Raw genomic sequence first — 102,324 nt, 5'->3', positions numbered from 1 at the left:
CCTACATCGACAAACCACCCGCACCCGTCACCTTCACCATCGACGAACCGGATCCGAATCCCGATCCGCCACCCGATGAAGCCGCACCGTTCTGAGCCACCGCAGCAAGGGCGAAGGTCAGGATCCGAGCCTCTCCCGTCCCCGCAGCGACGCCCCGTGCGGTGACGCCCCTCAAGTAAGAATGCTCAGAGGGGAGACTGGCCCCATGCCCGACAGGCCTGAGATCGTCTGCATCTGCGGTTCCCTCCGATTCGCCGAGGAGATGCGTGCGGCGTACCGCGAGCTGACGTTCGCGGGCGCCATCGTCCTCGCACCGGGAGAGGCAGGCGAGGTGATCACGATCGAGCAGAAAGCGCTGCTGGATGCGCTGCATCTACGGAAGATCGATCTGGCCGATCGCGTTCTCGTCGTCAACCCCGGCGGGTACATCGGCGAGTCCACTCGCAGAGAGATCGACTACGCACGCACCGCCGGTAAGTCGGTCTCGTTCACGGAAGCCGCCGACTGACCGCGGTCGAGTCCGCACGGAACGTCGGGCGCACAACCGGAACGATTCGGCCCCTCTCGTAGCGACCTGACCTGGGGCAATGCCCGAGGTCAGCGCTCGGTGAGCGCGGGCACGACCGGACGGTGCTCATAGAACGTCTGCAGTACGACGGTCGTCCTCGTGCTGACGTTCGCGGCGAGGCGGATGTCACGCACCAGCTGCTCGAGGTGCCTCGGCGAAGCGACCCGCGCGAACAGCATGTAGCTCGCGTCGCCCGCGATCGAGTGGCACGCCTCGATCGCGTCGAGGTGCTCGAGCAGCTCCGGCGCATTGTCGGGCTGGGCCGGGTCGAGCGGGGTGATCTCGATGAACGCCGCCAGCGGCTTTCCCACCGCCTCTGCGTCGATGACGGGGCGGTAACCCGAGATGACGCCGCGCGACTCGAGCCGGCGCAGCCGCGCCTGCACAGCCGAGACCGACAGCCCCACGGTCTCCGAGAGCTGCGCCAGCGTGGCGCGCCCGTCCTGAGAGATGGCGGCCAGGATAGCGAGGTCGACAGGATCGTCCATGCATGGAATAATATCGGAGTCAGAGAAGTTCCGCAGGAATATTTCCTGCACTATCCCCGATCGGAGGTCCCGATGTCCCTCATTTCCACCCATAGCAACGCTCTCATCGGCGAACCCGAGGTCGTCGAGGACGCGTCCACCGCTGAGCAGTCCGCCGCGTGGAAGCTCCTCAAGGACGCGGCCATTGCGATCCGCCCTCTGCAGATCAAGGACGGCTCCGTCCCGAACGCCGAGGACCACGACGCCGCGCGCGCACACGTCGCCGCGATCGTCGCCGCGATCCGCGCGCTCGCCCCCGCCTTCCCGCACGACGCCGAGTACCTCGAGGCCTCGGTGAAGGACTTCGAGCGCTGGGTCGATGAGGGCTTCGGCGTGCCGGACTTCCTCGACTCGCTCATGGCGTTCCAGCCGCAGCAGCACCGCGTCGACGGCATCCGTCACCTCGTCGTGTTCCCGATGTACACCCAGAACGGCTCGAGCGACCGCCTCGTCGAGGCGCTCATCGTCGAGACCATCTGGCCCGAGTTCATCGCCGACCTCGAGGCCGGCGACTACGGCAACAAGCTGTTCGTCTCGCTGCGCCTGGTCGACTTCACCCCCGGCTACGACACGAACTCCGCGGTGCTCTTCCCGGAGACCGTCGCGATGCGCGAGATCCCGTCGTTCACCTGGGGCGCGATCTTCCAGGACCGCGAGGCCGCCCGTTACCGCCGGGTCGTCCGCGCGGCGAGCGAGATCACCAACCTGGAGCTGCCCGAGCGCGCCGCCGCCATGCTCGACGACCAGGAACTCGCCGAGAAGACGTTCGTGATGTGGGACATCATCCACGACCGCACGCACATGCGCGGCGACCTGCCGTTCGACCCGTTCATGATCAAGCAGCGCATGCCGTTCTTCCTCTACTCGCTCGAGGAGATGCGCTGCGACATGACGGCGTTCCGCGAGTCGGTCAAGATCGAGCGGGCGTTCGACGCGCGCGTCGCGGCGGGCGAGCAGCTCACCGACAGCGAGCAGGAGATGCACGACTACGCGCACCTCGTGCAGTACGCGGTGATCTTCGACCGCATCTTCCGCTTCGCGATCACCGGCACCCGCACGCGCAACTACGACGCCGTCGGCGGACAGCTGCTGTTCGCCTGGCTGCACCAGCGCGGCGTGCTGCACTGGACCGACACCGCGCTCGCCTTCGACTGGGAGAACGTGCCGGACGCCGTGGTCGCGCTCGGCGACGCGATCGACGACCTGTACTGGCACTCGATCGACCGCCCGAAGACCGCCCACTGGCTCGCCGCCTACGAGCTGGTCCGCGGCACCCTGACGCCGCACCCCGCCTCGCAGTGGGCCCGCGGTCTCTCCGACGAGATCCTCGCCGGCGCGCCCAAGGGCTACACCGACGCGGTGCTGGACGACGAGTTCCCGCTGTCGATGTTCTTCGAGACGCTCGACAAGAAGATGAAGCCGGTCATCGAGTCGACCGTGGGCATCCGCGGCACCGATCAGTAACCGGCACCGATCAGTAACCGGCACCGATCAGTAACAGCATCGACGTCTGACCGTCATTCGGGGCGCGTCTCACCGCAGAACTGTGGCGAGATGCGCCCCGATTCGTCGGGAGGCACCCCGAGACGGGGCACGCACTGCAACAATGGCGCGCGGATCCGCAGAGATTCCGGATCCGCTTCGCCTTCGACTTCTTATCCACTTCGTCTTCGACTTCTCAGAGGAGCAACGACATGACCGTCACGGGACGCACCGTTCTTCTTGCCGGGGCCACCAGCCCCTCGGGCCTGGCCATCGCCCGAGCCCTGTTGGCTGCCGGGGCGCGCGTGATCGCCGTGGGACGCGACCAGGGCAAGCTCGACGCACTCGCGGCGGCTGCGCATCCGAACGCGGCGACCGGTGCGGGGTCGATCCGTACCGAGCGGTGCTCGCTCACGAACGAGGCCGAGGTGGCCATGCTCGCCACCCGGCTCGCGGATGGCGGGGAACACGTCGACGGGCTGGTGCCGCTGGTCGGGGGCTGGCGCGGCGGCGGCGGCCTCGCCGGGCAGACCGAGGAGGACTACCGCTTCCTCGAACAGGCCTTCACCGCGGTGCGCGTGACGAGCCGCGCGTTCGACGCCGACCTGCGCGCCTCCGAGGCGGGCCGGTTCGCAATCGTCTCCTCCACTGCTGTCGGCCGGCCGCTCGCCGGCGGCGCGAATTACGCCGCGGTGAAGGCAGCGAGCGAGGCCTGGACCCGCGCCGTCGCGCAGGGCTTCGCCAAGTCCGCCCGAGACGCGGAGCAGCCGCTGCGCGCCGCCGCCGTGGTGCTGCGCGTGCGCGGCCTCGACGACGTCATCGATGCGGTCGCCGCGCGGATCGTCGCGCTGTGGGCCGAGGATGCGGCGGAGCTGAACGACCGCGTCATCGACGTGGCCTGACCGGATCCGTCACCGGATCCGGCCGCCAGATCCAGACCGCCAGGATCCAGACCCCGGATCCCGCTAGTCGCGTGCGGCTCTTTCCTTCGCGATGGGGTCCTTCCGAGCGCTGCTCCTCCGCGCGCCGCCCCGGCGGGCGAAGAGCGCCTGAACGGGCCCCGAGAGCATCAGCAGGAACATCGCCCCATAGCCGATCGCGGGGACCAGCACTGCGATGAGCAGAGCGATCGCGAACATCGCGCTCGTCACGATCTCGGCGATGATGCCGCGACGCAGCGACTCCGGGTCGATCCGATGGAGCTCCGGATGGTTGCGCAGATACAGCCGGGTCGCCAGCATGAGCAGCGATGACGCCAGGAGCGCCCCGATGTAGAGCAGCTTCTGCGTCGTGTCGGGATCCATCGCTCCGAGCAGCGCCGTCGATACCGGCAACCAGACGATCGTGAGCATCCACCCGACCTGAAGCCAGACGAGCGGAGAGGTGACCCTCTCGACACGGTCGAAAACACGATGATGGGTCATCCAGAAGACGGCGATGATGAGGAAGCTCAGACCGAAGCTGAAAAGCTGGCTGTTCTCCTCCTGCACGAACTCGAGCGAGCTCTTGCCTTCGCGCGCGAGCTCGGAAACGCTCTCCAGCAGCGGCAGGATCAACAGCGTCATCGCGATCGCCACCACGGCATCGATGAAGGCCTTGAGTCGCTCCGCGGACAGGATCGGCCTGATCTCATCCTCTGGCGTCGGCGTCTCGGCATCCACGGCAGGCTGGCTCACTCCCGCATGCTCCCGTACTCGCCGGATCCGGTCAAGGCGCCGCGCCCGCCCGCCATGTCGTCACCCTCGCTCATCGGCGTCCTCGGTCACGGGTGTTCCGGTCCCGGCTCCGTCATCGCGTGCAACCGCAGGACCGCTATCGGTCGCGGGGCCGTCCAGAGGACGCTCCGTGGAAGGCGCCTGCTCAGGAGCCTGTGCGTACAGCTCGGTGAGCCTGCGGTACGAGCGCGTGAAGAAGGCGAGCCCGCCGACCAGCACCATGATGAGTCCCGCCCACAGGCAGATCAGGGCGATGCCGCGAGCCTCGCCCTCTCCGAGCAGCCATCCCCACTGCCGCTGCCCGGCGTCGCCCTTCATATAGGGGATGATCACGAACTCCGCCAGTGGGGCGATCAGGAACGCCGTGATGGGAGCGGCCGCCGCCTCCATCGCGGCCGCGACCCCGAACACGCGCCCCTGGCGCGCGAACGGCACCACCTTCTGGATCACGGTCTGCTCGGCGGCCTCGACCGGCGGCACCAGGGCCATGTAGATCCACATGCCGACGACGTACAGCGGCCACCACTCCCGCAGCATGAAGATCGCTCCGAGCAGCCCCATCGCCATCACGACCAGCAGCATGGTGCGCATCGGTTTCGTGCCGAGCCCGTACTTCGCCACGACGGCACCGCCGATCAGGAAGCCCGTCGACGAGAACGCGAGCGCGAAGCCCCACGTCTGCGCATCGAACAGGGTCAGACCGTAGGGATCCATGAGCGCCATATAGACGCCCCCGATGAGGTTGTTGAACGTGGAGAACACGATCAGCGCGAACAGTCCAGGAGCCTGACGGATCGCCTTCGCGCTGCCGCGGAAGTCGAGCGCGCCGGATGCGTCAGGATCCTGCTGCGGCCGATCCTCGGGGATCCGGACGAACAGCAGGTGGAGCAGGGTGAGCACCATCGCGGCGATCGCGATCGCGAGGGTCCATCCCATGCCGAGGAAGCCGATCGACAGGCCCGAGAACACACTCGTGACGAGGAAGGCGATGCCCTGCACGGTGCCGACCAGCCCGTTCGCGTTGGCGTGCTTCTCCGTCGGCACGAGCAGCGTGACCGTGGTGGAGAGGGCGATGTTGCGCAGCTGCTCGATCACTCCGCCGAACAGGATCACCGCGGAGAACAGCCAGAACCAGGGTCCGCCGAGGTCCAGCAGCGAGGCCTCGGGGCGCGCCAAGTAGATGGCTCCCGCGACGAGGAAGGCCGCAGCGGAGACCACACTCGACAGCACCATCACCGTGTGCTTGCGGTGCCGGTCGACGATCGTGCCGAACACCATGGCGAAGAACGCGATGAAGAGCATGTACGCGCCGCCGATGACGCCCGTGGCGAGCACCGAGCGCGTCTCGATGTAGACCCAGAACGTGAGGGCGAACCAGAGGAAGCTCGTCGTCACGTTGGCGATCAGCGTGTTGACGAGCACGCTGACGAATGCCCGTGAGGCGACGGTGCCCTTCATGTGCTCGAGCGTAGGGCGGGGTGGGGACATCCGGAACCCAGGCAGCGCTTCGGTGGCAGCGCCCCGCGGCCTCTTGAGCGGACTGCCGCAGAATAGACTGGGGCGGTGACCGTTCTGCACGATACAGCCCTGCGCGGCTTCGCGTCCGACAACTATTCCGGCATCCACCCCGAGGTGCTCGCGGCGATCGTGGAGGCCAACGACGGCCACCAGATCGCCTACGGCGAGGATCAGTACACCGAGCGGCTGCAGGAGGTCTTCCGGCAGCACTTCGGCGAGGGCGTGGAGGCCTTCCCCGTCTTCAACGGCACGGGCGCCAACGTGACCGGCCTGCAGGCGATGCTGCCCCGCTGGGGCGCCGTGATCTCGGCGTCGACCGCGCACATCAACGTCGACGAGGGCGGGGCGCCGGAGCGCATCGGCGGCTTCAAGATCCTCTCCGTGCCCACCGAGGACGGCAAGCTCACGCCCGAGCTCGTCGACCGGGAGGCCTGGGGCTGGGGCGATGAGCACCGCGCCCAGCCGCTGGTCGTCTCGATCACGCAGTCCACCGAGGTCGGCACGCTCTACACCGCGGACGAGATCCGGGCGCTCGCCGACCATGCCCACGAGCGCGGCATGAAGCTGCACCTCGACGGCGCCCGCCTCTCGAACGCCGCCGCCGCCCTCGACCTGCCGCTGCGCGCCTTCACGCGCGACGCCGGCGTCGACGTGCTGAGCTTCGGCGGCACCAAGAACGGCGCGATGCTCGGCGAGGCGATCGTCGTCCTCACCCCAGGGGCCGCCGACGGCCTGGTCTACTCGCGCAAGTTCAACATGCAGCTGGCCTCGAAGATGCGCTTCGTGTCGGCGCAGCTCATCGCGCTCCTCGAAGGCGACCTGTGGCTGCGCAACGCCCGCCGCTCCAACGCGATGGCCCAGCGGCTGCGCTCCTCGCTCGAAGCGGGCATCGCCGACGGATCCATCCAGGGCGTGGGCTTCACGCAGCAGACGCAGTCGAACGGCGTCTTCGCGACGCTGCCCGACGGCGTCGCCGACCGCCTGCGCGACACGTTCCGGTTCTACGACTGGGATGCCGCTCGCAACGAGGTGCGCTGGATGTGCGGCTTCGACACCGCCGAGTCCGACATCGACGCGCTCGTCGCGCTCGTCGCGCAGGAGACAAGCCGGTAGGGATCCGGATCCGCGCGCCTCGGTCGGCTCAGCGCGGCACGCTCAGCGCAGCAGGCCGAGGTGCGCGAGCGCCTGACGGATGAGCGTGCCGCGGCCGCCCTCCATCTCGGCGGCGAGCGCATCGCTGGCCGCCTCCTCGGGGCTGAACCAGGTCACCTCGAGCGCGTCCTGACGCGGCTCGCAGGTGCCGGTCACGGGTACCACGAACGCGAGCGACACCGCATGCTGGCGGTCGTCGTGATACGCGCTCACACCGGGGAGCGGGAAGTACTCGGCGACGGTGAACGGGGCGGGCGACGGCGGCAGCATCGGGAACGCCATCGGACCGAGATCGTTCTCCAGGTGCCGGAACAGCGCATCGCGCACGGTCTCGCCGTAGCGCACACGACCGGACACGATCGTGCGGGTCATCTCGCCGAGCGGTGTCGCGCGCAGCAGGATCCCGATGTCGGTGACCACGCCTGCTCCGTCGGTGCGCACCGGCACCGCCTCGACGTAGAGCATCGGCAGGCGGCGACGCGCCTGGGCGAGTTCGAAGTCGGTCAGCCAGCCGGGATTCGCCCCGCCCGACGCTCCGAGGCCGTCGAGCCCGCCGGACAGCCCGGACAGCGCGTCGGGGAGACCGTCGTCGTCGGCCGGATCGGGATCGGGTGTGCGTACCGCCATGGTCTCTTTCTACCAGCGTCTCCCCGTGAGTGTCGGACTGCCGCGGTTTCTCGTCCGAGGCGGGTGCCGCATCCGCCCTGTCGCTGCCTGCGGCAGGATGGAACCATGGCCGAATCCGTGGAGATCGATCGCAGCGCCGTGCACTGGGCGCGACAGGGCGAGGAGCTGCCACTGCTCCTGCTGCTGCACGGGTACGGATCCGATGAGCGCGACCTGTTCTCGCTCGTGCCGTTCCTGCCCGAGGGTGCGACCGTGGCGTCGCTGCCCGCACCGCTGCCCGCACCGTGGCCGATGTCCGGACGGTCCTGGTACTCGATCGACGAACTGGAGCGACGCGACCCGGCCTCCGTGACCGCCGCTGCGGATGCCGTGCTGCGCTGGATCGACGCCGAGGCCGCCGATGCGTCGTCGATCGCGCTGCTCGGGTTCTCGCAGGGCGCATCGGTGGCGCTGCAGGCGGCCCGCCAGGATCCGGAGCGGATCGCCGCGGTGGTGAACCTCAGCGGCTACGCGGCCCCCGGGGATCTGCCGGGCGACGCCGAGCTGCGCGAGCGGCGCACCCCGATGTTCTGGGGGCGCGGCTCGCGGGATGACGTCATCCCGCCCGCCCTCATCATGCACACCGCGCAGTGGCTGCCGGATCATGCGGAGCTGACCGGGCGCGTGTATCCGGGTCTCACGCACAGCGTGTCCGAGGAGGAGCTGGCCGACGTGCGCCGGTTCCTCGACGGCCGGCTGGAGAGCCTTCAGACTCCGGAGGCGCCGGAATCGCCGGAGTCGCCGGAGGGCTGATCCGGCTGCTCACCGGCTCGACGCCGCTGCTCCTCGCGCTGCATGCGCATGCCCGCCCAGGTGAACAGCACCATGACGGCGGCGCCGATCACGAGTCCGAGTGCGATCCCGGTGCCCATGTTGTGCAGCGCGACGCCGAGGGCCACCCCGACGCCCATGCCGATCGCGAGCCCGGCACCGAGCCCCACACGGCGGAGCGTCTCACCGGACGCCGGACGCTGTTCTTCCATGCCTCCAGGCTAGATCTCCTGCGGCGGGCCGGCATCCGCCGTAGGACGGATCCTGATCCGGATCCGCCACTGTCGGGGCTCGATCGACGCGGTTAGATGCTCGCGACACGCCCGGGTTGCACGAATCCCGGGGGCCCGGTATCGTCGTCCGGGTCCTGTCCGCCGTGTAAGGAAGTCCCTTGATCTGAGTCGTCGCCTCCGCGTTCCATCCACGCGCTGATCCGACACTCCTTCCTGCCCTCGCACTTCTCGGCACAGGCATCTCCGGTCCTCCGGATCCGTCCTTCTGCGACGGTCCCGCCCCTCGACGGGCTCACGAACCGGTCCGGCATCAGCGCACCCGAACATCTTCAGGGAGCCGCCCATGTCATTGCTCACCACCTCCTCCGCGGTCGTGCTCGACCGCGTCACCTTCACCTGGCCCGACGGATCCACGGCGCTCGACGCCGTCTCCGGCGCCTTCGGTGCGGGCCGCACCGGACTCGTCGGACGCAACGGATCAGGAAAGTCGACGCTGCTCCGCCTCATCGCGGGAGAGCTCACGCCGACGTCCGGCCACATCAGCGCGAACGGCGACGTGGCGTACCTGCCGCAGCGCCTTACGCTCGACACGCACGCACGCGTCGCCGAGCTGCTGGGCGTGGCCCGAGCGCTCGACGCAGTCCGGGCCATCGCCGCCGGCGACGTCGATCCCGCGCGGTTCGACGAGGTCGGCGACGATTGGGACGTCGAGGCCCGTGCCGAGGCGGCCCTGGCCGAAGCGGGCCTGGATCCGTCCTTCCTCGACCGCACCGTCGGCGAGCTCTCCGGCGGCGAGGCGGTGCTCGTCGCGATCGCCGGGATCCGCGCACGGCGAGCCCCGATCACCCTGCTCGACGAGCCGACCAACAACCTCGATCGCGACGCGCGGGCGCGGCTCGGCGAGATGGTGCGCTCCTGGCGCGGCACGCTCATCGTGGTCAGCCACGATGTCGGGCTGCTCGAGTTCATGGACGACACCGCGGAGCTGTACGGCCGCGAACTCAGCGTGTTCGGCGGTCCGTACTCGCAGTGGCGAGCCTGGCTGGACGCCGAGCAGGACTCCGCCCGGCAGGCCGAGAGGGACGCCAAGCAGGCCTTCAAGAAGGAGAAGCGGCAGCGCGTCGAGGCCGAGCTGAAGCTCGCGACCCGATCCCAGATGGCGAAGAAGGCCTTCGAGGAGAAGCGCGAACCAAAGATCGTCATGAACGGCCGGAAGATGGCGGCACAGGTCTCGGCCGGCAAGCTCCGCACCGAGGTCGCCGAGAAGGAGGGCTCGGCCCGCGCCGCGCTCGACGAGGCCGGACGGCGGATCCGCGACGATGCCACGATGAAGATCGAGCTGCCGGATCCGGGCGTCTCCCGGAGCCGCCGCATCGCGAGGATCGGCGACGCCGAGCGGTCCTGGACGATCCAGGGCCCGGAGCGGGTGGCGCTGATCGGACGAAACGGGGTCGGCAAGACCACGCTGCTGCGGCGGCTCGTCGACGGCGCCCGCAAGGCTCCGGACGACGGCGCGCCGAGCTCAGGCTGGACCACCGTCCCAGTCGCGGATCCGGTGCCCGTTCCGAATTCAGGTTCGATTGCCGATTTAGCGGATGAAACCGCGGATTTCCGCGGATCCACGGAATCCAGCCTCAATTGCGTCGCGCACACGGACCGCATCGGATACCTGCCGCAGCGGATGGACGGGCTCGACGAGACCGCGACCGTCGTGGAGAACGTCGCCGAGCGCGCCCCGGAGATCCCCGAGAAGGAGCTGCGCAACCGGCTGGCCCGGTTCCTGATCCGTGGCGCGGCCATGGACCGTCAGGTCGGCGCACTGTCCGGCGGGGAGCGCTTCCGAGTCGCCCTGGCGACGCTGCTGCTGGCCGACCCCGCACCGCACCTCGTGGTGCTGGACGAGCCGACGAACAACCTGGACCTCGACACCGTCGACCAGGTCGTGCAGGCGCTGCGCGCGTACCGTGGGGCGGTGCTGATCGTGAGCCACGACGACGCGTTCCTGCGGCGCCTGGACCTGGATCTGACGCTCGAGCTCGACGCCGAAGGCTCGCTCACGGAAGTCGCGCTCGGAACCTGACGGCGCGGCCCGGTGCGAGGCGCACCCGGCCGGATCCCTCGGGGCCGGTCGGGTGCGTCCCGTGAAAGCATCTCCGACACATCGGGAATGCGGCCGCCTAATCCCGCTGTTGCGCTCGTCATGACGACAATCGGAATCATCGGAGCAGGACACATCGGCAGCGCCGTCGCAGAGGCTTTGGCGGGTCTCGGCTACGACATCGTGATCGCGAACTCGCGCGGTCCGGAGACCCTCGACGCGCTCGTGACGCGACTCGGGCCGCGCGTCACGGCATCCACCGCGACCGGAGCCGCCGAGGCCGCAGACATCGCGGTGATCACCGTCCCGTTGAAGGCGGTGAACGATATTCCCGTGGCGCCGCTCGCCGGGAAGATCGTGCTCGACACGAACAACTACTACTTCGAGCGGGACGGGCACATTGAGGCCCTCGACCGCGGCGAGACCACCACGTCACAGCTCCTGCAGGACCACCTTCCCGACTCGAAGGTCGTGAAGGCGTTCAACCAGATCCGGGCCGCCGAGATCCTGACAACCGGAGCTCCGGCCGGCTCACCAGATCGGCGCGCTCTCGGCACGGCGAGTGACGACGACGACGCGATCGCGTTCGTGACCGACCTCTACGACCGGCTCGGGTTCGACACCGTGAGCGCCGGCCCGCTGAGCGAGTCGTGGCGCCTCGAACGCGACCGTCCCGCCTACGTCACGCGGCAGAACGCCGAGGAGCTGCGCGCCAACCTCGCCATCGCGAACCGCCTGCCCTGACGCGCCGGCGGCTCGGCGTGGCGCCTGATCGGTGACCTCGTTTCGAAGCGCGCAAATGGCTCCATTTCACCTCGAAATGCGGCCATTTGCGCGCTTCGAAACCAGACGTGGATCCAGCGGGCGTCCAGGGCACGGGGGCAGGATGAGGGCATGAGCACCCTCGTCCGCCCTCGCAAGGGCCGCATCATCGCCGGCGTCTGCGCCGCTCTCGCGCACCGGTTCGGCTGGCCCGTCCTCCTCGTGCGTCTGCTCCCGATCCTGCTGATGGTGTTCGCGGGCCTTCCGCTGTGGGTCTACATCGTGCTGTGGATCCTCATCCCGAAGGAGAAGTGACCTCCCCGGCTCCTGCGATTCAGGCGCGCCTCGACCGCATCGCCCGGGTGTGCCCGAGCGCCGGGTCCGCCGCGAGCAGGGCGTACTCCTCCGACTCCCGCGGCACCAGAGCGACCCGTCCCTCCGCGTCGCTGAGCACGCCCCAGCCGTAGCGCTTGCCCAACGGCGAGGCGCGCAGGCAGGCCTGCCCCTTCGCGAAGAACTCTTCCCGCGCCCCGCTGTCATCCGGATCGATGCCCCGACGCAGCGCCCACGTGGAGAAGATGACGTCATCGGAGGTGCGCTCGAAAGGGTGCTCCGCGATCATCCGGTAGTGCAGCGCGGCGATCGTGGGGACGGTCGCTGGGCTCGTCGAAGGGCCCGCCGGCGGCTCGTGTGCGTGCTCCACGGGACAGTCCTCGGCCACCTCGATGAACGTGCTGGTGTAGTTCGTCGTGTGCTCGGCCATGCATCCATGCTCGCATCCGCCGGCGGCGCCGGGCTTGGAGATCCGCGTCAGATCCCCCGTCGTTGCGCCGAGGGCGGATCCGCCCCCGAATGTCGGCGGCAGCCGCGAAGATGGACGGATGAGCGATGTGCTCGACCGCTTCACCCCGGCGACCCAGGACTGGTTCCGCGGGGCGTTCAGCGCACCCACCGCCGCGCAGGCGGGCGCGTGGGAGGCGATCTCCGGCGGGAAGCACGCGCTCGTCGTCGCCCCGACCGGGTCGGGCAAGACGCTGTCGGCGTTCCTCTGGGCGATCGACCGGGTGTTCCGCGAGCGCGCTGCGGAGGCGGGATCCGCGCCCGCGGCGCCGGCGCCCGCCAGCGCGAAGGGACGCAAGAAGAACGATGCCGAGCGACCAGGACGCACCCGGATCCTCTACATCTCGCCGCTCAAGGCCCTCGGCGTCGACGTGGAGCGCAACCTGCGCTCGCCCCTCATCGGCATCGGTCAATCGGCCCGGCGGCTCGGGATCCCCGCGCCCGCGGTGACAGTGGGCGTGCGCTCGGGCGACACGACCTCGTCCGACCGGCGCCGGCTCGTCGTGGATCCGCCGGACATCCTGATCACCACTCCCGAGTCGTTGTACCTCATGCTCACGAGCCGCGCCGGCGACACCCTGCGCGACGTGCACACGGTCATCATCGACGAGGTGCACGCCGTCGCGGCGACCAAGCGCGGCGCCCATCTCGCGGTCAGCCTGGAGCGGCTCGACCAGCTGCGACGGGCGGCAGGAGCGGAGACGCCCGTGCAGCGGATCGGCCTGTCTGCGACGGTGCGCCCGATCGACGAGGTGGCGCGCTTCCTCGGCGGCGCGCAGCCGGTCCAGATCGTGGCACCGCCCGCGTCGAAGACGTTCGACCTGCAGGTCGTCGTGCCGATCGAGGACATGCTCAACCCGCCGCCGCCTCCGGGCACGGAGGAGACGCCGCGGCCGTTCGGGGCGGATCGGATCGACCAGGCGGCCGGCGGCGCCGACGCGTTCGGCGAGAACACCGAGATGACCGGTTCCGTCTGGCCGCACGTCGAGGAGGCGATCGTCGACCGGATCCTGCAGAACCGCTCGACGATCGTGTTCGCCAACTCACGGCGCCTCGCCGAGCGACTCACGGGGCGGCTGAACGAGATCTACAGCGAGCGCATCGGACTCGATCTGCCGGCGGCGACCCTTCGCTCCCCCCGCCCCACTCCAAACGCCGCTTCGCGTCGCCCGGAGCCTCCGGGGCGCGGGGCCCCGGCTCAGGGACCGCCGGCCGCGATGATGGCCCAGGCAGGATCCACAGCCGGTGCGGATCCGGTGCTCGCGAAGGCGCACCACGGCTCGGTCTCCAAGGAGCAGCGGGCGATCGTCGAGGAGGAGCTGAAGTCGGGCGTGCTGCGCTGCGTCGTTGCGACGAGCAGTCTCGAGCTCGGCATCGACATGGGCGCGGTGGACCTCGTGATCCAGGTGGAGGCGCCGCCCTCGGCAGCCTCCGGACTGCAGCGCGTGGGCCGCGCCGGGCACCAGGTCGGCGAGATCAGCCGCGCGTCGCTGTTCCCCAAGCACCGCGGCGATGTGCTTCACACTGCGATCGTCACCGAGCGCATGCTCGCCGGGCAGATCGAGGCGATCAGCGTGCCCCGGAACCCGCTGGACATCCTGGCGCAGCAGACCGTCGCCGCCTGCGCGCTGGAACCGCTCGACGTCGAGCAGTGGTTCGACACGGTGCGCCGCAGCGCGCCCTTCGCCGCCCTCCCCCGCTCGGCGTACGAGGCGACCCTCGACCTGCTCGCCGGGCGCTTCCCCTCCGACGAGTTCGCCGAGCTGCGCCCGCGCCTCGTCTGGGACCGCGACGCCGGCACGCTCACCGGGCGCCCCGGCGCGCAGCGGATCGCGGTCACGAGCGGCGGAACGATCCCCGATCGGGGCCTGTTCGGCGTCTTCGTGGCCGGCGAGACCACGGGCGCCCGCGTCGGCGAGCTCGACGAGGAGATGGTCTACGAGTCGCGCGTCGGCGACGTGTTCACCCTTGGCACCACGAGCTGGCGGATCGCCGAGATCACGCACGACCGGGTGAACGTGATCCCCGCGTACGGGCAGCCCGGCAAGGTGCCGTTCTGGCACGGCGACGGCCTCGGCCGCCCGTTCGAACTCGGTGAGGCGCTCGGCGTCTTCAACCGCGAGGTGCACGGCGCAACACCCGCGAAGGCCCGCGAGCGTCTCGCGGCCGCGGGGCTGGACGAGCTGGCGCAGGCGAACCTCCTCGCGCATCTGAACGAGCAGAAGGAGTCGACGGGCACGCTGCCCACCGACCGCACCCTGACGGTCGAGCGCAGCCGCGACGAGATCGGCGACTGGCGCGTGATCCTGCACTCCCCCTACGGGCAGATGGTCCACGCACCGTGGGCCCTCGCCGTGAACGCGCACATCCGGGAGCGCCTCGGCGTGGAGGGCTCGGCGGTCGCGAGCGACGACGGCATCATCGTGCGCGTGCCCGACGCCGACGCGGAGCCGCCCGGGGCCGAGTTGTTCGTGTTCGAGCCCGACGAGCTCGAGCGGATCGTGACCGACGAGGTGGGCGGTTCCGCACTCTTCGCCTCGCGTTTCCGGGAGTGCGCAGCGCGCGCGCTGCTGATGCCGAGGATGAACCCCAACCGGCGCACCCCGCTGTGGCAGCAGCGGCAGCGCTCGGCGCAGCTGCTCGAGGTCGCCCGCAAGCATCCGACGTTCCCGATCATCCTGGAGACGCTGCGCGAGGTGCTGCAGGACGTCTACGATCTGCCCTCGCTGCGACGGCTCGCGACCGGCATCGCGGAGCGGCGCATCCGGCTCGTCGAGGTGCAGACCGCGCAGCCCTCGCCCTTCGCCCGCGACCTGCTGTTCGGCTACGTCGGCGCGTTCATGTACGAGGGCGACTCCCCGCTCGCCGAGCGCCGAGCCGCGGCGCTGTCCGTGGATCCGGCCCTCCTGGGCGAGTTGCTCGGCACGGTCGAGCTGCGCGAGCTGCTGGATCCGGACGTCATCGTCCAGTTCGAGCGCGAGGCGCAGCGGCTGGATCCGGCCAGGCGGGCACGGGGCGTCGAGGGCGTCGCGGATCTGCTTCGACTCCTCGGGCCGCTGGACGCGACCGAGGTCGCGGAGCGGCTCGAACCGGCGGAAGCGTCGGATCCCTCGGGGTCGTTGAGCGAGGACGGCGAAGCCGACCGAGACGAAACGCTGCCTCCGTCGGATCACCGCGTTTCGTCTCGCTTCGCTCGCTCAACGACCGATCAGGCCGCCGCCCACCTCACCGCTCTCATCGACGCCCGCCGCGCCATCGAGGTCACGATCGGCGGCGTGCGCCGGGTCGCCGCGATCGAGGATGCGGGACGCCTGCGCGACGCCCTCGGCGTTCCCCTGCCCGTCGGGATCCCTGTCGCATTCCTGGAGCCCGTCGCGGATCCGCTCGGCGACCTCGTGGCCCGGCACGCGCGCACGCACGGACCTTTCCTCGGATCCGTCGTCGCCACCCGCTTCGGACTCGGCACCGCGATCGTGCGGCAGACGCTGCAGCGGCTCGAGGCCGACGGGCGGGTCACGAGCGGATACTTCCTGCCGGCCCCTTCGAGCGCCTCCGAGGCGGGGGCCCGTGCATCGGCGACGTCTGCGGGCCCGGATGAGACCGAGTGGTGCGACACCGAGGTGCTGCGCCGTCTGCGGATGCGCTCGCTCGCGGCGATCCGCGGCAGCGTCGAGCCCGTGCCGCCCGCAGCGTTCGCGCGGTTCCTCCCGGAGTGGCAGCATCTGTCGCGGCCCCTCGAGGGCATCGACGGCGTCGCGACCGTGATCGAGCAGCTCGCGGGCGTGCCGATCCCGGCGAGCGCATGGGAGTCGCTCGTGCTGTCCCAGCGCGTGCGCGACTACAGCCCGGCCATGCTCGACGAGCTGACCAGTTCGGGAGAGGTCGTCTGGGCCGGGCATGGAGCCCTCCCCGGCCGGGACGGCTGGGTCTCGCTGCACCCCGTCGACCTCGCGCCGTTCACGGTGCCGATCGCCGAGGAGGCGCCGGAGGAGGGCTCGCTCGAAGCCCAGCTGCTCGCCGCGCTCGCCTCTGGCGGCGCATACTTCGCCGCACAGCTGCGCGAGGCCACGGGCGCCGAGAACGAGGCCTCCGTGGTGGAGGCCCTCTGGAACTTGGCGTGGTCGGGCCACGTCACGAACGACACCTTCGCCCCGATCCGGTCGTTGCTGAGCGGCGGCAACCAGGCGCACAAGGTGGCGCGCCGCGCACCGCGTACGCGCACGTTCCGTGGCATGTCGCTCGCCCGCCCCGCCTCCACGCCGCGACCTCTGAACGTCGGAGGGCGCTGGTCGCTGCTTCCGGAGGCGGAGACGGATCCGGCCCGCCGCGCCACCGTGTCCGCGGGATTGCTGCTCGACCGCTACGGCGTGGTCACACGTGGATCCGTGCAGTCGGAGGGGCTGCCGGGCGGGTTCGCGCAGGCGTACCGCGTGCTGGCGGGGTTCGAGGAGGCAGGGCACTGCCGGCGCGGCTACGTGATCGAGAAGCTCGGCGCCGCCCAGTTCGCCGCCTCCGCCACGATCGACCGGCTCCGCACCTTCGCCGGGCTCGCCGATCCGCCGCCGCGCACGGCGCGTACCCTCGCCGCGACCGATCCGGCCAACCCCTACGGCGCCGCTCTCGGCTGGCCCCGCAGGGACGACGTCTCGCACCGGCCCGGCCGCAAAGCGGGCGCTCTTGTGGTCCTCGTCGACGGCGGCCTCGCCCTCTATCTCGAACGCGGCGGAAAGACCGTGCTCGCCTTCACCGACGACGAGGACGAGCTGCGCGCCGCGGCGGCCGACCTCGCTGCGACCGCGAAGGCACGCGGGCTCGAGACGCTGACCATCGAGAAGGTGAACGGCGAGGGCATGTACGGCACCGCCGCGGGAACTCTGCTCGGACGGCTGCTGCAGGAGGCAGGATTCGTCGCGACTCCACGTGGCTACACCCTGCGGAAGAGGTTGTGAGCCGACCCGGATCCGCTGCGGGTCGGCGGGACGCCTACTCTGGTGGCATGATCCGTGAGTTCGCCGCTGGATTCGGCACCCTGATACGCGGATTCGGTCTGTGGCGCACGCACCCGCGGCTGCTCGCGCTCGGGCTCGTCCCTGCCCTGATCAGCTTCGCGGTCCTGGTCGCCGTGCTCATCCCGTTCGGCTTCTCGCTGGGCTCCATCACCGCCTGGATGACGCCGTTCGCCGACGGATGGATCGCAGGATGGCGCGAGGCGCTGCGCATCGCGATCGGCATCGTGCTGTTCGTCGCCGCCGCGGTGCTGTCGGGCCTCGTCTTCACCGCTCTGACGCTGACGATCGGCGACCCGTTCTACCAGCGCATCTGGCGAGGGGTGGAACAGTCGCTGGGCGGCGCGGCGCCTGTGGGTGAGACCGGGTTCTGGACCACGGTCGGCGAAGGCCTGCGGCTGATCGTGCTGGGGATTCTCGTCGCCCTGCTCACCCTCGTCCTGGGCTTCATCCCGCTCGTGGGCGGAGCGATCGCAACCGTCGTCGGCGTCCTGCTGTCGGGGCGGCTGCTCGCACGGGAGCTGGCCGGGCGCGCGTTCGACGCCCGTGGCCTCAGCCACGACGAACGGCAGCGGCTCCTCGCCTCCGGAAGGGCGCGCGTTCTCGGCTTCGGCGTCGCCACGCAGCTCTGCTACATGGTGCCGCTCGGAGCGGTCATCACCATGCCGGCCGCTGTCGCGGGATCCACCATGCTCGCCAGGACCCTGACCGACCGCACCGCGAGCGGTGCGGAGATCTCCGCGCCCGCCGACGAGGTCCGGCCCGCGGGTGCCAGCGGAGGGACATCCGCGCATGCCTGAGGGCGACACCGTCTACCGGGTGGCGCAGCGCCTCGACGCCGCGCTGCGGGGCGGCGTCGTCACCCGCTTCGACCTGCGCGTGCCCGAGCTGGCGACCGCCGACCTCACCGGATCCGTCGTGCACGCCGTGGTGCCGCGCGGCAAGCACATCCTCATGCGGATCGGCGACTCCACGCTCCGTTCGCACCTGCGCATGGATGGCGCTTGGCATCTGTACCGCCCCGGCGAGCGCTGGCGAGCGCCCGGCTACACCGCCCGCGCGATCGTGAGCACGGCGGAGGCGGAGGCGGTCGGCTTCGACGTCTCGATGCTGGCGCTCGTCCCCACCGCGCAGGAGGACACGCTCGTGGCGCACCTCGGACCGGATCCGCTCTCTGCCGACTGGGACCTGGACGAGGCCGCACGACGCCTCGGCGCGGACCGGCGGCCGATCCACGTCGCCCTCCTCGACCAGCGCAACGTGGCCGGGTTCGGCAACGAGTACGCCGCCGAGCTGCTGTTCCTGCGCGGGGTGCGTCCCACGACGCCCGCGAACGAGGTCGACGTCACCCCGCTGCTGGAGCTGGGGGCGCGCACGATCCGCGCCAACAGGGACCGTCTCGACCGCACCTTCACCGGCGTCGCCCAGCGCGGGCGCACGACCTGGGTCTACGGGCGGGCGCATCGCACCTGCCGGCGCTGCGGCGCGCTCATCGAGAGCGGCGAGCTCGGCGCGGATCCCACCGAGGAGCGCCGCACCTTCTGGTGCCCCCGCTGCCAGCGCTGAGCAGGACGCCGGCGGCGCCAGCCGGATCCCATCCGCTCACCTGTCGCAGATTGCCGTCATCGCTGCGGCAGGACCGCAATCTGCGACCACTGAGCAGGCCGGCGGCGACCGGAACGCGAAGACGCGCACCCCTCTGGGAGATGCGCGTCTTGTGCCTGCGACGGTGCCGTCGGTTCTCACCACGGCTTGGCCGGGGTGTTCAGGCCGCGAGCCACAGGCCCTTGCGGTCGGTGTCCAGCGTCATGCCGGCGGCGACGGTCTCGTCGTCGCCGATCTTCGCGCCGCGCGCGATGTGCGCGCCGGCCCCGACCTCGGTGCGCACCCCGATGGTGGCGCCGTCGCCGATCACCGACCCCTGCCCGATGTGGGCATGGGCCTCGATCCGGGCGTTCACGCCCACGATCGCCTCGGGCTCGATCCAGGCGCCGCGCGCGACATGCGCTCCGGCACCGACCTTCGCGCCCGGTTCGACATAGGCGCCGGCCTCCACGACCGCCTGCGGGTGCACCTTGGCACCGTGCGCGATCAGACCACGGCCGTTGGCGTGCTTGCGATAGCGCAAGGTGCCGCCACGGCCGTCCTCGATGTCGACGTAGTTCTTACCCACGAAAACCTCCCGTGCCCGGGACTTTCCCCGGATACATCTGCAACCGCGAACGAGACGGATCTATTCCCGCGCACGCACTTCGCGCGTGTCGCTGCGGGCTGTGGTCGCGATCCCGCCGAGATCGTCGCGCACCCGCCGGTACGCTGAACGCATGAGCAAGCGAGGCGCATCCGGCGGACGCAAGCCCGCGATGCGCTCCGCCAAGGGCGGCGCCCGCAGTACGGCCGCAGGTCCGGCCAACAAGGGCAAGAGCGCAGGCAAAGGATCCGGCAAGTCCGCGCCTCGCGGCAAGAAGGCGGAGAAGGTCGTCTTCGACGCTCCGGCCCCGCTCGCGGAGGAGCCACGCACGCTGCGCCTCGGCGCCGTCGCCGGTGCCACCCCGGGACGCTGGATCGACACGTGGAACGAGCGGATGCCGCTCGTGACCCTCGAGCTCGTGCCGGTCGCGTTCGACGCGCAGCGCTCAGCGCTGACCGACGGCGTCGTCGACCTCGCGCTCGTGCGCGCCCCGTTCGACAAGGACGGCATGCACGCGATCCCCCTCTACGAGGAGCTCCCCGTGGTCATCGCCTCGGCCGAGTCGCATCTCCTCGCCGCCGAGGAGCTCTCCCCCGCAGACCTGGAGGGCGAGACGCTGCTCGCCACACGTGAAGACGTGCTGGGCGACCTCGACTTGCCGACCGTCCCGTCGCGGATCCCCCCGTTGGCCTCCGTGGCGGACGCCGTCGAGACCGTCGCCTCGGGCGTCGGGATCCTGGTCGCGCCGATGTCGCTCGCGCGCCTGCATCACCGCAAGGACGTCGAATACCGGATCCTGCGGGACGCTCCCGTCTCCCAGGTGCTGCTGGCCTGGCCGGCCGACGCCACCACGCCCGACATCGAGGCGTTCGTGGGGGTTGTGCGCGGCCGCCGCGCCAACTCGTCCCGCGGACTCGGCGGCCAGTCCTAGGGTCGTCGAGCGACACTCCGACTCGCTGCGCTCGCTCAGTGCGGGTCTCCGCGAGACGAAACGCGGCGCCCTCGAAAGAGCACCGCGTCTCGTCTCGGTCGGCTTCGCCGTCCTCGCTCAACGACCGTTGCGGTCAGGCCGCCTGCGCCAGTTCCGCGGTCGCAGTGACCTGCAGCACGTCGCCCGTCGCGTCCACGACCACACGGCCGCCGTCACCCAGCTCGCCCGAGACGAACAGGTCCGCGATGCGGTCGTCCACCTCGCGCTGGATCAGGCGGCGCAGCGGCCGCGCACCGTATTCCGGCTCGTAGCCGTGCTCGCCGAGCCAGGCCACGGCCGCGTCGGTGATGTCCAGCGTCACGTCGCGGCCGGCAAGGCGGCGAGACGTCGCCTGCAGCAGCAGGCGCACGATGCGACCCAGCTCCTCGCGGCTGAGCTTCTGGAACAGCACGATCTCGTCGATGCGGTTCAGGAACTCCGGCCGCATGGCCTCGCGGAGCTTGCCCATCACGCGGGCGCGCAGATCCTCCTGCGAGGCGAATCCGTTCGCGGATCCGTCCTGCGAGGCCACGAACCCGAGCGCGCCGGAGCGCGACGCGAGGAACTCGGATCCGATGTTCGACGTCATCACGATCACCGTGTTGCGGAAGTCGACCGTGCGCCCCTGGCCGTCGGTCAGGCGACCGTCGTCGAGCACCTGCAGCAGCAGGTTGAACACGTCGGGGTGCGCCTTCTCGATCTCGTCGAACAGCACGATCGCGTAGGGGTTGCGCCGCACGCGCTCGGTGAGCTGCCCCGCCTCGTCGTAGCCGACGTATCCCGGAGGGGCGCCGACGAGCCGCGACACCGTGTGCCGCTCGCCGAACTCGCTCATATCGAAGCGGATCACGGCGGTCTCATCGTCGAACAGACGGTCGGCGAGCGCCTTGGCCAGCTCGGTCTTGCCGACACCGGTGGGGCCGAGGAACAGGAAGGATCCGACCGGCCGACGCGCGTCGCCCATGCCGGTACGGCTGCGGCGCACGGCCCGTGCCACGGCAGCGACCGCGTCGTCCTGCCCGATCACGCGGGCGTGCAGGTCGGACTCGAGGTCCGCCAGACGCTCCCGCTCGCTCTCGGAGACCCGGCTGACCGGGATCCCGGTGGCGCGCGCGATCACCGCGGCGATCTCGGCCTCGCCGACGACAGCGGGCTCGGTGTCGACAAGGCGCGCGGTGCTGCCTGCGTCGATCCGCGCCTGGACCGCGGCGATCTCGTCGCGGATCCGCGAGGCCTCCTCGTAGTGCTCGGCGCCGACCGCGGCGTTCTTGCGCGCTTCGAGGTCGGCCAGCTCGGCGAACAGCGCGGCCACATCGGTCGCGACGCCCAGGCGGAGGCGCAAACGGGCGCCGGCCTGGTCGATGAGGTCGATCGCCTTGTCCGGCAGCACCCGGTCGGGCAGGTACCGCGCGCTCAGCTCGACGGCGGCGCGGATCGCGTCGTCCGTGTAGGCGACGGCGTGGTGCTGCTCGTACGCGGGCTTGAGCCCTTCGAGGATGCGCACGGCGTCCTCGATCGAGGGCTCGGCCACCTTGACCGGCTGGAACCGGCGTTCGAGGGCCGGATCCTTCTCGATCCGGCGGTACTCGGCGAGCGTGGTCGCGCCGACCAGGTGCAGGTCGCCCCGCGCGAGGCGCGGCTTCAGGATGTTGCCGGCGTCCATGCCGCCGCCTTCTCCGGATCCGCCCGCACCGACGACGGTGTGCACCTCGTCGATGAAGACGATGATCTCGCCCTTGTGCGCGGCGATCTCGTCCATGGTCTGGGTGAGACGCTCCTCGAAGTCGCCGCGGTAGCGGGTGCCGGCGAGCATCGCGGGCAGGTCGAGCGCCACGACGCGACGGTCCTTGAGCTGCGCGGGCACGGCGCCGTCGACGATCGCGCGGGCAAGGCCCTCGACGATCGCGGTCTTGCCGACGCCCGCCTCGCCGATCAGCACCGGGTTGTTCTTGGTGCGCCGGCTGAGGATCTCGATCGTCTGCTCGATCTCCGAGGCCCGGCCGATCACCGGATCGAGCTCGCCGGAGCGGGCACGGGCGGTGAGGTCGAGACCGAACCGGTCGAGCATCGGGGTCTCGGACGCCGACTGGGTGTTCTCGGCCTCTGGCGCGGCACCCGCGGTCACGGGCTCGCGCAGGCTCTGGGTGAGCGCTTCGGCGGTGACGCCGGCACGCGCGAGGATCTGGCCCGCGGGGGCGTCCTGTCCGAGCACGAGCGCGAAGAAGACGTGCTCCGGCTCGATGTAGGTCGCACCCGATGAGCGCGCCACCTGGTAGGCGTGGAACAGCGCGCGGCTGGCGCTCGGGGTGATCGTCGCGGCGTCGATGTCAGAGGCGTCGCCAGGGGCGGGCAGGCGGGTGTCGACGGCGTCGACGATGGCCTGCGGGGTCACCCCGATGTTGCGGATCGCCTGGTCGACGGCGTCGTCCTCGACGATGGTGCGCAGGACGTGCAGGGCGTCGAGCTCGGTCTGGCCGCGCTCGAGCGCGAAGCGGCCGGCGCGCTGCAGGATGCGCTGGGTGCGCACGGTCAGGAACCGGCTGAGGTCGATGGACCGGGTCTGCCGGGCCTGCTCACCGGCCAGGTAGCGGGCGAGGAACTCGTCGAACGAGCCCGAACCCGCGTCGGTGAAATCGTTGGGCATTTCGCTTCCTCTCAAACTTGAGCGTTGTGCTGTCAAGTTCAACGCGACTCCTTCCTTCATATTCCCGTCCGTTGCATCCGGACTTCGACGGCCTCCGCCGCTCGCCTAGAATCCAGGGATGGCCTCGCTCCTGTATGTCGGCGTGCGCCCTGAGCTGGATGCGGCGACGGCGGAGCGCGCGTCGTTCCGTGTCGCCCTCGGCGTCGATGCTGACGCACTGGACCGCATCGACCTCACGACCTCCGCACTGCCGGACGACGTCTTCGACCGCTACGCCGGCTTCGTGATCGGCGGCTCTCCGTTCAACGTCACCGACGTCCGCAAGTCCGAGACCCAGCGGCGGGTCGAGTCGGATCTGGAGCGCATCGCGGAGCGCGCGATCGACGGCGCCACCACCGCGTTCTTCACCTGCTTCGGAATCGGCGTGATCACGCGCCTCCTCGGCGGAGAAGTCGGCATGGACAACCCCGAGGAGGCCACCGCGGCAGAGATCCGCACCACGGCCGCGGCGGTCACGGATCCGCTGTTCGGCCCCGCAGGGCCCGTGTTCCACGCCTTCACCGCGCACAAGGAGAGCGCGGTCGCCGTGCCGTCGGGCGCGGTGCTGCTCGCCGGCAACGACACCTGCCCCGTGCAGGCGTACCGCGTGGGGGCCGACCTGTACGCCACGCAGTTCCATCCCGAGCCGTCGCCGCGCGACTTCGCCGATCGGATGGTCTTCTACCGCACCACCGGCTACTTCGATCCGGACGCCTTCCACACCGTGCAGGAGGCCGTGCTCGAATCCGTCGTCACCGAGCCGGCGCGGATCCTGCACCGCTTCGGCGAGCGCGCACTGGCCCGCTGACCCCGCCGCCGCTTTCTGACCTCTGACCGCGAGACTGCAACTGGGCGACGAGACTGCACCAAATCAGCGCAGTCTCGTCGCGGAGATGGAGTCTCGCGGTCTAAAGGGAGGCGGAACGGAGGAGGGCGATGCGGTCGTCGAGGTAGGCGGAGAGCGGCATGAGGGAACCGGCCGCGGACCACCGCACCGACGGCACGCCGTCCACCAGCGCGAGCGGGCCGGAGGATCCCCCGGCCGCCACGGCGTCCAGGTCGATCGGCGTCCAGCCCACGTGCACGGTCTCGCCGTCGTCGAAGCCACCGCGGGAGGCCTCCGCCCGGCGCTCCGCCCTGGCTCGTGCCGACTCGGCCGCATAGCCCCGACGCACCGGGGCTGCGGCGCGCAGCACCTCGGCCGTGGCGTACACGGCATCACCGGCGACGAGCAGCACGCCGACGTGCCAGGCGGATCCGACCCGCACGATGCGCGGTGCCCGCCACCGCCCGGTCTTCTCGCGCCCGAGCGCCTCCTGCGGCACGCCGGAGAGAGCGGTGCGCGCGTCATCCAGGAGCGCGCCGAGCGGGGCGTCCGGTTCGGAGGAGATCACACGCTCAAGGCTATGCCCGCGCGGTGACCACCGTCCCGCGTCGCACACCTCCGCGCATGTGATCGATATCATGCACGTGTGCCGGGACGACCGCCCGCGCCCACCCACGATCGGACCCCATGACGACCGCAGCGACGCCGGATCCCCGCCGCATCCCGGGAATGGCCGACGTCGCGCGCCTGGCCGGGGTCTCGGCGCAGACCGTGTCCCGCACGCTGAGCGGCAACCCGAGCGTGCAGCCCGAGACCAGGGCGAAGGTGCTCGCGGCGGTCGAGCAGCTCGGCTACCGCCGCAACAACGCCGCCCGCGCACTGTCGTCCGGGCGGAGCAGGGCGATCGGCGTCGTATCGCTGCGCACGGGCTTCTACTCGCGCACAGCGGTGGCGGTCGGCATCGAGACCACCGCGTCCGAGGCCGGCTACATCGTGAACTCCGTCACGACGCCCTCCCTCGATGCGGGCGAGATCGAGCGCGCCATGTCGCGTCTCGCCGACCAGGGCGTCGAGGGCATCGTGCTCGCGGTGCCGCTGATCTCGACCACGCGCGCGATCGACGAGCTGACGCGCACGCTGCCGACGATCACGATCGACGGTTCGCGCACGGCGTCGACCCAGGTGGTAGCCGTCGACCAGCGCGAGGTGGGACGGATCGCGACCCGCCACCTGCTGGATCTCGGCCACGAGACCGTCTGGCACGTCGCGGGTCCGCAGCAGTGGCTGGATGCCTCGAGCCGCACCCAGGGCTGGCGTGAGGCGCTCGCCGATGCCGGCCGGGAGGCACCGCCCGAGATCGACGGGGACTGGTCCCCGGAGTCGGGCCATCGCGCGGGCCGGATCCTCGCACGCATCCCCGAGGCCACCGCGGTGTTCGTGTCGAGCGACGAAATGGCGTTCGGCCTCGCCCGCGCCTTCGCCGAGCTGGGCCGGTCGATCCCTGACGACGTGTCGATCGTGGGTGTCGACGACATCCCGCTCGCCGAGTTCTGCTCCCCCGCGCTCACCACGGTCGCGCAGCCGTTCGGCGAGGTCGGCCGCATCGCCGTGGAGCACCTGCTGCACGCGATCTCGCACCCGGGCGCGGTACCGCCGGTGGAGTCGATCACGCCTCGCCTCGTCGTGCGCAGCTCGACCCAGGCTCCGCGTCACTGACCGCGCACCGCGGCCGCGTCCGCACCCTGCGCGCAGCCGACACGGCGCACGCGGTGATGTTTGCGCTATCTCGTTACGACCAAGCTACGGCGCAATTCTCAGCATATCCTTGATGTTAGCGATAACTTGCAGGTACCGTGGCCGATGTTCTCCCCGCCTCGACGACGCAGCAAGGAAGACCGATGCCCCCACAGATCCTGTCCCTCCCCCGAACCTCGCGAGGCCTCCTCGCCGGTGCGGCCGCGCTCGCGATCGCCGCGACGACGCTGAGCCTCGGCGCCGTCTCCTCGGCGCACGCCGACACCGCACCTCCTGCCGGCGCCGCGATCCCCGATGTGGGCTACACCCTGCTCGACGTCGATTCCGAATCCGCGCCCTACCCCGCGCCGCCCTCTCTCGACGGCACTGCGAAGGGCGCGTTCGACGGCGACTACTCGACCCAGTGGGCGTCGAACTACAACGGCGGCACACCGGATCCGATGCCGCACTACCTCACGTTCGACATCGGCGCGGAGCACCCCCTCACCGGCCTCGGGTACTCGGTCAAGGTGCAGGGCAACGGCCCGGCGAAGAACGTGCAGGTGCTCACCACGAACGACGCCGCGGTCGCGAAGGACGGGAAGAGCAGCGGATGGACGCTCGCCGGCGCGGCGACGTTCTCGCAGCCGACCAGCAATACGCAGATCCAGTACGTGACGTTCGCCCAGCCGGTCTCCGCGCGCTACGTCGAGTTCCGGATCCTCGACGCCGTGAACGGCTCGAACAACGCCTCGGCCTCCGAGATCGTCGTCTACACGACCGACCCGATCGTCACGCCGACCCCGACCCCGACGCCGACTCCCACCCCCAAGCCCGCTGCCGCCACGGTCACCACCGACTCCGTCGACGACAGCACGTGGCAGTACCCCGACGACACCCCGGCCAGCCCGTTCATCGATACCGACGGCACGTTCCACTTCGGCGAGTCGCACGCGAACTACTACAACGAGCCCGACGGCAGCAATGGCGACATCCGCCAGTGGAACTGGTACACCGGCACGAACTTCGACACGGCGAAGCCGGACGACGCGCTGAACGCCGCGGGCACCAACCCGGACACCACGGACTTCTGCAACGCCAGCCCGACCGGCGTGGAGTCGACCAAGGCGCCGGCCGGATCCAGCTACACGCAGCCGAACTACTGCGACGTCACCCAGATGTGGGTCGACCCCGACTCGGGCGACTGGTACGGCCTCGTGCACAACGAGTTCACCCCCAAGCCCTTCGGCGACGGACTGCACTACGACGCGATCGACTACGCCGTCTCGACCGACCAGGGCAAGACCTGGACCATCCCCGGTCACGCGATCACCTCGCCGTACAGCACGACCCGTGGCGACACCGCCGCGTTCCCGCAGCAGACCTACTACTACGGCGACGGCGATCCCCGCCTCTACGTCGACCACGCCTCCGGATACTTCTACGCGTTCTACGGTTCCCGCGTCGTGAACAAGACCGGCGGCTGGGTGGCGTTCTACGAGCACGTCGCCCGCGCCCCGATCTCCGGGAAGATGGCCACCGGCACCTGGCAGAAGTGGTACGACGGCGCTTGGACGGAGCCCGGCATCTCCGGCAAGGAGAGCAACATGGTCCCCGTCGCCGACGACAGCGAGACCGGCTACACCCCGGTCGACGAGGAGTACGACCCGAACACGCCCGGCACCGCGCAGCAGCAGATCAAGAAGGGGCAGATGCCCCCGACCTCGCCGCTGTTCGTGATGGACATCACCTACGACGCCTACCTCGGGCTGTACATCGGACAGCCGCAGAACCCCGACCAGTCGGGCAACGCACCGCAGGAGTTCTACGCCACGAAGAACCTCGCGACGCAGAAGTGGTTCCGCCTCGGCGACACCGGATCCGCGTACACCACGGCCTCCTGGTACCGATGGTTCGTGGATCCTGCCAACAAGACGAGCTCGGCGATCGTGGGCAAGTCCTTCCGGTCGTACTGCTCGTTCGGGTGCATGGGCGATGCCTACGCGCAGCTCGCCAACGTCACGATCGACGCCGGCCCCTCCGTCTCGCCCGTGTCCGCGGTCGACACGACGAAGGCGTACACGATCGCCAACGCGGACGGGCGCAAGCTCTCCGCGTCCGGCAACGGAAAGAAGGTGACGACGGCCGGATCCGTGAACCGCAAGAACGGCGCCTGGACCTTCACGGCGACCGGCGACGGCGCATACACGATCGCGACGCAGGCAGGATCGCTCCTGGGCGTCGATGCCTCCTCGACCGCCGGTCGCGCATGGGGCGCCGGGCTGACGCTCACCGACAAGGCGGCGGCCGGCGTCGGGCAGCAGTGGTTCGTCGTGCCGAGCACCGATCCGACCAGCGGGGAGGCGACCGGATCCGTCCGGCTCGTGAACCGCTACTCGGGGCTCGTGCTGGGCATCGACACCTCCGCCGCGGCGACGACCCCGGGCCGCACCTGGGACAAGGCGGCGTCGCACGGAGCCTCGAGCGCCGGGCAGGCCGGCCTGTTCACCCGCCCCGGGGACCAGACGCTGAGCCTGGCCGAGTTCGGCGGCGGGAACTGATCAGCGAGGTGCTCTGACGAAGGATCCTCGACGGAGGGGGCCCGGGCCTTGCGCTCGGGCCCCCTCTGCGTCTGCGGATCCGCCCCGGCACTCGGCACGCGAAGGGCGGGCACGATTCGCCTCGCGCCCCGGGGCGCGGCAGAATCGACGCACACCCGCTTGCAAGGAGACGACGCCATGGCGCAGCCCGATACCGCACGACTGCTCATCGCGTGCGACGACCAGCCCGGAATCGTCGCCGCCGTCGCCGGAGTGCTCGCCGCGCATGAGGCGAACATCATCTCCCTGGATCAGCACTCGACAGACGCGGCCGGCGGACGCTTCTTCCAGCGCACCGTGATCCACCGCGACGGGCTCGCCGCCGCACGCCCGGCGCTCGAGGCGGACCTGGCCGCGGTCGCCGAGCGCTTCGGCATGGAGTGGTCGCTGCACGACGCCTCCAAGCGCAAGCGCGTCGCGATCTTCGTGTCCAAGTACGACCACTGCCTCATGGAGCTGCTCTGGCGCACGCAGCGCGGCCAGCTCGACATCGACGTCACCATGGTCGTCTCCAACCATCCGGATCTGGCCGAATCGGTGCGCTCGTTCGGCGTGCCGTTCGTGCACATCCCTTCCGGTTCGGGCGCCGAGGGCAAGGCCGAGATGGAGCGGCGCCAGCTCGAGCTGCTGCAGGGCAACGTGGATCTGGTCGTGCTCGCGCGCTACATGCAGATCCTCACCGACGACTTCATCGGGAGCCTCGGCGCCCCGGTGATCAACATCCATCACTCGTTCCTGCCGGCGTTCATCGGGGCGAACCCCTACGCGCGCGCCAAGGATCGCGGTGTGAAGCTCATCGGCGCCACCGCGCACTACGCCACGGCCGACCTCGACGAGGGGCCGATCATCGAGCAGGACGTCACCCGCGTGACCCACGCCGATTCGGCCGCCGAGCTGCAGGCCCGCGGCGCCGATGTGGAGCGCCTGGTGCTCGCGCGCGCCGTGCAGTGGCACGCCGACGATCGTGTCATCGTGCACGGCCGCTCGACCGTCATCCTCTGAGGCCGGACGCCCCGTTCAGACGCTCGGCACCCCTGCAGCCAGTTCGGCGAACGCCTCCGCGGCGGTCTCATAACGGGCCAGCGACGCCGACTGCCCCATCCACAGCGACTGCAGCTCTCCGTTGTTCTGCTGCCCGGCAGCCGTGCGGAAGCGGCCGGTGATCCAGTTCTGCGCCGGGAACGGGGCGATCGATCCGGCGGCCTCGATCTCGGCGACCACCCTGTTGCGTGCGCCACGGGCGAGCCGGCCGCTCATCGCGCGGGTGAGCATGGTGCCCTCCGCGGGCGTCGCCCGGATCGCCGCCCGATGCGCCTCGTTCGCGGCCGACTCCGCCGTGCCGAGGAAGGCGGTGCCGACCTGCACGCCCTGTGCGCCGAGCGCGAAGGCGGCGGCGACACCGCGCCGATCCGAGATCCCGCCGGCGGCGATCACGGGCACGTCGACCGCGTCGACGACCTGCGGCAGCAGCGAGAACAGCCCGACCAGCGATTCCTCGGCCGGCCGCAGGAACGACACCCGGTGTCCCCCGGCCTCGGCGCCCGTGGCGTCGATCGCGTCCACCCCGACCTCGGCGAGGGCGCGCGCCTCGGCGACCGTGGTCGCGGTGCCGACGACGCGGATCCCGCGGCCGTGCGCCTCGTCGACGAGCGACGCCGAGGGCACGCCGAACACGACGCTGAGCACGGCGGGGGCCGTCTCGAGGATCGCGCCGAGCTGCTCGTCGAGCGAGGGCAGATACGCCTCGGGACGGGCCGGAACCTCGACGCCGACCTCGGCGAAGAACGGAGCGAGCGCCGCCGCATAGTCGTCGTGCTCGGCACCGGGCTCGACCTCGTCGCCCCGGGGCAGCCAGATGTTCACCGCGAACGGCCGGCGGGTGGCCGCCCTGATCCCCGCGATGGTCGTGCGGATCCGCTCGCCGTCGTAGCCGTACAGCCCGTACGCTCCGAGGCCTCCCGCGGCGCTGACCGCCGCGACGAGCGGGATCGAGCTGAGCCCGCCGAACGGCCCGAGCAGGATGGGCGTGCGGATGCCGAGGACGTCGGTCAGGGAGGTCATGCTCCCGAGGCTACGCCTGGCCGTGGGCGCCTCGGCGAGTGTGACGGCACGGCGGCTTCCCCTCCGCTCACTGGTCGCGAAGTGCGGTCATCCGGCCGCCAGAACCGCATTCTGCAACCAGTGAGCGGACCGGCGGCGATCGTCGCCAACGGTCGATTCAGTCCGGCACCACCGAGATGGATCCGGTCAGCGGCGACGGCGGCTCCTCGTCGGGTCCGGCGCCGCGACGACGCCGCGCACCCGCCGTGACCCCGATGCTCGCGACCACGACCAGCGCGATCGCGGCGAGCCGCAGCGGCGACGCCTGCTGGCCGAGCACGAGCAGCCCGGCGATCGTCGCGAAGACCGGCTCCAGGCTGAGCAGGATCCCGAACACCCGCTGCGGCAGCCGGCGCAGGGCCGCCAGCTCGAGGATGTACGGGATGACCGACGCCAGCAGCGCGGTGAGCGCGGCGAGGCCCAGCACCCGCGGATCGCCGACCGCGGTGACGGCAGCCGGCACGCCGAACGGCAGCAGCAGTACGGCGGCCACGGCGAGCGCGACCGCCAGCCCCTCGGTCCCTGTGGTGAGCGCGCCGACGCGGGTGCTCATCCGGATGTACATGATCCAGAACCCCGCCGCGATCAGGGCGAACAGCACGCCCCAGGGGTCCAGCGCCTCCGCGCCGGTGAGCCCGTCGACCCCGAGCAGCGCCATGCCGACCAGGGCGATCCCCACCCAGATCGCGTCGGCCAGGCGGCGCGTGAGAAGGGCGGCCAGCACGAGCGGGCCGAGGAACTCGATCGCGACCGCGGGCCCAAGCGGGATGCGGTCGATCGCGGCGTAGTAGGTGCCGTTCATGGCGGCGATCGAGACGCCGAACAGGACTGCGGCAGTCCATTGCGCGCGGTTCCACCGGCCCAGGCGCGGGCGCGCGATGATCCACACCACGACCGCGGCGATGAGCACGCGCAGGCCGGTGACACCCCAGGATCCGAGGGCGGGGAAGATGGTCGTGGCGACAGCCGCGCCGAACGGCAGGGAGAGGCAGGATCCGACGACCAGCAGCACGCCGAGCGCAGGCTGCTGCCGCGGTTCCGGGGAGTTCACCTCTCAAGCCTGGCACGGTCCGGGCCCGCACCACGCCGCCGCACCCGCCGCACCCGCCGCACGCGCCGAGTCGCCCGTGACGCCGCCCGCGATCGCCCGCCCGCAACCGGGAGCGGCGCAGCGAGCCGGCGCTCAGCGCGGAGTGAGCCCGACCCGCAGCGGAGCCCCCGGCGCAGCGGCATGCACCAGGGCGGTGTCCACCTCGGCAAGCGGATGCACGACCCCCACGGCGTCGGCGAACGGGTGCGCGCGCCCGCGGCCCGCCATGAACGCAGCCGCGGCATGCAGCTCGGCACCGGTGTAGTTGTGCACCCCCGCCACCGTCACGAGCCCGCGGACGATGCGCTCGGCGTCGAGCGGCACCGGGTCCGCGGGGAAGACGCTGCCCAGCAGCACCACGGCGCCGCCCACATCGACGGCGTCCAGCGCCGCCCCCACGGCGTGCCCCGAAGCCTCGATCACCAGATCGAACCCTTCCTCCGTGACATCGTCCGGGGCGAGCGCAGTGAGCGCGAACCGCTCGGCGAACGCGCGCCGAGCCGGATCCGGATCCGCGATCTGCACGCGGCCGCCCAGCTCCGCGGCGATCACCGCCGCGGTCAGCCCGACCAGGCCCGCACCGAGCACCAGCACCCGCTCGCACGCGAGCACCTCCGCGTCCTCCCCCGCGGTGGGGGACGGATCCGGCAGCCGGCGTCCGCGCAGCGCAGCCCCGCGCGCGACGCCGGCCCAGGCGGTCGCCGTGGCGCACGAGACCGGCGCGAGCGCGGCGGCCGGCAGCGCCTCCGGCACGCGCACGATCCCGGTGCCCGCGCGCAGGTGCACGTGCCCGGCGAAGCCGCCGGTGAGCTCCCAGCGCGGTTCGATGCGTGCGTGCCCGTACTTCGCGAGATGGCGGCACTTCTGCGTGACCCCCGCGAGGCAGCGGTCGCAGTGCCCGCACGAGACGGTCACCGACCAGACCACGCGATCGCCGATGTGCAGTTCTCCGCCGTCGACCGCGCGTGCGCCCTCGTCGCCGATCGCGATGATGCGGCCGACGCTCTCGTGCCCGAGCACGAGGGGCGTCGGCGCATGGCGGCGGCCCTGCACGGTGTGGATGTCGGATCCGCAGATCGTCGACATCTCCACCGCGACCAGCACGTCGTGCGGTGCCAGGGCGACGCCGGGCACGGCCAGCGCCTCATGCGGGAGGCCGACGCCGAGCCAGGCCATCGCGACGGCGGCAGGGCGCAGCGGTACGTCGTGCCGATGCACCTCGTCGGCGGGGCGGACCAGCGCCGCACGCATGTCAGCCGGCCGCGATCGGCGCGAGAGCCGGGACGAGCCCGCGCTCGGTGAGCGCCGCGAGCAGTGTGGTCACGTCGGGTAGCACCGCATCCGGGTCGGCGCTCTCCAGCGCCACGGCGTCGTGCGCTCCGCTCAGCACGCCGGCCACGAAGCCGGCGCCGGCACGCCGACCCGACTGCACGTCGCTGACGGTGTCGCCGGCGACCGCGACGGCCTGCACCGCGGAGGCGCCCGCGCGCAGCAGGGCGGTGAGCACCAGGTCGGGCGCGGGGCGACCGCGGCCCGCGTCGACCGGGCTCAGCACGCCGTCGACGAGGTCGTGCCAGGCCAGCGCGTCCAGGAGCGCATCGCGGGTGACCGGGGCGAACCCGGTGGTCAGCCAGACCTTCAGGCCGGCGGCGCGCAGCGCGCGGATGGCGTCGGCCGCACCGGGAATCGCGGTCGCGCCCTGCTCCGCGACGATCTCGGCGTAGGCGGCCTCGAACTGGGCCGTGGCGCGTTCGGCGGCCTCCACGTCACCGTCGGCGAGGTGCGTGAACACGTCGATCTTGGACTGCCCCATGGTGTCGCGCACGTACTGCAGCGCCTCGTCCCAGCCGATCCGCGCGGCCACCCCGGTGCGCTCGGCGGCGCGTTGGAACGCCTGCTCCACGACGCCGTCATCGAGCACGGTGGTCCCTGCCATGTCGAGCACGACCAGTTCGATCGGGGTGTGCGGGTTCATGCGTTCTCCTCCTGTGCGATGCCGCCGACGATGGCGGTCGTTCCTGCGCCGCCGACGATGGCGGGGGTCTGGGTGCCGCCGAGGGCGGACGTGCCGACATTCGCGGATCCGGATCCGCCCCAGCCGAAGACGCGGGCGGTCTCGATCTCGGCGAGGCCGAGCCCGGTGGTCATGCCGATGCCGGTGGTCGCGGCGAGCGCGAGCACGCGCGGCGCGACCTCCTCGATGAGGAACTCCTCGGCCGCGGCGGCGTACACCCCCTGCCAGCGTTCGAGCACGCGCATGCCGCCGACGTCCAAGAGCTCGCACGCCTCCGCGAGGAACGCGTCGAACGCGGCCTCGGGCTGGAACGGATCCGGCTGCACGGCTTTGTGGTGCGAGTCGCCGAGCAGCAGCGTCCCGTCGGGCAGCTGGGTGTACATCTGGTTCAGATCGAGCGCGGCCAGCTCCGGGCGCTCGGCGTGCAGACGCTCGCGCAGCCCCGCCGCCGAACTGAGGCCCGCGAAGCGGCGGTACCGCACGAGCGACCAGCCGGTGAGCAGAGGTGCCTGCAGCGGCGACGGCAGATCGGCCGAGACGCGCATCATGTCCAGCGCGCAGCGGACCACACCCGCGCGCTCGGCGAGAGCAGGCAGCAGCTGGTCGACGTCGTGGTTCACGGCCACGACCACGTCGGCCGCCGCGATGTCGCCGCGGGTCGTGCGCACGAGCCCTGTCTGCACCGCGGTGACCGCGGTACGGAAGCGGAACTCGACGCCGAGAGCGGCGAGATGCCGCACGATCGCACCGGCGGCCTCACGCGGGTTCACCTGCAGGTCGCCGGGCACGAGCGCGCCGCCGCGCACGACCTCCGGGCGCACGGGGGCGAGCGCGATCACCTCGGCGGGCGAGAGCACGCGGATCCCCGCGGCCTCGTCATCCTCCGCCCGGGCGGCCTCCTCCAGCAGCGCCAGCTCGTCCTGCGCCCGCGCGACGACCAGCGTGCCGCTCTCCCGCGCCCAGAAACCGGCGTCGGTGGCGAGACGCAGCCAGATGCTGCGCGACGCCTCGCCGTAGACGCGCGCGGGTCCGTCCTGCGCGCCGATGCAGAGGTGGCCGAAGTTGCGGATCGTGGCACCGACGGGCCGCTCGGTGCGGTCCACGACCACGACGCGCAACCCGCGACGCACCGCAGCATACGCCGCGCCGAGGCCCACGATGCCGGATCCGACGATCGCGACGTCGAACCGATCGTCCGGCGTGACGGTCATGGCCTTCACGTCCCTCATCGGAAGACCCGCCGCATCCACATCGCGAGGCCCTCGACCACGAGGACCGTGGCGAGGATCATCAGCACGATCGCTGTGACGACCTCGTAGCGCGAGCCCTGCCCGGCGTTCAGCAGGTAGTAGCCCACCCCACCGCCGCCGACGATGCCGAGGATCGTCGCCGCGCGGATGTTCGTGTCGAGCATGTAGAAGCTGTGCCCGATGAGCGCGCGCGTGCCCTGCGGCACGGTCGCGGCGGCGTAGGCCTGCATCCGGGTCGCGCCGACCGCGCGGAGCGCGCGCTCGGGGCCGCGGTCGACCTCCTCGAACGAGTCGGCGACGAGCTTGCCGAGCAGGCCGATGCCACCGATCGCCAGCGCCACGATGCCCGCGGTCGGTCCGAGGCCGGTGACCACGATCAGCACGATCGCCAGGATGAGCTCGGGGATGCCGCGGATGCCGACGAGCAGGAACCGGGCGATGCCGCGCACGGTGCCGTTCGGAGCGACGTTGCGGGCGGCGAAGGAGCCGAGCAGCAGGGAGGGCAGCAGCGTCAGCACGGTGGCGGCGAGCGCGATCGCGATCGTGTCGCGCATGGCGCCGAGCATCACGGCCGTGTCGTAGTTGCCGAAGTCGGGCGGCCAGAACTTCGCTGCGGTCTCCGGGATCTTCGCCCACACCGTGATCAGGTCGCCCCACTGGATCTGGCACACGATCAGGCTGCCGATCACGATCGCGACGGCGACCCAGCCGGCGATGGCGTTGCGGCGGCGCTCGCGGGTCCAGGGGCGGCGCACGGCGGTCGCCGGTGACGCTGCCCAGGCGGGCTTGGCCGCAGTCGCGGTGGCCGCCCCGCTCCCGGCCTCCGCGCGGAGGCGCGGGTGCAGGATCCGGTCGATCCACGAACGCGTCTGCGCCGTCTCGCCGAGCATCGCGCCGCGCACGGCGCTGGAGACGATCTCCATGACGACGCAGAGCACGAAGATCACGAGCGCGATGCCCAGTCCGCGGCCGTAGTTGAGCGCCTTGAACGCGTACGACATCTCCAGGCCCAGGCCCGCGACGCCGACGTAACCGAGCACGACGCTGCCGCGCAGGTTGATGTCATTGCGGTGCAGCACGGTCGCGACCCAGCTGGGCAGCACCTGGGGCAGCACGCCCGCCGTGAACTGCTGCAGTTTCGTGCCTCCGGCGGCGCGGATCGCGAGACGAGGGCCCTCGTCGATCTGCTCGATCGCGTCGGCGAACATCTTGGAGATCATCCCGATCGAGTGGATCCCGATCGCGAGGATGCCGGGCAGCGTGCCGAGCGAGAACATGAGCACGAAGGCCATCGCCAGCACCACGTCGGGGATCGAGCGCGTGAGCACGCCGATGAACCGGGCGATGCCGCGCCAGACGGGGCCGGGAGTGGTGTTCGAGGCGGCGAGATAGGCGATCGGCACCGAGAGCGCCGCGGCGACGAGCGTGCCGACCAGCACCAGGCCCACCGTGAGAGCGATCAGCCAGAGCAGGTCGAGCGGTGCGGGGAACGTCAGGGCCCCCACACGGGTCATGAAGCGCTGCGCATTCCCCCAGCTCGACAAGACGCCGGCGAGGGAGAAGCCGCTCTGCACCAGCGAGGCGATGCCGAGCCCGACCAGCACGATGAGTGTGAGCGCCGCCGCGATGCGCTCCGGCGACACCGGACGCTTCGGCGCGCGCGCCAGCAGGCCGCCGACATAGCCCTCGCGACGAGGGGCTGCGACTGCGGTCACGAGCGCGCTCCGGAAGGCGCAGCGGGCGTCGCGATCCCCTGCGCGATGAGCTCGGTGGTCACCGCGGTGAGGTCGGCGGTGGTCGTGGCGACCCGGCCGTAGATCTCCATGACCTCGGCCTTGCTGAGACCGTTGGTCGAGGTGTTCAGCACGACTTCGCCATGACGGAGGCCCACGATGCGGTCGGCCCAGCTGATCGCGAGGTCGACCTGGTGCAGGCTGCACACCACGGTGAGGCCCTGGTCGGCGGCGATCTCGCGGATGAGCGCCATGACCTGGTCGCTGGACTCGGGATCGAGCGAGGCGACCGGCTCGTCGGCGAGCAGGATCTCGGGACGCTGCATGAGGGCGCGAGCGATGGCCACACGCTGCTGCTGGCCGCCGGAGAGGGTATCGCTGCGCTGGTAGGCCCGATCGAGCAGTCCCACGCGCTCGAGGTGGCCGAGCGCCCGCAGCTTCGCGTCCTTGGAGTAGCCCCAGAGTCCCAGCCGCGGGCCGCGCACGGACGAGAGCGAGCCGGTCAGCACGTTCTCCAGCACCGTCAGCGACGGCACCAGCTCGAACTGCTGGAAGATGAAGCCCACCCGGCTGCGCAGGCTCCGCAGCGCCTTGCCCTTGAGCGCGGGCACGGAGGATCCGAGCACCTCGACGGTGCCGGACGTCGGAGTCTCCAGGCCGTCGAGGTGCCGCAGCAGCGTCGACTTGCCGGATCCGGAGAGCCCGAGGAGCACGACGATCTCGCCGCGCGCGACCTCGAGGTCCGCACCCTTGAGGGCGGTGGTGGCGCCGAACTGCTTCGTGACGCCGGCGATGCGGATGACCGGCTCGGACGAGGCGGGGGTGCTCATGATGTTGCGCTCCTGGTTCGGGGTAGGCAGGAGGGCCGCCGGACGAAGCCGGCGGCCCGGGAAGGGATCCTCAGATCACTTCTTGCACTGGTCGGCCTTCGTCTTCTCGCAGATGTCACGGATGATGTCGTAGTACTTGTCGTCGACCGGCTTGGTGGCGTAGAAGGTCGCCTTGAACGCGTTGCTGTCCGCGCCCTTGATCCCGGCCTTCACGATGTCGTCGATCGTGATCTCCTTGAGGGCGGTCACGACCTTGTCGGCGGTCTCCTTCGGCAGGGCCGAGTTGTAGACCAGCGGGGCGCCGGGGACCATCGTCTTGTCGACGACGGTGACCTTGTCGCTCTTGGCGACCTCGGAGTCCTCGGCGAAGCCCGCCTCGCACTCGGTGCCCTCGCCGACCTTCTGCACGCTGACGTCGTGCTTTCCGGCGAAGACCGGGGAGACGCCCGTCTTCGGGTCGATGCCGTCCTTGAGCAGGTTGTAGCTCGGGAACAGGTAGCCCGAGGTCGAGGACGGATCGACGAAGCAGACCTTCTTGCCCTTGAAGTCCTTGATCGAGGTGATCGAGGATCCCTTCGGCACGATCGCCTCGGAGTAGTAGCCCGGCTCCTGGCCCTGCTTGGTGACGATCGAGGAGATCGGGGTCAGCTTGGCGCCCGCGTTGGTGGCGGTGATGTAGGTGAAGCCGGAGAAGGATGCGACGTCGACCTTGCCGGCGACGGCGGCCTCGATGAGCGCGGCGTAGTCGGTCGACTCGTGGTACTCGACCTTCTTGCCGGTCTCCTTGGCGATGTAGTCCATGAGCGGCTGGTAGTTGGTCTGCGTGTCGACCGAGTCGGGCACGACACCGAAGACGAGGGTGTTCGCGTCGACGGCGTAGCCGCCGTTCGCGGCGGCGGGCGCATCGGTGCCCGTGGCGGCGCCGGCGGTGCCGGAACACGCGGCGAGACCGAGAGCGAGCACGGCGGCGCCGGCCGCGACGGTGAGAGCGCGAAGCTTCATGAGGACCTTTCGGGTTCAGGTGCGGAGGGAATCCTCGAAGACTCTCTCAAGGCCGCGGCCGAGATGTATACCTACCTCGGCACTGTTCGCCGACTGTTCACCCGCGATTCGCTTGAGTGAACTCCACAGGAACAGGGGCGCGCCCGGCCGGCGCGACGAAGTAGTATGCCTACGTGCCTGAAGTTGTCTACACCCAGATCGCCGACGATCTGCGCGCCCGGATCGCGTCCGGTGCGCTGCGCCCCGGCGATGCCGTGCCGACCGAGGCCGAGCTCGCCGAGCGCTGGAGCACGTCGCGCGGCCCGATCCGCAACGCTCTCGCCGCTCTCCGCGCGGAGGGGCTCGTCGAAACCGCCCGAGGAAGGCCCGCGCGCGTCGTGGAGCGCAAGGCGACGCAGGCCGTCGACGTGTCCGTGCCGTTCACGCGCTGGGCCCGCGATCTGGGCGCCCGGCCCGGAGCCCGCACCCAGGAGCTGAGTCTGCGGAGGGCGGGAACCGAGAAGGGCCAGGCCCTCGGCGTGGACCCCGGCGACACGATCGTGAGCGTCGTGCGGCTCCGTTTCCTCGACGACCGCCCCACGATGCTCGAGCGACTGTTCTACACCGAGGAGGTCGGCCGCCTGCTTTTCAGCGTCGACACCGATGCGATCTCGATCACGGAGTTCCTGGGTTCGCAGGGCCACCCGATCGTGGGCCTCCAGCACGAGATCGACGCCGTCGCCGCCGACGAACAGGACGCGGCGCTGCTCGAGGTGCCGCAGGGCACTCCGATCCTGCGCCTCAGCCGCACCTCGCGCGATGCGGAAGGCCGCATCTTCGAGGCCAGCGAGGACCGTTACCTCTCCAGCATCGTGCGGTTCACGGTCTCCGGATCCGGCATCTCCCCCGACGGCCAGTATCTCCGCGCGGTGGGTGGCTGAGCGCGTCGCCGACGGTCGAGACCGCGCGGCCTCACACGGCGAGCAGCGCGATCCCGGCGACGACGACGGCCGAGGCGCCGACCCGCCAACCCGGGCGTCCTTCGCGCAGCACGAACGCGCCGAACAGGCTCACCAGCACCACGCTCACCTCGCGCAGCGGTGCGACGAGGGCGACAGGGGCGATCCTGATCGCGTGGAGCACGAGGATGTAGGACAGCGGCGAGAGGATCCCGAAGGCCAGGATCCGGCGCCACTCCCTGCGCCCGAAGGCGGCGAGCGCCGCCCAGCGCCCGCGCACCGCCACCGTGTAGAACGGGATCTGCACGAGGGTGGTGCCGACCATGAAGGCCACCGGGTTCAGCGCCAGAGAGCGCACGACGAAGGCGTCCCAGATCGTGTAGACCGCGATCGCGACTCCGGTGAGCAGGCCGAACAGCAGCCCGGGATCGATCCGGCGGCGAGCCAAACGCACGCCCGAGTTGCCGAAGTCGGCCGATCCCGCCCGATCCACGAAGCCGATCGCGACGATCCCTGCGATGACCACGGCGACGCCGACCAGCGCGATCGGCGCGGGCCGCTCGCCGAACAGCACCATCGCGATGATGACCGACAGGAACGGCCCCGTCCCGCGCGCCGTGGCATAGACCGTCGAGAGGTTGCCGACGCGGTAGCCGTGCTGCAGCACGACCATGTAGGCCACATGCAGCACGCTCGACACGAGTACGCCCCGCACGAACCCGCCGAGATCCCCCGTGCCGATGCCGCCGGTGAGCGGCACGGCGCCGAGCCAGACGAGGGTGCTGGAGACCGCGCCCCACCACAGGAACGGGTAGCCGGCGCGGCTCACGCCGTGGGCGAGCACGTTCCAGCTCGCGTGCGCGACAGCCGCGGAGAAGACGAGGACGAATGCGAGAAGAGACATGGGGAACCTTCGGTCCGGCGCGGGCGCGACGGACGTGGTTCCTCCAGGCTTTTGTCCGTTCAGATGACGCCAGGCCCACGAAAGCCCGACGTGGCGCCGCTCGGACCAGTCGGGCGGACCCCGGAACCCTAGGCGCTGTCGAGATCAGCCTAGCCGCGCCGGAGGCATCGGTCACAGACGCTTCCGAACCGCCGGTGAAATACTGAACAGGTTCCACGACAAGGAGGTCGCCCTGTGCCGGACACGAGGACCGAGAACGAGCGCGCGCTCGAAGAGGGCATCGTCACCGATCTGAAGGATCGGATGACCTACGGGTCCTACCTCGACCTGGATCGCCTTCTCGGCGCGCAGCACCCGGTCAGCGTGCCCCAGCACCATGACGAGATGCTGTTCATCATCCAGCATCAGACCACCGAGCTGTGGCTGAAGCTCGTGCTGCACGAGCTCGGCACCGCGCGCGACCGGCTCGCCGAGGACGACCTGCGCTCGGCTCTCAAGCACATGGCGCGGGTGAAGCACATCCAAGAGGTGCTCACCCAGCAGTGGTCGGTGCTCGCGACGCTCACGCCCACCGAGTACGCGCAGTTCCGCGGCGACCTCGGCAGCTCCTCGGGGTTCCAGTCCGTGCAGTACCGCGCCGTCGAGTTCGCGCTCGGCAACAAGAACGAGCGGATGCTGAGCGTGTTCCGCTCCCACCCCGAGAACCTCGCGATGCTCACCGCGGAGTTCGAGCGACCGACTCTGTACGACGAGTTCCTGCGGTTCGCCGCGCGCCGCGGCCTGCCGATCCCCACGGAGATCCTCGATCGCGACGTGCGCCAGCCGTACCGCATGCACGATTCGCTGGTGCCGGTGCTCACCGAGATCTACGAGAACCCGCACGATCACTGGGATCTGTACGAGGCGTGCGAAGAGCTCGTCGATGTCGAGGACAACTTCCAGTTCTGGCGCTTCCGGCACTTGCGCACGGTGACCCGCACGATCGGACGCAAGGTCGGCACGGGCGGGTCCAGCGGCGTCGACTTCCTGCAGCGCGCTCTCGATCTGACGTTCTTCCCCGAGCTGTACGCGGTGCGCACGGAGATCAGGCAGCCGTGACCGAGGGCTCCTACATCGGCGGTTTCACCGACCACCACGTGCACCTGCAACTGGCCGATCACGAACGCCTCAGGGGCGGTCTGCTCGGCCGGGTGCTGGATCTCGGATCCGCTCCCGCGACGATCGCGTCGATCGCCGCCGATCCGCCGGGCGTCGCGGTCTCCTTCGCCGGAGCGTTCCTGACCCCGGTCGGCGGGTACCCCTCCGACCGGAGCTGGGCGCCGGAGGGATCCTTCCGCGAGATCGCCGACACCGACGCGGCCGAAGCCGCCGTCGTCGAGATGAAGGCGGCCGGAGCCTCCGTCATCAAGGTCGCCAGCAACAGCACGGCCGGCCCCGTCTTCGGCGATGACCTGCTCCAGACGATCGTGCGCATCGCCGATCGTCACGGCCTGCCGGTGGTCGCGCATGCCGAGGGCCCCGGCGAGGCGCAGCGCATGCCGCGGCTCGGCGTCAGAGCCCTCGCGCACACCCCGTTCGCCGAGAGACTGAGCAACGCCGAGGTGTCCGCCCAGGCCGGCCGGATCGCGTGGATCTCCACACTCGCGATCCACGAGGGCGAGGCCCGCGCGATCGCCCTGGACAACCTGCGCCGCTTCCACGCGCACGGGGGCACGGTGCGCTACGGGACCGATCTCGGCAACGGCGATCAGCCGGTCGGCCTGAACCCCGCCGAGGTCGAGGCGCTGCGCGAGGCCGGCGTGCGCGGGGCTGCCCTGATCCGCGCACTCGTCCCAGTCGCGGCGACCGCGGAACGCCGGTTCCTGCTGCCCACCCGCGACGCGGATCCGTTCGGCCTCGAACCCGTGCCGCACCCGCACGGGGCGGCACGCCCGCACGGGCGCCCCCACGCGTACGGACCTACGCGGTCCGAGCATCTGACATCGCCTGAGGGCGCCCGATAGGCGCCCAGCCCGCGCTTCGGGCGACGCCGCAGGCGTGGGTCAGACCGCCCCCAGGTCGATGCCGGCCGCGGCCGGCTCCGCGTAGGCGACTTCGCGCCACACGTCGCCGACGCGCTCGAAGGACGTGACGCTCGACAGCGCGCACCGGCGTGTGCGCGGGTCGTGCCGCAACGGCAGACCCGCGACCGACAGGTGCGTGATCCAGATCGGCGCCTGATGCGAGACGAACACCACGTCGCCGCCCGGGGCCTCGTGCCACGCCTCGTCCATGGCGGCGCGCATCCGTGCGGCCACGGCGACGTACGGCTCGCCCCAGCTCGGCACGGAGGGTCGGCGCAGATGCCGCCAGTTCCAGGGGTTCATCAGGGCGCGGCGCATCTGCGTGCCCTCGAACACGTTCCAGGGCTCGATGATGCGCTCATCGAGCCCTGGAACCAGTCCGAAACGGGCGGTGAACGGCTCGGCCGACTCCTGCGTGCGCTCGAGCGGTGAGCACCGCAGCGCGGTCACAGGACGGTCCATCGCCGCGACGTGGTCGGCGGCGGCCTGGGCCATCCGCCGACCCGCCTCGCTGAGGTGATAGCCGGGCAGTCGCCCGTACAGCACGTGCGCAGGGTTGAAGACCTCGCCGTGCCGGACGAGGTGCAGACGTTCCGCGGGCATCAGCTCGGATGACGTCCGCTCAGGCGCGGCGGTACTGAGCCGAACCGAACCCGATGATGAAGTATCCGATGAACGAGAACAGCCAGAGCAGGAAGAACGAGAACACGCCGCTCTTGCCGAAGTTCTTGCCGAGTTTGATCGCCACGATGATCGACATCACGATGTTCACGATCGGGATCAGGTAGAGCAGCACGAACCAGCCGCTCAGGCCCGCGATCTTGATGAGGAAGATCAGGTTGACGATCGGGATGATCGCGAGCCAGCCGGGGTGACCGGCCTTGGTGAAGACCTTCCACAGAGCGATCACGACGATCACGTAGAAGATCAGCGAGACCGTGATGTTCGCGCCGGAGAACAGCGCGGCGTAGATGTTGCCCGCGGCGTCGGTCGGGTCTTCGGTGGGGAGGATGTGCATGTGTAGCGCCTTCCAGGGTCGATTCGATGGGTGGTGCCTGCCGCGAGTCTAGTGATGCGCTCGTCCTCCCCACGAGGGATTCCTCGCGTCCCCGTAGAATGGCGGGGTTCCCTTTTCCCTAGTTGGAGGCGTATTCCGTGCTTCGCACCCACACGGCAGGCTCACTGCGAGCCGAGCACATCGGTCAGACCGTCACCCTTGCGGGGTGGGTCGATCGCCGTCGTGATCACGGAGGAGTGGCCTTCATCGATCTTCGGGATGGATCCGGGATCGCCCAGATCGTGATCCGCGACGAGGAGATCGCGCACCCGCTGCGCAGCGAGTTCGTGCTGCAGGTGACCGGCGAGGTGTCGCGCCGCCCGGCCGGAAACGAGAACCCGAACCTGCCCTCGGGCGAGATCGAGATCGTGGCGCAGGACGTCGTCGTGCTGAACGAATCGGCGCCGCTGCCGTTCCAGGTCTCCACGGGCCTCGCCGAGACCGACCCGGTCGGCGAGGACGTGCGCTTCAAGCACCGCTACCTCGACCTGCGCCGCCCCGCCGCGATCGCGCCGCTGCAGCTGCGCTCGAAGGTCTACAAGGCCCTGCGCGACGTGCTGCACGAGCGTGACTTCGTCGAGGTGGAGACACCGACGCTGACCCGCTCCACCCCGGAGGGCGCCCGCGACTTCGTCGTGCCCGCACGCCTGCACCCGGGCAGCTGGTACGCCCTGCCGCAGAGCCCGCAGCTGTTCAAGCAGCTGCTCATGGTCGGCGGCGTTGAGAAGTACTTCCAGATCGCGCGCTGCTACCGCGACGAGGACTTCCGCGCCGACCGGCAGCCCGAGTTCACCCAGCTCGACATCGAGATGGCCTTCGTCGACCAGGAGGACGTCATCGAGATGATGGAGGCCGTCATCCGCGCGATGTGGGCCACCATCGGTGTCGAGGTGCAGACCCCGCTGCCGCGGATGACCTACGCCGACGCGATGGCGAAGTACGGGTCCGACAAGCCCGACCTGCGCTTCGGACTCGAACTCGTCGAGGCGACCGAATACTTCTCCGAGACGACTTTCCGCGTGTTCCAGGCCGACTACGTCGGCGCGGTCGTGATGCCCGGCGGCGCCTCGCAGCCCCGCAAGGTGCTCGACGCCTGGCAGGACTGGGCCAAGCAGCGCGGCGCCCGCGGCCTCGCCTACGTCCTGTTCAACGAGGACGGCACCCTGGGCGGCCCGGTCGCGAAGAACCTGAGCGAGGCCGAGCAGGCTGGTCTCGCGGAGTTCGTGGGCGCGAAGCCCGGCGACTGCGCGTTCTTCGCCGCCGGTTCGGTCAAGGACTCCCGTGCCCTCCTCGGCGCCGCACGCGTCGAGATCGGCCGCCGCCTGGGTCTGCTTGACCCTGACGTTTTCGCCTTCACCTGGGTCGTCGACGCGCCGATGTTCGAGCCGGCCGCCGACGCGGTCGCCTCAGGCGACGTCGCCGTGGGCGCCGGCGCCTGGACCGCCGTGCACCACGCCTTCACCGGGCCGAAGCCGGAGTTCGAGGCCACCTTCGACACCGACCCCGGATCCGCTCTCGCCTACGCGTACGACATCGTCTGCAACGGCTCCGAGCTCGGTGGAGGATCCATCCGCATCCACCGCGAGGACATCCAGAAGCGCGTCTTCGAGGTCATGGGCCTCGCCGACGACGTCGCGCAGGAGCAGTTCGGCTTCCTGCTCGACGCGTTCAAGTTCGGCGCTCCGCCGCACGGCGGCATCGCCCTCGGCATGGACCGCGTGCTGCAGCACCTGTCCAAGACCGAGTCGATCCGCGAGGTCATCGCGTTCCCGAAGACCGGCAACGGCTTCGACCCGCTGACCGCAGCCCCGGCGCCGATCACCCCGGAGCAGCGCAAGGAGGCCGGCGTCGACGCCGTGGCCGAGCCGGTCGACGCACCGGCGCTCGCGGAGGCCTGAGCCGATCGCTTCACACGGAATTGCGCGCTTCGCTCGGACGGATCCCCGGATTCCGTCCGAGCGAAGCGCTTTTCTCCGTGCGGAGCGCCCGCGATCGGGCGTGAAAGGATCGGACCATGCTCGCCGATCTGACGCTTCCGGTCCCGCTCGACACCCGGATCGGGCCGGTGACGCTGCGCCGGGCGCACACGGACGACACAAGCGCGATCGTCGCACTGCTCGCCGACGACGCGATCAGCGCGGCGCGCGGCGACACCGCCTCCGACGATGACCTGCCTGCCTACGCGGCGGGCCTGGAGTCGGTGCTCGCCGACGACTCCAACGACCTGCTCGTGGCCGAGCACGACGGCGCGGTCGTCGGCACCTTCCAGCTGACGCGCATCCCCGGGATGTCCCGCCGCGGCTCAACCCGGTTGCTGGTCGAGGCGGTGCGGGTGCATTCCGATCTGCGCTCGAGCGGCGTCGGATCCGCCCTCATGCGCTGGATCATGGAAGTCGCGACCGTCGAGCTGGGCAGCCCGCTGGTGCAGCTCACCTCGGATGCGCAGCGCGTCGAGGCGCACCGCTTCTACGAGCGCCTCGGATTCGCCGGATCCCACAAGGGCTTCAAGTACAACGCGCCCCTCAGGGGGTGACGAAATCGACCGGCGCTCAGGCCTCGTCCGGATCTGACAGGTCCTCGACCGCGACGGGGGTGCGGCCGGCGAACATGACGCCCACGCCGTACTCGTCGCCGATGCTCAGGCCGCACTCCGCGAACCGCATCATCCAGGTCCCGTCCTGCCACACGACCGCCTCGGGCGCACCGAACGGCGGCTCCGATTCTGCGAGCCGCGCCCGATCGGCGTCCGACAGCGCGCCGCGCGGCCCCGCCAACTCGTCCACCAGGTAGCGGATCGCGGACTCGGTGAGCGCCGCGAACTCCGTCACGACGCCCTGGGCCGTCTCGCGCGCCTCCGCGCTGGGTTCCTCGGCCGGTTCCGCGATGATGCTCACCGTCCAGCCGCCCTCCCCGCCCTCGACCCCCGCGGTCCAGCAGGCGATGTCCTCCGGCGCGTCGATCCGGATCAGGGTGGCGCCGTCGAGCTCGATGGCGTCGGGAAGAGTGCTCATGCTCCGATCCAACCAGACCGGGCCCCGACATGCAGTGCGCCGTTCCCGATGACGGATCAGGCCCGACGACGGATCAGGCCCGACAACGGATCAGGCCCGACAACGGATCAGGCCCGACGACGGATCAGACCCGACGAAGGATCAGGCACGACGACGGATCCGGGTCCCACCCGCCCTGGACTCGAATCGTTCACCCCGCATTCACCCCGGTCCGCCTCACCGGTAACTCCACCGCCGTACATTCCCTCTCGACCCGACCCCGGCGGCTGCGCCGGACACCGAGAGGAAAACATGCTCATCAGCAACCGTCGTGCGCGCATCGGCGCCGGCATCGCGCTCGCGACCAGCGCCGCGCTCCTGCTCTCCGCCTGCTCCGGATCCGCCTCCGCCGACCCGACCAGCTCGGGCGGTTCGGGCGTCAAGGCCGCCACCGCCACCTCCCTGAAGGACTTCGGCTCCCTGGCCGACCTCGAGAAGGCCGCCGAGGCCGAGGGCAAGCTCAACGTGATCGCGCTCCCCCACGACTGGGCCAACTACGGCGAGATCCTCGCGGCCTTCACCAAGAAGTACCCGAAGATCACCGTGAACGAGGCCACCCCCGACGCGTCCAGCGCCGAGGAGATCCAGGCCGCGAAGACGAACGAAGGCCTGGATACGGCTCCCGACGTGTTCGACCTCGGCCTCACCGTGACCCTGCAGAACACCGACAAGTTCGCCGCCTACAAGGTCGAGAAGTGGGACGAGGTGCCGGCCGAGCTGAAGGACAAGGACGGCCTGTTCACCGGCGACTACGGCGGCTACATGTCGATCGGCTACGACTCCTCGAAGTTCCCGGAGCCGAAGACCCTGGCCGACCTGAAGAAGTCCGAGTACAAGGGCGCCGTGGCGCTGAACGGCGACCCGACCCAGGCCGGCGCCGCCTTCGCCGCCGTGGGCCTCGCCACGGTGCAGTCGGGCGGGAAGCTCGACGACTACCAGAAGGGCATCGACTTCTTCTCCGAGATGCAGAAGGCCGGCAACCTGCTCAAGGTGGACGTCACCACGGCGACCGTCGCCAGTGGCGAGACCCCTGTCGTCTTCGACTGGGACTACCTGAACGCCGCGCACGTCAAGGACAACAAGAACTGGAAGACGGTCGTCCTGCCCGGCACCGGCTACGCCGGCTACTACAACCAGGCGATCAACAAGGCGGCCCCGCACCCGGCCGCCGCGCGCCTGTGGCAGGAGTTCCTCTACAGCGACGAGGGCCAGAACCTCTGGCTCAAGGGCGGCGCCCGCCCCGTGCGCATGGACGCGATGACCAAGGCCGGCACGGTCGACAAGACACTCGCCGCCGCCCTGCCCGCCGCTCCCAAGGAGACGGTCGTGCCGACGGAGGCGCAGAGCACCGCTGCCGGCAAGCTCCTCGGAGAGAAGTGGGCTGCGGCCGTCCAGTGATCTCCGACACCGCTGCGGCGCCCGCCGCATCCCGTGCCGGGTCGGAGCTGCGCGCTCCGGCCCGGCACGGGTCGTCCGGAAGGCATTGGACGAGCCTGTTCCGTCGCGGCCTCGCCGCCATCGGGCTCGTACCTTTCGCCGCCTACTTGCTGCTGTTCCTCGTGCTGCCGACCATCCTCGCCGTCGCGACGGGATTCTTCACCCGGGCCGGAGCGTTCACGTGGAGCAACCTCTCCGCCCTGTGGGATCCGACGGTGATGCTCACCTTCGCGAACTCCGCCGGGCTCTCCCTGCTCACTGCCGCGATCGGCGCGGTGGTCGGCGCCCTCGTCTGCTACGCCCTGCTGGGTCTGCGCGCAGACAGCGGAGTGCGCACGGTGGTGGATGCCGCGAGCGGCGTGCTGGCGCAGACCGGCGGCGTCATGCTCGCGTTCATGTTCATCGCCACCCTCGGACTGCGCGGCGTGGTCACCGGACTGATGAAGGACGCGTTCGGCATCGACCTGTTCGCCCGGGGCCCATGGATCTACGAGCTGCCCGGACTGATCCTGCCCTATCTCTACTTCCAGATCCCGCTCATGGTCATCACGTTCATGCCCGCCCTCTCGGCGCTGAAGCCGCAGTGGGCCGAGGCCAACGTCACCCTCGGCGGCACCCGCGCGAGCTTCTGGCTGCGCATCGGGATCCCCGTGCTCGCCCCGTCGTTCCTCGCGAGCTTCCTGCTGCTGTTCGCCAACGCGTTCTCGTCCTACGCGACGGCGGCCGCCCTCGCGAGCCAGGGATCGCAGATCGTGCCGCTGCAGATCCGCGCCGCGCTCACGAGCGAGACCGTGCTGGGCAGGGAGAACCTCGCCGGCGCCTTGGCGCTCGGCATGATCGTCGTCGTCGGGATCGTCATGTGGCTGTACTCACTGGTCCAGCGCCGGGCTGCGAGGTGGCAGGCATGAACCGGCTCGCCCCGTCCGCGCTCACTCGCTGGATCATCGGGATCCTGGTCGGTCTGTTCTTCCTCATCCCGCTCGTCGCGACGCTCGCCTACACGTTCCGGGGCGAGGACGGCGCGTTCACTTTCGCGCACTGGGCCGGCCTCGGCGATCCCGCGAAGGCTGCGGTCTACCAGCCGATCTGGACGGGCCTCGGCAACTCGCTGATCCTCGCGATCGTCACCGTCCTCATCGTGCTGCTCGTGCTCGCGCCGACGATGATCCTGGTGAACCTGCGGTTCCCCCGGCTGCGCCCGGTGTTCGAGTTCGTCGTGCTGCTGCCGCTCTCGATCCCGGCGATCGTGCTGGTGGTCGGCCTCACGCCGATCTACCTGCAGATCGGGCGCTCCTTCGGCACCGGCGCCTGGACGCTCGCGTTCGCGTACGGCATCACCGTGCTGCCCTTCGCGTACCGCTCCATCCAGGCGTCGATCGACGCCGTCGACATGACCACCCTCGCCGAGGCGGCCCGCTCCCTGGGCGCCGGGTGGGGCACGGTCGTGCTGCGCGTGCTCGCGCCGAATCTGCGCCAGGGTCTGCTCGCCGCATCCCTCCTGTCCATCGCGGTCGTGCTCGGCGAGTTCACGATCGCGTCGCTGCTGAACCGCGATGTGCTGCAGACCGCGCTCGTCGTCGTGCAGAAGCAGGACGGCTGGGCCCCGGCGATGTTCGCCCTGATGGCGCTGACGTTCAGCTTCCTCCTGCTCCTCATCATCGGACGGGCCGCCCGCGGCCGGTCTGGAAAGGCCGACTCATGAGCGACATCGCGCTCCCCCGTACCGCGGACAACCCCCTGCTCGCGGATCGAGCCGACGGCACCCGCGTCCAGTTCGACGGCATCGTCAAGAGCTACGGCCGCACCCAGGTGCTGCACGGCATCGACCTCGACATCGCGCCCGGCGAGTTCGTCTCCCTGCTCGGACCCTCCGGCTGCGGCAAGACCACCTTGTTGCGCGTGCTCGCAGGCCTCGAGGAGGCGGACGGCGGCGCCGTGCTGCTCGGCGGCAAGGATGTCTCCGGCGTGCCGACGAACAAGCGCGACCTGGGCATGGTGTTCCAGTCGTACTCGCTTTTCCCGCACCTGCGCGTGGTGGACAACACCGCGTTCGGCCTGCGCCGGCGCAAGGTCGCCACCGCCGAGGCCCGGCGGCGCGCTCTGGATGCGCTGGCCCTGGTCGGGCTCGACGCGCATGCCGACAAGTACCCGCACCAGCTCTCGGGCGGTCAGCAGCAGCGCGTGGCCCTCGCCAGGGCGCTCGTGACCGAGCCGCGCGTGCTGCTGCTGGACGAGCCGCTCTCGGCGCTGGACGCCAAGGTGCGCGTGCAGCTGCGCGACGAGATCCGCCGGCTGCAGCTGCGACTCGGGATCACGACGGTGTTCGTCACGCACGACCAGGAGGAGGCGCTGAGCGTCTCCGACCGGATCGCCGTGATGAACGCCGGCCGGATCGATCAGATCGGCACGCCCGAGGAGCTCTACCTGCGCCCCGCCACGGCGCACGTCGCATCCTTCGTCGGGCTGTCCAGCGTGGCGCGCGGTGTCGCCGACGGCGCGAACGTGCGGGTGTGGGGCGCCGAGATCCCGCTGCAGCTCCCGGCGACCGGCGAGGTGGACGTGCTGCTGCGGCCGGAGAACGTGCGCCTGGTCGAGCCCGCCGGGGCCGCCGTGACCGGAACGGTCGAGGAGAGCATGTTCCTCGGGAGCATGCGACGCACGCTGGTGCGCACCGAGGACGGCCTGCTCGTGCGCGTGCAGCACGCGGCGCGGATCCACCCGCAGTACGGCGACATCGTGGGGCTCGCGGTCGATCCCGAACCGGTGGCGGTGCGTCAGGCCGGCTAGCCTGCGGCAGGCGCGAGGCCGAGGTGCGGGTAGAGCGCGCCGAACGTCATCAGCAGCCCCTGGGGGAGGGATCCGACGTGGTCCTCCCCCGGGACCGTGAACACCTGCGTCTCGAATCCCGCCCGAGGTTCAGCCCGCGAGCGACCGCGCCAGCGCCATGTACTCGGCCGGCGACGCGTTCGGAAGGTACGCACGGCCGATCGCCAGGCCGATCGCGGGCAGCTGCCCGTTGTCGGCGTAGAACAGACGCATCGGGCGGTACTCGGGGTTGAACTTGCCCTTGTAGCGCAGCAGCGAGGCGAAGCCGTAGGCGGGCTCGAGCACCCGGCTCAACCAGCCCAGCAGCCGGGTGATCGCGGGGTCCGCGTCGGCGTCGCCGTCGACGGTCTGCGCGAGCGGCGCACCGGAGAGGCTCATGACCTCGAGCCCCTGCTCCTTCATGTGCAGCGCCGCCGAGGCGATCGCGAACTCCATCACGCCCGGCATCGCACCATCCGCGCGGCGCATGAAGTCGAGGGTGCGTCCGATCAGCCGCCCCTCGCGCCATACGGGCATCCAGCTCGTCACCGCCTGCAGCTCGCCCTCCGGTCCGATCGCGAGCAGGATCTCGACCTCCGGATCCCTGAGCTCGTCCATGCCGCCGAGGGTGAAGCGCATCTCCGGCAGCGCCTTCTCCGCGATCCACTGCTCGCTGAGCGCGTCCAACTGGGCGACCAGCCCGGCGGGCAGCTGCTCCCACGTGGTCCACAGCGTGGTCAGCCCGTCGCGCTGTCCGCGGTTGTACGGCTGGCGCACCTTGGTCCACACCTTGCCGGTGAGCTCGAAGCGCTCGAGCGGCACCACGGTCTCCTCGGCCACCGAGATGCTCTTCCAGCCGAGCTCCCGGAAGGCCGGGGCGAACTCCTCATGCGTGCTGTAGAAGACGGGCGTCCAGGCGTTCGCGTCGCAGAAGTCCAGGAACCCGCGGATGGTCTGCGCGGTGTCTCCCGCGGTGCAGACCGGATCCCCCACCGCGATCGCGATGTCGTTGACCACGCGGTAGGCCACGGCACCGCGGCCGTCCGCCGTGAACCAGTGCTCGTTGCCCTCCCACGTGCCCATGAACCCGAGGGTGCCGCCGTCCGTGGTGCGCAGCTGGGTGCGGAAGCGCTCCGCGTGGTCCGCCGTCCTGCGCGAGCGTCCGAGCAGGAGCCCCACCATGGCGATCGCGAAGACGAGCCAGAACAGCGCTCCCACATCGCGGTGCAGCGCGAGCGCGAATCCGGTGAGCGGAGTGCGCCCGCCGGGGTGGCCGATGATGGTGGGCAGGAAGCGACGCAGCGTGGTGCCCAGGGCGGACCAGAACGACGGCGAGTGCGAGACGACCGACACCAGGATCATGTTCGCGGTGGCCAGCACGACGAAGGCGATCCCGATCGTGAGCGAGAACCGCCGTACCGCGCGGCGCGATGCGCGCACCGCGAACCGGCGATGGGTGATCGCGAGCACGATGCACATCCCGACCGGGATGAGGATCGCCAGCACGGAGAAGCCGGGGAACTGGCGGTCGATCTCGACCACGTCGGTCGGCTCCTTGAGCGAGTGCGCGGCCACGCTGAGCCCCGTGAGCAGCGCCATCACGGCGTTCACGCCGATCGCGAGGAACCAGGCCGCGCGGCGTCCTGCGCGCAGGCCCCACGCGGCGATGAGGCTCAGCAGCAGCGGCACCAGGCTCATCAGCACCACACCGGTGCCGGCGGCGACCGCCGTGCTCACTCCGGCGACGCAGTGCGCCGACGCGTTGTTCCGCGCGCAGGCGTCGGTGATCCCGGAGATGTCCACGCCGCGGAGGCCCGCGACCACCGGCGCCAGCGGCCCGATGCCGACCCCCGTCAGCAACACGATCAGCGGGCCGAGGCCGGTGACGGCGACCATCGCCGCGATGAGGGTCCTGGTCTCGCGGTAGGAGCTGCGGTACCAGGCGGGCCGAGGCCGGCCGCTCGTGAGGATCACGCCCAGCACAAGGCCCGTCAGCCCGGCCAGCAGCCGGTACACGCTGTCCGCATCGCCACCGTAAAGCGTGTAGGTGACCAGCAGCGAGAGGCCGAGCAGGCGGATGCGCCGTCGATACAGCGCGGGGGCGAAGGCGCTGCCCGCCATGATCGCCCCGAGTATTCCGATCGACGGATCGAGCACGGCGCCTCGCGCGTCCACGCGCGCCCACACCTGCCCCCAGGACCACGCCAGCGACTGGATCCCCAGACCGAGCAGGCTGCCGAGCATGCCCGTCATGAGGAAGGCGCCGACGACGCGCCACGTTCCCATCAACCGCTCCGCGTAGGCCAGCAGCGTGAGCGCGAGCAGCACGGCCAGCAGCAGGCCGCCCCACGAGTCCGGCACGAGCAGCGCGGTCAGCGGCGTCCACCACTCGCGCTCCCGGCCGAACGCGAGTGGACTGAGCCCGACTCCCACGGGGCGATGACCCCGCAGCGGACCGAGCACCAGACCGCTGACCAGCAGCAGGACGCTCAGCACCATCGCGAACGGATGACTGCGCGCATAGCGCCCTGCCCGGCGGCCCACGGCCGCCGCAGTCTCGCGCCAGGCGGTCATCGGGCGAGCCCCAGGTGCGGATACAGCACGTCGAAGGCCTTCTCCAGGCCGCCTCGCAGCCCCGGCCCGGTGTGCGTGGCGTTCGGCACGAGGTAGTAGGTCGTGGTGAATCCGGCCGCTTCGGCGAGGCCCGCCGACACCTTGTTCGCGGGTCCGTACTTCTTGTCGAGCGCTCCGGCGGCGAAGATCGCGTAATGCCCGTCGTAGGCGCCGGGGTGCTCGGCGAGGATGGCCTGCGGCTTGCTCGCCTCGAACAGGGCCTTGTCCCCCCGGAACGCCTTCTCCACCGACTTCGGATCCCCGAAGCCCGACCATGGTTCACCGGACGCGGTGGCGATGTTGCCCCAGATGTCGGGATGCCGTGCGCCGTAGATGAACGCGCACGCTCCGCCGTTGGAGTAGCCCGAGATGGTCCAGTACTTCGGATCCTGCAGGACGCGCAGATGTCCGCGGATCCACTTCGGGATGTCGGTGTTGAAGTACGTCTCGACGCCCCCGTAGGCGGCGGAGTCGATGCAGCCCGGATTCTGATCCTGCGCGCCGAGCTGGTCGGCGATGATCACGATCGGCGCGAGGCCGTCGTGCTTCGCGGCGAACTCGTTCATGACGTCCACCATCGGATGCGGGTTCGGATAGCCCGGAAGGCCCATCATGAACACGACGACGGGCAGCGGCGGCGGATCCTTGACCAGGGCGGCCGGTGGCAGGTAGATGGTGGCCGCCCTGGGCCGGAAGCCCGCGGAGGACTTCAGCGCGTTGGCGCCGATGAGCGCGCCGTAACGGCCGTGCGCAGGCATGTCGGCCGGCGGTGTCCACGTGTCCGCGAGCGGCTGGGCGGGATCGGCCTTGCCGGGCAGCGGAGGAGCGAAGTGCGTGAGAGGACCCAGCGTGTTGATGCCGAGGATGTCGCCGAGCGTGCGATCCAGAGCGAACGCCTGGTTGACGCCGATGCCCATGGACAGCACGGAGCCGATCACCGTCACGATCGCGACGACCTTGCGCCACCAGTGCGAATCCCACAGGCTCGCGATCGCGAGACCGATCGCGGCGAACCCTGCGGTCGTCCACCAGTGCACAGCGCCCGGCATCGGAACGCCGAAGACGTCGGCGGCGTCCACGAACACGACCAGGAACCAGCCGATCAGTGCGCCTGCCACCACCGCGATCGAGGCGCGCACGATCCAGCGCCGTCGCAGCGGCCGGATGAGAAGGGCGACGAGGCCCGCGGCAGCGAGCCCCCAGATGATCCACGGCACCGGCCCGTCGGCGAGATCCAGCTCCAGCAACCAGCGCGGCATGAAGGGCGTGCTCCGTTTCCCGCCTCCGGACGGGGCGACGACCCATCGTAATCCGTGCCGACCTGGCAGAACCGGTGCCGGCGCTCTGACCGGGCTTGGAGAAGCCTATGAGACGCGCCGGGGGCGCATAAGTCCCCCGGCGCGTCTCACAGCGTCCGGCTCCCGCGCCTCGGGGGTCGCCCCGAGGCACGGGTTCACAGCACGCGCGCGAGGAAGTCCTTCGTGCGCTGGTGCTGCGGGTTCGCGAGCACCTCGCGGGGGTCGCCCTCCTCGAGGATGTGCCCGCCGTCCATGAAGATCAGGCGCGAGCCGACCTCCCGGGCGAAGCCCATCTCGTGGGTGACCACCATCATGGTCATGCCCTCATCGGCGAGCGTGCGCATCACCTGCAGCACCTCTCCGACGAGCTCGGGGTCGAGCGCCGACGTGGGTTCGTCGAACAGCATCATGTCGGGGTTCATGCACAGCGCCCGTGCGATCGCGACGCGCTGCTGCTGGCCGCCGGAGAGCTGACCGGGAAAGGCATCGGCCTTGTGCGCCATGCCCACGCGCTCCAGCATCGCCTTCGCGACCTTGTCCGACTCGGCCTTGCTGCGCTTCTTCACCTGCCGCTGCGCGATGGTGAGATTGCCCAGCACCGACATGTGCGGGAACAGGTTGAAGCTCTGGAACACCATGCCGATGCGGGTGCGCACCCGGTCGATGTCGACGTCGGGGTCGGTGACGTCGATCCCCTCGATCAGGACCTCCCCGCCGGTCGGCTGCTCCAGAAGGTTCACCGAGCGCAGCAGCGTCGACTTCCCGGATCCGGAGGGGCCGATCACGCAGACGACCTCCCCGGCATGCACGGACAGGTCGATGCCCTTGAGCACCTCGTTGTCGCCGTAGCTCTTCACGAGCCCGCGGATGTCGATCGCGGGCGCGCTCAGGTTGATCAGGTCGGTGCTCATCGTTCCCTCCCCATCCGACGCTCGAGCCACGCGGTGAAGCGGGTCAGCGGAATCGTCACGATCAGGTACAGGATCGCGGCCATGATCAGGGGCGTGCCGTTGCTGTTCTGCGTGCTCGCGTCACGGGCGAAGGTCGTGAGCTCCTTCGACCAGATGAACGTGCCCACCACGAAGAGCAGCGACGTGTCCTTGAGCAGCAGCACGAACTCGTTCGTGAGCGGCGGGATGATGATCCGGAAACCCTGCGGCACGACGATCCAGAAGGTCGTCTTCATGGGCGACATGCCGAGCGAACGCGCGGCCTCGGTCTGGCCCTTCGGCACCGCCTGCAGCCCTGCGCGGATCGTCTCCGCCATGTAGGCGGAGGCGACCAGGATCAGGCCGACGAGACCCAGCACGACGGGGCCGCCGAGTTTGGTCCCCGGCACCCCCGCCGCGATCGGCACGATGAACCCGATGGCGAAGATCGTCAGGATCGCGGGAAGACCGCGGAACAGTTCGATCCAGGCCGTGGCGATCCACCGGAAGGGTCCGATGCTGCTCATCTTCAGCAGCGCCAGGAACACGCCGAGCAGCAGACCGCCCGCGAACGCCACCGCCGTGAACCACAGCGTGTTCACCAGCGCCACGGTGACGATGCTCGGGAGCATCTTGGCCGCGACCGCCGGGTTGAAGAACAGCGGGCCGAGCTTGGCCCAGTTCGCGGTGAACGCCACCCACAGGACGATCGCGATCAGCACGACGTAGACCGTGTAGCGGTACAGCTTCTGTTTCTGAGTGCGTCTCAACGCCATCGCCGAGATCCTCCCGTCGCCGACCGTGTGGCGATCACTTGGCGGTGAAGTACGTGTCGTAGATCTTCTTGGCCTCGCCGCTGTCCTTGAGGTCCTTCAGCGCGCCGTTGACGGCCTTCAGCAGAGCCGTCTTCTGACCCTTCTGGAACGCGAAGCCGTAGGACTCCTTGGTGTTGTACGTCTCGACGATCTTGTACGACTTGTCGGCCTTCTCGTGCTCGAGATTCACCGGCTGGTCCTGCAGGATGGCGTCGATCTGCCCGGCCTGGATCGCCGGCCACAGCTCGCCGTCGGAGGGGTACTGCACCAGGTTCGCGCCCTTGGCGTGCTCCTTGGCGTAGCTCTCGCCCGTGGTTCCCTGCTGCACGCCGACGTTCTTGCCGGACAGACCGTTGATGTCCTTGATGCCGGAGTCGGTCTTCACCAGCAGCGACTGCAGGGAGTCGTAGTAGGGGTCGGAGAAGTCGATGTTCTTCTTGCGGTCCTCGGTGATGGTCATCGCCGATGCTCCCACGTCGCAGGTGCCGGAGGCCAGCGTGGTGCCGGACTGCAGCGCGTCGAAGCCCACGTCCTGGACGGCGAGCTTCAGGTCGAGCTTCTTGGCGATCGCGCCGAGCATGTCGATGTCGAACCCGGTGTAGCCGGTGCCGTTGTCACCGCCCTCGAACTCGAAGGGCGGGTAGGGGATGTCCGAGCACACCGTGAGCGTGCCGGCCGTGACGAGACCGTAGTCCGCGCCGGCGGCTGCGGTGGACCCGCTTTCGGACGGGGTGCCGCTGCCGGAGCAGCCGGCGAGGGCGAGGGTGGTGGCCGCCGCGAGGGCGAGTCCGTAGGCGATCTTCGAGCGACGTTCCATGTGCGACTCCTGTGTCGAGGACGCGGGCGTCCTGGTGCGGGTTGCCGACAATCTTGACATGGTGCGGTTACCGCCGTGTAACACCGAGAGTCTCGAAGGCGTCTCGGTTCGGTATCGGCAGGTCGGAAGCCCCGGATTCCCGCGGTTCTCGGCTCTTCCGGGCCGTCCAGAATGTCTGAGATCCGAGACGATGCCTGGGGAGACTGTCCGGTGACACCCGATCCCCCCGCTAGTCAGACCTCGAAGTCGACGGCCGAACGTCCGCCCGAGACCGAGCGCACATAGCCCACGACCTCCTGGTGCGCCGGGTGCACCTGGTACGCATCCAGGCCCGCGGCATCGTCGAAGTCGGCGATCAGGGTCACATCCCAGTTGCCGTCGATCGCGAGAGAGTTCACACCGGCGGTGAGCGCGCGGATCGACGGAACGACGCCGACGAGGCCCTCCAGCCGTGAGGCGACCCCCGCGGCATGCTCCGCACGCTCGGCGGGATCCGTCGTCGCCATCTTCCAGGTCACCACATGCCGCAGCGTCATCGCTTCTCTCCTTCCGCCGCGTCCGCGGCTCGTCCTGCATCTCCCGCTGCGCCGGCCTTCTCGGCGAGGGCCTCGCGCAGCCGCTCCGGCGAGATGCGCCAGTGGCCGTGCAGCTCGCCGTCGATGAGGAGCACGGGGATCTTCTCCCAGTACTTCTCATAGAGGACGGGGTCGTCGAGGATCGACAGCTCGGTGATCTCCATGTCCTCGGCGAGCGCATCCGGCAGCTCGGCGACGACCGCGTCGACCACGTCCGACGCCACGTCGCACAGGTGGCAGTCGGGCTTGCCGATCAGGGTCAGTGCGATCACGGCGCGGGGGTCTCGATCGCGCGTCCGTCCGCGATCCACTCGGCCGTGCCGCCCTCCACGTTCGTGGCGTCGTAGCCGCGGGCCTCGAGGGCCTCCACGACACGAGCCGAGCGCCCGCCGAGCTGGCAGATCACGTCGAACGCGCCATCCGGAAGCTCATGCAGCAGGTCTCCGAGCTCCGACATCGGCAGGTTCACGGCGCCGGGCACGTGCCCGGTGGCGAACTCGTTCCTCTCGCGCACATCGATGAGGGGCGTCTCGGTGCGCTCGGCCAGCTGGGCGACGGTGATCGTCTTCATGGATCCGATTCTTCCAGACGCCCGTGTCCGCGGGCGCGCCGGACCATCGGTGCCGGAAATGCACGAAGCGCCCCGGCGATCCGAAGATCGGGGGCGCTCAGTGACTTGCGCGCTACGCGCGGCCGCTTACTTCTTGTTGCGGCGCTGGTGGCGAGTCTTGCGAAGCAGCTTGCGGTGCTTCTTCTTCGCCATGCGCTTGCGGCGCTTCTTGATGACAGAACCCACGGAAACCTCACTAAGTCAGGGGCTGGGCGTCGCACACGGACGATGCCCGGGATCGGGGCATGAAAAAATGCCTCGGAACAGTCTAGCGCACGGCGCCGCCGACGTTGACGCACGAGCGTTCGAGACGCCGGACGCCAGCCCGGGCGCGGCCTGCGCGCACTCAGCCCGCGTCGGCGATCGGAGTCTGCAGGGCCGCCGTGACGGCGGACTCGGGCACTCTGTAGCTGCGGCCGAAGCGGATCGCGGGCAGTTCGCCGGCGTGCACCAGCCGGTACACGGTCATCTTGGACACGCGCATGATGGCCGCCACTTCGGCGACGGTCAGGAACTTCACGTCCGGAAGCTGTTCGGGCATCCCCATCCACCCCTCTCCCGTCGCGCGAGCTGCACGGCGGGTTGCGACAACTGTAGGGGCTGCTGGCGACACGTGTAAACCCATGTGAACGCTGTGACAGAGGACGCTCAGACCGCGGCCGATCTCGCGATGCGCTCCGCGGCGTCCTTGCGCACCTGGCGCTCGTTCTTCTGCGCCGCCCGCAGCGCCTTCTCGGCCTCGCGCACGCTCTTCACCGCCGCACGCACGCGCTTGTCTGCGGCGAGCGCGGGGTCTTCCGGGACGAAGACGGGAGAAGTCCGAGCGCCGTCCGGCCGCGCGGCGTCGAGACGATCGATATGGGCGGCGATCCCGTCCAGGACGCGTTCGATGCCGAACAGCATCGGGTCCCGGTCGCCGTCGATCGCCCCCTCGTCCAGCGCGGCGCGCGTGTGCGGATAGGCGTCCGCGTCGATCAGCGCCCGGAACAGGGCCGCCTCCTGCGCCCCGACCTCCTCGAGCGTCCGCCCGCTCGAGCGCGCGGCCTCCGCATAGCCTGCCGCCACCGTGCCGAACCACCGAGCCTGTCCCATGATGGCGAGCATCGCACCCATCCGCTCGTCCTGATCGAGCGGCGTCTCTGCGAAGGCCGCAAGGTACGCGTCCATCCAGGCGGCGGTCCCCGGAGTGACCGGGGTACCACTGATCGGCAGGCTGAGCAGCCAGGGATGCCGCAGGTAGACGTCGAGATGCGCGCGGTAGAGCCGCTCCGCCTCCTCCCGCCAGCCCGGATCGGCCGCACCGGGTTCCGGGAGCGGCGGAAGTCCCGACGCCTCCTCCTGCATGAGCAGCAGAAGGTCGTCCTTCGCGGTGACATAGCGGTAGAGCGACATCGGCGTGAATCCGAGCGCCTTGGCGACGGCCGCCATCGACACGGCTCCGAGCCCGTCGCGGTCGGCGAGCGCGACCGCCTCTTCGACGATGCGCTCCACGCTCATCTCGCGCTTCGGCCCGCGTTGCGGACTGGCCGCCATACCCCAGGCCAGTGCGATGCCGCGCGGCAGATCAGGCAGGTCGACGGGATCCGGCTCTTCGGTCATGAATCCAGAATAGGACTGTTTACGTTGTAAACAGTGTGTTATGGTCATAAACAGTTTCATCCGTACACAGAAAGGAACGGCGATGACCACGGCCATCGAAGTCGCAGGACTCACCAAGCAGTACCGCGGCACCCCCGTGCTGCGCGGCGTCGACCTCACCGCAGAGCAGGGCGAGATCGTCGCCCTGCTCGGTTCCAACGGCGCCGGCAAGACCACTACCATCTCGATCCTCACCACGCTCACCCGTGCCGACGCCGGCACCGCCGTCGTCGCCGGGTGCGACGTGCGGCGCGACCCCGAGGGCGTGCGGCAGCGCATCTCCCTCACGGGGCAGTCCGCCGCGGTCGACGACGCGCTCACCGGCGTGGAGAACCTCGTGATGCTGAGTCGGCTCTCCGGGCTGAGCCCGCGTGCCGCCCGCCGCCGTGCGGACGAGCTGCTCGCGCAGTTCGCCCTCACCGAAGCGGCGGGGCGCAAAGTCTCCACGTACTCCGGCGGCATGCGGCGCCGGCTCGATCTCGCGCTCAGCTTCGTCGTCACCCCGCAGGTGCTCTTCCTCGATGAGCCCACGACCGGCGTGGATCCGCGCAGTCGCCTGGACCTCTGGGCGGTCATCCGAGGTCTCGCCGACGCGGGCACCACCGTCTTCCTCACCACCCAGTACCTCGAAGAAGCCGACCAGCTGGCGGATCGCATCGCGGTCCTGCACGAGGGGCGCATCGTCCGCACCGGCACCGCGTCGGCGTTGAAGGCGCAGTTCGGCAGCGACGTGCTCGTCGCGGAGGGCGCCGACGGGGCCTCGCTCGCGGAGATCGCGACCGACGGATCGATCGACGGTATCCGCCGCGCGCTGGACGAGCTCGAGGCCGCGCATCCGACGGCACGCGTTCAGCTGCGCCGCCCCACGCTCGACGATGTCTTCCTCACCTTGACCGCGACCGGCGACGCCGACCGCACGACCATCCGGGAGTTCGCATGATCGCTCTGTCCGCCCCTGTCGCCCCGCGCCCGCTGGATCCGGTCCCGTCGCCCGCGTCGGGGATCCGCCCGCGCCTGCGCGGCTTCGCCGCCGAACGCGTGTTCGTCCGCCGCAGCCTCATCCTGTCGCTGCGCGACGGCGAGACCCTGTCGATGTCGATCATGCTGCCGGTCACGCTCATGCTGCTGTTCACCTTCGTCTTCGGCGGGGCGATCGAGGACGACGGCAGCTACGTCGACTATGTGGTGCCCGGCATCATCCTGCTGTGCGCCGGCTTCGGCGCCGCGTCGACGGCGACATACGTGTCGCGCGACATGTCCACCGGGATCATCGACCGGATCCGCACCATGCCGCTGCGACCGGGATCGGTGCTCACCGGCCACGTGATCGCGAGCCTGGCGCGCAACCTGGTGTCGACCGCCGTCGTGTTCGGTGTCGCGCTGCTGCTCGGCTTCCGCCCGAGCGCGGGTGTTCTGCAGTGGATCGCCGCGTTCGGCGTGATCGCGGTCTACATCCTCGTGATCACGTATCTCTACGCCGCCATCGGCCTCGCCGCGGGCAGCCCTGAAGCCGCCGCGGGATACGGGTTCATCCTGATGTTCGTGCCGTACCTGTCCAGCGCGTTCGTGCCGGTGGACACGATGCCGACCTGGCTGCAGTGGGTGGCGGAGAACCAGCCCATCACGCCGATCATCGAGACGATCCGCGGCCTGCTCATGGGCACGCCCCTGCACGCCCAGCCGTACTGGGCACTGGGCTGGTGCGCCGCGATCCTCCTGATCTCCGTGCTGTGGGGTCGCTGGCTGTTCGGCAAGGCGCGGCGCTGAGCAGCTGCTCGCTCACCCTCGCAGGATCGACGCGACGCCCGGATCCGCCCGGATCCGGGCGTCGCGCGCGTCAGGCTCCGAGCCGCTTGAGTGCGGTCTGCACGACGTGCTTGGCGGATGCCGCGGCGCGACCGACCACCTCGGCCGCGTGCGCGGCGCCGTCGGGCAGGGGCGGGACCCCGATGAGCCCGGAGATGTCGGGCGCGGAGTCCCCGTACGCGTCGGCGAGGAACGGGACGAGCCAGTCGTCGACCTCTTCCAGAGGCGCGGCCTCGATGCTGTAGAAGCGGCGCTGTCCGTCTTCGCGCACGGTGACCAGCTCGGCCTCGCGCAGCACCTTGAGGTGCTTCGAGACGGTGGGCTGACTGATGCCCAGCTCGCTGACGATCTGCGTCACGCTGGTACCGGCGTCCCCGTCCTCTGACCGCTGGCGCAGGAGTTGCAGGATGTCCCGTCTCGTGCCGTCGGCGATCACGTCGAAGATGTCGGTCATGCCTTCACAGTAGCCGCGCCGAGGGCGGAGTACCATGACGAAGGCTTGGCGGACGGAGGATCGGAGGGGCTCGACCATGGCGCGCACGGCTGCCCCGCGATCCTTCTCCGAGATCGCCCGACGGACCATCCGTCTCGGCAAGACCCTGACGACCTCATCGCCCTCTCGGTTCGCGATCGTCGTGTTCTCGGCGCTCATCCTGATCACCACGGCGCTGCTGTCGCTGCCGATCGCGAGCGCCGACCGCACGGTGACGCCGCTCGCGGACGCGCTGTTCACGGCGGTCTCCACGATCTGCGTCACCGGCCTGTCCACCGTCGACATGTCCACGCACTGGTCGGGCTTCGGGCTCGGCGTGATCTTCGTGGGTGTCAACATCGGCGGCCTCGGCGTGCTGACCCTTGCCAGCGTGATGGGCCTGGCGATCTCGAAGCGGCTGGGGCTGCGCGCCAAGCTCATCGCGGCGGGCGACACCAACCCGATGCGAGCGCACGGCGGCCCCGTGAACGAGAGCCAGACCGTGCGCCTCGGCGAGGTCGGATCCCTGCTGCGCACCGTGGCGATCTCGGCGTTCACGATCGAGGCCGGGCTCATGGTGCTGCTCTACCCCGCGCTGCTGACCGCGGGGGTGCATCCGGTCAACGCCCTGTGGGAGGCGCCGTTCTACGCCGCGATGGCATTCACGAACACCGGATTCACCCCGAACCCCGGGGGGCTCGAGCCGTTCGCGCAGAACTACTACGTGCTCAGCGTGCTCATGCTCGGCGTGTTCCTGGGCAGCCTCGGCTTCCCGGTGATCTACACGCTCACACGGCAGCGCTGGCACGTGCGACGCTGGTCGCTGCACGCGAAGCTGACCATGCTCACCACGATCGTGCTGTTCGTGGTCGGCGCCGCCGTGTTCCTGCTGCTCGAGTTCGACAATCCGAAGACCTTCGGATCCATGGATGCCGGCGACACCACGTTCCAGGCGTTCTTCCTGTCCGCGATGACGCGTTCGGGCGGCTTCAGCGTGGTGAACATGGGGGATCTGAATGGTTCCTCGATGCTCGCCGCCTCGATGCTCATGTTCGTCGGCGGGGGCTCCGCATCCACGGCCGGCGGCATCAAGGTCACCACGCTCGCCGTGCTCGCCCTTGCCGTGATCAGCGAGGCCAAGGGACGTCCTTCGGTGCAGGCGTTCGGGCGCCGGATCCCTTCGGACGTGCAGCGCGTCGCCCTCAGCGTGGTGGCCTGGGGGGCCACGACGGTCGCTCTGTCCACGATCGCCATCAGCCAGATCACGAAGTACCCCGTGGAGGAGGTGCTCTTCGACGTGGTCTCGGCCTTCGGCACCGTGGGCCTGTCGACGGGCGTCACCGAGAGGCTGCCGGATGCGGCGACCTACATCCTCGCCGCGACGATCTTCATGGGACGCGTCGGCACTGTGACCCTCGCGGCCGCGGTGGCCGCGACGTCGCGCAATCAGTTGTACTCGCTGCCCGTGGAGCGGCCGATCGTCGGCTGACCCACAGCAGCCGCGGTCGGCGGAGTCGCGGGGGGCGTCACGTCCTCCCCCGATTCGGCTGACGCGGAACGCCCCAGCGGCGGACAGTAAAGTGGGCGGCATGGTTGAAGTGCTGCGCAACGACGCTCCGGTGCTCGTGATCGGCCTGGGCCGCTTCGGCGCCGCCTGCGCCGGCGAACTGGACCGCCTCGACCGGGAAGTGCTCGCGATCGACACCAACCTCGAGCTGGTGCAGAAGTGGTCGGAGCGGGTCACGCACGCCGCGCAGGCCGACACCCGCAACATCGACGCGCTGCGCCAGATCGGCGCCCAGGACTTCCAGGTCGCCGTCGTCGCCGTCGGATCCTCGATCGAGGCCTCGGTGCTCATCACCGCGAACCTCGTCGACCTCAAGGTGCCGCAGATCTGGGCGAAAGCGGTGTCGCAGTCGCACGGCAAGATCCTCGCCAGGGTGGGTGCGAACCACGTCGTCTACCCCGAGCGCGAGGCCGGGGAGCGCGTCGCGCACCTCGTGTCGGGCCGCATGCTCGACTTCATCCGGTTCGACGACGACTTCGTGCTGGCCAAGATGTATCCGCCGAAGTTCATCCGCGGCGTGGGGCTGAACCAGTCCGGTGTGCGCAGCAAGTACAACGTGACCGTGGTCGGCGTGAAGAGCCCCGGCAAGCCGTTCCGCTACGCCGAGGCCGACACCGTCGTCACCAACCACGACCTCATCATCGTGTCGGGCACGAACAGCGACATCGAGCGGTTCTCCTCGCTGGATCGCTGAGCCTGCGCGGCACCGGGCCGGCACCTCCGTCGGTACGTGGCGCCCGGCGTGCCCGGCGTGCCCGCGAGACCGGACCCTCGTCCCGAGACCGACGTTCTGATCTGCTGTCTCGGCACGCAGATTCGGTTTCGCGGTCACGGCATGTCCGTCGCGAGGGGGATGCCGACCGCGTCGGGGCGTGGTCGGATGGAGACATGACCGACTTCACAGCGCCCTTCGCCGCCGCGCCGCCGGTGCTCTCGCTGCAGGGCCTTCGCAAGCAGTTCGGGCAGAAGGTCGCTGTCGACGACCTCTGGCTCGATGTCCCCGCCGGGTCCATGCTCGGCCTCCTCGGCCCCAACGGCGCCGGCAAGACAACGACCCTCGCGATGACCACGGGACTGCTGCGCCCCGATGCCGGCTCCGCCCAGGTGCTCGGTGCGGACGTCTGGCGGGATCCCGCCGCTGCCAAGGGCCGCATGGGGGTGCTGCCAGACGGCGTGCGGATGCTCGATCGCCTCACCGGCGCCGAACTGCTGCGCTACACCGGTCTGCTGCGCGGCATGACCGAGGCCGAGGTCGTCGCCCGGACCGGCGAGCTGCTGGACGCGCTGGGGCTCGCCGACGCCGGCAGCACGCTGGTCGTGGACTACTCCGCGGGCATGCGCAAGAAGATCGGCCTCGCGTGCGCGCTCATCCACGCGCCGCGCCTGCTCATCCTGGACGAACCGCTCGAGGCGGTCGATCCCGTCTCGGGCGAGACGATCCGGCAGATCCTTCGGGCGTTCGTCGACGGCGGCGGCACGGTCGTGCTGTCCAGCCACGTCATGGAGCTCGTCGAGTCCCTGTGCGATCGGGTCGCGATCGTCGCCGATGGGCGCCTTCTCGCGAACGGCACCCTCGACGAGGTGCGCGCGGGCGAGACGCTGCAGCAACGCTTCCTCTCCCTGGTCGGCGCGCACGAACTCGGATCGGAGACGCTCGCATGGTTGCGCTCCTCGTAGGCCTGCGCTGGCGCCAGCTCGGCCATCAGCTCGGTCGCAACCCGTGGATGATCGTGTCCCTGATCATCTCGGGGATGATCGCCCTCGGCCTTCTCGCCGCCCTCGCGGCGGGTCTTGTGGCGCTGCGGATCGCGGCGCCCGATGCGGCCGTGCGCACGCTGGTCGTCGTCGGCTCCGGCATCGTGCTCGTGTGGTGGATCGGCTCGATCGTGGTGAGCGTCGACGACTCACTCGCCCCCGAACGCTTCGCCCTGCTGCCGGTCACGGCACGATCGCTGCTGCCGGGGCTCGTCGTCGCGGGCGCCACCACGATCGGCGGCATCGGCACGACCGTGGCGCTGCTGCTCATGCTCGTCGGGTGGTCGGTGAGCCCGCTCGCGCTCGTGGCCGCCGTGGTGCTGATCCCGCTCGCGCTCGCGACGTGCGTGCTCGGCGCCAGGGTGGTCAGCGGCGTGCTCGCCGGGTGGCTGGCCGGACGGCGGACGCGCGACCTGGTGATCACGCTCGGCGTGCTGCTCGTCGCCTGCTCCGGTCTGCTGATCAACGTGCTCGTGCGCGCTTTCGCCCGGCTCTCGGACCCCTCGGCGGTCCTGCCCGCGATCGCCGACGCCACCGGATGGACGCCGCTGGGCGCCGTATTCGGCGTCTCCGCCGCGCTCGCCCAGGGCGATCTGCTCGCAGCGGGCCTTCGGCTGCTCATCGCCCTCGCGACGGCCGCGGCCCTGTGGTTCGCCGCGCGCGGACTGCTCGCCGCACGCCTGGTCGCGCCGATCCAGAGCCGCAGCGGCGGCCGCGTGCGCTCGGGCGGACTGCTCGATCGTGTACTCCCCGCCTCCCCGGTCGGAGCGATCGCGGCCCGCACCCTGCGCTATGCCACGCGCGATCCGCGCCAGGTCATCAACACCGTGATGATGGTGCTGCTGCCCGCGCTCCTGATCGGGATGACTCTGATGAACGGACGCGGGGAGGGCTCATTCGCGCTGGGCCCCGCCGCGATCCTCATCCCGGCGATCAATGCGCTGCTGATCGGCACGATCCTGCAGCTCGGCATCGCCTACGACAACGACGCGATCGCCCTGCATATCCACAGCGGCGTGCCGGGACGGGCGGATCGCGCGGGCCGTCTGCTCGGGTTCGGGATCATCGCGGTGCCCGTGACGATCGTGCTGTGCGTCGCGGCGAGCATGCTCGCGGGGCGGATGGACCTCATCCCGGCCAGCCTGGGCGCGGCCCTGGGCCTTGGCACGGCGGCGGCCGGCCTCGGGGTGTGGGTGGGCGCATTCCTGCCCGGCCGCGCACCCGCCCCTGAGGCGAATCCGTTCGGACGCGGATCCTCCGGCGGGGTGCAGTCGATGGTCGCGATGATGATCATCACGCCGCTGAGCCTGGCGATAGGAGGGCCCGCGTTCGGCCTTGCGATCGCCGCGATCTGGACGCCGTGGCTCGGCTGGCTGAGCCTCGCATTCGGCCTGGTGTGCGGCGGCCTCGCCATGTGGGGCGGCGCGGTGCTGGGCGGACGGATCCTGGAGCGGCGCTGGCCCGAGGTGCTCGCCGAGGTCGCCAGCGAGGCGTGAGGACGGAGGGCCCGGTACATCGGGCCCTCTGCGTCAGGCCCCGGCGGCGAGTTCGCGTGCCCGCGCGAGCGCGGCGTCGGTGGCGCGGGCGAACAGGCCGTCCAGAGCGGCGTCCTGCAGCACGGCGATGGCGCGCTCAGTGGTGCCCTTGGGGCTCGTCACGCGTCGGCGCAGCTCTGCAGGATCCTCGCCCGACGCCTCCAGCAGCGCGGTCGCGCCGATGAAGGTCTGCTCAGCCATCAGTCTCGCCTCGGGCTCGGCGAAGCCCTTGCCGATCGCAGCCTTCGTGAACTCCTCGATGAGCAGGAAGACGTAGGCGGGACCGGATCCGGAGATCGTGGAGAGCGGGTCGATCTGCTCCTCCGCGACCTCGATCACGGATCCGACCGTCTCGAACAGCCGGCGCACGAGGGCGCGCTCCTCGTCGGTGACACCGGGAGCCGCGGCGAGACCGGTGACCGCGCGGCCCACAGTGGCCGGTGTGTTCGGCATGGACCGGAGCACGCTCGTGCCGGCCGGCAGGTGCGCGGCGAAGGTCGCCAGGGTGACGCCGGCCGCGATGCTCACGACGATCGCGTCCTCCCGCAGATGCGGGGCGATCTCGTCGAGCAGGTCGGGCACCATGGCCGGCTTGACGCCCACCACGACGATCCGCGCGCCCGCTGCCACGTCGTTGCCGGAGGGCTCCTGCTCCAGCGCGATCGAGCGCACACCCGGCAGACCTTCGAGCTCGGCCGCGCGCACCGAGGTCCGGTTGGTGGCGGTGATGCCGCCGTCGACAGGAATCCCGCTCGCGACGAGGCCGCGCAGGATCGCGCCTCCCATCGAACCGGCACCGAGGAACGCGACAGAGGGAAGGGCATCGACCATGCCGCCATCCTACGAGCCCGCTCCGTGCGGTGGCAGGGCCGGCGTCCGCCCGCTGCCGATGCCGGTCGGGCCGTCATGCGTCCCGCCGCCGCGCATAGACTCGTGGCATGAGTGCATCCGGTGGTGGCAAGGCGATCCTGGCGGCGTTCCTCGCGAACATGGGCATCGCTCTCGCGAAGCTCGTGGCGTGGCTGCTCTCCGGATCCGCCTCGATGCTCGCGGAGGCCATCCACTCCGTCGCCGACTCCGGCAACCAGCTGCTGCTGATGCTCGGTGGCCGCAAGGCGCAGCGCCGCGCGGATCGCGAGCACCCGTTCGGCTACGGCCGCGAGCGCTACGTGTCCGCGTTCGTGGTGTCGATCATCCTGTTCTCCGTCGGCGGCGTGTTCGCGATCTACGAGGGCGTGCAGAAGCTCATCGAACCGCACGAACTCGACAAGACCTGGTGGTGGCTGCCGCTCGCCGTGCTGATCGTGTCGATCGTGCTGGAGTCGTTCTCGCTGCGCACCGCGATCAAGGAGAGCAACCACGTGCGTCCGAAGGGGCAGTCGTGGATCTCGTTCATCCGGCGCGCGAAAGCCCCCGAGCTGCCCGTCGTGCTGCTCGAGGACACCGGCGCGCTCGCGGGTCTGCTCTTCGCCCTGCTCGGCGTGGGGCTCACCCTCCTCACGCACAATCCGGTCTTCGATGCTCTCGGCACCCTGATGATCGGCCTCCTGCTCGTGCTCATCGCGATCGTCCTGGGCATCGAGACCAAGAGCCTGCTCGTCGGCGAAGGGGCCAACGAAGCCGACTTCGACCGCATCGTCGATGCGATCCACGCGGGCGACGAGGTCGAGAAGCTCATCCACATCAAGACCCTCTACCTCGGCCCCGACGAGTTGCTCGTCGCCGCGAAGATCGCCCTGACCTCGGACAAGACCGTGCGGGCGGCGGCCGACGACATCGACACGATCGAGGCGCGCATCCGCGAGGCGGTTCCGGCCGCACGGGTGATCTATCTCGAGCCCGACATCTACCGGCCGGCTCAAGACCCCTCCCCCTCCACCGACGCGTTCGTGCTGCGTTCGGCCGACTGACCGGGCGGATCCGTCGTGGTCGACCCGCTCGCGGCCGCACTCGCCGACCCCACGGTCTCCGCGGACGCGCGGCAGAAGCTGCAGCACGTGCAGGATGTGCTGCGCGAGGATCCGCAGGCTCGCCTGATCTCGCTGTTCTTCGAGGGCGAGGAGCCCCGCGCCGCCGTGGCGTTCGGCGACGTCGACGCGGCGGAGCTGATCGTGGTCGTGCTGCACGGGATCGACACGGATCTCGCCGCGTTCGCGGGCTGGGCGGGCATCACCCAGCGGCTGTGCGCCGACACGATCCGCGCGAGCACGCTGCGCGGGGGGACCGCCCGGATCGCGACCGTCGCCTGGTTCGGCTACGACTCCGGCACCCACCTGTCCGCGCTGGCGACGAAGCACGCGACCGTGGGGGCGGCGCGGTTGGCCGGCGATCTGGTGCGGATGCGGCACGGCCATCCGCAGGCGCACATCGCACTGCTCGCATACTCGTACTCGTCGACGCTGTTCGGCGAGCTGGTGCTCTTGGACGGCGCGGGCCCCGTATCCATGGCGTTCTCGATCGCCTCGGCCGGAATGACGCACATGGCCGCGGATGCAGTGGCCGAGGCGATCTCGAAGCGCTCCTTCTCGTTCTACGCGACGGAGGCCTCGAGCGACGCGACCGCTCCCCTCGGACGGCTCGGCGCGCATCCGGTCGATCCCCGCAACATCGAGGGCGCGATCGTCTACTCCTCCGATGGCGGCCCCATCCCAGGGTCAGGTGGCGAGCAGGGCGAGTCCACCGACGGGCATGCCTCGCAGACCGAGGTCGACGAGCACGGCGAGCGTCACCGCGGCTACTTCGACCCGCGTGCGCAGGCGTATCTGTTCGCCGTGCAGCGCCTGGCCCGACTGGCGTCGCGACGCCCCAGGGCCTGATCCGGAACCTCGCGAGCGTCTCGTGCGCCGGGGTCAGCGCCGCTCTGCGAAGAACGCGCGCAGCTGCTCCACAGCCTCGTTCTCACGGACGCCGCCGATGACCTCGGCCCGGTACGGCAGCCGGCGGTCGCGCAGCACGTCGTAGAGCGACCCGGCGGCTCCTGCCTTGTCGTCCCAGGCGCCGAACACGACCCGGCCGATCCGGGACTGCAGGATCGCGCCGGCGCACATCACGCACGGCTCCATGGTGACGACGAGCGTGCAGCCGGTGAGGTTCCAGGACCCGTGTGCGGCGGCGGCCGCGCGCAGGGCGATGATCTCGGCATGGCCGGTCGGATCCGTCGTCTCCTCACGGTTGTTGCGCCCCTCCCCGATGGGCCGGCCCTCCGGGTCGAGCACGACGGCCCCGACCGGGATCTCATCCGCGGCGGCGGCTTCGGCGGCGAGGGCGAGGGCGCGCCCCATCGCCGTGTCGTCCGTCACGGGTCGTGCTGCGTTCACCGGTCCTCCCGACGGTCGAGCCTAGCCGCATGCCCCTCACCGGATACGCTGTCCCTATGCGCGTTCACGTGGCCGACCACCCCCTCATCACCCACAAGCTGTCGGTGCTGCGCGACGCGCGCACGCCGTCGCCGGTGTTCCGCCAGCTCACCGAGGAGCTCGTGACGCTGCTCGCCTACGAGGCGACGCGCAACGTGCGGGTGAGCCCGATCGAGATCACGACTCCGGTCACCACGACGATGGGCGTGAAGATCTCGGAGCCGCGGCCGATCGTCGTCCCGATCCTGCGCGCCGGTCTCGGGATGCTCGAGGGCCTCGTCAAGCTGCTTCCGACCGCCGAGGTCGGCTTCCTCGGCATGGTCCGCGACGAGGAGACTTTCGAGCCGACGACCTACGCCGAGCGCCTGCCCGATGACCTCAGCGGACGCCAGTGCTTCGCGATCGACCCGATGCTCGCGACCGGCGGATCCCTCGCCGCCGCGATCCAGTTCCTGTTCGATCGCGGTGCGGACGACGTCACCGCGATCTGCCTGCTCGGCACGCCCGAGGGTGTGGCGGCGATCGAAGCACTCGTGGGCGACCGCAACGTCACCCTGGTGCTCGGCGCCCTCGATGAGCGTCTGAACGAGAAGGGGTACATCGTGCCCGGCCTCGGCGACGCGGGCGACCGCCTGTACGGCACGGTCTGAGACCGGCGATCACACGGCCAGCACGTAACAGCGATCCTCGCCGTAGGCCGTGAACCCGCAGCGCGCGAGGATCGGCGCCGAGGTCTCGACGCGCCCCTTGACGAGCGCCGTGGTCGCCCCGAACTCGGCACCGATGTGCAACCGCTCGGCGAGCACCGCCCGGTAGGCGCCGCGCCCGCGGAACTCGGGCAGCGTCGCCGCGCCCCAGAGACGGAGGAAGCCGCCGACGACGGTGCAGCCGCCAGTGCTGATGGGGCGCCCGTCGATGCGGGCCAGTGCGCGGGCCCCCGTGCGAGCTTCGAGCTCGGCCGTCACCTCGGCGACCTCGGTACGCAGGCCGGCCTCGCTCAGCGGCTCCTGGCCCCAGACAGGGAACGTTGACAGTGTCGACATCTCGAACGTCGAGCACGGTGCGCACCGCAGCGACCTCGACGCCGACCGGCACTGCGATCGGATCGCCCGGGATCGGGCGCGCGAACACGGTCACGGTGTCGTCGTGCACGGCTCCTCGCCGTCGCAACTCGTCCTCGAGGTCGGGACGGTCGGCGGCGTTCGTCCAGAACGTCAACCGGTCCTCGCCCCACGCCCGGGTGCGTGCGATCGCGTGGTCCAGCACCGACGGTGCGTCGAGGTCGGATGCGACCTGCGAAGCGCGCACACCGCCGCCGAACCGGGCCGGGTAGCGGACCAGCTGCAGAGCGGACCTCTCCTGCTCGCTCCCACGCGGGAACCACACCCAGGCTGCCGAGGCGCGGGCGATCTCGGTCTCAGAATGCATCGGCATCCCGGGAGGATCCCGCCGCGACGAGCGCATCGCCGGCGACATCGTGCTCATCGCCCTGTGCCTCTGCGTCCTGATCGGCGCCGACGAGGTGCGCGAACGCGCTGAGCCGGACCACGCCCTCGGGCGTCCAGGGCAGGTCGTCCAGCAGGGCCGGCGAGTGGACCAGGTAGGCGGCGACCTTGGCCCGCGAGATCGCGACGTTCAGCCGGTTCTGCAGCAGCAGGAACTCCGGCCCGCGCGGGGCATCGCGTCCGCTCGATGCGGCCAGCGACGTGATCGAGACCACCGCCTCCCTGCCCTGGAAGTTGTCGACCGTGCCCACCGCGACCTCCTCGAGGCCGGCATCCGCGAGCGCGTCGAGGATCAGCTGCTTCTGGGCGTTGTACGGCGCGACGACGATGATGTCGGCCTGCTCGAGCGGGCGCGGCAGTGCGCGCGCCATGCCGTCGGTGTAGTCCCGCCCGATCAGGGCGCGCACGATGCGGACGACCTCCGCGGCCTCCTCGGGCGACTGCGTGGCGTTGCCGCGATGCCGGATCGGCCGCACGTGCAACCCTGGCTCGATACCGTCGATCACGCGGCGCTCCGTGCCGGGCGCCGACGCCAGCGCGCCCGCGTAGGCGAGCTGCGAGACCGGGGCGGCGACCTCCGGATGCATCCGCCAGGTCCGGGCGAGGAACGCTCCGTGCGCGGGGTCGATGACCGCCTTGTCGTGCATGACCCAGCCCAGAGCCGAGGTGTCGACGGGCTCGGGGTGCGTGCCCTGGCTCACCTGCGGCAACTGCTGCGGATCCCCGAGCAACAGCAGCCGCTGCGCGGCCACCGCCACGGCGATCGTGGAGGCGAGCGAGAACTGCCCCGCCTCGTCGATCACGAGCAGATCGAGCTCGCCGCGCTGCACGCGCCGGGTGCTGGAGAAGTCCCAGGCCGTGCCGCCCACCACGCAGCCGAGGCCCGCGGCGCGCTGCTCGGCGAGATACGCGGCCATGCCGTCCTTGCGGATCGCGGTGAAGACGGGCTCCGACCCGTGCGGATCCTTCGGCGCCTTCGCCACCTGGGCGGCCGGAACCCCGGCAGCCACCACCCGTTCGAGCAGGTTCTCCACGATCGCGTGCGATTGCGCGACCACGCCGATGCGGTAGCCGTGCTCGTTCACGAGCCGGGCGATGACGTGCGAGGCGGTATACGTCTTGCCGGTGCCGGGAGGGCCCTGGACAGCGAGGTAGCTGCGGTCCAGGTCGAGCACACCTCGCGCGATCGCGTCAGCAGCCTCCGGCAGACGATCATCCGGTGACGTGGCGCTGTCCGCGGTGTCGGCGTTCCCGCCGGGATGCCCGTCCGGCCCTGTCCCCAGGACAGGCAGCGGCTCGCCCGAGACCGTCCGCGGCACCACACGGCGCAGCACGTCGGTCGCCGCATCCTGCGGGAACGCGGGGGCCGCCGACAGCACGGATCCGGCCCACTCCTCGATCGCGCCCTGCAGGGAGTTCACTCGGGGCGGCGAGGCCGGGGTGAGGGCGAGCGGCAGCTCGTCCCAGGTCTGCCCGCCGATCGAGCGCTCGCGGATGCGGTAGCCGTCGTCGAGCACCTCGACGATCTCCACCTCGTGCGGCACGTGGATCACACGCGCGGGGAACTCACCGAAGAACGGCGCGGGAGCCTCGTAGAGCGCGAAGGGGCTGCTACCGACGTTCAGGGTGCTGCCGGGCGCGACCTCACCGTGCAGGTCGACGAGACGCGTGACGGCGCGGGCGCCTTCCTCCATGCCCCAGTCCTGCGCGACGGCCGAGCGATCCGGGTCCACCCGCAGCACATCGCGCGTCGACTCCCACAGCGTCACCGGTTCGCGCAGGCGCTGGAAATGCGAGATCCAGAAGCTCTTCGCCTCGCGCGGGAAATAGTCGATCGCGGCCGCCGCGACTCGATGGAACTGACCGGCCTGCTCGAGTGCGGCGCCCGTCGCGCCCGTTCCCCGAGCCTCGTCCTGCTCGCGCTGCCCCTCGGCCTGCAGGGCGAGCGACAGCGGCGCGGGCTCGTAGGCGCGCGTCTCGGGCTCGTCCGGCGGGGCCGGCAGCACGCCCGCCTCGCGCGCGAGGCCCACAAGCCAGTTGCGCAGCCGCCTCGTCGAGACGCAGTCGTAGCGGTTGTAATCGGCGAGGTCGGCGAGGATCCCCTCGGCCTCGGCGGTGCGGCCCGAGGCGGCGAGCCCCCGCGCCTGCACGTACTGGACGATCGAGTCGTCACCCTTCTGCACGTCGCTCGTGCGCACCTCGGCCCCCATGTAAAGCGGCTCGAGCTTCTTGATCGAGTACGACCGCGATCCGATGCGCACCGTCCGCAGCACCAGCGGATACAGGTCGACGAACACGCCCTCCCGGAGCAGCCGGTCGACGTCGGCCTCGCCCACGCCGTAGCGCTCCGCCATGTTCTGCAGATGCGAGGTCTCGTAGGGGGCGTAGTGGTAGATGTGCATATCGGGGTGCGCCGCCCTGCGCGCCTTCACGAAGTCCAGGAAGTCCTGCAGCGCCTGCCTCTCGGCCGCGAAGTCGTGCGCCCACAGCGCGGTGTACTGCTCGGCGTCGTCGACCCAGCCGAACAGGTAGTCGAGCCCCCAGTGCTTGTTCTCCCGAGCCTGCCCTTCGCCCGGCTGGGTGTAGAGCGGATCCCCCTCGAAATCGAAGAACAGGTCGCCGCGGCTGGGCCGCGGCATCAGTCCGATCGCCGCCGCCGAGACGACCTCGAACGGCGGCGTGGGGTGTGCGCCGTCCCGTCCAGGCTCGCCGGCGTCTTCGGCCGCCATCGCGGCGAGCTGCAGCCGGGCCTGCGCACGGAGCGCCTGGAACGTCTCGACGTTCATGCCCTCCGGCGCATCCTCCGCCGCGGCAAGGTCGTCGATGGTCCTGATGCCGGAGGCGCGGAGTCGCGCCCGCTGCACCGGGCGCATGCGCGCGACGAGCAGCAGATCCCGGTGGGCGACCACCTCGAGCTCGCAGGTGGCGCAGCGCCCGCAGGCGACGATCTGCAGATCTCCGCGGTCGTCGCCCCAGGCGAGCGGCGCACCCGCCGCGCCCTCGTCGATGCGGCGGTCGGCGATGAGGGCGCGCAGGCGCGCACGGCGCACGTGGAACAGCGGCAGCAAATCGCTCACCGCATGCGTCGAGATGCTGCGGTCGCCGAGGATCAGATCCACTTCGTCGGAACGCGGGATGCCGACGCGGTCGAGTTGATCGACATATGCCGCCAGCTGCATGAGCGCCGTCACGCGCGCGGTGCGGGCGAGCTTGGAGTCCTGCACGCGCCACCGCCCATCGGGGTCGCACCGCAGGAAGTCCGCGAACCCGACGAACTCGGGCGTGGAGAACGCGGCCTGGTAGATCACCGTCGCGTCGGACCGCAGCGCGCGCAGCGTGTCAGCGACGACCTCCGCCAGCGCCTCGGCATCGGTCGAGGACACCTTGGGCAGCTCGATCACGCCCGGCCCGCCGTCGACGGATCGCCCGAGCTCCGCGATGTAGTCGTCCAGCACCACGAGCTCGTGCGCGTCGCCCATCGCCGCGGCGCGGGCGAGCGTCGCGTCCTCCGGATCCTCGACCGGCTCGACTCTCCCGAGCTTGGCGTCGACCGCGCGCGCCCAGGCGAACTCGCACTCGGCCGCGAGCTTGAGATCCGTGGCACTCCAGATCACGCGCTTCCGGTCGGATCCGACGTTCTGATCGGATGCGGAAGCGGTGATCACGCGCACGAGGGCTCCTGTCGTTCGGGGGCGACCGATCGGGCCGTCGCTTCGACCCTAGACGGGACCCCCGACATCACGGGCCGGCGTCAGCGCCACCAGGAGTCGTCGGGCGTGACCGGCTGGCGGCGCTTGTGCGAGGTCGCGAGGTAGCGCGCCTCGATGCGCTGCGCCACGTCGGCCGCCACCTCGCGCCCCTCCAGATAGTCGTCGATCTGCTCGTAGGTGAGGCCCAGCTCGTCCTCGTCGGCACGGCCGGGCGTGCCGTCCAGCAGGTCGGCCGTGGGCACCTTGTATGCCAGGCGGTCCGGCGCGCCGAGCGCCAGCAGCAGCGCCCTGCCCTGGCGCTTGGAGAGCCCGGCGAGCGGGGTGAGGTCGCAGGCTCCATCGCCGAACTTGGTGAAGAAGCCGGTCACCGCCTCCGCCGCGTGATCCGTGCCGATCACGAGCATGCCGCGCTGGCCGGCGATCGCGTACTGCGTGACCATGCGCAGACGCGCCTTGATGTTGCCGCGGTGGAAGTCCGCCACGTCCTCCAGGCCCGCCGCCTCGAGGTCGTTCTCGAGCCCGTCGACACCGTGCTCGATGTTGACCTCGACCCCCTCGTCCGCGGCGATGAACGCCATCGCCGCGGTCGCATCGTCGGCGTCGTGCTGCACCCGGTAGGGCAGGCGCACGGCGATGAACGTCGCCTCGCCGCCCTCGGCGCGCACCTTCTCGACGGCGAGCTGCGCGAGCCGCCCGGCGAGCGTCGAGTCCTGTCCGCCCGAGATGCCGAGCACATAACCCTTGGCGCCCGTGTGCTGGAGGTAGTCGACGAGGAAGCCGACCCGGCGGTCGATCTCCGCGGCGGGGTCGATGTCGGGGCGCACCCCGAGGCCTGTGGCGATGTCCTGCTGCAGGGTCATGCTTCTCCTTCGGTCGTGGAACCAGTATCTGCCTCGGAGGTTTCGGACATGTGACGTGCGGGAATTACGGTCGCGCTCGTCACGGGCGCGGTTCTCTGAAACGACGTGTCGATTGGGGATGTTCTCGCCCCAAGCAAAGCGCTCATCATGACTCCAGATTGCGCTGCGGTCATGAACTGTCCGAGATATGCGTCTCGCCCAACGAATCGTGCGTGGTTCATGAAGCGTTCGAAGGTGTCGACGGATTCCCGGTCACACGATCCGTACTTGCGCAGGAGTCGCCCGGCGATCCGGATCTTTAGGCGAGCTGCTGACCGTGCGAGTCTAGCCATGCTTCGATGTCCACGGATGCTGATGACAAAGCGCGGCGGCACCGCACCGTGAACCGGCTCAATTGCGCCATCACGCCAGACCAGGAGACGGCGCACGACAAACCTGTCCGCGAAATAGGCCGGCCTCCTCACCCGCACTCTTCCTCCGCGCCGGTAGGGGCGAATGGGATCCTCACCTTCATACCCCAGCGCCGTTTTCACATACGCCGAATACTCAGCGAGCAAGTACGTCTCGCGTCCTGCGCGAGTCTTCTCGAACGCGATGCCGAACAAGACATAGCTGAGTCTCTTCGTGAGCCATCGCCATGGTCCGAGTCTCTGCTCTTTGGCCTGTCTGAGGTGTGCGGTCACCGCCTTCGCATACCGCATCCACGGCACGTGGAGAGCAAAACCGAGACCGATTCCGGCGACGCCCGTCGCGATCGCGAAGTCAAACGACCACGTGATCACACCGAGAACGATGGCGATCGGAGCAGCAAAGGCGACGAAACGGAACACTCCGTATGACAGCGGTGCGACGTCCACCACATCAAGATCGACCGCCTTCGCGAGCCTGCTGAACAGGTCGGAGTTCTCCCAAGTTGCGGGAGCGCGCAACGAGTGACGATCCAAAGCCATCGGAGCCGATCGCAAGCGGACCGCGACTCCAGCACCACGCATCCGTCCGATGACGATCTCGGTCGTGGAGCGGGCTTCCCATGTCACGCTCCACACCCTTACGTCATCCGGCACGCGCGAAGCCAACGGCTTCGACAACGATTCATCGGTATCCGAACTCTTGCGCCTGGCCGCCAGCATCAAGCTGCTGATCTTGCCGATCGCTACATATGCCACTCCTCGCGGCACCTGGATGGTGTGTTGAAGACGCTTCGCCCAATGCTCTGAGGACACAAGCGCGCTGCGGACTCCCGCCCACACGTCCTGGTAGCTCACCAAGGCCGCGCAGATCTCACGCTCCGCATCTCCATCTGCCGCCCACACCGCCACCACGAGCTCGTCGCCGAGCTCATGCAGCCCCGCTTTGGACAGCGAGATTTCCGAAGACTCCGCAACCTCATTTGCGCTTGTCATCCTGCCCCCTCTTTAGGCCACTTTTCCGGGCAGGGTACGCGTTGGCTCAGACACCAGACTGACGCCATGACCGCCTCCGGGAGAGATTATGCATATGCGCGAGGATGGAGCCATGAGACTTCTCGTCGCCGCCCTCGCGTCCGAACTGCAGGCCTTCCCCGAGGAGCTTCCGGGCTTCGACCGGCTCGTAACCGGCCCCGGCAAGCTCAAGGCCGCCTACGGCCTCACCCGTGCGCTGGATGCCACCGCCTACGAGGAGATCATCGTCGTCGGCACCGCGGGCGGCGTGGATCCCGCGCTGCCCGGCGGCGTCTACGAGATCACCGCGGCGATCCAGCACGACGTCCAGGACCTCGACGGCGTGATCGGGCAGCACGTCTCGCTGCCGCCGCGTGTCGCGACCGGCCGCGACGGACTCGTCATCGCGACCGGGGACAGCTTCGTCGATGACGTCGCCGTGGTCGAGCGGATCCGCGGCCTCGGCGGGGTGCTCGTCGACATGGAGACCTACGCCTACGTCTGGGTCGCCGACCAGTTCGACGTGCCGATCCGCGTGCTGCGCGCGATCTCCGACACCGCTCAGGACGGCGCCACCACCGTCTGGGACGAGACCGTCGCGGCCTGCAGCGTACAGTTGCGCGAGCAGATCCGGGACGAGTACGGAGTCTGAGAACGCACCGCAGTCGACCGGTCGTGGACATTTCAGTTAACGCTCGCTAATCTGAATCACGAGTCCACGACCGCTGCGAAGTCGCCCAACGGAGGGTGCCGTGTCCGAATCAACCGCGCCGAGCATCGGTGCGCCGACCTACCGCGAGCTCGTCGACGAGCTGCGCGCCCGGCGCGCCGAAGCCGCCCTGGGCGGACCGGAGAAGAGCCGCCTCCGCCACACCGAGCGCGGCAAGCTGCTCGCCCGGGACCGGATCGATCACCTGCTCGACACCGGCAGCCCGTTCCTGGAGGTCGCACCGCTCGCCGGCTACGGTCTGTACGGCGGTGACGCCCCCTCGGGCGGCGTGGTCGCCGGGATCGGGCTCGTGCACGGGCGGCACGTCATGGTCGTCGCGAACGACGCCACGGTCAAGGGCGGCACCTACTACCCGATCACCGTGAAGAAGCACCTGCGCGCGCAGGAGATCGCGGCGGAGAACCGGCTGCCCTGCATCTACCTCGTCGACTCGGGCGGCGCCTTCCTGCCGATGCAGGATGAGGTGTTCCCCGATCGCGATCATTTCGGGCGCATCTTCTACAACCAGGCCAGGATGTCGCGGGACGGGATCCCCCAGATCGCCGCCGTGATGGGGTCGAGCACGGCCGGCGGCGCCTACGTGCCGGCGATGAGCGACGAGACGGTGATCGTGCGCAATCAGGGCACGATCTTCCTCGGCGGCCCCCCGCTCGTGAAGGCCGCGACCGGCGAGGTCGTCACCGCGGAGGACCTCGGCGGCGGCGAGGTGCACACCCGGGTCTCGGGCGTCGCCGACCACCTTGCGGAGAACGACGAGCATGCGCTGCAGATCGTCCGGGACATCGTGGCGACGCTGCCTCCCGCGCCGCAGCCCTTCGACAGGCTCAGGGACCGGGCAGATCCGACCGCCGCGGTCACGGATCCCCCCATCGTCGACCTGCTCGACGTGGTCCCGGTCGAGCTGACCGTGCCCTACGACGCGCGCGAGATCATCCGCGGCATCGTCGACGGCGGCGCCTTCACCGAGTTCAAGACCGAGTACGGCACCACCCTGGTGACCGCGTTCGCGCACATCCACGGCCACCGGGTCGGGATCATCGCCAACAACGGCGTGCTGTTCGGGGAGTCGGCACTCAAGGGCGCGCACTTCATCCAGCTCTGCGAGCAGCGCCGCACCCCGCTGCTGTTCCTGCAGAACATCACCGGCTTCATGGTCGGTCGCGAGTACGAGGCGAACGGCATCGCCAAGCACGGCGCGAAGATGGTGAACGCCGTCGCGACCGCGACGGTGCCCAAGCTCACCGTCGTCGTAGGCGGATCCTTCGGCGCCGGAACCTACTCGATGTGCGGAAGGGCGTACTCGCCGCGGTTCCTCTGGCTCTGGCCGGGCGCCAGGGTCTCGGTCATGGGCGGACCGCAGGCCGCGTCGGTGCTGTCGACCGTGCGACGCGACCAGATCGAGGCGGCGGGCGGATCCTGGTCGGCCGAGGAGGAGGCCGAGTTCCAGGCCCCGATCCGGGCGGCGTACGACGAGCAGGGCAGCCCCTACTACTCCACCGCCCGACTGTGGGACGACGGGATCATCGAGCCCGGCCAGACCCGCGATGTGCTCGGCCTCGCGCTCGACGTCGTGATGCGGGCCCCTTCGACCGACCAGCCGGCCGCCGGCGCAGCGGCAAGCCGGCAATACGGCGTCTTCCGGATGTGAGTGAGATGCACCGCACTGAGCCTTACGTGTTCGACACCGTCCTCATCGCCAACCGCGGCGAGATCGCCTGCCGCGTCATCGCGACGCTGCGCCGTCTGGGGATCCGCTCGGTCGCCGTCTACAGCGACGCCGACGCGGGCTCCCGCCACGTCGCCCTCGCCGACGTCGCCGTGCGGATCGGCCCCGCACCCGCGGCGCAGAGCTACCTGAACATCGACGCCGTGCTGGACGCCGCCAGGGCGACCGGCGCGCAGGCGATCCACCCCGGCTACGGGTTCCTCGCCGAGAACGCCGCCTTCGCGCAGGCGTGCGCCGACGCCGGGATCGTATTCATCGGTCCCACCGCCGAAGCGATCTGCACCATGGGCGACAAGATCACGGCCAAGCTGGCCGTCGCGGAGCGCGACGTGCCCACGGTTCCGGGGGTTGCACGCCCCGGCCTCACCGATGCCGACCTCATCGCCGCCGCCGGAGGGATCGGCTACCCGCTGCTGATCAAGCCCTCGGCGGGCGGCGGCGGCAAGGGCATGCACGTGGTCACGGACGAGGCGCACCTGGCTGACGCGATCGCCGCCGCTCGGCGCGAGGCCGCCGCGAGCTTCGGCGACGACGCGCTGTTCCTGGAGCGCTACCTCGCCACCCCGCGGCACATCGAGGTGCAGATCCTCGCGGACGCGCACGGCAACGTCGTGCACCTCGGCGAGCGCGAGTGCTCGCTGCAGCGCCGGCACCAGAAGGTGATCGAGGAGGCTCCGTCCCCGCTGCTCGACGAGTCCACGCGCGCGGCGATCGGCGCGGCCGCGTGCGAGACCGCCCGGAGCGTGGACTACCGCGGCGCCGGAACCGTGGAGTTCATCGTCGAGGCGGCGAAGCCGGACGAGTTCTTCTTCATGGAGATGAACACGCGTCTGCAGGTCGAGCACCCCGTGACCGAGCAGGTCACCGGGCTCGACCTCGTGGAGCAGCAGCTGCTCATCGCCGCCGGTGCTCCGCTCGGTTTCGGGCAGGAGGATGTCGTTCTGCGCGGGCACAGCATCGAGGCGCGCGTGTACGCCGAGGATCCGGCCTCCGGCTTCCTACCGACGGGCGGCCGTGTGGGGCGCGTGATCCACCCCGAGGGCGAGGGGATCAGGGTCGACACGGCGATCGCCGACGGCCTGGACGTCTCGATCGACTACGACCCGATGCTCGCGAAGATCATCGCGCACGGCGCGGATCGTGACGAGGCCCGCCGCCGACTGGTGCGAGCGCTCGACGGGACGGCGGTGTTCGGCTTCCCGACGAACGTGGAGTTCGTGCGGGCGCTGCTCGAGCTTCCCGAGGTGGTCGCCGGCGACCTCGACACGGACCTCATCGCCCGCCGCTTCGACGATCTCGCCTTCGCCGAGGCCGGCGCACGCGTGTTCGCCGAGGCGGCGCTGCTGTTCGATGCCGCGCCGCGCTCCGAGGCCGCGACGGTGTCCGGCCCGTGGGCTCGCCGCGATGGCTGGCGCCTCGGCGTTCCTGCCCCGCGTCGCTACCGACTGGTCTGCGGCGAGCACCGTGCCGAAGTGCGCGTGACGGGATCCGGATCCCGCCTGTCGGTCGAGGTCGACGGATCCGGTCCGGTGGCCGCCGCCTCGCGCGCCGAGGGAGCCTCGCACCGCACGATCACGATCGATGGCACGACGCGGACGGTCGCCGCGCTCGAGATCGAATCCGGCCGGGTTGCCATCGCGCACAGCGGTGCAGTGTTCGAGGTCGCCGTGGAGCGGGTCTCGCATGCGGGTGCGACGGCGGCCGAGAGCCGCCCGCATCTGGACTCCCCCATGCCCGGGACGGTCGTGCTCGTGCACGCCGCCGACGGCGCGCACGTCGCGGAGGGCGATCCGGTGCTCGTGGTCGAGGCGATGAAGATGGAGCACGTGCTGCGCGCCGGGGTGGCGGGCACGGTCGCCGTCCACGTCGCGCAGGGCGACACGGTGGCCCGAGGGCAGACCCTCGCCGTGATCACTCCGGACCCTTCGGCAAGCTCAGGGACCGAACCGGGTGCCGGTTCGGGGACCGATGTCGAGGAGGACGCGAAATGACGGGGAAGCGCATCGAGCAGCGGGGACTCTACTTCGAGGAGTTCGAGGAGGGCGCGGTCTACCTGCACCGCCCGGGGCGCACCGTGACCGAGGCCGACAACGTGCTCTTCACGACCTTGACCATGAACACCCAGGCCCTCCATCTGGACGCGGCGTGGAGCGCCGGAACCGAGTTCGGCGAGCGGCTCGTGAACAGCATGTTCACCCTGTCCACGCTCGTGGGGCTCTCCGTCGCGCAGCTCACGATGGGCACGATCGTCGCGAACCTCGGCTTCTCCGACGTGTCCTTCCCCGCGCCGGTGCGCATCGGCGACACCCTCTACGCCGAGACGCTGATCGTGTCGAAGCGGCTGTCGGCATCGCGGCCGGGGCAGGGCGTCGTGCAGTTCGCGCACACCGGGCGCAATCAGGACGGCACGGTGGTCGCCCTCGCAACGCGGTCCACCCTCATGCAGTGCCTTCCCGCGGAGGCCGCGCGATGAGCGCGCTGCAGGGCCCCGCGCTGCTGTTCTGCCCGGCGGACCGCGACGAGCGGTACGCGAAGGCCCTCGCCGCCGCCGACTCCGTGATCCTCGACCTCGAGGACGCGGTCGCCCCCGCGGACAAGCCCGCCGCCCGTGTGCGCCTCGCCGCCGCCGACCTGGATCCGCAGCGCACGATCGTGCGGGTGAACCCGGCGGACACCCTCGATCACGCGCTCGACCTCGCCGCCCTCGCCGGCACCGTGTACCGCACGGTGATGCTGGCCAAGGCCGAGTCCGCCGCCGACCTCGACGCCCTGCATGCTGCGGGGCACCGCGTGCTGGCGCTGTGCGAGACCGCGCGCGGTGTCGTCCACGCCGAGGAGATCGCCGCGCACCCCGCGACGATCGGGCTCATGTGGGGCGCGGAGGATCTCGTCGCGAGCATGGGAGGACGCTCGAGCCGGTTCACCGCGGGCGCCCACGCGGGCCGCTATCGAGACGTCGCACGCCTCGCGCGCTCTCGCGTGCTGCTGGCCGCGAAGGCGTTCAGGAAGGCCGCGATCGACTCCGTTCACCTCGACATCGCCGACGTCGACGGTCTGCGCGCCGAGGTTCTCGATGCCGCGGCGAGCGGCTTCGACGCCACCGCGTGCATCCACCCGAGCCAGGTCGCCGTGATCCGCGAGGGCTATGCCGCCACCCCGGCCGAGCGCGACTGGGCCGAGCGCGTGCTCGCCGAAGCAGAAGGACAGCCGGGGGTGTTCCGGTTCGAGGGCCGCATGGTCGACGAGCCCGTGCTGCGGCAGGCCAGGGCGATCCTCGGGCGCTGATCGTCGCGCCCGAGCATCGCCCACCGTCGACCCCGACCTCACCCCTATCTCGTCAGCGCCCGTTCCTCGAGCAGCTCCCGCACCCGCTCGATCGGCAGTCCTCGCACGCTCTGCCGGTGCCCGGCCATGTCCTCCCCCGCGACCAGAACGTTGAGCACCGCCTCCTCCGTCGCCTCGACCACCGCCGTGTAGAGCGGATCCATCCGCCCCCAGGGCACGGCGCGCAGCTCGTCCAGCACGACCTCCTCGCCCTCCGCCGGGAAGCGGCTGGCGAGCGCACCCGGATTCGCCGTCGAGAAGGCGAGGAAGATGTCGCCCGAGAAATGCGATCCCGCGGTCCCCGTGCGCGCGAGGCCGAGAGAGACTCTCCGCGCCAGCGCCGTGCATTGTCCGGGCAGAAGCGGCGCATCCGTCGCCACGACCACGATCACGCTGCCGGCGCCCTGCGGCGGCGTCGCCGATCCCGCCGCGGACGATGCGAGGTCGCCCGCGTCCGCGGCCGCCTCATCCTTGAGCACCGAACCCACCGGCTCCCCGCGCACCGTCAGCTCCGACATCTCGCCGAAGTTCGCCTGCAGGAAGACGCCGACCGTGTACTCGGCATCTCCCAGCACGACCCGGCGCGAGGCCGTCCCGGATCCACCCTTGAATCCGTAGCAGATCATGCCGGTGCCTCCGCCGACGGCTCCCTCGTCGACGACTCCTGACCGGGCGGCGTCCAGCGCCGCGACGGCGTGCCGGGGCCGCACATGCAGGCCGTTGATGTCGTTCAGGCGTCCGTCCCAGGTCTCCGCCACGACCGGCAGGAGCCATTGATCCGCCGCGCCCGGAACCGTGTCGAGCATCCAGCGGATGGCGCCCTCGTGCGCGGCTCCGACGGAGTGCGTATTGGTGATGAGAACCGGGGTGCCGAGGCTCCCCGACTCCGCGATCCACACGGATCCGGTCATCTCGCCGTTGCCGTTCAGCGAGTGCACTCCGGCTGCGACAGGAGTTCCGGCGCCGGCGCGGCCGCGCGGCAGGATCGCCGTGACGCCGGTGCGGACGACGACGGCCTCGCCGCCCTCGATGAGAGCCTCGCCGTCCTCGATGAGAGTGGTGTACCCGACTTCGACGCCCGGCACGTCGGTGATCGCATTGTGCGCACCAGGGATCCCCCCGCGCACCAGCCCGAGATCCCGCGCGCGTGCCCGGCTCATCCGCGCACCTCGTCCTCGAGCTCCTCGTCCGCGGGCAGCGGCAGCGTCCAGCGATCCGGCTTCCCGCGCAGGTAGAGCGCGTAGTAGAGCATGCCGAGGGCGAAGATCCCGACGGCGACCGCGACCGGGATCCAGTCGGCGATCAGGCTCATCACCAGGATCACGAGGGTTGCGAGCGTCATCAGGATCGGCGCGACCGGCCACATCGGCATCCGGTACTCGGCGGCGTCGGTCGTGTGGTTGATCCGGCCGACGAACGCGGCGAGACCGACCAAGGCGTAGAGGATCACGATCCCGGCGCTGGTGGCGACGAGCAGGACGTTGAATGGGACCAGCCACAGGCAGAGCGCGGCGATCACGCCGACGATGATCGTCGCGATGACCGGGGTGCGCAGCGTCGGATGGATCCGGCCCAGCGGCCGGTTGATCGCGTCGGGCCAGGAGCGGTCGCGTGCCGAGGAGAACAGGGTGCGGCCGAACTGCAGGATGATCGCGAGCACCGCGTTGATCACGGCGACGGCGATCCCGACGCTGACCAGGGTGTTGACGACCGGCCCCGCACGCTCGGTGAGGAACTGCGTCATCGGCGAGGGAGAAGCGACGAGGGCCGCGAGGTCCTTCGAGCCCAGCAGCACGGCGATCGTGGGGACGATCTCCGCGACCACGGCGATGAGCAGCGACCACAGGATCGCGCGACCGATCGTGGAGCGGGCGTTCTTGGTCTCCTCCGCGTAGTACACCGCGGCGCCGTAGCCGTTGAAGGCGAACAGGGCGGTCGCCGTGTAGGAGACCACGAGGCCGGCGGAGGCGCTCACGAGCACGCCTCCCGGCCCGCTCGTGGCCACCGTCCACAGCGTGGAGATCGGCTGGCTCACGTGCAGGAAGCCCACCACTGTGAGCACCACCAGCGCGCCGATCTCCAGGATCAGGAAGACGCCGGTGACCCACGCATTGGTCCTGATCCCGAGGCAGGCGATCACGGTGGTCACCAGGATCACCACGATCCCGACCCACCCGCCCCCGAGAGCCTCCGAGAGCACCCCGAGGTACTGGCCCGCCCCCGAAGCGATCACGCCGATGATGAGCACGCCGCTGACCAGGTTCAGCAGGAACAGTCCGAAGCCCCAGGGCTTGCCGAGCGTGCGCGCCACGAACGCGTACTCGCCGCCGGTGATCGGGAAGGCGCTGGACAGCTCGGCATAGCAGAGCGCGACGAAGACGCCGACGAGAGCGCCGATCAGGAAGGCGAGGGCCGACGCCCCGCCGATGCCGTTGATGATCGCGGGCACGATGATGAACACGCTCGACGCGGGCGTCACCGCCGAGAGCGTGATCAGGATGTTCTCCTTGAAGGTCAGCCCCCGGGAGAGCTGCTGTTCGTACTTCCCCGCGTCGGGCACGACCCCTGGAGCCTTCGCCCCCAGCGCGCCGGCCGCCTCGCCGAGCTCTTCCTGCAATCCGTCGCTCATCATCGAGCCCTTCCTCGAATGGGTTATTTGATTGCCCAGTCAAAAGTAGGATTCCTGTTAAGTCAACGGTTGGCCGCGAACTTTTGACTCACGAATCAAACTCGTAACATTCGGAGAGGATCTCGATCGGATCCGCGGGACGACTCCCCACCCTGAGAGGATGGGCGCATGGCTAGCGCGAAGAAGACGCCGGAGCGTCGCGACCAGCTGATCCTGGCGACGCTCGATGCGATCCGCGACCGCGGGATCGCGAACCTGCGCGTCCAGGACGTCGCCGAACGGGCCGGGGTGTCGACCGGCACCGTGCACTACCACTTCAACGACCTCGATCAGCTCATCGACGATGTCTACACGTGGGCGTGCGAGCGGTTCTACACGACGCGCCTGCAGGCCCTCGCCGACATCCCGGATGCGCGGGAGCAGCTCGTCGCGATGATCGACGCGGGCATCCCGAAGAGCGAGGACGACGCGCTCGTCATCGCCATGCACGACATCGACCTGTTCCGCAGAGGCAGCGCCACAATGGGTCCATTGCTGCAGGCGCTGTACGACCGACAGGTCGCGCTGTACTTCGCCGCACTGCAGCTCGGCGTCGCGCAAGGGCACTTCCGACTCGCCGGCCCCATCATCGACCTCGCGCAGAACTTCGTCTCCCTCGAGGACGCCTACGAGCTGCACATCATCAGCGGCAACCGCTCAGCGAGCCCCCGTCGCGCGCGCGAGCTCGTCCTCGGCTACGCCCGCATCGTGACCGGCTGCTCCGAGCTGTCCCTGTGACCCTGAACGGCGGGGCTCACCCTCCGACGAGAACGCACCGGGCGGCCGCCGCGAGGATCGCGCGCTCGTGCACGGATCCGGCGACGGAGTTGTGCGCGGTGGAGTTCAGCAACCCGAACACCGCGTGCATCATCACTTGGCGGTCGGCCTTCTCGAGCTCGGGCCGGATGCGCCCGACGACCTCGGCCCACAGGTCGAGGTACTGGCGCTGCAGCTTGCGCACCTGACGGTTCGCGGCCTTCGGCAGCGTGCCGAGCTCGCGGTCCTGCACCCGGATCACATCCCGGTGCGCCAGGGCGAACGTGAGGTGGAAGTCGATCAGGTCATCCAGCAGTGCCCGATCGGACGAGTGCAGTGCGCCGGCGATCTCGGATCCGCCGCGCAGCAGGAACTCGCTGGTGCCGAGCAGGATCTCCTCGAGCATCGCCTCCTTGCTCGGGAAATGCCGGTACAGAGCGGGCCCGCTGACCCCGACCGCGGTGCCGAGCTCGCCGATCGAGACCGCGTGGAACCCGCGGTCCGCGAAGAGCCGGGCGGCGGCGTCGAGGAACAGCTGCCTCGTCCGCGCCTTCCCCTGCGCCCTCGCGGTGGTCATCCCGTAAGGATAGCGATCCTGGACAGTCGAGTGAACGCGCGCTAACATTTATTTCAGTTACCGATCGTTCACTGAGGAGCTGATCAGCGTGTCCGAGGCGATCCCGTCCGAACTCCCCGAGGAGTACCGCGAGCTGTCCGCGACCGTCCGCGATTTCGCCGAGCAGGTGGTCGCTCCCGTCACCGCCCAGCACGACCGGGAGCACAGTTTCCCCTACGAAGTGGTCGCCGGCATGGCCGAGCTGGGCCTGTTCGGCCTGCCGTTCCCCGAGGAGTACGGCGGCATGGGCGGCGACTACTTCGCGCTCTGCCTGGCGCTGGAGGAACTCGCCAAGGTCGATCAGAGCGTCGCCATCACCCTCGAGGCCGGCGTCTCGCTCGGCGCCATGCCGATCTTCCGCTTCGGCACCGAGGAGCAGAGACAGCGCTGGCTGCCCTCGCTCGCCGCCGGCACGACTCTCGGGGGCTTCGGCCTCACCGAGCCGGACGCGGGCAGCGACGCCGGCCGCACCCGCACCACCGCGCGCCTCGACACCGCTGGTTCAGGCGCAGACGAATGGGTGATCAACGGCTCGAAGCAGTTCATCACCAACTCCGGCACCGACATCACCGCGTTCGTGACCGTCACGGCCGTGACCGGCGAGACCGAGCGGGGCAAGGAGATCTCGACGATCATCGTGCCCTCGGGCACGCCGGGCTTCACCGTCGCGCCGCCGTACGACAAGGTCGGCTGGAACGCCTCGGACACCCACGGACTGTCGTTCGACGACGTGCGCGTGCCCGCCGGCAACCTGCTCGGCGAGCGCGGGCGCGGCTACGCGAACTTCCTGCGGATCCTGGATGAGGGACGCATCGCGATCGCGGCCCTCGCGGTCGGCGCCGCGCAGGGCTGCGTCGACGACGCCGTCCGCTATGCGAAGGAGCGTCAGGCCTTCGGCACGCACATCGGCGGGCATCAGGCCATCGCGTTCAAGATCGCCCGCATGGAGGCGCGCGCCCAGGTCGCCCGTCGCGCCTACTACCACGCGGCCGCGCTCATGCTCGCGGGCAAGCCGTTCAAGCAGGAGGCGGCGATCGCCAAGCTCACCGCGAGCGATGCGGCGATGGACAATGCTCGTGACGCCACCCAGGTGTTCGGCGGCAACGGCTTCATGAACGAGTACCGCGTGGCCCGGCACTACCGCGACTCGAAGATCCTCGAGGTCGGCGAAGGCACCACCGAGGTGCAGCTCATGCTGATCGCCCGCAGCCTCGGACTCTGAGAACTTTCGTTTCGAAGCGCGCAAATGGCTGCATCCGGAGGTAGATCCAGCCATTTGCGCGCTTCGAATTGACAGGCGTCGGGCGGATCGGCCCGACAACCGACGAGATCTGCCCGAATTCGGGCAGATTCTTGTCATTCGGCGAGTTGGATCCGCATACTCGTGTGATGACCGACGATGACCTGATCCACCGGATCTCGGCGTCGACCGGTCTGCCGGCGAGCGTCGCCGCGCGGGTCGTCGACGACGTGCTCGCCTGGTACAACGAGCCGGTCGAGGCCTTCGTGCGGCGCCGCCACAGTGAACTGCAGCTCTACGGCACGCGCAACGCCGAGGCGTTCGCCCTCATCGCCGCGGAGCTGCGGGGGCGTCGCGTCGCGGCCCCGGACCTGTCCGAGCGGCAGCTGCGCCGCATCGTGTACGGCTGAGCACCGCCCGCCCAGCCCGCCCTGTTCATCCACCACGGATCTCCATCCACCATCGACCTCTGAGGAGCCCACCATGTGCGGAATCGTCGGATACATCGGCCACCAGGCCGCCGCCCCCGTCCTCGTCGAAGGCCTCACCCGCCTCGAGTACCGCGGCTACGACTCGGCCGGCGTCGCCGTCCTCGGCAGCAAGGGCACCACGGCGATCCGCCGCGTGGGCCGTGTGCGCGAGCTCGAGGCCGCCCTGCCGAAGCGGCTGACCGGCACGGTCGGGATCGGCCACACGCGCTGGGCGACGCACGGCCCCGCCATCGAGCAGAACGCGCACCCCCAGCGCAGCCAGGACGGCCGGATCAGCGTCGTGCACAACGGGATCATCGACAACGCGGCCGCCCTCCGATCGCAGTTGGCCGAGGCAGGCGTCCCGCTCACGAGCGACACCGACACCGAGGTCATCGCGCACCTCATCGCGCAGTCGGAGGCGGCGACCCTCGAGGAGGCCGTGCTCTCCGCGCTCGGGCGGATCACCGGCACTTACGCCCTCGCGGTGCTCGATGAGCAGCACCCCGAGCGGATCGTCCTGGCGCGCAGCGGATCCCCCCTGATCATCGGCATCGGCGACAAGGAGATGCTCGTCGCCAGTGACGTGGCCGCGCTCGTGCGGCACACCGACCGGGTCGTGCACCTGAACGACGGCGAGCTGGCGACCGTGACCGCGACCGGCTTCCGCACCTTCGACCGCGGCAACACCCCGACCAGCTCGGAGCCCGTCGAGATCAGCGTCGCCGCGGAGGACCTCGAGCTCAGCGGCTACCAGCACTACATGCTCAAGGAGATCCACGAGCAGCCCGACGCCGCCGCGATGGTCCTGCGCGGCCGGCTGGACGAGCGGTTCGCCACTGCCCGCCTGGACGGACTCGGACTGGATCCGCGGGAGCTCCGCGGCTTCCGGCGGATCAAGATCCTCGGCTGCGGATCCGCCTACTACGTGGGCCAGCTCGGCGCGCAGCTCATCGAAGACCTGGCGCGCATCCCCGCGGACGCGGAAGCCGCATCCGAGTTCCGCTACCGCCAGCCCATCATCGAGTCGGACACGCTGTACGTCGCGGTGAGCCAGAGCGGCGAGACCGCCGACACCGCCTTCGCCGTCGAGGAGATCAAGCGCAAGGGCGGCCGCGTCATCGGCGTCGTCAACGTGGTCGGCTCGACGATCGCCCGCACGGTCGACGGCGGGATCTACCTGCACGCGGGGCCGGAGATCTCCGTCGCCTCCACCAAGGCGCTCACCAACATGGCCCTCTCGTTCGCCCTGCTGGCGCTGCACCTGGGCCGTCTGCACGACCTGTCGCACGCCGATGGACAGCGCATCCTGCGGGGTCTGCAGCGCATCCCCGAGCAGATCCGGGACATCCTCGAGAATGCGGATCCGATCGCGGACGTCGCCGAGGACATCGCGAAGGCCAAGAGCGCGTTCTACATCGGTCGCGTGCGCGGGTTCCCCGTGGCGAGGGAGGGCGCGCAGAAGCTCAAGGAGATCAGCTACATCCATGCAGAGGCCTATCAGACGAGCGAGCTCAAGCACGGTCCCCTCGCGCTGATCGACCCCGACATGCCGACGGTCGCGCTCATCCCGGAGGACGAGCTGACCGACCGCAACCTCGGTGCCGCGGAGCAGATCCTCGCACGCAAGGGGCCGCTCATCGCGATCACCCATGCCGGAGTCGACCTCGCGCACCTCGACGCCCGCACGATCGTCGTGCCCAAGAACGAGCCGGAGCTGGATCCGATCCTGCTCACCATCCCCACCCAGCTGCTCGCATACTTCGCTGCGGTCCGGCTCGGGCACGACGTCGACAAGCCCCGAAACCTCGCGAAGTCGGTGACCGTGGAGTGATCGCGGGGCCGCCGCACGCGCCCGGCCTGCCCGGCAGAGGGACAATGGTTTCATGAGCAGCAGAGACGCCGTCATCGTCGCCGCCCGCCGCACGGCGGTCGGCATCGGCAAGCCCGAACGCGGCGTCTTCAGCGGCGTCCATCCGGTCGATCTCTCCACGCATCCCATCCGAGCCGTGCTGGCAGACACGGGTGTGGATCCCGCCCTCGTCGACGATGTGATGTGGGGGTGCGTGTCGCAGGTGGGCGAGCAGTCGTTCAACGTGGGCCGCAACGCCGCCCTCGCGGCGGGGCTGCCCGAGCATGTGCCGGGGATGACCATCGACCGGCAGTGCGGCTCGTCGCAGCAGGCGATTCAGAGCGCCGCCGCGGCGATCATCGCGGGCTACGCGGACATCGTGGTGGCGGGCGGGGTCGAGGTCATGTCGCGCGTGCCGATGTTCTCCAGCGTCGCCGGCGCGGATCCGTACGGCCCGCTCATGCACGAGCGCTTCCCGGATCTGGGCAACCAGGGCGTCGGCGCCGAGCTCATCGCGCAGAAGTGGGGCCTGACCCGCACCGAGCTGGACGAGTTCGCGGTGCGCTCGCATCAGCGCGCCGCGTCCGCGACCGCTTCCGGCTTGTTCGCCGATGAGATCGTTCCCGTCCCCACCGCCGCGGGCGTCGTGACCACGGACCAGGGGATCCGGCCCGACTCGACCGTCGACCGCCTGGCGACTCTGCCGACGCCGTTCCTCTCCGGCGGTGTGGTGACGGCCGGCAGCGCCTCCCAGATCTCCGACGGCGCGGCCGCCGTGCTCATGATGACGAGCGCCCGTGCGGCGGAGCTCGGACTCACCCCGATCGCGCGCGTGCACAGCGTCGCGGTCGTGGGCTCGGATCCGATCCTCATGCTCACCGGTCCCATCCCGGCCACGGCGAAGGTGCTGAAGCGCGCCGGCCTCGACATCGCCGACATCGGCGCCTTCGAGGTCAACGAGGCCTTCGCCCCGGTCGTGCTGGCCTGGCTCGCCGAGACCGGCGCGGATCCCGATCTCGTCAACCCGCGCGGAGGGGCGATCGCCCTCGGGCATCCGCTGGGCGGATCGGGCGCACGCCTGGCCACGACCCTGCTGCACCACATGCAGCAGAACGGGATCCGCTACGGCCTGCAGACGATGTGCGAGGGCGGCGGCATGGCGAACGCGACGGTGTACGAACTGATCTGACGGCGCTCGGCCTCCACGATTCGGACGCGCGCCGGCCCGTCAGGACTCGATCACGCTCGGGCCGTCGGGGGTCGCGCGGACCGTGATCTGGGCGGGGATCTGCTCCTGCATCGCCTCGACGTGACTGATGACGCCGACTGTGCGGCCACCCGCGCGCAGTTCGTCGAGAGTGCGCATCGCCACGTCGAGCGTCTCGCCGTCGAGGGATCCGAAGCCCTCGTCGATGAACAGGGTGTCGAGCTGGATGCCGCCGGCACGAGCGGTGACGACTTCGGCGAGGCCGAGCGCGAGCGCGAGCGACCCGAGGAACGTCTCCCCGCCGGAGAGCGACTGCGCGGGCCGAGTCTGGCCGGTGAACGCGTCGAACACGACGATCCCGAGACCGGAGGCAGCCCCGCGTGCGGCCCTGGCGTCGCTGTGCTGCAGCTGGTAGCGGCCCGATGACATGTCTGCGAGGCGCAGATTCGCCGCGGCGACGATCTCCTCGAGCTCGGCCGCGAGCACGAAGGTCTCGAGGTTCATCCGGTAGGTGTTCGCCCCACGGCCGGCCACGGCATCGGCGAGCTGCTGCAGCACCTCGTGGTCCGCGGCGGCCGCCGCACCGCGGGAATGCTCGGCCACCGCCGTCTCGAGGAGGGCTCGGAGCTGAGCGGCGATCGCGTCGGCCCGGCTGGCGGCGTCGACGGCGGCCGTCCACGCCGTGCGCGCGGTGGATTCGGTGGATTCGTGGGGAGTGAGGTCGATCGGCTCGTCGGGGAGGGTGCGCAATTCGAGATCCAGGAGGATCGCGCGCTCCTTGGTGCGCTCTGCAGCGTGCACGGCGATCCGCTCCTCGAGCGCGGCCCGGTCCGCCGGGCTGCGCAGCGCGGCTCCTGCCGCAGTCACGTCGTCGAAGTGCGACGCGGTCAGCGCCTCCTGCTGCTCGACGAGCGCGGCGGCTGCGGACTCAGCGCGGGCCTCACGCTCGTCCAGCGCCGTGGCGAGGGCCTGCGCGGCGGAGATCCGGACCGCCGTATCGTCGAGCCGCGCGGCGACGCTGTCGAACCCACCACGCGCCTGCGCGACGGACTCCTGCGCCGTGGCGAGAACCTGACGGGCGAGAACCAGGCGCTCACTCGCCTCGGCGTGACGGGCGGACAGGCCGGCGATCGTCGCGTCGAGCCGGTCGCCCTTCCCCCGCAGCTCGGCGAGGCGCTGCTCCGCTTCTGCGGCGGCCGTCTGCGCGGCCGAAGCGGCGTCCTGCTCCGCGCGCGCAGCGACGAGCTCCGCGTCGGCGGTCTCGACCGTGCGCCCGTCGGCGCGTACGGTCGCGGCGGCCAGGTCCGCATCCAGCGCCGCCAGCGCCTTCGTGGCCGCCCGCACGAGCTCGGTGGCGCGTTCCCGCGCGTCCGTGGCCTCGGCCACATCGTCCGCCGAGACCGGATCCGCATGCGCGGCCGGCGCCGGGTGCTCGGTGGAGCCGCACACACTGCAGGCCTCGCCCGGGACCAGTGCCTCGGCGAGCTCACCGGCCATCCCCGCGTCGCGGCGGCGGCGCAGGTCCGCGGCATGCGCGAAGGCGGCCGCGGCCTCCTGCTCACGGTCGGCGACCGTCCGCTCGACCGCAGTCCGCTCCTGAGTGCGCGCCGCAGCGTCTCTGGCGCCCTCGAGTCGCGCGGCCGCCGATGCCACGGCGGTCTCGAGGTCTGCGGTGCGGTCGGCCCGTCGACGCAGATCGTCGCGCTCAGCGGCCAGGGTCTCGATCGCGGCAGGCAGAGCCGCGCGCTCCGATTCGTGGATCGCGCGGTCCGCTGCCGCAGCCGCCTGCTCGCTCAGGGCGGTCTTCACCGCCGCCTCATGGCCGGCGAGCTGCCCCTCGGTCGCGGCAGCCTGCTGCCAGGCGCCGCTGGCCCGCGTGAGGTCGGATGCCCACGTCCGCAGTGCTTCCGCGGAGGAGCCGTCCGGCGCCTGGCCATCGTCCGCGACGATCCCGCGCCATGCCGCTCCGGCCTCGGCGGCCACCGCGGTGGCGGCCGTGGCGGCGGCCGCGGCGCGCTCCGCCGTGCTCAGCACGTGCCGGAGCGCTTCGGCGGCTCTGGCGTCGTCCAGAGTGCGCCGATCTGCGGCGATCCGGGGGGCTTCGGCGTCGAGCGCAGCGAGCGCGGCGCGCGCGCGATCCCGCTCCGTCTGCGCCTGGCGTTCCTCTCGCGCCGCGGCGAGCGCGGTGGTCGCGGTGCGATGCGCAGCCTCGGCCAGGTCGCGTTCCTGGCGGCGCTGCTCGGAGCGGTAGTCCGCCCGCGCCCCTGCCCGGTGCAGCGCGTCGAGGCGTGCGTCGACCGAGGCGTCGGCGTCGACCGGCACCGTCTCGGCACCGGCGCTGGCGCCGTGCAGGTCGTTCTCGGCGACGAGCTGCTCGGCCTGCTCGACGCGGGCCACCACGGTCGCGCGTCCCGCGCCCAGCGCCTGCTCGGACGCGCGGCGGCGCTCGTCGAGGCGGGCCTGGTAGTCCTCGAACCGGCCAGTGCCGAAGAGCCGACGCAGCAGAGATTGGCGCTCCCTGCTGTCCGCGAGCAGGAATCGCGCGAAGCGCCCCTGCGCGAGCAGGATCACCTGCAGGAACTGCTGCAGGTTCAGCTGCAGGATCTCATCCAGCTCGTGCGCGACGTCGACCTCCCGCGCAGCCCGGCCGATCCAGTTCCCACCGACGAGCTCGTCCAGCGCCACGGCGGACGCCTGCTTGGTCAGCCCGCCGCCGCGCTTCGCCGGGCGCTGATACTCGGGCGATCGCGTGACCCTGAATCGGCCGGCGACGGTGCTGAACTCGACGACCACCTCGGTCGGATCCGCGGGCTCGCAGTGGTCACTGCGCAGGCGCTTCTCGCCGCCCTCGTAGCGCGGCACGTTGCCGTAGAGCCCGAAGCACACGGCATCGAGGATGCTCGACTTGCCCGCGCCGGTGCGACCGCCGATGAGAAAGAGGCCGTCGTCGGCGAATGCGTCGAAGTCGATCGTCTGCCGCCGCAGGAACGGGCCGAACCCCTCGATCTCGAGTCGATGCAGCTGCACTAGACGAGGGCTTCCGCCAGCGCGCGGTCGTCGAGCACTTCACGGATCAGCTCCTGCTCGCGTGCGGTCGCCCCCGCGCCGTCCCGCACATGCGCGAGGAAGGCGTCGATGCGCTCCTCGTCGGTCGCGGCGGTGCGCAGCCGCTCGCTGTAGGAACGCTCCTCGACCGCAGACGTGCGCGCGGGCTCGTGCTGCACGAGTGCGCAGAACGGGTACTTCTCGCGCAGGCGCCGCATCGGCTCGGTCTGCGGCAGATCATCGGTGTAGACCGCGCACACCCAGTCGTCGTGGTGCGCTGCGACGTTCTCGGCCGAGAGGATCTCGTCGAGGGGCCCGGTCAGGGTCACGAGCCGGCGCGGCACGGGCAGCTCCAGCCACTGCGCATCGACCGTGCCGTCGGCCGCCAGGTCGATGAGCCAGGATCCGCGGAGCTTGTGCTGCTCGCCAAAGCTGTAGTGCAGGGGCGCCCCCGCGTAGCGGACGCGCTCGGTGAGCGCCTGACGCCCATGGATGTGCCCGAGCGCGACGTACTCGGCGCCGTCGAACACGGACACCGGCACCATGTCGATGCCGCCCTGCCGGATCTCGCGCTCGAGACCGACCGTCGCGTCGACGCCGGCGGCGAAGCAGTGCGCGATCACGACGGCGCGCCCCGGATGCTCGGCCATCCCGGCCCGGACGAGCCCCATGGCGTGCGCAAGCGTCTGCGCCTGGGTGCGCAGCGGGCGCCCCTCGGCGTCGCCGGAGAACACGGCATGCTGCCGCACGATGGCGGGCTCGAGGTAGGGAATCCCGAAGAAATGGACCGGACCGTCGGCGTCTTCGATCGTGATCGGCTCGCCGATGCTGCGCGGATCCGTGACGACGTGGATCCCCTCGCGCAGCAGGCGCGCCTGGAAGCCCAGCCGGGCCGCCGAGTCGTGGTTGCCGCTCGTGACGATCACGCGGGCACCCGTCGCGTGCAGCGCGGCGAGGGTGTCGGTGAGCAGGGTGTAGGCGGGGGCGGCCGGGGTGGCGGAGTCGAACACGTCGCCGGCGACGACGACCACGTCGACGCCGTTCTCCTGCACCTGCACGACCAGGGCGGCGAGCACCTCGGCGAGCGCTTCCAGGGTGGAGTGCCCGTGGAAGGTCCGGCCGATGTGCCAGTCCGAGGTGTGCAGGATCTTCATGCCCTCAACGCTACGGACGGGGTCCGACATTGCCGCCGAGGCGTGCCGGAGACGCGGCTGGAGAGACGCCCGGCGAACTGTCCTCGCTGCGTGTAACAGAACGTCACACTCGGCGCGCGTGACGATAAGGCTCAGCGCACGCGCAGCAGACCGGCCCGCTCGGGGTGCGCGCCGAACCAGTCGGCGACGTACCAGCAGACCGCGTCGATGCGCCGATCCCCTCGCGTCGCGATGTCGTCGACGGCACCCGCCACGACCTTGGCGGCGTAGCCGGATCCGCGGAAAGACGGGATGGTGAAGGCCCTCGTCAGCGCCATCGTGCGTCCGTCGTCGTGATAGTCGAGCACGCTCACCAGGACGCCGTCGCGCGTCAGCGTGTAGCGCGACGCATCGTCTTCGCGAGTGAGTACGAAACGATCTGAGCCTGCGGAATTCCCCACGGTTTCACGCTACGCCCGAATTGTTCGACCGGGTCCGTTTTGACATGGGAGGTCACCGTCGGTAATAATCGGGCCCATGACCACCAACGCACGCCCCTTGTCCGCCCAGGAGGCGAACGGGACGACCGGGATGATGATGCCCGGTTGCGTTGGTATGTGTTGCCGAATGTGTCGCTGAAGCCACAGAACTCCGTCTGACTCGCTCGTCGTGATCTTCGCGAGCTGAGTCTCCGAGCACCCATCCGCGTGCTCGACCCCTCCGGCTCGCCGGTCATTCGCAACACCTTCCGAGTCGTCGACCGACTCCCTCCTTTCAAGGACCCATCATCATGTCGAACACCGCCCTCCTCGAGCGTCCCGTCACCGTCTCCCCCGTCGCCGCGCCCCGCCTGCACGCCGTGCCGCGCACTCAGATCGATGCGCCGGCTCCTGCCGTCGACGCACCGCCGGCGCGGTCGCCCCGCGGCTTCGCCCTCTACGTCGGCATCGACGAGCTCAAGGCCGCCACGAACGGCGTGAGCCTGCCGCTGCTCGTCGACGCCCTGCGCCGCACGCTCGCCGAGCTCGCCCCCGACGCCGAGACCCACGCCACCGTCGCCCTCGCCCCGCAGGGGACCGGCGGCCGCGACCTCGACGTCGTGCGCCTCGCTCTGCACGAGCCCGGCGCGATCGCCCGTTCCAAGGCCGAGGCCGAGGAGCGCGAGCCGGAGGACGGCGGCGGCGTCGTGGTCGACATCTCCCGCAAGCGCGTGCTGATCGACGGCGACTCCGCCGCGTTCACGTACAAGGAGTTCGAGCTGCTGCAGTACCTCGTGCTGCGCGAGGGTTCGACCATCGAGCGCAGCGAGCTCGTGGGCGCCCTGTGGCAGACCTCCGACGAGGAAGCCCCCGGCGAGCGCACGATCGATGTGCACGTGCGGCGTCTGCGCGCCAAGCTCGGTCGCTACGAGGACATCGTTCGCACCGTGCGCGGCGTCGGCTACCGCTTCGACCGCCACGCCGACGTCGTCATCCGCTACGGAGTCGGCACGCCCTCCCCCGACCGGTTCTGAGCGCTTCTCCGGTTCGCATCGTGTGAATCGGATCCGTGTGAATCGGATCCTGAATCCCGCTGTCGGCGGACGGATCTAGGGTGTTCCCATGACCCTCGCCGCGGATCCCGCGCCACGCGCGTGGCCGATGCGCGAGAGTGCGTATCGGCCGGGGCGACCGCTCGATCTGCACGCCACGGTCGGCATCCTGGGCCGCGGGCCGCGCGACCCCACGGTCGCGCACGACGGCGCGGTGCTCTGGCTCGCGCTGCGCACCGACGCCGGCATCGCGACGCTCGCGCTGCGCACGGGGTCGGGTGAGGTGCGGGCGAGCGCCTGGGGCCCCGGCGCCGATGCCGCCCTCGACCTCGTTCCCGCGCTCTGCGGCGCGCACGACGACCCCGACGGGTTCGACCCGTCCTCCCACCCACTGCTCGCGGCGACCGCACAGCGACACCCCGGCGTTCGCCTGACACGCACGGGTGCGGTCTTCGACGCCCTCGCCGGCGTCGTGCTCGAGCAGAAGGTCACCGGCCTGCAGGCGTACGGCGCCTGGCGCTCGCTCGTCACGCGCTTCGGCGACGCCGCTCCCGGCCCCGCCCCGCGCCCGATGTCCGTCGCCCCCGATGCCACCGTCTGGCGTCGCATCCCGTCGTGGGCGTGGCACCGCGCCGGCGTCGAGCCGCCGCAGTCCCGCACGATCGTGCGTGCGGCCGAGCGCGCCACCGCGATAGAGCGCGCAGTGCATGCGGCCGCAGACGGGGCCACGCGCGACAGGGCACTCACGAGCCTTCCGGGCGTCGGATTGTGGACGGCCGCAGAAACACGGATCCGCGCCCTCGGCGACCCCGACGCGGTGAGCGTCGGCGACTACCACCTCCCGCACGAGGTCGGCTTCGCCCTCACCGGCCACCGCACCGACGATGCGGGCATGCTCGAGCTCCTCGAACCCTGGGCGGGGCATCGCCAGCGCGTGGTGCGACTCATCCGGATGAGCGGCGCCCTGGAGCCCCGACGCGGCCCGCGCCTGGCCCCGGAGGACCACCGGAAGCGGTGAGCGCACGTCGCGCGGCGGCTAGTGCCAGACGGCGAGCGGACCGTCCGGACCGTCGATCACGGTGACGGGCGTCTCGAACACCCCGGTGAGCACCTCGCCGCGCATGATCTCGGCGACCGGACCGAAGGCGACCACCGCGCCGTCCTTCATCGCGCAGATCCGGTCGGCGTAGCGCGCGGCGAAGTTGATGTCGTGCAGCACCACGACGACGCTCTTGCCGAGCTCGCCCGAGATCCGCTGCAGATGCCGCATCATGCGCACCGCATGCTTCATGTCGAGGTTGTTGAGCGGCTCGTCCAGCAGCACCGTGCCGGTGTCCTGCGCGAGCACCATCGCGACGTACGCGCGCTGCCGCTGCCCGCCGGAGAGCTCGTCGAGGTAGCGCTTCTCCAGCTCCCCCAGCTCGAGGAAGTCGATCGCACGGCTCACCACCTCCTCATCCGCGCGCGTGAGCCGACCGCGCGAATGCGGGAACCGCCCGAACCCGACCAACTGGCGCACGGTGAGCCGCGTGACGAAGTGGTTCTCCTGGCGCAGGATCGAGACCACCGTGGCCAAATCCTTCGACTTCGTGGTCCCGACATCGAAGCCGGAGATCCGGATGGATCCGTGGTCCATTCCGAGCAGTCGCCCGATCATGGTGAGCAGCGTCGATTTGCCGGCGCCGTTCGGGCCGATCAGCGCCGTCACGCCCTCGGCGGGGATCTCCAGGTCGACCGGACCGATCGACACCTCGTCGCCCAGCCCCGCCCTGCCGCCGTACCGCTTGCGCACCCGCACGATGGAAACTCCGCCTCGCCCCACGCCCCCGCTCCGGCTCCCGGCCCCGGCCCCGCTCCCGGCCCTCTCCCCCTGACCGCGAGACTTCATCTGGGCGACGAGACTGCGCTCCCGGACCGCAGTCTCGTCGCGGAGTTGGAGTCTCGCGGATCTGTCGTTGGCGTTCATAGACGTCCCTTCCTGAGCAGGACGAGCAGGAAGACGGATCCGCCGACCAGCTCGATGATGATGGAGACGGCGCCCTGCGCCGCGAAGACGTGCTTCATCACGAAGTACGCGCCGCCCAGCACGGCGATCGCGGTGAGGACCGCGACCGGGAGCACGAGGCGGTGGTCGTGCGTGTCGGCCAGCTGATACGCGAGCGTCGCGACGAGGAAGCCGAGGAACGTCATGGGTCCCACGAGCGCGGTCGAGGTCGCCATGAGCACGGCCACGAGCAGCAGCACCCTCAGCTGCTCACGCCGATGGTCGACGCCGAGTGCGTTCGCGGCGTCGGATCCGAGCGCCAGCACGTTCAGTCGGCGGGCGCGCAGCAGGAGCAGCACGGATCCGGTCAGGCACAGCGGGATCGCGAGCGGCAGGTAGGACGCCTCGGCATTGGCGATGCTCCCGAAGAGGCGCGCGGAGAGCACGTCGAACTCGCTCGGCGTGAGCATCCGCTGCAGGAACGTCGACACTGCGCCGAGCCCGCCGCCGATCACGATGCCGACCAGCAGCATCACGTGCATGCTGCCGCGCCGCCCCGACAGCAGCCATCCGTACAGCGCCACGGCGAACCCGGTCATCAGCACGATCTGCAGGGCGAACTGGGGCACGCCCTGCAGCGCGGCGACGCCCGCGGCGCCGAGCGCGAACACGGCCGCGGTCTGGATCGCCGTGTACAGGGACTCGAATCCCATGATCGACGGGGTCACGATGCGATTGTTCGCCGCGGTCTGGAACGCGACCGTCGCGGTGGCCTGCGCGACCGCGACCACGAGGATCACGACCACGCCGGTGACGCGCAGCTGCACGATGCGCCAGAAGCCGTCGGTGCCGAACGGCATGGGGTTGCCGTGAACGAGCAGGCCGATCAGCGCCGCCCCGGCGACGACCGCGAGCATCGCGACCACGAGCCCGTAGCGGCGTCGCGCGCGGGCGGTCGGGAACGCTCCGGACGTGCGCTCGGCTGCGGAGCCGGCCCGGGCGGGACTCGCGGTCAGCACCTCAGCCACGGGGACGCGTCCTCAGGATCAGCACGAGGAACACCGCGCCGCCGACCAGGCCCAGCACGAGGGAGACCGGAACCTCGAACGGCATGATGACGGTGCGCCCGATCAGGTCGCACACCGTGACCAGGCCCACGCCCAGCACGCACACCCACGGCAGGTTGCTGCGCAGGTCGTCGCCGCGGATCATCGACACCACGTTCGGCACGATCAGTCCCACGAAGGGCAGGTTGCCGACGACCACCGTCACCACGCCCGTGGTCGCGGCGATGAGCACGGTGCCGAGCAGCACGACCCTGCCGTGGTTCAGGCCGGCGTTGGTCGCGATCTCCTCCCCGAGCCCCGCGATCGTGAAGCGGTCGGCGACGACGAAGACGATCACGCCGACGACCGCGACAATCCAGAGCAGCTCGTACTGCCCGCGCAGCACGGAGGTGAAGCTGCCGGCGAACCACAGGCCGAGGGTCTGCAGGGTGTTGGTGGCGAGGGCGAGGTAGGTCGAGACGGATCCGATCACCGCGCCTAGCATGATGCCCACGATCGGCACGATCAGCGAAGAGCGCAGCGAGACCCGGCGCAGGAAGGCGAAGAACACCAGCGTGCCGACGAACGCGCAGAGCACCGCGCCGGCCATCCGCAGCGGGATGCTCGGATGGGGCACGAGCACTGAGACGGCCAGCAGCCCGAGGCCCGCCCACTCCGTCGTCCCGGTCGTGGTGGGCTCGACGAAGCGGTTCTGCGTGAGCATCTGCATCACGAGGCCCGCCATCGTCATCGAGGCGCCGGCCAGCACGAGCGCGGTCGTCCGGGGGATCCTCGTGATCGCGAACATCTCCGCTCCCTCGGCGGATCCGGTCACGTCGTAGACGCCGACGAAGAGCGACAGCACGAGGAGCCCGGCGACGAGGAGGATGCCGACGAGCAGGGCGGGGTCGAAGAGTCGCACCCTGCCCCGGGCAGCAGCGGAAACGCTGCCCGGGGCGGGGCGGGTGAGCGGAGTGGTCATGGCCTGATGCGACGAGGCGTCAGCTCTTCTTCGCGCTCTTCTCGAGAGCGTCGGCGAAGGAGTTCAGGAACGTCGTGTAGGTCTGGATGCCCTCGTTGAGGTAGGTGTCGGTGGGCA

The 102,324-nt window shown here is 70.5% G+C and carries 95 protein-coding genes (1 of these 95 running past the window's edge); 46 read left to right on the top strand and 49 right to left on the bottom strand.

The window, feature by feature from the left end:
- Positions 1-205 precede the first annotated feature (205 nt).
- Complete coding sequence (locus ACTJI8_RS18675; protein WP_440734942.1) at positions 206-508, top strand: hypothetical protein; 303 nt, start codon at positions 206-208, stop codon at positions 506-508.
- Between the two features lie 89 nt (positions 509-597).
- Here the strand turns inward: ACTJI8_RS18675 and ACTJI8_RS18670 are convergent, their stop codons facing one another.
- Positions 598-1,056 (bottom strand): Lrp/AsnC family transcriptional regulator, encoded by a 459-nt coding sequence (locus ACTJI8_RS18670; protein ID WP_440734941.1) that lies wholly within the window; start codon positions 1,054-1,056, stop codon positions 598-600.
- Positions 1,057-1,128: 72 nt separating this feature from the next.
- Here ACTJI8_RS18670 and ACTJI8_RS18665 point away from each other — a divergent pair, with 72 nt between their 5' ends.
- Both ACTJI8_RS18665 and ACTJI8_RS18660 read left to right on the top strand, forming a co-directional pair.
- A complete protein-coding gene (locus ACTJI8_RS18665) occupies positions 1,129-2,559 on the top strand; it encodes a DUF6421 family protein (RefSeq protein WP_440734940.1) in 1,431 nt (476 codons plus the stop codon).
- 230 nt (positions 2,560-2,789) lie between these two features.
- Complete coding sequence (locus ACTJI8_RS18660) at positions 2,790-3,479, top strand: SDR family NAD(P)-dependent oxidoreductase (protein ID WP_440734939.1); 690 nt, start codon at positions 2,790-2,792, stop codon at positions 3,477-3,479.
- A 63-nt stretch (positions 3,480-3,542) separates the two neighbouring features.
- On the opposite strand, the gene ACTJI8_RS18655 is transcribed toward ACTJI8_RS18660, so the two are convergent.
- Together ACTJI8_RS18655 and ACTJI8_RS18650 are read right to left on the bottom strand one after the other, a co-directional pair.
- Entirely contained in the window at positions 3,543-4,253 is a 711-nt protein-coding gene (locus tag ACTJI8_RS18655; protein WP_440734938.1) for a TMEM175 family protein, read from the bottom strand.
- Positions 4,254-4,313: 60 nt separating this feature from the next.
- A complete protein-coding gene (locus tag ACTJI8_RS18650; protein WP_440734937.1) occupies positions 4,314-5,750 on the bottom strand; it encodes an MFS transporter in 1,437 nt (478 codons plus the stop codon).
- A 105-nt stretch (positions 5,751-5,855) separates the two neighbouring features.
- On the opposite strand from ACTJI8_RS18650, the gene ACTJI8_RS18645 reads away from it, so the two are divergent.
- A complete protein-coding gene (locus ACTJI8_RS18645) occupies positions 5,856-6,923 on the top strand; it encodes a threonine aldolase family protein (protein WP_440734936.1) in 1,068 nt (355 codons plus the stop codon).
- Between the two features lie 42 nt (positions 6,924-6,965).
- On the opposite strand, the gene ACTJI8_RS18640 is transcribed toward ACTJI8_RS18645, so the two are convergent.
- Positions 6,966-7,589 (bottom strand): NUDIX hydrolase family protein, encoded by a 624-nt coding sequence (locus ACTJI8_RS18640; protein ID WP_440734935.1) that lies wholly within the window; start codon positions 7,587-7,589, stop codon positions 6,966-6,968.
- Positions 7,590-7,694: 105 nt separating this feature from the next.
- On the opposite strand from ACTJI8_RS18640, the gene ACTJI8_RS18635 reads away from it, so the two are divergent.
- Positions 7,695-8,381, top strand: coding sequence for an alpha/beta hydrolase (locus ACTJI8_RS18635; RefSeq protein ID WP_440734934.1), 687 nt, complete (start codon positions 7,695-7,697; stop codon positions 8,379-8,381).
- Here ACTJI8_RS18635 and ACTJI8_RS18630 read toward each other — a convergent pair.
- Positions 8,336-8,611 carry a hypothetical protein gene (locus ACTJI8_RS18630; RefSeq protein ID WP_440734933.1) on the bottom strand — a complete coding sequence of 92 codons (276 nt, stop codon included), beginning with the start codon at positions 8,609-8,611 and terminating at the stop codon, positions 8,336-8,338. The genes ACTJI8_RS18635 and ACTJI8_RS18630 overlap by 46 nt on opposite strands.
- 364 nt (positions 8,612-8,975) lie before the next feature.
- Between ACTJI8_RS18630 and ACTJI8_RS18625 the strand changes: the two genes are divergently transcribed.
- The 3 genes from ACTJI8_RS18625 to ACTJI8_RS18615 all read left to right on the top strand — a co-directional run bounded on the left by ACTJI8_RS18625 (position 8,976) and on the right by ACTJI8_RS18615 (position 11,807).
- A complete protein-coding gene (locus ACTJI8_RS18625; RefSeq protein WP_440734932.1) occupies positions 8,976-10,712 on the top strand; it encodes an ABC-F family ATP-binding cassette domain-containing protein in 1,737 nt (578 codons plus the stop codon).
- A 120-nt stretch (positions 10,713-10,832) separates the two neighbouring features.
- Positions 10,833-11,474 carry an NADPH-dependent F420 reductase gene (locus tag ACTJI8_RS18620; protein WP_440734931.1) on the top strand — a complete coding sequence of 214 codons (642 nt, stop codon included), beginning with the start codon at positions 10,833-10,835 and terminating at the stop codon, positions 11,472-11,474.
- A 150-nt stretch (positions 11,475-11,624) separates the two neighbouring features.
- A complete protein-coding gene (locus tag ACTJI8_RS18615) occupies positions 11,625-11,807 on the top strand; it encodes a PspC domain-containing protein (protein WP_440734930.1) in 183 nt (60 codons plus the stop codon).
- A gap of 19 nt (positions 11,808-11,826) precedes the next feature.
- On the opposite strand, the gene ACTJI8_RS18610 is transcribed toward ACTJI8_RS18615, so the two are convergent.
- Positions 11,827-12,255 (bottom strand): DUF6157 family protein, encoded by a 429-nt coding sequence (locus ACTJI8_RS18610; protein WP_440734929.1) that lies wholly within the window; start codon positions 12,253-12,255, stop codon positions 11,827-11,829.
- Between the two features lie 118 nt (positions 12,256-12,373).
- Here ACTJI8_RS18610 and ACTJI8_RS18605 point away from each other — a divergent pair, with 118 nt between their 5' ends.
- From ACTJI8_RS18605 to ACTJI8_RS18595, 3 genes are read left to right on the top strand one after another with little or no spacing between them, the layout of a single operon-like run.
- Entirely contained in the window at positions 12,374-17,281 is a 4,908-nt protein-coding gene (locus tag ACTJI8_RS18605; RefSeq protein ID WP_440734928.1) for an Lhr family ATP-dependent helicase, read from the top strand.
- Positions 17,282-17,328: 47 nt separating this feature from the next.
- Positions 17,329-18,138 carry an EI24 domain-containing protein gene (locus tag ACTJI8_RS18600; RefSeq protein ID WP_440734927.1) on the top strand — a complete coding sequence of 270 codons (810 nt, stop codon included), beginning with the start codon at positions 17,329-17,331 and terminating at the stop codon, positions 18,136-18,138.
- A complete protein-coding gene (locus tag ACTJI8_RS18595) occupies positions 18,131-18,904 on the top strand; it encodes a DNA-formamidopyrimidine glycosylase family protein (RefSeq protein WP_440734926.1) in 774 nt (257 codons plus the stop codon). The genes ACTJI8_RS18600 and ACTJI8_RS18595 overlap by 8 nt, the downstream gene beginning before the upstream one ends.
- 199 nt (positions 18,905-19,103) lie before the next feature.
- Here ACTJI8_RS18595 and ACTJI8_RS18590 read toward each other — a convergent pair whose 3' ends face one another.
- Entirely contained in the window at positions 19,104-19,511 is a 408-nt protein-coding gene (locus tag ACTJI8_RS18590; protein WP_440734925.1) for a transferase, read from the bottom strand.
- 151 nt (positions 19,512-19,662) lie between these two features.
- On the opposite strand from ACTJI8_RS18590, the gene ACTJI8_RS18585 reads away from it, so the two are divergent.
- The gene (locus ACTJI8_RS18585) at positions 19,663-20,460 is read left to right on the top strand and encodes a LysR family substrate-binding domain-containing protein (protein WP_440734924.1); all 798 of its coding nucleotides are present in this window, start codon (positions 19,663-19,665) and stop codon (positions 20,458-20,460) included.
- Between the two features lie 133 nt (positions 20,461-20,593).
- Here ACTJI8_RS18585 and ACTJI8_RS18580 read toward each other — a convergent pair whose 3' ends face one another.
- Complete coding sequence (locus ACTJI8_RS18580; protein WP_440734923.1) at positions 20,594-23,143, bottom strand: ATP-dependent Clp protease ATP-binding subunit; 2,550 nt, start codon at positions 23,141-23,143, stop codon at positions 20,594-20,596.
- A 118-nt stretch (positions 23,144-23,261) separates the two neighbouring features.
- On the opposite strand from ACTJI8_RS18580, the gene ACTJI8_RS18575 reads away from it, so the two are divergent.
- Positions 23,262-23,990 (top strand): glutamine amidotransferase-related protein, encoded by a 729-nt coding sequence (locus ACTJI8_RS18575; RefSeq protein ID WP_440734922.1) that lies wholly within the window; start codon positions 23,262-23,264, stop codon positions 23,988-23,990.
- A gap of 100 nt (positions 23,991-24,090) precedes the next feature.
- On the opposite strand, the gene ACTJI8_RS18570 is transcribed toward ACTJI8_RS18575, so the two are convergent.
- On the bottom strand, positions 24,091-24,576 hold the full coding sequence (locus tag ACTJI8_RS18570) for a glutaminase (protein ID WP_440734921.1): 486 nt from the start codon (positions 24,574-24,576) through the stop codon (positions 24,091-24,093).
- Between the two features lie 119 nt (positions 24,577-24,695).
- Here ACTJI8_RS18570 and ACTJI8_RS18565 point away from each other — a divergent pair, with 119 nt between their 5' ends.
- The 3 genes from ACTJI8_RS18565 (at position 24,696) to purU (ending at position 29,344) form a co-directional block, all read left to right on the top strand.
- Positions 24,696-25,724: a LacI family DNA-binding transcriptional regulator gene (locus ACTJI8_RS18565; RefSeq protein ID WP_440734920.1), complete on the top strand. Its 1,029-nt coding sequence runs from the start codon at positions 24,696-24,698 to the stop codon at positions 25,722-25,724.
- A gap of 182 nt (positions 25,725-25,906) precedes the next feature.
- Positions 25,907-28,303 carry a discoidin domain-containing protein gene (locus tag ACTJI8_RS18560; RefSeq protein ID WP_440734919.1) on the top strand — a complete coding sequence of 799 codons (2,397 nt, stop codon included), beginning with the start codon at positions 25,907-25,909 and terminating at the stop codon, positions 28,301-28,303.
- A gap of 177 nt (positions 28,304-28,480) precedes the next feature.
- Entirely contained in the window at positions 28,481-29,344 is an 864-nt protein-coding gene (gene purU, locus ACTJI8_RS18555) for a formyltetrahydrofolate deformylase (RefSeq protein WP_440734918.1), read from the top strand.
- Positions 29,345-29,359: 15 nt separating this feature from the next.
- Here purU and ACTJI8_RS18550 read toward each other — a convergent pair whose 3' ends face one another.
- The 8 genes from ACTJI8_RS18550 to ACTJI8_RS18515 form a co-directional block, all read right to left on the bottom strand.
- The gene (locus tag ACTJI8_RS18550; RefSeq protein WP_440734917.1) at positions 29,360-30,403 is read right to left on the bottom strand and encodes an NAD(P)H-dependent flavin oxidoreductase; all 1,044 of its coding nucleotides are present in this window, start codon (positions 30,401-30,403) and stop codon (positions 29,360-29,362) included.
- Between the two features lie 157 nt (positions 30,404-30,560).
- On the bottom strand, positions 30,561-31,493 hold the full coding sequence (locus ACTJI8_RS18545; RefSeq protein ID WP_440734916.1) for an EamA family transporter: 933 nt from the start codon (positions 31,491-31,493) through the stop codon (positions 30,561-30,563).
- Between the two features lie 132 nt (positions 31,494-31,625).
- Positions 31,626-32,783, bottom strand: a complete 1,158-nt coding sequence (locus ACTJI8_RS18540) for an alcohol dehydrogenase catalytic domain-containing protein (RefSeq protein ID WP_440734915.1) — start codon at positions 32,781-32,783, stop codon at positions 31,626-31,628.
- A gap of 1 nt (position 32,784) precedes the next feature.
- A complete protein-coding gene (locus ACTJI8_RS18535) occupies positions 32,785-33,507 on the bottom strand; it encodes an HAD family hydrolase (protein WP_440734914.1) in 723 nt (240 codons plus the stop codon).
- Positions 33,504-34,775, bottom strand: coding sequence for a TIGR03364 family FAD-dependent oxidoreductase (locus tag ACTJI8_RS18530; RefSeq protein ID WP_440734913.1), 1,272 nt, complete (start codon positions 34,773-34,775; stop codon positions 33,504-33,506). Before ACTJI8_RS18530 ends, ACTJI8_RS18535 begins: the two co-directional genes overlap by 4 nt.
- The gene (gene phnE, locus ACTJI8_RS18525) at positions 34,772-36,511 is read right to left on the bottom strand and encodes a phosphonate ABC transporter, permease protein PhnE (RefSeq protein WP_440734912.1); all 1,740 of its coding nucleotides are present in this window, start codon (positions 36,509-36,511) and stop codon (positions 34,772-34,774) included. Before phnE ends, ACTJI8_RS18530 begins: the two co-directional genes overlap by 4 nt.
- Positions 36,508-37,359, bottom strand: a complete 852-nt coding sequence (gene phnC / locus ACTJI8_RS18520; RefSeq protein ID WP_440734911.1) for a phosphonate ABC transporter ATP-binding protein — start codon at positions 37,357-37,359, stop codon at positions 36,508-36,510. Before phnC ends, phnE begins: the two co-directional genes overlap by 4 nt.
- Positions 37,360-37,434: 75 nt before the next feature.
- Entirely contained in the window at positions 37,435-38,361 is a 927-nt protein-coding gene (locus ACTJI8_RS18515; protein ID WP_440734910.1) for a phosphate/phosphite/phosphonate ABC transporter substrate-binding protein, read from the bottom strand.
- Between the two features lie 173 nt (positions 38,362-38,534).
- Here ACTJI8_RS18515 and ACTJI8_RS18510 point away from each other — a divergent pair, with 173 nt between their 5' ends.
- Entirely contained in the window at positions 38,535-39,281 is a 747-nt protein-coding gene (locus ACTJI8_RS18510) for a GntR family transcriptional regulator (protein ID WP_440734909.1), read from the top strand.
- 31 nt (positions 39,282-39,312) lie between these two features.
- On the opposite strand, the gene ACTJI8_RS18505 is transcribed toward ACTJI8_RS18510, so the two are convergent.
- Positions 39,313-40,203, bottom strand: coding sequence for an EamA family transporter (locus tag ACTJI8_RS18505; RefSeq protein WP_440734908.1), 891 nt, complete (start codon positions 40,201-40,203; stop codon positions 39,313-39,315).
- A gap of 234 nt (positions 40,204-40,437) precedes the next feature.
- On the opposite strand from ACTJI8_RS18505, the gene kynA reads away from it, so the two are divergent.
- Positions 40,438-41,301, top strand: coding sequence for a tryptophan 2,3-dioxygenase (kynA, locus tag ACTJI8_RS18500; protein ID WP_440734907.1), 864 nt, complete (start codon positions 40,438-40,440; stop codon positions 41,299-41,301).
- Positions 41,298-42,206, top strand: coding sequence for a hydrolase (locus tag ACTJI8_RS18495; RefSeq protein ID WP_440734906.1), 909 nt, complete (start codon positions 41,298-41,300; stop codon positions 42,204-42,206). The genes kynA and ACTJI8_RS18495 overlap by 4 nt, the downstream gene beginning before the upstream one ends.
- A 39-nt stretch (positions 42,207-42,245) precedes the next feature.
- On the opposite strand, the gene ACTJI8_RS18490 is transcribed toward ACTJI8_RS18495, so the two are convergent.
- Together ACTJI8_RS18490 and ACTJI8_RS18485 are read right to left on the bottom strand one after the other, a co-directional pair.
- Positions 42,246-42,869, bottom strand: coding sequence for a histidine phosphatase family protein (locus ACTJI8_RS18490; protein ID WP_440734905.1), 624 nt, complete (start codon positions 42,867-42,869; stop codon positions 42,246-42,248).
- A 19-nt stretch (positions 42,870-42,888) separates the two neighbouring features.
- The gene (locus tag ACTJI8_RS18485) at positions 42,889-43,284 is read right to left on the bottom strand and encodes a DUF5684 domain-containing protein (RefSeq protein WP_440734904.1); all 396 of its coding nucleotides are present in this window, start codon (positions 43,282-43,284) and stop codon (positions 42,889-42,891) included.
- Between the two features lie 137 nt (positions 43,285-43,421).
- Between ACTJI8_RS18485 and aspS the strand changes: the two genes are divergently transcribed.
- Positions 43,422-45,221 (top strand): aspartate--tRNA ligase, encoded by a 1,800-nt coding sequence (aspS, locus tag ACTJI8_RS18480; protein ID WP_440734903.1) that lies wholly within the window; start codon positions 43,422-43,424, stop codon positions 45,219-45,221.
- Positions 45,222-45,337: 116 nt separating this feature from the next.
- Positions 45,338-45,856, top strand: coding sequence for a GNAT family N-acetyltransferase (locus ACTJI8_RS18475; RefSeq protein ID WP_440734902.1), 519 nt, complete (start codon positions 45,338-45,340; stop codon positions 45,854-45,856).
- A gap of 16 nt (positions 45,857-45,872) precedes the next feature.
- Here ACTJI8_RS18475 and ACTJI8_RS18470 read toward each other — a convergent pair whose 3' ends face one another.
- A complete protein-coding gene (locus ACTJI8_RS18470) occupies positions 45,873-46,334 on the bottom strand; it encodes a hypothetical protein (protein ID WP_440734901.1) in 462 nt (153 codons plus the stop codon).
- A 291-nt stretch (positions 46,335-46,625) separates the two neighbouring features.
- Between ACTJI8_RS18470 and ACTJI8_RS18465 the strand changes: the two genes are divergently transcribed.
- The 4 genes from ACTJI8_RS18465 to ACTJI8_RS18450 are packed head-to-tail and all read left to right on the top strand — an operon-like array spanning position 46,626 to position 50,597.
- Positions 46,626-47,771 (top strand): ABC transporter substrate-binding protein, encoded by a 1,146-nt coding sequence (locus tag ACTJI8_RS18465; RefSeq protein ID WP_440734900.1) that lies wholly within the window; start codon positions 46,626-46,628, stop codon positions 47,769-47,771.
- Positions 47,768-48,718: an ABC transporter permease gene (locus ACTJI8_RS18460; RefSeq protein WP_440734899.1), complete on the top strand. Its 951-nt coding sequence runs from the start codon at positions 47,768-47,770 to the stop codon at positions 48,716-48,718. Before ACTJI8_RS18465 ends, ACTJI8_RS18460 begins: the two co-directional genes overlap by 4 nt.
- Positions 48,715-49,512, top strand: a complete 798-nt coding sequence (locus ACTJI8_RS18455; RefSeq protein WP_440734898.1) for an ABC transporter permease — start codon at positions 48,715-48,717, stop codon at positions 49,510-49,512. The genes ACTJI8_RS18460 and ACTJI8_RS18455 overlap by 4 nt, the downstream gene beginning before the upstream one ends.
- Positions 49,509-50,597, top strand: a complete 1,089-nt coding sequence (locus ACTJI8_RS18450) for an ABC transporter ATP-binding protein (protein WP_440734897.1) — start codon at positions 49,509-49,511, stop codon at positions 50,595-50,597. The genes ACTJI8_RS18455 and ACTJI8_RS18450 overlap by 4 nt, the downstream gene beginning before the upstream one ends.
- A 129-nt stretch (positions 50,598-50,726) precedes the next feature.
- Here ACTJI8_RS18450 and ACTJI8_RS18445 read toward each other — a convergent pair whose 3' ends face one another.
- From ACTJI8_RS18445 to ACTJI8_RS18395, 11 genes are all read right to left on the bottom strand, one after another.
- On the bottom strand, positions 50,727-53,189 hold the full coding sequence (locus tag ACTJI8_RS18445; protein WP_440734896.1) for a bifunctional lysylphosphatidylglycerol flippase/synthetase MprF: 2,463 nt from the start codon (positions 53,187-53,189) through the stop codon (positions 50,727-50,729).
- Positions 53,186-54,487 carry an alpha/beta hydrolase gene (locus ACTJI8_RS18440; protein ID WP_440734895.1) on the bottom strand — a complete coding sequence of 434 codons (1,302 nt, stop codon included), beginning with the start codon at positions 54,485-54,487 and terminating at the stop codon, positions 53,186-53,188. Before ACTJI8_RS18440 ends, ACTJI8_RS18445 begins: the two co-directional genes overlap by 4 nt.
- Before the next feature lie 194 nt (positions 54,488-54,681).
- On the bottom strand, positions 54,682-55,437 hold the full coding sequence (locus ACTJI8_RS18435; RefSeq protein WP_440734894.1) for an amino acid ABC transporter ATP-binding protein: 756 nt from the start codon (positions 55,435-55,437) through the stop codon (positions 54,682-54,684).
- A complete protein-coding gene (locus ACTJI8_RS18430) occupies positions 55,434-56,231 on the bottom strand; it encodes an amino acid ABC transporter permease (protein ID WP_440734893.1) in 798 nt (265 codons plus the stop codon). The genes ACTJI8_RS18435 and ACTJI8_RS18430 overlap by 4 nt, the downstream gene beginning before the upstream one ends.
- A gap of 34 nt (positions 56,232-56,265) precedes the next feature.
- Entirely contained in the window at positions 56,266-57,087 is an 822-nt protein-coding gene (locus ACTJI8_RS18425) for a basic amino acid ABC transporter substrate-binding protein (RefSeq protein WP_440734892.1), read from the bottom strand.
- Positions 57,088-57,320: 233 nt separating this feature from the next.
- On the bottom strand, positions 57,321-57,623 hold the full coding sequence (locus ACTJI8_RS18420) for a Dabb family protein (protein ID WP_440734891.1): 303 nt from the start codon (positions 57,621-57,623) through the stop codon (positions 57,321-57,323).
- Positions 57,620-57,934 carry a glutaredoxin family protein gene (locus ACTJI8_RS18415; RefSeq protein ID WP_440734890.1) on the bottom strand — a complete coding sequence of 105 codons (315 nt, stop codon included), beginning with the start codon at positions 57,932-57,934 and terminating at the stop codon, positions 57,620-57,622. The genes ACTJI8_RS18420 and ACTJI8_RS18415 overlap by 4 nt, the downstream gene beginning before the upstream one ends.
- Positions 57,931-58,233 carry a rhodanese-like domain-containing protein gene (locus ACTJI8_RS18410; RefSeq protein ID WP_440734889.1) on the bottom strand — a complete coding sequence of 101 codons (303 nt, stop codon included), beginning with the start codon at positions 58,231-58,233 and terminating at the stop codon, positions 57,931-57,933. Before ACTJI8_RS18410 ends, ACTJI8_RS18415 begins: the two co-directional genes overlap by 4 nt.
- A gap of 126 nt (positions 58,234-58,359) precedes the next feature.
- Entirely contained in the window at positions 58,360-58,458 is a 99-nt protein-coding gene (locus ACTJI8_RS18405; RefSeq protein WP_003792170.1) for a 30S ribosomal protein bS22, read from the bottom strand.
- A 160-nt stretch (positions 58,459-58,618) separates the two neighbouring features.
- Positions 58,619-58,813 carry a helix-turn-helix domain-containing protein gene (locus ACTJI8_RS18400; RefSeq protein ID WP_440734888.1) on the bottom strand — a complete coding sequence of 65 codons (195 nt, stop codon included), beginning with the start codon at positions 58,811-58,813 and terminating at the stop codon, positions 58,619-58,621.
- 107 nt (positions 58,814-58,920) lie between these two features.
- Positions 58,921-59,871: a TetR/AcrR family transcriptional regulator gene (locus ACTJI8_RS18395; protein WP_440734887.1), complete on the bottom strand. Its 951-nt coding sequence runs from the start codon at positions 59,869-59,871 to the stop codon at positions 58,921-58,923.
- Positions 59,872-59,953: 82 nt separating this feature from the next.
- Here ACTJI8_RS18395 and ACTJI8_RS18390 point away from each other — a divergent pair, with 82 nt between their 5' ends.
- Positions 59,954-60,850, top strand: a complete 897-nt coding sequence (locus ACTJI8_RS18390) for an ATP-binding cassette domain-containing protein (protein WP_440734886.1) — start codon at positions 59,954-59,956, stop codon at positions 60,848-60,850.
- Positions 60,847-61,677: an ABC transporter permease gene (locus ACTJI8_RS18385; protein ID WP_440734885.1), complete on the top strand. Its 831-nt coding sequence runs from the start codon at positions 60,847-60,849 to the stop codon at positions 61,675-61,677. Before ACTJI8_RS18390 ends, ACTJI8_RS18385 begins: the two co-directional genes overlap by 4 nt.
- Positions 61,678-61,747: 70 nt before the next feature.
- Here the strand turns inward: ACTJI8_RS18385 and ACTJI8_RS18380 are convergent, their stop codons facing one another.
- A complete protein-coding gene (locus ACTJI8_RS18380; protein WP_440734884.1) occupies positions 61,748-62,170 on the bottom strand; it encodes an ArsR/SmtB family transcription factor in 423 nt (140 codons plus the stop codon).
- A 76-nt stretch (positions 62,171-62,246) separates the two neighbouring features.
- Between ACTJI8_RS18380 and ACTJI8_RS18375 the strand changes: the two genes are divergently transcribed.
- The 4 genes from ACTJI8_RS18375 (at position 62,247) to ACTJI8_RS18360 (ending at position 67,006) form a co-directional block, all read left to right on the top strand.
- Complete coding sequence (locus ACTJI8_RS18375) at positions 62,247-63,677, top strand: TrkH family potassium uptake protein (protein ID WP_440734883.1); 1,431 nt, start codon at positions 62,247-62,249, stop codon at positions 63,675-63,677.
- A gap of 100 nt (positions 63,678-63,777) precedes the next feature.
- Entirely contained in the window at positions 63,778-64,449 is a 672-nt protein-coding gene (locus ACTJI8_RS18370; protein ID WP_045272962.1) for a potassium channel family protein, read from the top strand.
- Between the two features lie 194 nt (positions 64,450-64,643).
- On the top strand, positions 64,644-65,432 hold the full coding sequence (locus ACTJI8_RS18365; RefSeq protein ID WP_440734882.1) for an ABC transporter ATP-binding protein: 789 nt from the start codon (positions 64,644-64,646) through the stop codon (positions 65,430-65,432).
- A complete protein-coding gene (locus ACTJI8_RS18360; protein WP_440734881.1) occupies positions 65,414-67,006 on the top strand; it encodes a hypothetical protein in 1,593 nt (530 codons plus the stop codon). Before ACTJI8_RS18365 ends, ACTJI8_RS18360 begins: the two co-directional genes overlap by 19 nt.
- Before the next feature lie 33 nt (positions 67,007-67,039).
- Here ACTJI8_RS18360 and proC read toward each other — a convergent pair whose 3' ends face one another.
- Entirely contained in the window at positions 67,040-67,876 is an 837-nt protein-coding gene (gene proC / locus ACTJI8_RS18355) for a pyrroline-5-carboxylate reductase (protein WP_440734880.1), read from the bottom strand.
- A gap of 107 nt (positions 67,877-67,983) precedes the next feature.
- Here proC and ACTJI8_RS18350 point away from each other — a divergent pair, with 107 nt between their 5' ends.
- Together ACTJI8_RS18350 and ACTJI8_RS18345 are read left to right on the top strand one after the other, a co-directional pair.
- Positions 67,984-68,955 (top strand): cation diffusion facilitator family transporter, encoded by a 972-nt coding sequence (locus ACTJI8_RS18350; protein ID WP_440734879.1) that lies wholly within the window; start codon positions 67,984-67,986, stop codon positions 68,953-68,955.
- A 15-nt stretch (positions 68,956-68,970) separates the two neighbouring features.
- Positions 68,971-69,861, top strand: a complete 891-nt coding sequence (locus tag ACTJI8_RS18345) for an alpha/beta hydrolase (protein ID WP_440734878.1) — start codon at positions 68,971-68,973, stop codon at positions 69,859-69,861.
- Between the two features lie 33 nt (positions 69,862-69,894).
- Here ACTJI8_RS18345 and ACTJI8_RS18340 read toward each other — a convergent pair whose 3' ends face one another.
- Positions 69,895-70,362 (bottom strand): nucleoside deaminase, encoded by a 468-nt coding sequence (locus tag ACTJI8_RS18340; protein ID WP_440734877.1) that lies wholly within the window; start codon positions 70,360-70,362, stop codon positions 69,895-69,897.
- 56 nt (positions 70,363-70,418) lie between these two features.
- On the opposite strand from ACTJI8_RS18340, the gene upp reads away from it, so the two are divergent.
- Entirely contained in the window at positions 70,419-71,051 is a 633-nt protein-coding gene (gene upp, locus ACTJI8_RS18335; protein WP_440734876.1) for a uracil phosphoribosyltransferase, read from the top strand.
- A 9-nt stretch (positions 71,052-71,060) separates the two neighbouring features.
- On the opposite strand, the gene ACTJI8_RS18330 is transcribed toward upp, so the two are convergent.
- From ACTJI8_RS18330 to ACTJI8_RS18315, 4 genes are all read right to left on the bottom strand, one after another.
- Positions 71,061-71,444: a GNAT family N-acetyltransferase gene (locus ACTJI8_RS18330; protein WP_440734875.1), complete on the bottom strand. Its 384-nt coding sequence runs from the start codon at positions 71,442-71,444 to the stop codon at positions 71,061-71,063.
- A gap of 374 nt (positions 71,445-71,818) precedes the next feature.
- Positions 71,819-75,577 carry a TM0106 family RecB-like putative nuclease gene (locus ACTJI8_RS18325; RefSeq protein ID WP_440734874.1) on the bottom strand — a complete coding sequence of 1,253 codons (3,759 nt, stop codon included), beginning with the start codon at positions 75,575-75,577 and terminating at the stop codon, positions 71,819-71,821.
- Positions 75,578-75,657: 80 nt separating this feature from the next.
- Positions 75,658-76,476 carry an ammonia-dependent NAD(+) synthetase gene (gene nadE, locus ACTJI8_RS18320; protein WP_440734873.1) on the bottom strand — a complete coding sequence of 273 codons (819 nt, stop codon included), beginning with the start codon at positions 76,474-76,476 and terminating at the stop codon, positions 75,658-75,660.
- The gene (locus tag ACTJI8_RS18315; RefSeq protein ID WP_440734872.1) at positions 76,473-77,879 is read right to left on the bottom strand and encodes a hypothetical protein; all 1,407 of its coding nucleotides are present in this window, start codon (positions 77,877-77,879) and stop codon (positions 76,473-76,475) included. Before ACTJI8_RS18315 ends, nadE begins: the two co-directional genes overlap by 4 nt.
- A gap of 112 nt (positions 77,880-77,991) precedes the next feature.
- Between ACTJI8_RS18315 and ACTJI8_RS18310 the strand changes: the two genes are divergently transcribed.
- The 5 genes from ACTJI8_RS18310 (at position 77,992) to ACTJI8_RS18290 (ending at position 83,638) form a co-directional block, all read left to right on the top strand.
- Positions 77,992-78,549, top strand: coding sequence for a phosphorylase family protein (locus tag ACTJI8_RS18310; protein ID WP_440734871.1), 558 nt, complete (start codon positions 77,992-77,994; stop codon positions 78,547-78,549).
- Between the two features lie 100 nt (positions 78,550-78,649).
- Positions 78,650-80,275, top strand: a complete 1,626-nt coding sequence (locus tag ACTJI8_RS18305) for a carboxyl transferase domain-containing protein (protein ID WP_440734870.1) — start codon at positions 78,650-78,652, stop codon at positions 80,273-80,275.
- A gap of 5 nt (positions 80,276-80,280) precedes the next feature.
- Positions 80,281-82,344 carry an ATP-binding protein gene (locus tag ACTJI8_RS18300; RefSeq protein ID WP_440734869.1) on the top strand — a complete coding sequence of 688 codons (2,064 nt, stop codon included), beginning with the start codon at positions 80,281-80,283 and terminating at the stop codon, positions 82,342-82,344.
- Positions 82,341-82,826: a MaoC family dehydratase gene (locus ACTJI8_RS18295; protein ID WP_440734868.1), complete on the top strand. Its 486-nt coding sequence runs from the start codon at positions 82,341-82,343 to the stop codon at positions 82,824-82,826. Before ACTJI8_RS18300 ends, ACTJI8_RS18295 begins: the two co-directional genes overlap by 4 nt.
- Positions 82,823-83,638: an HpcH/HpaI aldolase/citrate lyase family protein gene (locus tag ACTJI8_RS18290; RefSeq protein WP_440734867.1), complete on the top strand. Its 816-nt coding sequence runs from the start codon at positions 82,823-82,825 to the stop codon at positions 83,636-83,638. Before ACTJI8_RS18295 ends, ACTJI8_RS18290 begins: the two co-directional genes overlap by 4 nt.
- A 44-nt stretch (positions 83,639-83,682) precedes the next feature.
- On the opposite strand, the gene ACTJI8_RS18285 is transcribed toward ACTJI8_RS18290, so the two are convergent.
- The gene (locus ACTJI8_RS18285; RefSeq protein WP_440734866.1) at positions 83,683-84,837 is read right to left on the bottom strand and encodes a DmpA family aminopeptidase; all 1,155 of its coding nucleotides are present in this window, start codon (positions 84,835-84,837) and stop codon (positions 83,683-83,685) included.
- Positions 84,834-86,309, bottom strand: coding sequence for an APC family permease (locus ACTJI8_RS18280; RefSeq protein ID WP_440734865.1), 1,476 nt, complete (start codon positions 86,307-86,309; stop codon positions 84,834-84,836). Before ACTJI8_RS18280 ends, ACTJI8_RS18285 begins: the two co-directional genes overlap by 4 nt.
- A 165-nt stretch (positions 86,310-86,474) precedes the next feature.
- Between ACTJI8_RS18280 and ACTJI8_RS18275 the strand changes: the two genes are divergently transcribed.
- Positions 86,475-87,083 carry a TetR/AcrR family transcriptional regulator gene (locus ACTJI8_RS18275; RefSeq protein ID WP_440734864.1) on the top strand — a complete coding sequence of 203 codons (609 nt, stop codon included), beginning with the start codon at positions 86,475-86,477 and terminating at the stop codon, positions 87,081-87,083.
- Positions 87,084-87,099: 16 nt separating this feature from the next.
- Here the strand turns inward: ACTJI8_RS18275 and ACTJI8_RS18270 are convergent, their stop codons facing one another.
- Positions 87,100-87,678 (bottom strand): TetR/AcrR family transcriptional regulator, encoded by a 579-nt coding sequence (locus ACTJI8_RS18270; RefSeq protein WP_440734863.1) that lies wholly within the window; start codon positions 87,676-87,678, stop codon positions 87,100-87,102.
- 88 nt (positions 87,679-87,766) lie between these two features.
- On the opposite strand from ACTJI8_RS18270, the gene ACTJI8_RS18265 reads away from it, so the two are divergent.
- The 4 genes from ACTJI8_RS18265 to ACTJI8_RS18250 all read left to right on the top strand — a co-directional run bounded on the left by ACTJI8_RS18265 (position 87,767) and on the right by ACTJI8_RS18250 (position 92,468).
- Complete coding sequence (locus ACTJI8_RS18265; RefSeq protein WP_440734862.1) at positions 87,767-88,939, top strand: acyl-CoA dehydrogenase family protein; 1,173 nt, start codon at positions 87,767-87,769, stop codon at positions 88,937-88,939.
- A gap of 167 nt (positions 88,940-89,106) precedes the next feature.
- Positions 89,107-89,367, top strand: coding sequence for a hypothetical protein (locus ACTJI8_RS18260; RefSeq protein ID WP_440734861.1), 261 nt, complete (start codon positions 89,107-89,109; stop codon positions 89,365-89,367).
- A 73-nt stretch (positions 89,368-89,440) separates the two neighbouring features.
- Entirely contained in the window at positions 89,441-91,261 is a 1,821-nt protein-coding gene (gene glmS / locus ACTJI8_RS18255) for a glutamine--fructose-6-phosphate transaminase (isomerizing) (protein ID WP_440734860.1), read from the top strand.
- A gap of 52 nt (positions 91,262-91,313) precedes the next feature.
- A complete protein-coding gene (locus ACTJI8_RS18250) occupies positions 91,314-92,468 on the top strand; it encodes a thiolase family protein (protein WP_440734859.1) in 1,155 nt (384 codons plus the stop codon).
- A 39-nt stretch (positions 92,469-92,507) separates the two neighbouring features.
- On the opposite strand, the gene ACTJI8_RS18245 is transcribed toward ACTJI8_RS18250, so the two are convergent.
- From ACTJI8_RS18245 to ACTJI8_RS18235, 3 genes are all read right to left on the bottom strand, one after another.
- On the bottom strand, positions 92,508-95,513 hold the full coding sequence (locus ACTJI8_RS18245) for an AAA family ATPase (protein ID WP_440734858.1): 3,006 nt from the start codon (positions 95,511-95,513) through the stop codon (positions 92,508-92,510).
- Positions 95,513-96,685: an exonuclease SbcCD subunit D gene (locus tag ACTJI8_RS18240; RefSeq protein WP_440734857.1), complete on the bottom strand. Its 1,173-nt coding sequence runs from the start codon at positions 96,683-96,685 to the stop codon at positions 95,513-95,515. Before ACTJI8_RS18240 ends, ACTJI8_RS18245 begins: the two co-directional genes overlap by 1 nt.
- Positions 96,686-96,816: 131 nt before the next feature.
- A complete protein-coding gene (locus ACTJI8_RS18235) occupies positions 96,817-97,125 on the bottom strand; it encodes a GNAT family N-acetyltransferase (protein ID WP_440734856.1) in 309 nt (102 codons plus the stop codon).
- Between the two features lie 329 nt (positions 97,126-97,454).
- On the opposite strand from ACTJI8_RS18235, the gene ACTJI8_RS18230 reads away from it, so the two are divergent.
- Positions 97,455-98,177 carry a winged helix-turn-helix domain-containing protein gene (locus ACTJI8_RS18230; protein ID WP_440734855.1) on the top strand — a complete coding sequence of 241 codons (723 nt, stop codon included), beginning with the start codon at positions 97,455-97,457 and terminating at the stop codon, positions 98,175-98,177.
- A gap of 88 nt (positions 98,178-98,265) precedes the next feature.
- Positions 98,266-99,213: a DNA-3-methyladenine glycosylase family protein gene (locus tag ACTJI8_RS18225; protein ID WP_440734854.1), complete on the top strand. Its 948-nt coding sequence runs from the start codon at positions 98,266-98,268 to the stop codon at positions 99,211-99,213.
- 18 nt (positions 99,214-99,231) lie between these two features.
- Here ACTJI8_RS18225 and ACTJI8_RS18220 read toward each other — a convergent pair whose 3' ends face one another.
- The 4 genes from ACTJI8_RS18220 to ACTJI8_RS18205 all read right to left on the bottom strand — a co-directional run.
- Entirely contained in the window at positions 99,232-99,987 is a 756-nt protein-coding gene (locus ACTJI8_RS18220; protein ID WP_440734853.1) for an iron ABC transporter ATP-binding protein, read from the bottom strand.
- A gap of 170 nt (positions 99,988-100,157) precedes the next feature.
- Complete coding sequence (locus tag ACTJI8_RS18215; RefSeq protein WP_440734852.1) at positions 100,158-101,207, bottom strand: iron chelate uptake ABC transporter family permease subunit; 1,050 nt, start codon at positions 101,205-101,207, stop codon at positions 100,158-100,160.
- A complete protein-coding gene (locus ACTJI8_RS18210) occupies positions 101,200-102,207 on the bottom strand; it encodes an ABC transporter permease (protein WP_440734851.1) in 1,008 nt (335 codons plus the stop codon). Before ACTJI8_RS18210 ends, ACTJI8_RS18215 begins: the two co-directional genes overlap by 8 nt.
- Positions 102,208-102,226: 19 nt before the next feature.
- A protein-coding gene (locus ACTJI8_RS18205) for a siderophore ABC transporter substrate-binding protein (protein ID WP_440734850.1) crosses the window boundary here: on the bottom strand, positions 102,227-102,324 show its final stretch. The gene runs 895 nt beyond the window's last position; 98 of the gene's 993 nt are visible here — the last part of the coding sequence; the start codon falls outside the window, past its right edge — the gene reads right to left on this strand; it ends in the stop codon at positions 102,227-102,229.

Source organism: Microbacterium sp. 22303, assembly GCF_052045265.1.
Taxonomy (GTDB): Bacteria; Actinomycetota; Actinomycetes; order Actinomycetales; family Microbacteriaceae; genus Microbacterium.
The sequence above is the reverse complement of the archived record's forward strand: the minus strand, read 5'-3'. Positions and strand labels throughout refer to the sequence as shown.

Excerpts from the sequence above, each read along its gene's own strand:
- ACTJI8_RS18675 (WP_440734942.1), top strand. The coding sequence starts at position 206 with ATGCCCGACAGGCCTGAGATCGTCTGCATCTGCGGTTCCCTCCGATTC.
- ACTJI8_RS18670 (WP_440734941.1), bottom strand. The coding sequence starts at position 1,056 with ATGGACGATCCTGTCGACCTCGCTATCCTGGCCGCCATCTCTCAGGAC.
- ACTJI8_RS18665 (WP_440734940.1), top strand. The coding sequence starts at position 1,129 with ATGTCCCTCATTTCCACCCATAGCAACGCTCTCATCGGCGAACCCGAG.
- ACTJI8_RS18660 (WP_440734939.1), top strand. The coding sequence starts at position 2,790 with ATGACCGTCACGGGACGCACCGTTCTTCTTGCCGGGGCCACCAGCCCC.
- ACTJI8_RS18650 (WP_440734937.1), bottom strand. The coding sequence starts at position 5,750 with ATGAAGGGCACCGTCGCCTCACGGGCATTCGTCAGCGTGCTCGTCAAC.
- ACTJI8_RS18640 (WP_440734935.1), bottom strand. The coding sequence starts at position 7,589 with ATGGCGGTACGCACACCCGATCCCGATCCGGCCGACGACGACGGTCTC.
- ACTJI8_RS18635 (WP_440734934.1), top strand. The coding sequence starts at position 7,695 with ATGGCCGAATCCGTGGAGATCGATCGCAGCGCCGTGCACTGGGCGCGA.
- ACTJI8_RS18630 (WP_440734933.1), bottom strand. The coding sequence starts at position 8,611 with ATGGAAGAACAGCGTCCGGCGTCCGGTGAGACGCTCCGCCGTGTGGGG.
- ACTJI8_RS18625 (WP_440734932.1), top strand. The coding sequence starts at position 8,976 with ATGTCATTGCTCACCACCTCCTCCGCGGTCGTGCTCGACCGCGTCACC.
- ACTJI8_RS18620 (WP_440734931.1), top strand. The coding sequence starts at position 10,833 with ATGACGACAATCGGAATCATCGGAGCAGGACACATCGGCAGCGCCGTC.
- ACTJI8_RS18615 (WP_440734930.1), top strand. The coding sequence starts at position 11,625 with ATGAGCACCCTCGTCCGCCCTCGCAAGGGCCGCATCATCGCCGGCGTC.
- ACTJI8_RS18610 (WP_440734929.1), bottom strand. The coding sequence starts at position 12,255 with ATGGCCGAGCACACGACGAACTACACCAGCACGTTCATCGAGGTGGCC.
- ACTJI8_RS18605 (WP_440734928.1), top strand. The coding sequence starts at position 12,374 with ATGAGCGATGTGCTCGACCGCTTCACCCCGGCGACCCAGGACTGGTTC.
- ACTJI8_RS18600 (WP_440734927.1), top strand. The coding sequence starts at position 17,329 with ATGATCCGTGAGTTCGCCGCTGGATTCGGCACCCTGATACGCGGATTC.
- ACTJI8_RS18595 (WP_440734926.1), top strand. The coding sequence starts at position 18,131 with ATGCCTGAGGGCGACACCGTCTACCGGGTGGCGCAGCGCCTCGACGCC.
- ACTJI8_RS18585 (WP_440734924.1), top strand. The coding sequence starts at position 19,663 with ATGAGCAAGCGAGGCGCATCCGGCGGACGCAAGCCCGCGATGCGCTCC.
- ACTJI8_RS18580 (WP_440734923.1), bottom strand. The coding sequence starts at position 23,143 with ATGCCCAACGATTTCACCGACGCGGGTTCGGGCTCGTTCGACGAGTTC.
- ACTJI8_RS18575 (WP_440734922.1), top strand. The coding sequence starts at position 23,262 with ATGGCCTCGCTCCTGTATGTCGGCGTGCGCCCTGAGCTGGATGCGGCG.
- ACTJI8_RS18565 (WP_440734920.1), top strand. The coding sequence starts at position 24,696 with ATGACGACCGCAGCGACGCCGGATCCCCGCCGCATCCCGGGAATGGCC.
- ACTJI8_RS18560 (WP_440734919.1), top strand. The coding sequence starts at position 25,907 with ATGCCCCCACAGATCCTGTCCCTCCCCCGAACCTCGCGAGGCCTCCTC.
- purU (WP_440734918.1), top strand. The coding sequence starts at position 28,481 with ATGGCGCAGCCCGATACCGCACGACTGCTCATCGCGTGCGACGACCAG.
- ACTJI8_RS18550 (WP_440734917.1), bottom strand. The coding sequence starts at position 30,403 with ATGACCTCCCTGACCGACGTCCTCGGCATCCGCACGCCCATCCTGCTC.
- ACTJI8_RS18540 (WP_440734915.1), bottom strand. The coding sequence starts at position 32,783 with ATGCGTGCGGCGCTGGTCCGCCCCGCCGACGAGGTGCATCGGCACGAC.
- ACTJI8_RS18535 (WP_440734914.1), bottom strand. The coding sequence starts at position 33,507 with ATGAACCCGCACACCCCGATCGAACTGGTCGTGCTCGACATGGCAGGG.
- ACTJI8_RS18530 (WP_440734913.1), bottom strand. The coding sequence starts at position 34,775 with ATGAGGGACGTGAAGGCCATGACCGTCACGCCGGACGATCGGTTCGAC.
- phnC (WP_440734911.1), bottom strand. The coding sequence starts at position 37,359 with ATGAGCACCCCCGCCTCGTCCGAGCCGGTCATCCGCATCGCCGGCGTC.
- ACTJI8_RS18515 (WP_440734910.1), bottom strand. The coding sequence starts at position 38,361 with ATGAAGCTTCGCGCTCTCACCGTCGCGGCCGGCGCCGCCGTGCTCGCT.
- ACTJI8_RS18505 (WP_440734908.1), bottom strand. The coding sequence starts at position 40,203 with ATGTCTCTTCTCGCATTCGTCCTCGTCTTCTCCGCGGCTGTCGCGCAC.
- ACTJI8_RS18490 (WP_440734905.1), bottom strand. The coding sequence starts at position 42,869 with ATGCCCGCGGAACGTCTGCACCTCGTCCGGCACGGCGAGGTCTTCAAC.
- ACTJI8_RS18485 (WP_440734904.1), bottom strand. The coding sequence starts at position 43,284 with ATGCACATCCTCCCCACCGAAGACCCGACCGACGCCGCGGGCAACATC.
- ACTJI8_RS18475 (WP_440734902.1), top strand. The coding sequence starts at position 45,338 with ATGCTCGCCGATCTGACGCTTCCGGTCCCGCTCGACACCCGGATCGGG.
- ACTJI8_RS18470 (WP_440734901.1), bottom strand. The coding sequence starts at position 46,334 with ATGAGCACTCTTCCCGACGCCATCGAGCTCGACGGCGCCACCCTGATC.
- ACTJI8_RS18465 (WP_440734900.1), top strand. The coding sequence starts at position 46,626 with ATGCTCATCAGCAACCGTCGTGCGCGCATCGGCGCCGGCATCGCGCTC.
- ACTJI8_RS18455 (WP_440734898.1), top strand. The coding sequence starts at position 48,715 with ATGAACCGGCTCGCCCCGTCCGCGCTCACTCGCTGGATCATCGGGATC.
- ACTJI8_RS18450 (WP_440734897.1), top strand. The coding sequence starts at position 49,509 with ATGAGCGACATCGCGCTCCCCCGTACCGCGGACAACCCCCTGCTCGCG.
- ACTJI8_RS18445 (WP_440734896.1), bottom strand. The coding sequence starts at position 53,189 with ATGACCGCCTGGCGCGAGACTGCGGCGGCCGTGGGCCGCCGGGCAGGG.
- ACTJI8_RS18440 (WP_440734895.1), bottom strand. The coding sequence starts at position 54,487 with ATGCCGCGCTGGTTGCTGGAGCTGGATCTCGCCGACGGGCCGGTGCCG.
- ACTJI8_RS18435 (WP_440734894.1), bottom strand. The coding sequence starts at position 55,437 with ATGAGCACCGACCTGATCAACCTGAGCGCGCCCGCGATCGACATCCGC.
- ACTJI8_RS18430 (WP_440734893.1), bottom strand. The coding sequence starts at position 56,231 with ATGGCGTTGAGACGCACTCAGAAACAGAAGCTGTACCGCTACACGGTC.
- ACTJI8_RS18425 (WP_440734892.1), bottom strand. The coding sequence starts at position 57,087 with ATGGAACGTCGCTCGAAGATCGCCTACGGACTCGCCCTCGCGGCGGCC.
- ACTJI8_RS18420 (WP_440734891.1), bottom strand. The coding sequence starts at position 57,623 with ATGACGCTGCGGCATGTGGTGACCTGGAAGATGGCGACGACGGATCCC.
- ACTJI8_RS18410 (WP_440734889.1), bottom strand. The coding sequence starts at position 58,233 with ATGAAGACGATCACCGTCGCCCAGCTGGCCGAGCGCACCGAGACGCCC.
- ACTJI8_RS18400 (WP_440734888.1), bottom strand. The coding sequence starts at position 58,813 with ATGCCCGAACAGCTTCCGGACGTGAAGTTCCTGACCGTCGCCGAAGTG.
- ACTJI8_RS18395 (WP_440734887.1), bottom strand. The coding sequence starts at position 59,871 with ATGACCGAAGAGCCGGATCCCGTCGACCTGCCTGATCTGCCGCGCGGC.
- ACTJI8_RS18390 (WP_440734886.1), top strand. The coding sequence starts at position 59,954 with ATGACCACGGCCATCGAAGTCGCAGGACTCACCAAGCAGTACCGCGGC.
- ACTJI8_RS18385 (WP_440734885.1), top strand. The coding sequence starts at position 60,847 with ATGATCGCTCTGTCCGCCCCTGTCGCCCCGCGCCCGCTGGATCCGGTC.
- ACTJI8_RS18380 (WP_440734884.1), bottom strand. The coding sequence starts at position 62,170 with ATGACCGACATCTTCGACGTGATCGCCGACGGCACGAGACGGGACATC.
- ACTJI8_RS18375 (WP_440734883.1), top strand. The coding sequence starts at position 62,247 with ATGGCGCGCACGGCTGCCCCGCGATCCTTCTCCGAGATCGCCCGACGG.
- ACTJI8_RS18370 (WP_045272962.1), top strand. The coding sequence starts at position 63,778 with ATGGTTGAAGTGCTGCGCAACGACGCTCCGGTGCTCGTGATCGGCCTG.
- ACTJI8_RS18365 (WP_440734882.1), top strand. The coding sequence starts at position 64,644 with ATGACCGACTTCACAGCGCCCTTCGCCGCCGCGCCGCCGGTGCTCTCG.
- ACTJI8_RS18360 (WP_440734881.1), top strand. The coding sequence starts at position 65,414 with ATGGTTGCGCTCCTCGTAGGCCTGCGCTGGCGCCAGCTCGGCCATCAG.
- proC (WP_440734880.1), bottom strand. The coding sequence starts at position 67,876 with ATGGTCGATGCCCTTCCCTCTGTCGCGTTCCTCGGTGCCGGTTCGATG.
- ACTJI8_RS18350 (WP_440734879.1), top strand. The coding sequence starts at position 67,984 with ATGAGTGCATCCGGTGGTGGCAAGGCGATCCTGGCGGCGTTCCTCGCG.
- upp (WP_440734876.1), top strand. The coding sequence starts at position 70,419 with ATGCGCGTTCACGTGGCCGACCACCCCCTCATCACCCACAAGCTGTCG.
- ACTJI8_RS18330 (WP_440734875.1), bottom strand. The coding sequence starts at position 71,444 with ATGTCGACACTGTCAACGTTCCCTGTCTGGGGCCAGGAGCCGCTGAGC.
- nadE (WP_440734873.1), bottom strand. The coding sequence starts at position 76,476 with ATGACCCTGCAGCAGGACATCGCCACAGGCCTCGGGGTGCGCCCCGAC.
- ACTJI8_RS18315 (WP_440734872.1), bottom strand. The coding sequence starts at position 77,879 with ATGACAAGCGCAAATGAGGTTGCGGAGTCTTCGGAAATCTCGCTGTCC.
- ACTJI8_RS18310 (WP_440734871.1), top strand. The coding sequence starts at position 77,992 with ATGAGACTTCTCGTCGCCGCCCTCGCGTCCGAACTGCAGGCCTTCCCC.
- ACTJI8_RS18300 (WP_440734869.1), top strand. The coding sequence starts at position 80,281 with ATGCACCGCACTGAGCCTTACGTGTTCGACACCGTCCTCATCGCCAAC.
- ACTJI8_RS18295 (WP_440734868.1), top strand. The coding sequence starts at position 82,341 with ATGACGGGGAAGCGCATCGAGCAGCGGGGACTCTACTTCGAGGAGTTC.
- ACTJI8_RS18290 (WP_440734867.1), top strand. The coding sequence starts at position 82,823 with ATGAGCGCGCTGCAGGGCCCCGCGCTGCTGTTCTGCCCGGCGGACCGC.
- ACTJI8_RS18285 (WP_440734866.1), bottom strand. The coding sequence starts at position 84,837 with ATGAGCCGGGCACGCGCGCGGGATCTCGGGCTGGTGCGCGGGGGGATC.
- ACTJI8_RS18280 (WP_440734865.1), bottom strand. The coding sequence starts at position 86,309 with ATGATGAGCGACGGATTGCAGGAAGAGCTCGGCGAGGCGGCCGGCGCG.
- ACTJI8_RS18275 (WP_440734864.1), top strand. The coding sequence starts at position 86,475 with ATGGCTAGCGCGAAGAAGACGCCGGAGCGTCGCGACCAGCTGATCCTG.
- ACTJI8_RS18270 (WP_440734863.1), bottom strand. The coding sequence starts at position 87,678 with ATGACCACCGCGAGGGCGCAGGGGAAGGCGCGGACGAGGCAGCTGTTC.
- ACTJI8_RS18260 (WP_440734861.1), top strand. The coding sequence starts at position 89,107 with ATGACCGACGATGACCTGATCCACCGGATCTCGGCGTCGACCGGTCTG.
- glmS (WP_440734860.1), top strand. The coding sequence starts at position 89,441 with ATGTGCGGAATCGTCGGATACATCGGCCACCAGGCCGCCGCCCCCGTC.
- ACTJI8_RS18250 (WP_440734859.1), top strand. The coding sequence starts at position 91,314 with ATGAGCAGCAGAGACGCCGTCATCGTCGCCGCCCGCCGCACGGCGGTC.
- ACTJI8_RS18240 (WP_440734857.1), bottom strand. The coding sequence starts at position 96,685 with ATGAAGATCCTGCACACCTCGGACTGGCACATCGGCCGGACCTTCCAC.
- ACTJI8_RS18230 (WP_440734855.1), top strand. The coding sequence starts at position 97,455 with ATGTCGAACACCGCCCTCCTCGAGCGTCCCGTCACCGTCTCCCCCGTC.
- ACTJI8_RS18225 (WP_440734854.1), top strand. The coding sequence starts at position 98,266 with ATGACCCTCGCCGCGGATCCCGCGCCACGCGCGTGGCCGATGCGCGAG.
- ACTJI8_RS18210 (WP_440734851.1), bottom strand. The coding sequence starts at position 102,207 with ATGACCACTCCGCTCACCCGCCCCGCCCCGGGCAGCGTTTCCGCTGCT.